The organism is Mycolicibacterium vinylchloridicum (genome assembly GCF_013404075.1).
Classification (GTDB): domain Bacteria; phylum Actinomycetota; class Actinomycetes; order Mycobacteriales; family Mycobacteriaceae; genus Mycobacterium; species Mycobacterium vinylchloridicum.
Window position 1 is genome coordinate 1 of sequence record NZ_JACBJQ010000008.1, and the last position, 115,343, is coordinate 115,343.

Here is a 115,343-nt window from a genome sequence, read left to right on the forward strand (position 1 = left end):
GTTCGGGACGCGACCCGGCTCCATCGGTGGCGGGGCGTTCGGGTCGACCGGCGGTGGCGGTGGGGCGTTCGGGTCGACCGGCGGTGGTGGCGGGACCTCGGTGGCCGGCGGAGCGGCGGCCGTCGTGGGTGTCGGGGTCGCGGGATCAGCGAGAGCCGACGTCGACGGCAACGCGATCGTGACGGCGCTGGCGGCGGTCATTGCGGTCACCGCAAACGCCGTCCACCGGCCCAGGCGTCGCGAAATCGGGTCCGATTGCGTCATGCGGTTGAACCTACCGTGTTACAGCCGTGACGCAAGTGTGGCCTGCTCAGGATGTGGCTTGAAGGTCAGGTTCCCAGCGAACTCACAGCGGAGCGGGCCGCCGCATGCAAGGCGACCTCCTGCGCCTTGATCGTGAACCACACCGCGTCCCCGGCGGCCAGCCGCAGCCCGGCCGCCGACTCCGCGGTGATGTCGGCGGCCAGTCCGGGCGCACCGTCGGATTGCTCGACGGCGCGCACCCACACTCGCGCGCCGTCGGCGTCCAGCTCCGCGACGCGGACCTCGACGCTGTTGCGCGGGCTGCCGTGCGGCAGGTCGCGGTACACCGCGACTGCCGCAGGCGAGAACACCGCGACCAGATCGCCGCCCGCGATCCCCTCGCTGTCCTGCCTGCCGTGCCACAGCATGCCGTCGGCGGCCCGCAGGCTGTCCGGCCCGGCCCGAGCCCCGCGCACCACGTTCACGCCCGCGACGCGGGCGCCGAACATGCTGCGCGGCGCGGCCAGCACGTCGCTGACCGGCCCGATCTCCGCCACGCCGCCGTCCTCGAGCACCATCACCCGGTCGGCCAGCGTCAACACGTCGAGCAGGTCATGGGTGACCAGCACCGTCGAGCGGCCCCCGGCAGCAGACACCCGCCGCAGCAACGCCCGTACCGAGGCGGCCACCGCTACGTCGAGGCCGGCCAGCGGCTCGTCGAGCAGCAACACCTCCGGCTCGGCGGCCAGCGCCCGCGCGATCGCCACGCGCTGCGCCTGCCCACCCGACAGCTGGCCGGGCTTGCGCCCGGCCAGGTCGGCCAGGCCAACCTCGGCCAACCAGCCCGCGGCGCCGGCCCGCGCCGCGGCGCGGCCCGCCCCGCGACTGCGCGGGGCGAACTCGACGTTGGCCTGCACGCTCAGGTGCGGGAACAGCAGCGGGTCCTGCATCAGCAGGCCGACCCGGCGGTCGTGGGTGGCCACCTGCCGGCCCGCCGCGGTGTCGGTCAGGGCGCGCCCGCCGAGACGTACCAGGCCGGTGTCGGGTGCCAGCAGCCCAGCGACGACGTGCAGCGTGGTGGACTTTCCGGCGCCGTTGGGACCGAGGATCGCCAGCACTTCCCCGGCGGCGACCTCGAACGCCACCTCGAAGCCGCGCTCGGCCACCGCGGCGGAGAACTCAAGCTCAGCCATCGGGATTCCATCCCGACAACCGCCGCACGCCGAGCCCGAGCACGACGATCGCGGCGACCACGACCAGCAGGATCGACAGCGCCACGGCGGCGTCGGGGTCGCTCTCGCGCTGCAGGTAGATCTCCAGTGGCAGCGTTCTGGTGACGCCCTGCCGCGAACCCGCGAAGGTCAGCGTCGCCCCGAACTCCCCCAGCGACCGCGCGAAGGCCAGCACCGATCCCGACACCAGGCCGGGCGCCAGCAGCGGCAGTGTCACCCGCCACCACACGGTTGCCGGCCTGGCCCCCAGCGTCGCCGCCACGATCTCGTAATCGGCCCCTGCGGTGCGGGCCGCACCTTCCAGGGCGATCACCAGGAACGGCAGCGAGACGAACGTCTGCGCCAGCACCACCGCGGCCGTGGTGAACGCGATGCTGATCCCGGCGGCCTCCAGGTAGCTCCCGAGCAGGCCCAGCCGGCCGAATGCGTACAGCAAGGCGATCCCGCCGACGACCGGCGGTAACACCAGCGGCAACAGGATCAGCGGCCGCAGCGCCCGCACGATCCGCCCATCGGTGCGGGCCAGGACCAGCGCCATCGGCACGCCGAGGATCAGGCAGAGGGCCGTGCTGGCGGCGGCGGTGCGCAGACTCAGCAGCAGCGCGGCCTGCGATGCATCACTGGAGATCAGCGACCAGAAGTTGGTCCAGTCGACCTTGATGGCCATCGCCACCAACGGCAGCACCACGAACGCCGCGCCGAGCACGGCCGGCAGGTAGACCCAGCGCGGCAGCGGCGGCTGCGTACGGTGTGCCGCGCTGCGCTTCACCCGTCACACCCTAGGGCGAAGCGACACGCCGTGTCCGTATCGTGTCGCCGCGGCATTGGCCGAATTAGCTACCGTCCAGTAACATTTCTGACCAATCGACACCACCGCGCTCGAAGGCGTGCACGAGGAGGTCAAAGACGATGGACGTGCTGGTCACTGGCGCTGACACCGAACTAGGTCGCACAATCGCGGAGGGTTTCCGCGACGCCGGCCACAAGGTTGTCATCAGCGGCGCCCGCCGCGACGACCTCGAGGTGGCCGCCAAGGAACTCGATGTCGACGCCATCGTGTGCGACACCACCGACCCGGAGGCACTCGCCGAGGCGCGCACCCTCTTCCCGCACCATCTGGACACCATCGTCCACGTCCCCGCCCCGGCCTGGGTCGGCGGAGATCCCCGCACCTACACGCTGGCCGACACCGCCAGGGCGTGGCGCACCGCGCTCGACGCGACGGTCCTCTCGGCGGTGCTGCTGGTGCAGAACATCGGTGACCACCTGCGCTCCGGCGGCTCTATCGTGACCGTCGTGCCGGACAACCCGCGCGACGGCGGCGCCGACGCCGCGGTCAAGGCTGCGGTGTCGAATTGGACTGCGGGACAAGCGGATTACTTTGGAACCCGCGGTATCACCGTCAACACGGTGGCCTGCGGCCGCAGCGCGGAGCCGTCCTATGACGGGTTGTCGACCACCCCGCCGTCGGTGGCCGCCGAGATCGCCCGGCTGTCGCTGTTCCTGACCACGCCGGCCGCCCGGCACATCACCGGCCAGACCGTGCACGTCGGCCGGGGTGCGCTGGCCAACTTCGGCTGACCAGGCATTCACCTGACGTTCGCCGGCGGGGGCTAACGTCGCTTCCGTGACGATCCGCCTCGCCGTTCAGATCCCCGCCTTCTCCTACGGCACCGGCCTGTCCGTCGACGGCTACCGCCCGGCCCGGTAGCCACCGCGGGTGGTAGATATCACCTGATCTGCCCGGGTACCGGCGCGAAGTCTGTTGCCGGGGCGACTACCGTAGTACCTGTCCTGTGCATGTTTTGAGGAGCAGAAATGACCCACCCCGGTGCAACTCCATCGGATAAGCACAAGGTCGTCATCATCGGTTCGGGGTTCGGCGGCCTGAATGCCGCGCAGAAGCTCAAGCGAGCCGACGTCGACATCAAGCTGATCGCCAAGACCACCCACCATCTGTTCCAGCCGCTGCTGTACCAGGTGGCGACGGGCATCATCTCCGAGGGCGAGATCGCCCCGCCCACCCGCGTGATCCTGCGCAAGCAGGAGAACTGCCAGGTGCTGCTGGGTGAGGTCACCAATATCGACCTCGAGCACAAGACGGTCGACTCGATCCTGCTGGGCCACACCTACCGGACTCCGTACGACACCCTGATCGTCGCTGCCGGTGCCGGGCAGTCGTACTTCGGCAACGACCAGTTCGCCGAGTGGGCACCCGGCATGAAGACCATCGACGACGCGCTCGAGCTGCGCGGCCGGATCCTCGGCGCCTTCGAGCAGGCCGAGCGGTCCAGCGACCCGGTGCGCCGCGAGAAGCTGCTGACCTTCGTCGTGGTCGGCGCGGGCCCGACCGGTGTCGAGATGGCCGGGCAGATCGCCGAGCTCGCCGACCACACCCTGCGGGGCGCATTCCGTCACATCGACTCCACCCGGGCGCGGGTGATCCTGCTGGACGCCGCTCCCGCGGTGCTGCCGCCGATGGGCGAGAAGCTCGGCAAGAAGGCCCAGGACCGGCTCGAGAAACTCGGCGTCGAGATCCAGCTCGGCGCGATGGTCACCGACGTCGACCGCAACGGGATCAGCGTCAAGCGCGGCGACGGCACCACCGACCGGATCGAATGCGCCACCAAGGTGTGGTCGGCCGGTGTGTCGGCCAGCCCGCTGGGCAAGATCATCGCCGACCAGTCCGAGGCCGAGATCGACCGGGCCGGTCGGGTCAAGGTCGGACCTGACCTGTCGGTCCCGGGCCACCCGAATGTGTTCGTGGTCGGCGACATGGCGTTCGTCGACGGCGTTCCCGGTATGGCGCAGGGCGCCATCCAGGGTGCCAAGTACGTGGCGAACCTGGTCAAGTCGGAGCTCAAGGGCGCCGATCCGGCCGCCCGCGCGCCCTTCTCCTACTTCGACAAGGGATCGATGGCGACCGTGTCGCGGTTCAGCGCGGTGGCCAAGATCGGCAAGATCGAGTTCGCCGGATTCTTCGCGTGGCTGGCGTGGCTGTTCCTGCACCTGGTCTACCTCGTCGGGTTCAAGACCAAGATCGCGACGATGCTGTCCTGGACCACGACTTTCCTGGGCCGCGGCCGCAGCCAGCTGACGATCACCGAGCAGCAGGCCTACGCGCGCACCAGGATTGAGCAACTCGAGGAAATTGCCGCGACTGTCGAGGACGAGAAAGCCGCCAGCTGACTCCGGCGCTATGCAACTGGCAATTGGCCGTGAGCGGGCGTGAAATCACCGTGTTCACCCACTCGCTGCCCTAGCATGATCGGCGACGACAGTCTCAATACGAGGGGGCCCGATGACATTCGATCGTTCCGTGCGACGCGCAGCTGCGGCAGCGCTGGGCGCAGGTGCGGTGTTGCTCAGTGTGGCGGGACCCGCTGCTGCCGACCCGCCGCCCAACTGCACCACCGCGGACATGACCGGGATCATGTCCGGCGTGTCGGCGGCGATGTCGAGCTATCTGTTCACCCATCCGGACGTCAACGCGTTCTTCACCGGCCTGCAGGGCCTGCCCAAGGCTCAGGTGCAGACCCAGACGCAGCAGTATCTGGACGCCAACCCGGATGTCCGCGCCGACCTGGATGGCATCCGCCAGCCGTCGACCGATTTCCGTGCGCGCTGCGGCCTGATCCAGCGTCCGCTCGCTCCGGGCGTCGTCTAACCGCCACCCGGCGTGGCCCGGCGCCGTTGGCGCGGCGCCCCCTAAGGTTGTCGGCGTGGTCGTGAAGCCCGACGAGATCGTCTACCGCGTGCTGCAACGGCTGCCGACGCGCATGCTGTCGCTGCGCACGATCGTCATCGTCGCGGCCTTGTCCGTGGTGATCCTGGTGCTGACGCTGGGCACCTGGGTGTGGGTCGGCGTCACCCATGACCAGTACAGCCAGCTGGACCGGCGTCTCGATTCAGTCAGCAGCCTCGGTGATGTCAGCTCGCTGCTGACCACCGCCGGGCCCGGCGGGGTCGGGACGCCCACGCCCGACGGCAATCTGGTGCGCACGATCCGGGTCGGGGCGATGGCGATGTCGGTGCCCCCCGAGGTGGTGCTGCCCGCCCTGGGCGACGGTTATGCCAACACCACGATCGACGGCGTCGAGTACCGGGTGCGCACGTTCTCGGTCGGCGGGGCCACGATCGCGCTGGGCGCGCCGCTGGCCGAGACCCAGCGCCGGATTGCCGAACTGCACCTGCGGGTGCTGCTGATCTGCGCCGGCGTGATCGCGGGAACCGTGCTGGTCGGGTGGCTGATCTCGCTGATCATGATCAACCCGTTCCGGCTGCTGGCTCAGCAGGCCCGCGCGATCAATGCCCAGTCCAACCCCGACGAGGTACAGGTCCGCGGCGTCAAGGAGGCGGTGGAGATCGCCGAGGCCGTCGAAGGCATGCTGGCCCGCATCGGCGACGAACAGGCCCGCACCAAGGCCGCCCTCGAGTCGGCCCGCGACTTCGCCGCCGTCGCCTCGCACGAGCTCCGCACCCCGTTGACCGCCATGCGCACCAACCTCGAAGTGCTGTCCACCCTGGATCTCGCGCCCGAACAGCGCACCGAGGTGATCGGTGACGTCATCCGCACGCAGAGCCGCATCGAGGCCACGCTGACCGCGCTGGAGCGACTGGCCCAGGGCGAGCTGACGACCGCCGACGACTTCGTGCCGTTCGACGTCGCCGAGCTGCTCGACCGGGCCGCACACGACGCCGAACGCATCTACCGCGACCTCAAGGTCTCGCTGGTGCCCTCGCCCGCGGTGCTGATGGTCGGCCTGCCGGTCGGGCTGCGGCTGGTGATCGACAATGCGATCGCCAACGCGGTCAAGCACGGTGCCGCCACCGAGGTTCAGCTGTCGGTGACCAGTTCCGCCGACGGGGTCCAGATCACCGTCGACGACAACGGCAGCGGGGTGCCCGAAGAGGAGCGTGCCGCAGTGTTCGAACGCTTCTCCCGCGGCTCCACCGCGTCACGATCCGGGTCGGGCCTTGGCCTGGCGCTGGTCGCTCAGCAGGCCGAATTGCACGGCGGCACAGCCTCGTTGTGCGCCAGCCCGCTCGGCGGTGCCCGGCTGGTGCTCAACCTTGCCGGTCCGCACGACTAGAGCCGGGCGCCCTGCCAGGTCGAGATGCTGCCGCCGGCGGCCAGCGCCAGCGTGAGGCCCGCGGCGTCCTCGGCGGGCTCGGGGTAACGCAGCTCGCTGACGCAGGCCAGCGGAGTGCCCAGTGCATCGTCGGCCACCGAACCCGGTCCCAGCTCCATCCGGTGCCGCAGCAGCGGTGTGCCGGCGATGTCGGCGTGCATGGCGCCACTCCAAAACCCCTCGCGCTCACCGGTTCTGCCGATCTGTACCCGCTCCCGGATCCGCAGCCTGCTGCCGGCGGTCGCCCATACCGTCAGCTCGGTCAGGTGGCAGGCGTCGCCGGCAACGACGGTTGGCTCGGGATCGATGTCGAGCTCGCCGGCGGCCTCGACGTGCCAGCACGCCCGCGATCGTGTGGTCGCCGGGCCGGGCAGCGCGACGGTGGCGGCCGCACTCCGAAGCCGCAGTCGCGCACCCGGTTCCACGATCAACCGGATCGCGATGGTGTCGCCGCCCAGTGGTGTGGCGGCCGCCGACACCAGGTGCACGGTATCGGGCTCGGTGTGCCGCGCCGCCAGACCGCCCCGGCACTCGATGCGCGGCAGCCGCCCGGGCTGGGCCACCACGAGGACGTCGGAGTGCATCGGTCAGGCGGGCTGGTTGACGCGCAGCTGTTCGCGCACCCAGGACAGCACCGGGAATGCGGCCGGATCCTCGGTCAGCGAGATCAGCACAGTCGGCCGGCCCTCGCGCACCTTGGCGGCGTCGCGTCGCATCACGTCCAGGTCGGCACCGACGAGCGGCGCCAGGTCGGTCTTGTTGACCACCAGCAGGTCCGAGAACGTCACGCCGGGGCCGCCCTTGCGTGGCACCTTGTCGCCGCCGGCCACGTCGATGACGAAGATCTGCACGTCGACCAGGCCGGAGGAGAACGTCGCGGTCAGGTTGTCCCCGCCGGACTCCACCAGGATGAGATCCAGATCGTCGTGGCCGGCGACGAGGTCGTCGATCGCGTCGAGGTTTGCGGTGATGTCGTCGCGGATCGCGGTGTGCGGGCAGCCGCCGGTCTGCACGGCCGCGATCCGGTCGTCGGGCAGAACCGCATGCCTGCGCAGGAAGTCGGCGTCTTCGGTGGTGTAGATGTCGTTGGTCAGCACCGCCAGCGACAGCTCGTCGCGCAATTGGCGGCACAGCGCGGCCACCAGTGCGGTCTTGCCCGAACCGACCGGGCCGCCGATCCCGATCCGCAGCGGCTCCCCCGGCTGGCGGGTGCGCTTGGGCCGGTCCTGATGCGCGTGCGGTTGACCGTCAATGAAATGTGGAGGCATACAAGTACTTTCAGGAGACGAACAGGGGACGTTCTCGCTGCACGTGGCGCTGGGCCAACTCATCGAGCAGTGGGTCGGATAGGTCGGCGAGCCCCGCGGCGGCACGCTGCGCGGTCTGTTCGCACAGCTGCGCCAGCTCGAACGTGAGCGCCGCGACGTCGGCGGGATCCAGCGCCAGCAGCCGCTGCGCGGCGGTCGCGGTGCCGGTCATCGTCGTGTAGACGATCGACAGCGTGGTCTGCTCGGGTGTCAGCCCGCCGGCCACGCCGACCCGGCCGGCGGTCACGGCCAGGTGCGGGCGGGGGCCGAGGGAGTCCCAGGCCCATTCCTGTTCCGTGTCCGGCCAGACGCGGCGGGCCAACCGCAGCAGCCCGCGGCCCTGCGCGCGGGAGGCGAGCCGCGCCGCCGGTGCCGGTGTGCGGGCATCGGTCTCGGCATCGGCGGCGGCCACCGTCAGATCGCCGCGGTGCACGGCCGCCGCGACGGATGCGGTCACCAGGCCGCTGGTCCGGATCCGGCGGCGCAGATAGGCCTCCAGCGTGGCGAGGTCGGTGACCAGGCGACTCGTGACCGCTTCCTCCACGCCGCCGGAGTGCACGTGTCCCCCGGTCGGCAACCGCGAGTCGGCCAGGATCAGCAGGGTGGACAGTGTCGCCATCAGAACAGGAAGTAGCGCTGAGCCATCGGCAGTTCGGTGGCGGGTTGTTCGGCCCAGACCTCCCCGTCGATGCGCACGGTGAAGGTATCGGCGTCGACCTCGATGCGGGGCTGGGCGTCGTTGAGCGGCATCTGCGCCTTGCCGATGGCGCGTACGTTGCCCACCGGTACCAGGCGGCGGTTGACCGCGATCCGGTCAGCCAGCCCGTCCTCGATGGCCTGCGGGGCGACGAAGTGCAGCGACGTGGCCGCCGCGGCGGCGGGTGCGGCCCCGAACATCGGGCGCGGCAGCACCGGCTGCGGGGTCGGGATCGACGCATTGGCGTCGCCCATCGCGGCCCAGGCGATCATGCCGCCCTTGACCACCGCGTGTGGACGCACCCCGAAGAACGCCGGCTCCCACAGCACCAGGTCGGCCAGCTTGCCCACCTCCACCGAACCGATCTCGTGGTCCAGGCCGTGCGCGACGGCCGGGCAGATCGTGTACTTGGCGATGTAGCGCCGCACCCGGTTGTTGTCGGAGCCATTGTTGCCCGCCGTGTCCCCTTCCAGCGCACCACGGCGGCGCTTCATCACGTGGGCGGTCTGCCAGGTACGCATCACCACCTCGCCGATGCGGCCCATGGCCTGCGCGTCGCTGCCGATCATCGAGATCGCCCCGATGTCGTGCAGCAGGTCCTCGGCGGCAATCGTCGACGGCCGGATCCGGCTCTCGGCGAACGCCAGATCCTCAGGGACGCTGGGGTTCAGGTGATGGCAGACCATCAGCATGTCGAGATGCTCGTCGAGGGTGTTGACGGTGTGCGGCCGGGTCGGGTTGGTCGAACTGGGCAGCACATTGGACTCGGCGGCGACCGTGATGATGTCCGGCGCGTGCCCGCCGCCTGCGCCTTCGGTGTGATACGCGTGGATGTTGCGGCCCTTGATCGCCGCGAGGGTGTTCTCGACGAAGCCCATCTCGTTGAGGGTGTCGGTGTGGATATTGACCTGCACCCCGGCGGCCTCGGACACCGTCAGGCAGGCGTCGATCGCCGCCGGCGTGGTCCCCCAGTCCTCGTGCAGCTTGAAACCTGCTGCGCCGGAACGCAACTGCTCCCACATCGCGTCGTGGCTGACGGTGTTGCCCTTCCCGAGCAGTGCGATGTTCAGCGGCCAGTGGTCGAGTGACTCCAGCATTCGGGCCAGATGCCAGGCGCCCGGCGTCACCGTGGTGGCCTTCGAACCTTCGGCGGGCCCGGTGCCGCCGGCGACGATGGTGGTGATGCCCCCACCGATGGCCTCTTCCATGATCTGCGGGCAGATCAGGTGGACGTGACAGTCGATGGCTCCGGCGGTGACGATGCGCCCGTTGCCGGCGATGATCTCCGTCGACGGGCCGACCACCAAGTCGGGGTGCACGCCCGACATGATGTCGGGGTTGCCCGCCTTTCCGATGCCGACGATACGCCCGTCGCGAATGCCGATGTCGGCCTTGATGATTCCCCAGTAGTCGATGATCACCGCGCCGGTGATCACGGTGTCGGGTGCACCGTCGGCACGGGTGGCCCGCCCTTGGCCCATCGACTCGCGCAGCACCTTGCCGCCGCCGAACACCGCCTCGTCACCGGCCAGGCCGGGGCCGCCGCTGCGATCCTCGGTGATCTCGATGATCAGGTCGGTGTCGGCCAGCCGGATCCGGTCGCCGGTGGTGGGGCCGAACAGTGCGGCGTAGCGGGCCCTGGACAGCTCGGTCATCTCAGTTGTCCAACTTTCCTGGCGGGTTCAGGCTCAGCCCGTGCACCTCACGCAAGCCACCGAGCGGTACCAGTCGAACCCGCTGCGCCACGCCGGGTTCGAAGCGCACCGCGGTGCCCGCGGGAATGTCGAACCGGTGCCCGGCCGCGGCTGTCCGGTCGAAGGACAGCGCCGCATTGGCCTGCGGCAGGTGTACGTGGCTGCCGACCTGGACGGGCCGGTCGCCGGTGTTCACGATCTCCAGTTCGATGCGCGGGACGCCCGGGTTGATCTCGATGTCGCCGGCGCCGAGGAAGACCTCTCCGGGAATCACGTTGTCCTCCAAAGGCTCACGGGATGGGGTGGTGGACGGTGACCAATTTGGTGCCGTCCGGGAAGGTGGCTTCGACCTGCACGTCGTGCAGCATCTCGGGCACGCCCTCCATCACGTCGTCGCGGGACAGCACCTCTCGTCCGCTGACCATCAGCTCGGCCACCGTGCGGCCGTCGCGCGCGCCCTCCAGGACGTGGTCGGTGACGATCGCCACCGTTTCGGGATAGTTGAGCTTCAGCCCGCGGGCCTGCCTTCGGCGGGCGAGGTCGGCGGCATAGGACAGCAGCAACCGGTCGGTTTCATGCGGTGTCAGTTGCATAGAGCGCGATCCTGCCATGGCGGGACGCGATCAGCAGGGCGGCGAGCGCCCTCAGGCCGGCGGCGGCTCCGGCTCGAGGTTCTGCAGGCGCACCTGGCCGCGCGCGACCAGCCGGTCCTTGTCGTCGCGAATGGTCACCAGCCACAGCTGCTGACGGCGGCCGCGGTGCACCGGTTCGGTGACCCCGTACACGGTGCCGCCGGAGATCGCCCGCAGGAAGTCGGTGTTGTTGTTGACGCCGACGACGTTGCCGCCGCCGTTGGCGGCCAGCCACACGAATGCCGATGTGCTGGCCATCGATTCGATCATCGAGCAGTACACGCCGCCGTGGACGATCCCCATCGGCTGCAGCAGCTTGGGCTGGACGTCCAGCTGTGCCTTGGCCCCGTCCGGGGTCAGTTCGGTGAACACCAGCCCGAGCTCGTTGTCGAACGGGGCGGAGAAAGCGATCGGTGACTGCTCTGGTTGCACGCATCTGTGTCTACACCAAGCAGGTCGGCGAAATGAGGGACGGGCCCCGCGGATGAAACGCGGGGCCCGTCCTCGGAATGGACCGGGGTGTCTCTGCAGCCCTCAGGACATCCGGCGCGGTCCGTTCGTCTGTGTTGCTACCACAATAGGCAAGGCTTACCTAACTTACAAGACCTACCCTGTTCGACGCAGCGCCCGAACCGGGAGCCCGAAGCCGCTGAGAGCGTCGAGCACCGCCTGGCCGCGCCGCATGCAGGTCACCTCGCCACTGCCGGTCAGCATCGGGACCTGGGTGGCGGTGATGACCACCGCCGAGCCGACCATCTGCCACATCGCCGCCAGCGACAGCGAGTTCCGACTGAGGTCGTGCAGGCATTCGAAAATCGGTTCCAGGGAGCGGTGGCAACGATGTGCCGTCCACGTCGCCAGCGCGGCCTCGTTGGGCAGCCGGACGACATCGGTCATCGCCGGATCGTCGGGCAGCACCCGCAGCGTCGGGTCCACGACCGCGGCCCAGTCGATCGTCCCCTCCGAGTCGACGTGCATCCACAGATTGCCCGGCCCGGTGTCCCAGACCCGGCCCTCGAGCACGAACAGGGTCACGACCCGGCCCAGAACGGCATGCGTGAACGTCGCCGCCAACTGCTGCGCCACGGCGCGGCGGTCGCCCAGCTCGCTGACCGAGGCCTCGAACATGGCGGCCAGCCGGCCCGTCGTCGTCACCGAATCCAGGGCCCACCAACGCCGCCGGGACACATCGGCCATGACCGCCACGCCATGCACCCGCGGTGACTCCGGGCTCAGCGCGCGCAAGCGGCCACTGGATTCGTGCAAGGGCAGAATCCGGCGGATGGTCATTCCTTCGATCAACGGGTCAACCACGGCTGTGGTCACGGCACCTCCTCGTTACAGTTAGGTGAGCCTAACCATAAGAGGCGGACCAAGGTTAGCATTGCCTAATGTGAATGCTGTCACAGTTGGTTCCCAGATTCGGCCGGTTGTCCTGCGGTTACCTCGCACCGGGACATCACCGGGAACTCCGCGGGCGCCGACCGGAGTTGATCGGGAAGGTTTAGGTACGACGCCCGGTAGTAACCGGGAGTACTCTTGTTTCACTGCTACGGAATGAACGGATATGGCCAAGTTGACTCGTCTCGGCGAACTTGAACGCGCGGTGATGGACCACTTGTGGGCCGCTGGTGAACCGTTGACGGTTCGTCAGGTCCACGAGGCGCTCTGTACCGAACGGGACCTGGCCTACACCACGGTGATGACGGTCCTGCAACGCCTCGCCCGCAAGAACCTGGTCTCCCAGATCCGCGACGACCGCGCACATCAGTACGCACCCGTGCACGGCCGCGACGAACTGGTCGCCGGTTTGATGGTGGACGCCCTGGATCAGGCGTCCGACTCCGGCAGCCGACAGGCGGCGCTGGTGCATTTCGTCGAGCGGGTGGGGGTCGACGAGGCGGACGCCTTGCGCCGCGCACTCGCGGAATTAGAATCCAGGAACCGTTCAACCTGGCCCGCTGGCGGCGCGCCCAGCGTCTGAGGGACACTGTCAGCGTGTCCGCGCTGGCCTTCACCTTCCTCGCCTTGATGCTGGTTGGTCCTGTGCCTGCACTGCTGGCGCGGGCCAGCTGGCCGATGCGTGCGCCGCGGGCCGCAATCGTGCTCTGGCAGTCGATCGCCGTGGCGGCCGTCCTGTCCGCTTTCAGTGCGGGCCTTGCGATTGCAAGCCGGCTGTTCGTCCCCGGCCCCGATGGACGGCCCACCGCGACGATCACCAGCGAGATCAAGGCTCTGGGCTGGCCGTTATGGCTGGCTTACGTCCTGGTATTCGCCATCACCCTGTTCATCGGTGCTCGCTTGTTGGTGGCGGTCGTGCAGGTCGCGGTGGCCACCCGCCGCCGCCGGGCGCACCACCGAATGGTGGTGGATCTGCTCGGCGACTGCCGGCACGGCATGAGTGGGCTGCGGGTACTCGACGTCGCCGAGCCGCTGGCCTACTGCCTGCCGGGTGTGCGCAGCCGCGTCGTGCTCAGCGAGGGCACGCTGGCGGCACTGAGTCACACCGAAGTGGCGGCGATCCTCAGCCACGAGCGCGCCCACCTGCGCGCCCGCCATGACCTGGTGCTCGAGGCGTTCATCGCCGTGCACACCGCCTTCCCCCGGTTCGTCCGAAGTGGCAGTGCACTGCACGCGGTGCAGCTGCTCGTCGAGATGCTCGCCGACGATGCGGCCGTGCGGACTGCCGGGCCCACTCCCCTGGCGCGCGCGCTGGTGGCGTGTGCCGCCGGGCGAACCCCCTCCGGTGCGCTGGCCGCCGGCGGCCCCACGACGGTGATCCGGGTGCGCCGGCTGTGCGGTCGGCCCAACAGTGTGTGGCTGTCGCTGGCGGCCTACACCGCCGCCGCCGCGGTGTTGGTGGTGCCCACCGTCGCCGTCGCGATGCCCTGGCTGACCGAGCTGCATCGGCTGTTCTTGTCCTGAGTCGCTGGACCTATGAAAGTTCCAGCACTACAACAAAATTCACACAACTGAAAGGCGCGATATGAGCTCACCGCAGACGGACGGCACTGCACAGATCGGTGTTACCGGATTGGCGGTGATGGGCTCCAACATCGCGCGGAACTTCGCCCACCACGGGTATACCGTCGCGCTGCACAACCGATCGGTCGCCAAGACCGACGCCCTGCTTGCCGAGCATGGCTCCGAAGGCAACTTCGTGCGCACCGAGACGATGGCCGAGTTCGCCGCCGCGCTGGAGCGGCCGCGGCGCGCGCTGATCATGGTGAAGGCCGGTGATCCCACCGACGCCGTCATCAACGAGCTCTGCGACGTGTTCGAACCGGGCGACATCATCATCGACGGCGGCAACGCGCTCTACACCGACACCATCCGTCGCGAGAAGGCCGTCCGTGAGCGCGGCCTGCACTTCGTCGGCGCCGGCATCTCCGGTGGAGAGGAAGGCGCGCTCAAGGGCCCGTCGATCATGCCGGGCGGCCCCGCCGAGTCCTACAAATCCCTGGGCCCGCTGCTCGAGGAGATCTCCGCGCACGTCGACGGCGTCCCCTGCTGCACCCACATCGGCCCGGACGGCGCCGGTCACTTCGTGAAGATGGTGCACAACGGCATCGAATACTCCGACATGCAGCTCATCGGCGAGGCCTACCAGCTGCTGCGCGACGGGCTCGGCAAGACCGCACCCGAGATCGCCGAGATCTTCGCGGAGTGGAACTCCGGCGATCTGGACAGCTACCTGATCGAGATCACCGCCGAGGTGCTGCGCCAGACCGACGCCAAGACCGGCAAGCCGCTGGTCGACGTCATCGTCGACGAGGCCGAGCAGAAGGGCACCGGCCGCTGGACGGTCAAGTCGGCGCTGGACCTCGGGGTGCCGGTGACCGGTATCGCCGAGGCGGTCTTCGCCCGCGCACTGTCTGGCTCGGTCCCCCAGCGCAAGGCCACCACCGGCCTGGCGTCCGGCGACCTGGGTGAACGGCCCACGGACGCAGCGCAATTCATCGACGACGTCAGCAAGGCGCTCTACGCGTCCAAGATCATCGCCTACGCGCAGGGTTTCAACCAGATCCAGGCCGGCAGCGCCGAGTACAACTGGGGTATCACTCTCGGTGACATGGCGACCATCTGGCGCGGCGGCTGCATCATCCGGGCCAAGTTCCTCAACCGGATCAAGGAGGCCTACGACGAGAACGCCGAGCTGGCCACGCTGATCGCCGCGCCGTACTTCCGCGACGCGGTCGAAGCGGGCATCGACAGCTGGCGCCGGGTCGTGGTGAAGGCCACCGAGCTGGGCATTCCGGTCCCCGGCTTCGCCTCGGCCCTGTCGTACTACGACGCGCTGCGCACCGAGCGGCTGCCCGCGGCACTGACCCAGGGTCTGCGGGACTTCTTCGGCGCGCACACCTACGGCCGGACCGACGCCGACCCGGCCGCCCGGTTCCACACCCTGTGGAGCGGTGACCGCACCGAGGTCGAGGCCTAACCGCACTAGGCTGGTCGTGTGCGCTTTCTCGACGGCCAGCAACCCCCGTACGACCTGACCTACGACGACGTCTTCGTCGTGCCCAACCGATCCGATGTCGCGTCCCGGTTCGATGTCGACCTGTCGACCTCCGACGGCACCGGCACGACGATCCCGGTCGTCGTGGCCAACATGACCGCGGTGGCCGGCCGGCGGATGGCCGAGACGGTTGCCCGCCGCGGCGGGATCGTCGTGCTGCCGCAGGACCTGCCGATCGACGCGGTCAAGCAGACCGTCGACTTCGTCAAGAGCCGTGACCTGGTGGCCGACACCCCGGTGGTGCTGGCACCTGACGACTCGGTCTCCGACGCCGTCGCGCTGATCCACAAGCGGGCGCACGGCGTGGCCGTGGTGGTGTTCGAGGGCCGGCCCATCGGGCTGGTCACCGAAGCCGCCACCGCAGGCGTCGACCGGTTCGCCCGGGTGCGCGACATCGCGGTCACCGACTTCATCACCGCGCCGGTACACACCGAACCCCGCCAGGTGTTCGAGATGCTCGAGCACGCCCCGATCGACGTGGCCGTGCTCACCGAGGCAGACGGCACCCTGGCCGGTGTGCTGAGCCGCCTCGGCGCGGTGCGCGCCGGCATCTACACCCCCGCCGTCGACTCCGCCGGCCGGCTGCGCATCGCCGCTGCGGTCGGCATCAACGGCGACGTCGCCGCCAAGGCGCAAGCGCTCGCCGAAGCCGGCGTCGACGTCCTGGTGGTCGACACCGCCCACGGCCACCAGGTCAAGATGCTCGACGCCATCAAGGCGGTGTCGTCACTGGATCTGGGGGTCCCGCTGGCGGCGGGCAACGTCGTCTCCGCCGAAGGTGCGCGCGACCTGATCGGGGCGGGAGCCTCGATCGTCAAGGTCGGGGTCGGCCCCGGGGCGATGTGCACTACCAGAATGATGACCGGCGTCGGCCGCCCCCAGTTCTCCGCGGTACTCGAATGCTCTTCGGCAGCAAGGGAACTCGGCGGTCACGTGTGGGCCGACGGCGGCGTGCGTCACCCCCGCGACGTCGCGCTGGCGTTGGCCGCCGGTGCCGCCAACGTGATGATCGGGTCGTGGTTCGCCGGCACCTACGAATCGCCCGGGGACCTGATGCTCGACCGGGACGGCCGGCCGTACAAGGAGAGCTACGGCATGGCCTCCAAGCGGGCGGTGGCCGCCCGCACCAGTGCCGACAGCGCGTTCGACCGGGCCCGCAAGGCGTTGTTCGAGGAGGGCATCTCGACATCGCGGATGGCGCTGGATCCCGACCGCGGCGGCGTCGAGGACCTGCTCGACCACATCACCTCCGGGGTTCGCAGCACCTGCACGTATGTGGGTGCGGCCACCATCGCCGAACTGCACGAGCAGGTCGTGCTCGGCGTGCAGTCCGCGGCCGGATTCGCTGAAGGGCACCCCCTGCCGACCGGCTGGTGAGCCGGATCGCGACGAGCGAGCCGCTAACATGGGGGTCTGTTCTGCCCCCAACGAGGAAGGGATCCCGTGCCGCAGGCACCCGTCGAGGCCACCGCGGATCGGGCTGCCTCCGATGTGCGACCGGCAGACGATTCCCCTGGAGACGAATCAGGGGCAGAACCTTCCACTAGTCAGCCGGGCATACGGCCCGGCGAGGAGAAGGTGCGAGCGCGGTGAGCGTCGTTTTCACCGTATTGAGCCTGCTGGCGATCGTCGTCCTGACGTTTGGGACGGCCCTGTTCGTGGCGGCCGAGTTCTCGCTGACGGCCCTGGAGCGCAGCACCGTCGACGCCAACGCGCGCACCGGCGACCGCAAGGACCACAACGTCGCGCGCGCCCACCGCACGCTCTCGTTCCAGCTGTCCGGCGCACAGCTCGGCATCTCGATCACGACCCTGGCCACCGGCTATCTCGCCGAGCCCGTGCTGGCGCGGCTGTTCGACCCGGTGCTGGAGTTCCTGCACATCCCGGACAGGGCCGCGACCGGGATCGCGCTGGCGCTGGCCATCCTGATCGCCACCTCGCTGTCGATGGTGTTCGGCGAGCTGGTGCCCAAGAACCTCGCGGTGGCACGCCCGGTGCCGACCGCACGGGCCACGGCGGGCTTCCAGCTGATGTTCTCCACCGTGATGACCCCGCTCATCAAGGCCACCAACGGCACCGCGAACTGGATCCTGCGCCGGATGGGCATCGAACCGGCCGAGGAACTGCGCTCGGCGCGCTCGCCGGAGGAACTCGGTGCGCTGGTCCGCAGTTCTGCCGAGCACGGCTCACTCGACGAAGCCACCGCGGCGCTGGTCAACCGCTCGCTGCAGTTCGGGTCGCGGATCGCTGAGGAGTTCATGACACCGCGCACCGAGATCGAAGCGCTCGAGTCCGACGACACGGTCAGCGATCTGGTGACGGCGTCGGCCAACACCGGCTTCTCCCGCTTCCCCATCGTCAACGGCGACCTCGACGAGACCATCGGCATCGTGCACGTCAAGCAGGTGTTCAGCGTGCCCGCCCCGCAGCGCTCGACCACCAAGCTGGTGTCGTTGGCGATCCCGGTGCCGACCGTGCCGGCCAGCCTGGACGGCGACGCGTTGATGTCCCAGCTGCGCGCCCACGGCTTGCAGACCGCGCTGGTGGTCGACGAATACGGCGGCACCGCGGGCATGGTCACCGTAGAGGACCTGATCGAGGAGATCGTCGGCGACGTCCGCGACGAACACGACGACTCCACCCCCGACTTCCAGAAGTCCGGCCTGGGCTGGCGGGTGTCGGGCCTGCTGCGCATCGACGAAGTGGCCGAGGCGACGGGTTTCCGCGCGCCCGAAGGCGAATACGAGACCATCGGCGGCCTGGTGCTGGAAAAGCTGGGCCACATCCCCGAGCCGGGTGAATCCGTGGAACTGTCGGCCTTCGACCCAGACGGTCCCTTCGACGATCCGGTCAACTGGCGTGCCACCGTCGTCGCGATGGACGGCAGGCGGATAGACCAGCTGGTGCTGACGCAGATCGTCCGGCCCGCTGACGGCGAGGGGGCGCGCTGATGGGTGCCGACTTCCTGGGTGTGCTGCTGACGATCGGGCTGCTGGCCGCCAATGCGTTCTTCGTCGGCTCGGAATTCGCGCTGATCTCGGCGCGCCGCGACCGGCTGGAAACCCTTGCCGAACAAGGCAAACGGAGCGCGGTCACGGTGCTACGAGCGGGCGAGCAGCTCTCACTCATGCTGGCCGGTGCCCAGCTGGGCATCACAGTGTGCTCGATCCTGCTCGGTCGGGTCGGCGAGCCGGCCGTGGCCCACCTGCTGGAGAAACCCTTCGATCTGGTCGGGGTGCCCGACGCGGTGCTGCACACGGTGTCGTTCGTGGTGGCGCTGGCCGTAGTGGTGACCCTGCACGTGCTGCTCGGTGAGATGGTGCCCAAGAACATCGCCATCGCCGGCCCGGAGAAGACCGCCATGCTGGTGATCCCGGTCTACCTGGTGTACGTCCGGTTCGCCCGGCCGTTCATCGCGTTCTACAACTGGGCGGCCAACACCACGCTGCGTGCGTTCGGGATCGAAGCCAAGGACGAACTCGACGTCACCGTGTCCACGGTGGAACTGGCCGAGATGATCGCCGAATCCCGCTCCGAAGGCCTGCTGGATCCCGAAGAACACATGCGCTTGACCCGCGCGCTGCAGATCCGCAACCGGGTCGTCAACGATGTCGCGGTCCCGCTCAGCGAAATCCACGCGATCCCGGTCGCCCGGCCCGGTTGTGGGCCCACGGTCAGCGCCGTCGAGCAGGCGCTGCGTGAGACGGGCTACTCCCGGTTTCCTGTCGACGGCGGCGACGGCACCCTGATCGGCTACCTGCACATCAAGGACGTGCTCAGCCAGATCGACGGTCCGGATTCGGTGCTCGACCTGTCGGTGGTGCGCCACCTGCCCCGGGTGCCCGCCGACATGCCGCTGCCCGACGCCCTGTCACAGCTGCGCCGCGACAACAGCCACTTGGCGCTGGTGACCGACCCCGGTGAAACCGTCATCGCGATGGTTGCGCTCGAGGATCTGGTGGAGGACCTCATCGGCACTGTGCGCGACGGGATGCACCGTGCCTGACGTGCTGCCCGAAGCCGTATGGACAGGGCGGGCGGCAGCACACCGGGCCAGGGTCGAGGCTTTCACCGGCCCGCACGCCCATCGGGCCGGTCGTGGCGAAGCTCACCCGGTGTGGGATTTCCTGTTCACCTACTACAGCCTGCGCCCGCGCCAGCTGAAGGTGTGGCATCCCGGCTTCGGCACCACGCTGGCCGGGCCGGCCGCCACCGAGTACCTCGGTCGCGCCGGCTACGCGCCGAATCCGGACGGCGTCGCCGTCAGCGCCGAGTTCCTGCGCTCGCGGCTGCCCACGGTCGGCTTCGTCGCAGACCTGCTGGCTGCCACCCGGGACCGCGCGCCGCAGTTCGGCTGCTTCGGCATGCACGAATGGGCGATGGTCTATCGCACCGACGCCGTGCGCCACGGCCGGGTGCCGCTGCGGCTGGGCGCGGCAGGCACCGATGCCGTGGTCGAGTCGATGCCGTTGCGCTGCACGCACTTTGACGCGTACCGGTTCTTCACCGCGGCCGCCGCACCCCGCAACCGCGGCGTCCCGACGCGCTCTGACCAGCGTGACTGGGAGCAGCCGGGCTGCCTGCACGCCAATATGGATCTCTACAAGTGGTGCTACAAGCTCGGCCCGCTGCTCGACTCGCAGCTGCTGGTGGATTGCCTGGAACTGGCGGCGCAGGCCCGCGAACTCGATATGCGCGCCAGCCCCTACGACTTGACGCACCTGGGGTTTGAGCCGATCACCGTCGAGGAACCCGGCGGACGCGCGGAATATGCGCGGTGCCAGGGCGTTATCGCCGAGCGTGCGGCACCGTTGCGTGCAGCGTTGCTGGCGTGGTGTGAGCGGCTACTGCCCGGCACGGTGGCCAATGCCGCCTACGACACTGTGTCGGAGAGGGCCCTACCTGCGGGTAATATGAATTGATTTGTCGTGAGGGAGGACAGATGACCCAACGCGTGTCCGTCGGCAACCTGCGTGTGGCGCAGACGTTGTACGACTTCATCACCAACGAGGCGCTGCCCGGGACCGGGATCGACCCCGATAGTTTCTGGGCCGGCGTGGACAAGGTCGTCGCCGACCTCACCCCGCAGAACCAGGACCTGCTCGCCCGCCGCGACGAGTTGCAGGCCCAGATCGACAGGTGGCACCGGCAGCGGATCATCGGCGGTATCGACGCCGGCGAATACCAGCAGTTCCTCACCGACATCGGCTACCTGACGCCCGAGCCCGCGGACTTCACGATCACCACCTCCGGTGTGGATGACGAGATCACCACCACGGCCGGCCCGCAGCTGGTGGTCCCGATCCTCAACGCCCGCTTCGCGCTGAATGCCGCGAACGCCCGCTGGGGATCGCTGTACGACGCGCTCTACGGCACCGATGTCATCAGCTCCGAGGGCGGTGCCGAACCGGGCGGCAGCTACAACAAGATTCGTGGTGACAGGGTCATCGCCTACGCCCGGGACTTCCTCGACAAAGCGGTTCCGCTGGCGTCGGGGTCATGGGCCGACGCGACCGGCATCAGCGTCGCCGACGGCGCCCTCGAGATCGCCCTCGGCGACGAGTCCACCGTGCTGGCCAGCCCGGAGAAGTTCGTGGGCTACACCGGTGAACTCGGCGAACCCGCCTGGTCGGTGCTGCTGGTCAACAACGGCCTGCACATCGAGGTCCTGATCGACCCGGAGTCCCCCATCGGCAAGACCGATCGGGCCGGCGTCAAGGACGTGGTGCTGGAGTCGGCGATCACCACGATCATGGACTTCGAAGACTCGGTGGCCGCCGTCGACGCCGACGACAAGGTGCTCGGTTACCGCAACTGGCTGGGCCTGAACCGGGGCGATCTGTCCGAAGAAGTCAGCAAGGGCGGCAAGACCTTCACCCGGGTGCTCAACGACGACCGCACCTACAAGACGCCGGACGAAGGTGCACTCACGCTGCCCGGGCGCAGCCTGCTGTTCGTCCGCAACGTCGGTCACCTGATGACCAACGATGCGATCGTCGACGCTGACGGCAACGAGATCTACGAAGGTATCCAGGACGCCCTGTTCACCAGCCTGATCGCGACCCACGGCCTGAAGGCCGAGGACGGCAGCCCCCGGCAGAACAGCCGGACCGGCTCGATCTACATCGTCAAGCCGAAGATGCACGGCCCCGATGAGGTGGCCTTCACCTGCGAGCTGTTCAGCCGCGTCGAGGACGTGCTCGGCCTGCCGCAGAACACGATCAAGGTCGGCATCATGGACGAGGAGCGCCGTACGTCGGCGAACCTCAAGGCTTGCGTCAAGGCCGCCGCCGACCGGGTGGCGTTCATCAACACCGGCTTCCTGGACCGCACCGGCGACGAGATTCACACCTCGATGGAAGCCGGCCCGATGATCCGCAAGGGCGCCATGAAGACCCAGCCGTGGATCCTGGCCTACGAAGACCAGAACGTCGATGTCGGCCTGGCCACCGGGTTCTCCGGCCGGGCCCAGATCGGCAAGGGCATGTGGGCCATGACCGATCTGATGGCACAGATGGTCGAGCAGAAGATCGGTCAGCCCAAGGCCGGTGCCACCACCGCCTGGGTGCCGTCCCCGACGGCAGCGACCCTGCACGCCATGCACTACCACTATGTCGACGTCTACGAGGTGCACAAGGAGCTGGCCGGCCAGGGTTCCGGAGGGCAGGAGCGAAGCGACCGGGGAACGGCTAGGACCACCCTCGACGACTTGCTGACGATCCCGCTGGCTGCCGAGCTGGCCTGGTCGCCGGAGGAGATCCACGAAGAGGTCGACAACAACTGCCAGTCGATCCTCGGCTACGTGGTGCGCTGGATCGACGCCGGTGTCGGCTGCTCGAAGGTGCCCGACATCCACGATGTCGCGCTGATGGAAGACCGTGCCACACTGCGGATTTCCAGCCAGCTGCTGGCGAACTGGTTGCGCCACGGGGTCATCACCGACGACGACGTGCGCGAGAGCCTGCGCCGGATGGCCGCGGTGGTCGACGAGCAGAACGCGTCCGATCCTGATTTCAAGCCGATGGCGACGGACCCGGACAACAGCATCGCCTTCCAGGCTGCTCAGGAGCTGATCCTGGCCGGCGCCGCGCAGCCCAACGGCTACACCGAGCCGATCCTGCATCGGCGCCGCCGGGAGTACAAGGCCGCTACCAGCGCCTGAAACGTAAGCCTGCACCGCACGACCGTTAGACGAAAGAGGATCAGACACCGACATGGGCAGGCACAGCAGACCCGGTCCCGGGGAGTCTTTCGGCGATCGGGACGAGCCTGCCGGTGTCCCCGACAATCCCACCGCCCGAATCCCCCGGCCCGGTGACGATTTCGCGGCCGGCGAGTCCGGCGATGCGCCCGGCTACGAGCCGTCGCCGCTGACCGATACCGCTCGCCGCCGGGCTGCTGCCTTCGAAGGCGGGCATCGTAGCGAGACGGGCCGGCGCGGGGTGAGCATCGGTGTGATCGCCGCCCTGGTCACCGTTGTCGTGGTCGTCGGCGCGGTGATCCTGTGGCGGTTCTTCGGCGACGCGCTGTCACACCGGTCGACCGACGCCGCCCAGAAGTGCATGGCGGGTGCCGTCAACGTCGGGGTGGTCGCCGATCCGTCGATCGCCGACAACGTCACCAAGTTCGCCGAGAGCTTCAATTCCCAGGTCACCCCGATTGGTGACCGCTGCGTGAAAATGGTCGTGACAGCGGCTGATTCGGATCGCGTGGTCGACGGGTTCGTCTCGAATTGGCCCGGCGATCTCGGCGAGCGGCCGGCGTTGTGGATACCGGCCAGTTCCATCGCCGAGGCGCGGCTTCAGTCCGCGGCCGGCAAGGCGATGGTCAGCGACGCACGCTCGCTGGTCAGCTCGCCGGTGGTGCTCGCGGTGCGCCCGCAGCTCAAAGACGCCCTGGCCCAACAGAGTTGGTCGGCCCTGCCGGGGCTGCAGAACAACCCCACGGCGCTGGACACGCTGAACCTGCCCGGCTGGGGTTCGTTGCGCCTGGCGCTGCCCACCGCCGGCAATGCCGACGCCACCTACCTGGCGGCCGAGGCCGTCGCCTCGACCTCGGCACCGGCCGGCGCGCCGGCGACCTCCGGCCTGGGTGCGGTCAACGCCCTGCTGGCCGGGCAACCCAAGCTCTCCGACAACACCGCTGATGCCGCGTGGCAGGCGCTGCTCGGCGCCGGGGATCCTGGCAGTGCTCCCGTCCACGCTGTGGCGACCACCGAGCAGCAGCTGTTCAGTCGTGCGTCGGCGCCGGAGGCCAAGAACAGCGTCGCCGAATGGTTGCCGTCGGGTCCGGTCGCCACGGCCGACTACCCCACCGTGCTGCTGTCCGGGAACTGGCTGTCCAGCGAACAGGTCAGTGCCGCCAGTGAATTCGCCCGGTTCATGCGCAAACCCGAGCAGCTGAGCACGCTGGCGAAGGCCGGTTTCCGGGCCGAGGGCACCGCCTCGCCGGGCAACGACGTCGTCAGCTTCCCGCAGTTGGGCAGCCCGCTGTCCGTCGGCGACGAGTCGGTGCGCGCCACCCTGGCCGCCGCGGTGTCGTCGCCCGCCACCGGGTCGACCACCACGATCATGCTGAACCAGGCGATGAGCGCCGACGAGGGCGGCAAGTCGCGGCTGGCCAATGTGGTCACCGCCTTGACCAACCGGATCGGGGCTCTGCCGCCGAGCGCCGCCGTCGGGCTGTGGACGTTCAATGGGGTCGAGGGCAAGTCTGCGGTTCCCTTGGGGCCGGTGTCCGATCAGGCGGCCGCGTTGACCGGCACGCTGACCGGTTTGTCGCCGTCGGGCAGCGGCGCGGTGTCGTTCACCACATTGCGGCTGGCCTACGGTGACGCGCTGGCCAACTTCCGCGAGGGACAGTCCAATTCGCTGCTGGTGATCACCCAGGGGCCGCACACCGACCAGACGCTGGACGGCCCGGGGCTGGTGTCCTACGTCAAGTCTGCGGTCGACCCCGCCAAGCCGGTGGCGATCAACGTCATCGATCTCGGCGACGACTCCGACCGCGCGACGTGGGAGGCGGTCGCACAGGCTTCGGGTGGCACGTATCAGAACGTGGCGTCGTCGGATTCGCCGGACCTGGCCGGCGCGGTCACCGAGCTGTTGTCCTAATCGAGCTGCAATAACCGTAGTGCGCCGGCGGTGAACTCGTCGGGCACCTCGATCTGCGGGTAATGCCCGATCCCCGGCAGCTCGATCACCTCGGCGCCAGGCCGCAGCTCCCGCAGACCGGCCAGCACGTTGACGGTGGCGACGGGATCGCCGGTGGCCCACAGAAATCCCAGCGGCTTGTCCCAGTCGCGCACCGCACCATGCCAGCGTTGGGCGAACCGCACCCGCTCGTTGAGATAGGCGCACAACAGGTTGATGATGCGGTGGCCGTTGTCGCGCGCCATCAGCGCCCACTGGGCCGCCGCCTCGTCGGCGGACAGCGGGTGTTCGGCGCTGAACAGTGTGGCGAAGCCGCGCAGGAAGCCCTTCTTGTTGGTGAGCCTGGCGAGGAGGGGGCCGAACGGACCGCGCAGGATCTTCTGGCTGGGCCGCAGGCTGGCCCGCTCGATGATCACGCTGCCGTTGGTGAGCACGGCGCGCTGGATCTCGAACGGCAGCGCGCCGGAGACGTCGCGGGCCAGCAGTTCGGTGGTCACCGAGGTACCCATGTCATGCGCCAGCATCACCACCGGGCCGGGTGCGACGTCGGCGACCACCTGCGCGACGATATCGGCCTGCTCCAACAGGCTGTAGCGATGCGGGCGGGGTTTGTCGGACAATCCGAAGCCCAAGAAGTCCAGGGTCAGCCAGGCGCGGTCGCCGAGACGTCCGACGACACCGCGGAAGTCGTAGGAACTGGACGGAAAACCGTGCAGGAGAAGGACAGTCGGGCCGCTACCTGGTTGGGACCGGACGAAGACGTTGCCCGCGCTGGTGGACAGCATCCGTCCACCCTCTTGCCACTGACGAACGCCGGCAGGCAGCACGGGTGCGACGCTATCAGTCGTCGTGGTTGTCGACGTCGTCCCGCCGGCGTTTGCGTGACTGCACGAAGGCGATCACGCCACCAACGGCCAAGCCGGCGATTCCTGCGTACAGGATTGGTCGCGGAATGCCCGAACCAGCGGATTCCGCCGCCGCGGCGGCCACTGGACTCGTCGATAGAAACCACGTCGTGAGAGTCACCGGGCTCCTTCCGCTACGCCCACAAGCAGGCTCGAGTCTACGTTTGCGTAACACCCGGCTGCTTACCTGCGACAATGACGACATGTCGAAAAAATCTGCAGCGATTCTGCTGAGCGTGGCCGCACTGTCGGCAATCCCCGCGGCGATCGCGCCGGTGGCCCAAGCCGATATCTGCGGCGATGTCGGTGGCCGGCACGTGACCGTCGGCGGGTGCACCCCGGGTATCGCCGGCGACGCCATCGACGCGGCGGTTGCCGGCGACTGGGTGCGCTACGGCTTCCCGGAGAACTACGCGTACTCCCTGGTTCCCTCGTTCCCGGGAGAGGCGCCGTGCATTTCACCGACCGGGCTGCAGTACTACACACCCGGCGCGGAGCCCTGCTACGCCCCCTAGCGTCTGCCTGATCGTGGGCTAGGCGAACGCCTCCACCGGCGGGCACGAGCACACCAGATTGCGGTCGCCGTACGCGCCGTCGATGCGCCGCACGGGCACCCACACCTTCGGGCGGAACCTCTTGCCCAACGGGTAAGCGGCCTGTTCGCGGGTGTACGGGTGGGTCCACCCGTCGACCAGCAGGCACTCGGCGGTATGCGGCGCACCCCGCAGCGGATTGTCGTCGGCGGGCCACTCGCCGGAGCCGACCTTGTCGATCTCGGCGCGAATGGCGATCATCGCGTCACAGAACGCGTCCACCTCGGCCAGGCTCTCGCTTTCGGTCGGCTCCACCATCAGCGTTCCCGCAACCGGGAAGCTCATCGTCGGCGCGTGAAAACCGAAGTCCGCCAAGCGCTTCGCCACATCGTCGACGGTGACCCCGGTGGCCTTGGTGATCCCCCGCAGATCGAGGATGCACTCGTGGGCCACCATGCCGTTCTCGCCGGTGTAGAGCACCGGGTAGTACTCGTCGAGGCGTCGTGCGATGTAGTTGGCCGACGCGATCGCCGTCAGCGTCGCGTTGCGCAGGCCGTCGCCGCCCATCATCCGGATGTAGGCCCAGGTGATCGGCAGGATCGATGCCGACCCGTACGGCGCGGCCGACACCGGATGCCCCTTCGGTAGCTCCTCGGCCAGTGGGTGCCCCGGCAGGAACGCGGCCAGATGCGAACGCACCGCCACCGGTCCGACACCGGGACCGCCGCCACCGTGCGGGATGCAGAACGTCTTGTGCAGGTTCAGGTGGCTGACGTCGCCACCGAACTTGCCCGGCCGGGCCAGCCCGACCAGAGCGTTGAGGTTGGCGCCGTCGATGTAGACCTGCCCGCCGGCGTCGTGCACCGCCGCACAGACATCGGCGATCTCGTGCTCGTAGACCCCGTGGGTGGACGGGTAGGTGATCATGATCGCGGCCAGCCGCTCGGCGTGCTCGGCGACCTTGGCGCGCAGGTCGTCCACGTCGACGTCACCGTTCTCCCGGCAGGCCACCACGACCACCCGCATCCCGACCATGGCCGCGGACGCGGCATTGGTGCCGTGCGCGCTGGACGGGATCAGGCACACGTCGCGGCCGCTGTCACCGCGGCTCACGTGGTAGTCGCGGATGGCCAGCAGGCCCGCGTACTCGCCCTGCGATCCGGCGTTGGGCTGCAACGAGATTGCGTCGTATCCGGTCAGCCCGGTCAGCCAGTTCTCCAGATCGGCGATCAGCTTACGCAGCCCCGGGGTGTCGCCGGCCGGGGCGAACGGGTGCTGACGGCCGAACTCGGGCCAGGTGATCGACTCCATCTCGGCGGCCGCATTGAGCTTCATCGTGCACGAGCCCAGCGGAATCATGGTGCGGTCCAGCGCGATGTCCTTGTCGGCCAGCATGCGCAGATAGCGCATCATCTCGGTCTCGGTGCGGTAGCGGTGGAACGCCGGATGGGTGAGGAATACACTTGTCCGCGAATCGATCTCAGGGCCAGCGTAGCTCTCGGCTGGCGATGCGCCGAACGACTCCAGAACCAGTGCGACGTGCGCGGCCGTGGTGGCCTCGTCGCAGCTGATCGACACGTGGTCGGCGTCGACCCGCCAGATGTTGATGCCGCGGCCCTTGGCTTCGGCCTGCACCGCGGCCGCCCGGTTCGGGACGTGCACCAGCACGGTGTCGAAGAAGCTGTCGTGCACCACATCGATGCCCGCCGCACCCAGGCCGGCGGCCAGCGAACGGGCGTGACCATGCACCCGCCGGGCGATCCCGGTCAGTCCATCGGGGCCGTGATAGCTGGCGTACATCGCCGCGATCACCGCCAGAAGAACCTGGGCGGTGCAGATATTGGAGGTTGCCTTGTCCCGGCGGATGTGCTGTTCGCGAGTCTGCAGCGAAAGGCGGTAGGCCGGTGTGCCATCTGCATCCACTGACACTCCCACCAACCGGCCGGGCAGCTGGCGGGCGTGCTTGGAGTGCACCGCCAGATAGCCGGCGTGCGGTCCGCCGAATCCCATTGGTACACCGAATCTCTGGGCACTGCCGAAGGCCACGTCGGCACCGAACTCCCCCGGCGGCGAGATCAGCGTCATGGCCAGCAGGTCGGCGCCAACGGCCACCAGCGCACCCCGCTCGTGCGCCGTCTCCACCAGCTTCGACCAGTCGGTCACCCGGCCACTGGCACCGGGCAATTGGACGATGACACCGAAGAACTCACCGTCGGGCAGGCCGCCCCGCAGGTCGGCGGTGACGATCTCGATGCCCAGCGGCTCGGCGCGGGTCGCCAGGATGGCGGCGGTCTGGGGGAACAAGTCGTCGTCGACGGCCAGGCGGTTCGCCGACCCGCGTGTCGCGCGGTGCATCAGCGTCATCGCCTCGGCGGCGGCGGTGGCCTCGTCGAGCATCGAGGCGTTGGCCAGGTCCAGCCCGGTGAGGTCGGCGATCATGGTCTGGAAATTCAGCAGCGCCTCCAGCCGGCCCTGGCTGATCTCCGGCTGGTACGGCGTGTAGGCGGTGTACCAGGCCGGGTTCTCCAGGATGTTGCGCAGCAGCACCGGCGGGGTCAGCGTGTCGTAGTAGCCCTGCCCGATCATCGACACGGCGACGGTGTTGGTGTCGGCCAGTGCCCGTAACTCGGCCAGCGCCTCGTGCTCGCTGACCGCGGCGGGCAGCTGATCCAGGCCGGGCGCCAGTCCGTCGGCGGCCAGCGCGTCGAGGATGCCGGCCGGCAGCGCCTTGGCGGCCAGATCGTCGAGCGAGGTGACGCCGATGACGTCGAGCATGGTGGCCTTCGCCGCAGAATCCGGTCCGATATGACGATCGGCAAACGTGGGCTGGGTGTGGTTGGTCACGGGAATGGCTCCTGACTCGGGCGGACGCAGCCGTCAGCGGCGTCCTCTCCCTCTGTCGTCCACCCGGACCGGGCGCCTGAGAGATTCGGCGTTACGCCTTTCCCCATGGGCGGGTGATCTCGTTGAGAAAAATCCGAGTCACCGCTTTCCAGAGGCATCGTGGCCGCGCGCGGTCCTGGGGCCTGAGAGGTTGACGGAGAGGTGTTGCTCCTTCGGCGTCCGTGACTGGCTGCCACGAAGCTCTCCCGCGCGAGGGCGATACGCCGCTGAGTCTAGCCGATCTTGCGGTCGCGGCTCTTGCGCCGCGAGGCCAGCTCGTCTTCGGGCGAGGCGATCGATTCGCCGCCGTCGGCACGCTCGCCCGGGAAGTCGGCGATGGCGCCGGACAGTTCCCGCATCGCGCCGCTGACCGCGATGCCGAACACGCCCTGTCCGCCCTGCAGCAGGTCGACGACCTCTTCGGCGGAGGTGCACTCGTAGACCGTTGTGCCGTCAGAGAACAGCGTGATGTTGGCCAGATCCTGTACGCCCCGCTGGCGCAGATGATCGACGGCAACGCGGATGTTGTGCAACGAGATGCCGGTGTCTAGGAGCCGCTTCACGATCTTGAGGACCAGGATGTCCTTGAATGAATACAGCCGCTGGCTGCCGGAGCCGGCCGCTCCTCTGATCGACGGCACCACCAGCGAGGTGCGGGCCCAGTAGTCCAACTGCCGGTAGGTGATCCCAGCGATCTGGCAGGCGCTCGGGCCGCGGTAGCCGACGAGTTCGTCGGGCACCGAATCATCGGGGAACAGACCCGGCTGCACCGGCTCACCGACGGGCATAGCCGCCGCGGAGTCCGCTTCGAAGCGACCTTCGGAAGTGCCAGCAAGGTCCAGCTGTCCCTGACGTGGCTGCTCGCCCACGATGCGTCCTCTCGCCGTTCGAAACTATGGCCCGCTGACCGCTCCACCAACCGCGTTTGCCCATGTCGAGTCCATCGAGCATACGCTTCTCGACGGGCAGTCGTGCTCGTCGTCGTAAGGAAAGTATGGCTGCCCTTGCGCGCGCTCCCCGTCATCCGCCGCGCGTGTCGAACCGCTGCCGGCCAAGTGATACGCGTCCGTGATCTTGGCGTTCACCGGGCAGGTCGGGGGTACCCGGTCAGGTCGCCTTGAAATCGTCCGGCGACACGCTGTCGAGAAACTCCTTGAACTTCTCGACCTCGTCCTCCCGTACGGCGCCGGAGGGTTCTTCGTCGTTCTCGTCGGGAATCAGCAGGCCGGCCTCGGCCAGCACGGCTTCTTCCACGTAGATCGGCACACCCATCCGCAGCGCGATCGCCACCGAGTCCGACGGGCGCGCCGAGACCTTGATGTCGCGGTCGAAGATCAGGTCGGCGTAGAAGGTGCCTTCCCGCAAGTCCACGATGCGCACCTCTTTGAGTGAATGCCCAAGCGCGCCAATGAGATCTCGGATCAGGTCATGAGTGAGCGGACGTTGGTGCTCGACGCCCTGCTGCTCGAGTGCGATCGCGGTGGCTTCCGGCTGGCCGATCCAGATGGGCAGGTAGCGGTCTCCGTTGGATTCGCGCAGCAATAGAACCGGCTGGTTCTGGGGCTGCTCGACTCGAATGCCAACCACACGAACCTCACCCATCTGTGCCTGACCTCCGCGCTGGTTGTGCCGCTCTGAACGAGTCTAGTCCTCAGCGGTCGAGAACGTCTCGTACAGCGGACTTGATCAGCGATGTGTGCAATGTGATCGCCAGAGCCGCGACCTCGCGCGCCAAGTCGTCGGCGCGGTCGCGAGCACCGGTTTTCGACGCCTTGCCCACCGGGCCTGCGATCTGTGCGATGAGGTCGGATTGCCGGTCGGCCGCCGACCGGAACGCCCGTAGATGCCGCGGTTCGACGCCGTACTCCCCCAATGCCCGCGCGCACTGGGCGATGACCACCGAATGCTCGTCGAACAATCCACCGGGACCGGTGGTGATCACGCCTGCCTTGCACAACGCGACCACCAGTTCCTCGCCGACCCCGGACCGCTCCAGCAGATCCTCCCGGCTCAACCGGACCTGGGTGCGGGCGACATCACCCGCGTCGTCGGCGGCGAGCCCGTCCGACACCGTCACCAAACGTGGTACGGCGTAAGGCGATCCGACGTGCGGGAGTTCGCCGTCGGGCTGAGCGTCGAGCTGTGCCTTGATGACCTTCAGCGGCAGGTAGTGATCGCGCTGCGCGGTCAGGATGAACCGCAACCGCGCGCAGTCGTACGCGGTGAACCGCCGATACCCCGATGCACTGCGCTCCGGCGTGACGAGACCCTCGGCTTCCAAGAACCGGATCTTGGAGATCGTCACGTCCGGGAAGTCCGGTCGCAGCAGGTCCAGGACCGCTCCGATAGACATCCCGGCAAGCGCGGGACTATCGGGGGCGGTCACTAGCTTCCTGGACCGCCTTCGTCGTCGGACGGCTTCGGTCCGGTGAGGAACACCAGCCGGAACTTGCCGATCTGGACCTCGTCGCCGTTGGCCAGCGTGGCCGAGTCGACGGGTTCCCGGTTGACGTAGGTGCCGTTGAGGCTGCCGACATCGACGACCTGGAATTCGTTGCCGTCCAACCGGAACTCGGCATGCCGACGGCTGACGGTCACGTCATCGAGGAAGATGTCGGAGTCCGGATGGCGGCCGGCCGACGTCGTCGGCTGGTCGAGCAGGAACCGCGAGCCCGCATTCGGCCCACGCTTGACGACCAGCAGCGCCGAGCCGACCGGGAGGCCCTCGACCCCGGACACCGCGCTCTCGCCGCTGGTGGTAGCCGGGGCGTCCAGCTCGTTGAGGAAGTCGGCGCGGAAGACGGACGTCGTCTCCACGGTGACTTCTTCAGACGTCTCTTTCTGGTCCTTGTCCGTCACCCGCTGCTCCTCACTGGCTGCCGTGGCGATACTTGGCGGGGTGCCCGCACAAGGCGCCCGTCCGCCTCCACCATCACTTACGTCGACCGTACCGCGCGGTGGTCGTCGTTGTGCCCACCACCGCCGGATCGGTGGTTGGCAGGCACCCTAACAATGTCATTCGGTCACTGTGGCCGCATAGGCGTCCGCATCGAGCAACGCCGCCAACCCCTGGTCGAGGGTATCGCCGTCGACCTGCAACTCCAACAGCCACCCCTGGCCGTAGGGATCGGAGTTCACCAGCCCGGGGTTTGCTTCCAGATCGCCGTTGACCGCAATCACTTTGGCGCTGACGGGGGCGTAGAGATCCGAGACCGACTTCGTCGACTCGACTTCGCCGAACGACTCACCTGCGGTGACATCGCTGCCGACGTCGGGTAGCTGGACGTACACCACATCGCCCAGCGAGGACTGCGCGAAGTCGGTGATGCCGACGCGCACGGTGTCGCCGCCGGTGCGCCGCACCCACTCGTGCTCGGCGGTGTAGCGCAGGTCGGCTGGGATTTCGCTCACGGTGCTCCTCGGTGTGTGACGCTCATTTGACGGGCTGAGCGTATTGGCGGGGTTTCGGTTGCCGCAAGGTGGTGATCACCACCCGGTCGGACTGCGCGACGGTCATTTGCCCGCCCACCCGCTCGACGCTGTCGACGGCGCCGCCCGGGATGTTCATCGCCGCGGCCAGGGTGGGTGGATCCCCAATGGCCAGAACAGAATACGGCGGGCTCAACGTTTGCGTATCGATCTCCAGTGCGCCGGGGGCACCAACCACCCAGCTGTCCACCCCGATCCGCACTGCCCGTTGCCCGGAGCGGATCTCCATCGCCTCGGCCCCCGCGGCGCGCAGTTCGTTGATGACGTCGAGCATGGTTTCGGGTGCGACGCCGGGCCCCGGATCGTCGATCGTGATGCTCACCCCCGGCCCGCTGGCGCCGACGGTGCCGATCAGGATCGACAGCGCGGCCAGACGGGCCTGGGCGTTCTGGATGGCCGCCTGGTCGCTGCTGCCCGCGGTCTGCATCGCCGCGAGATTTCGCTGCAGCTCGGCCACCTCGGTGTTGAGCGCGGCTTCGCGCTGCTGCAACGAGCCCAGCAGGACCAGCAGATCGGCCGGGCGCGCGGTGTCCAGTGCGTCGCCGGTCTCGGTTTGTCGGACCTGGGTGGCGATACCGATGCCGAGCACCAGGCAGAGCAGAACGCCAAGGACACCGAACACCCGCTGGGTGCTGGCGCGCGGCCGCCGCACAGGTGGCGGTGCGGCGCCGGGCAGTTCGTGGCGCCCGTGTTCGGTCGCTGCGTCTTTCTCCGCGTCCGCCCCGGCCTCGTCGGTCATCTCAGGCCCCGAACAACTTGCGCCGCAGCGCCGCGGCATTGCCGAAGATACGGATACCGAGCACGACGATGATCGCCGTGGAGAGCTGGGTGCCCACGCCCAGCTGATCGCCGACGTAGACGATCAGCGCGGCGACGAGCACGTTGAAGACGAATGACACCACGAAGACCTTGGGGTCGAAGATCTTCTCCAGGTAGGCCCGCAAGCCGCCGAACACCGCGTCCAGCGCGGCGACGACGGCGATCGGCAGGTAGGGCTGGATGACCTCGGGGACACTGGGGTGCAACACCAGTCCCAGCACGATGCCGACGACGAGTGCGGCGATTCCGATCATGTGCCTCCCAATTCCCCGTGTCGCTCCGCTCTCCCCCTGGCCTTCGGCGGGGCGGTACCCCCAGTCCGCCGAGCCGACCCCCTTACGGCCCGATTTGCTTGGCAAATTTAATCTCTCGTATCGCGCCCGCGGGCAACGACAGGCCGTCGCCGTTGGCGACGCTGACCCCGACGCCGTACGACGCCTCCAACAGCCGAAGCCGCTGCAGGCCGCCGCTATGGTCGAAGGTATCCCGCATGCTGTTCGGCGGTCCCACTGCGAGGATCGTGTACGGGCTGCTGATCGGATGATTGTCGACCAGGATGGCGCCGCCAGCTTGCCGGATCGTCACGTTGGGTCCCATCCGCACACCGCCGACCGAGATCGCTTCGGCCCCACTGGCCCACAGCGAGTTCACCACGAGCTGCAGGTCCCGATCGAGGATGATCTGGCGGCTGCCGGGCACCCGTTGATCGGACACGTCGGACAGGCCCCGGCTCATCCCGGGGTCGGTGACCGTGATCGTCAGGCCGGGGCCGATGACCGCGGTGGTGGCGGCGGCGAGGCTCAGGGCATCGAGCCGGCTGAGCAGGTCGCGCCCGGTCGCGTCGTCGCGCAGCTGACGGCGTTGGATGTCGTCGGCCTGGCTGGCCAGCTCGTCGCGGCGGCGGGTCAGCCGGTCGGTGGTGCCTTCGGCCGACCGCACACTGGCGGCGAGCACCTGCTGGGCGGCGTTGACACCGGGGGCAGTCGATCGCGCCTGCGCCACGGCGGCGGCGAACACCACCGCGATCAGCAGGGCGGACAGTGCCTGCCAGGCGTAGGTCGAGACCGGCCGGCGGGTGCGCCCGGTGCGTTCGCGCTCGGTCGCGGCGGCCGCATACCCGGGATCGAGGTGCTCGGTCAGCAGGGATCGCAGCAGCGACGGCAGCGGGATGCGTGATGCCGCCTGCTGGTCACTACGGAGCCCGGCCAGCGGGTCGTAGCCGCCGAGCGCGCTGTCAGGCGCGGGCATCGCTGACGCCCACCTTCGGCAGCGTGGTCATCACCAGACGCACCTGCAGCAGGTAGAGCACCGCCGACCACAGGTACATGCCGACACCCCAGATCAGAAATCCCCAGCCGCAGGCCCCGACCACCCTGCTCCACAGCGCATCCCACTGCCCCAGCAACACCAGGGGGAAGCCGGACATCAACGCGAACGTCGCGGCCTTGCCGATGTAGGTCACCGGAAGCGCGGTCAAACCGCGGCTGCGCACGATCGGCAGGGTCGCCGCCAGCAGCAGGTCACGGCCGATCAGCGTGATCACCAGCCACCAGGGCACGACATGGGCGAAGCCGAGGCCGAGCGGAACAGCCAGCATGTAGATCCGGTCGACCAGCGGGTCCAGCAGCGCACCCAGCCGTGACGACTGATTGTCCACCAGCCGCGCGATCTTGCCGTCCGCCCAGTCGGAGAACCCGCTGAACATCAGGATCGCGACCGCGAGTGCGTAGGCATGGGTGACCAGCAGCAGGTACAGGAACACCGGCAGCAGGACCAGCCGGATCACCGACAGGCCGTTCGGGATCGTCAGCACCCGATCGTGGGGCGGCTGCGTCATGGACAAAACCTAACGGAAAACCCCGGGCAAGCTCAGCGCAGACAACGTGTCGTCGTTGAGCGGGTTGTCGTGGACCATGTAGGTCCACGTCGAGGTCGGCCGGGCCAGTTTCGACAGGTCCAGGCCCTGCTCTTCCTCCAGGATGTTGGCTGTCTCGAACGTCTGCTGGGCCGCTTCGATTGCGTCGGCGGCCAGATTCGCGAACGCGTCGACGGCCATCCGGTGGAATTCGTCGAGCGGGTTCTGCCTGCCCAGGGCCCGCAGGTGGATGCTCTCCCGGATATCGGCCAGATAGGCGAGGTGGTCGGCCCACCCGCGGTCGAGGTGGAAGAGCATGATCTGGCGGCAGATGATCTCCAGCTGTTCGTCGCTGGACTTCTCGGCCAGTTCTTCGTAGCGGTCCGGGGACAGGTCCTTCAGCTCGTTGCGGGCCGCGGCCGTGCTCAGCAGTGTGTTGCGGCGCTCGACGATGATCGCGCGCTGCTGGGCGATCAGCTGGTTGTAGCGCCAGGTGTTGGCGTGCACGTCGAGCAGCCGGCCCTCGGCGACGCGCTGGGCGTGGTCGAGCAGGGTGCCGGCCTTCGCGCTGATGATCTTCCCGGTGTCGTCGGCTTCGGTGGGCAGCTTGCCCTCGTCGAGGTGCGCGACGACGACGTCGTCCTCCCAGCTGGCGAAGAACACCGACGAGCCCGGGTCGCCCTGGCGTCCGGCACGGCCGCGCAGCTGGTTGTCCAGCCGCTCGGTGCGGTGCCGTCCGGTGCCGATGACGTGCAGGCCGCCGAGTTCGGCGACTTCTTTGCTCGCGGCGTGGTCGTTACTATCGGACCCGCCGAGCCGGATGTCCGTGCCCCGGCCGGCCATCTGGGTGGAGACGGTGACGGTGCCGAGCTTGCCGGCCTCGGCGATGACGGCGGCTTCCTCCTCGTCGTTCTTGGCGTTGAGCACGACGGCCGGGACGCCGCGGCGGATCAGCCGCTCGTGCAGTTCCTCGGATTCGGCGACGTCATGGGTGCCGACCAGGATCGGCTGGCCGGTGGCGTGCACCTCGATGATGTGCTCCATGATCGCCTCGGTCTTGGCCGCTGCGGTGATGTAGACCTGATCGGCGGCGTCTTCACGGATGTTGGGCGCGTTCGACGGGATCGGCGAGACACCGAGCTTGTAGAACTGGCGCAGTTGCTCGCCGGCGGCCAGCGCGGTACCGGTCATGCCGCACACCGTCGGGTAGCGGTTGATCAGCGCCTGCACGGTGATGGTGTCGAGGACCTCGCCGGTCTCGGTGGTCTCGATGCCTTCCTTGGCTTCGACCGCAGCCTGTAGGCCGTCGGGCCAGCGCTGTAGCGAGGCGATCCGGCCGCGGGAGGAGTTGATCAGCTGCACGGCGCCGTCGCGGACGATGTAGTGCACGTCGCGCTGCAGGAGCACGTGCGCGTGCAGGGCGACGTTCACCTCGGTCAGCGTGGTGGTGACGTGCTCTTCGGAGTACAGGTCGATGCCGCCGAGTGCGGCCTCGAGCTTCTTCGCGCCGTCCTCGGTGAGGTGCACGTTGCGGCTGTCGGAGTCGGTGTCGTAGTCGGTGCCTGCAGTCAATTCGCCTACCAGACGGACGATTTCGACCTTCGGGGTCTCGCGGTGCGTGGTGCCGGCCAGCACGAGCGGCACCAGCGCCTCGTCGACCAGAACGGAGTCGGCCTCGTCGATCAGTGCGACGTCGGGGTTGGGCGACACCAGGTCGGCCACATCGGTCACCAGCTGGTCGCGCAGCACGTCGAATCCGATCTCGTTGACCGAGGCGTACGTGACATCGCATTCGTAGGCGGCCCGGCGCTCCTGCGCCGTCGACTCGGCGGTGATCCACCCGACCGTCAGGCCCATCGCCTCGATCAGCGGTCCCATCCATTCGGCATCGCGGCGGGCCAGGTAGTCGTTGATCGTGACGACGTGGACGTTGCGCCCGGCCAGCGCGTAGCCGGCCGCGGCGATGGCACCCGAGAGGGTCTTGCCTTCACCGGTCGCCATCTCGACGACGTCGCCGGCGAGCATGCGCAAGGCGCCCAGCAGCTGGACGTCAAAGGGCCGGAGTCCGGTTGCCCGGTCGGCGGCTTCGCGGGCGATGGCCAGGAACTGCGGGATGTCGGCCGATGCGGCGAGGTCGCCGAGTTCCAGCAGCTTGGCGGCCTTGAGCAGTTGCTCGTCGTCGAGGCCCTGGGCTTTCTCGTCGAACTCGGCGGAGGCCGACACCTCGGCCATCGACTCGGCTTTGGTCTTCTCGGTGCTGGCACCCAGCATCCGCCAGAAGCCCCGGCTGAAGCGGCCGGGTCCGGGACTGCTGCTCTTGCGATCTTTCGCCACGTGACAACGGTACCGGCACCGCAGCGCACATTTCTGGGAGCCATCCACCGCGGATGCGCGCCTACGCCGACCTGCCGGGGTAGGTTCGCCGCAGATCGGAGGTGGGCTCATGAATTCGTCGACGTTCACACCGTCGTTGGACTGGAGCCATGAGCTCCTTCCGTCGCTGCGGTGGATCGTCGAAGTGTTCGCGGCCACCGCGCCGTGCCTGGTCCTCGTGTTGATCGCGCTGGCACGGTTCACCGAGTGGGGCCGTCAGTTCTGGCGGATCACCGGCGGGTATTTCACCGGCAGGCACAGCGTGGCGAACTGGGCGATGCTGGCGGCGATGCTGTTGTCCACCATCATCGCGGTGCGGATCAGCGTCCTGCTGAGTTACCAGTTCAACGACCAGTTCAACGCATTGCAGATCGCCTTCGCGAACCCGGACAGCAATTCCGGGCCGGACGGGTTCTGGTCGGCGATGGTCGTGTTCACCGTCTTGGCAACGTTGCATGTGGTGCGCTATCTGGCCGACCTCTACCTGACCCAACGGTTCATCATGCGCTGGCGGATCTGGTTGAGCTGCAACGTCATCGACGACTGGCTGGACGACGAGGCGTACTACCGAAGCCAATTCTCGCGCGACGCGGTCGACAATCCGGATCAGCGGATCCAACAGGATGTCGACATCTTCACCACCGGCGTCGGGAACCTGTCGAACTTCCCCGCCTACGGCTCCGGGCAGACGCTGCTGTTCGGTGCGGTGTCCTCGGTGCTCTCGGTGTTCTCCTTCGGCGCCATCCTGTGGCAGCTGTCCGGGCCGCTGCACCTATGGGATCTCACCATTCCGCGGGCGCTGTTCTGGATCGTGTTCCTCTACGTCCTCCTCGGCACCGTCGTCGCCTTTGCCATCGGCCGGCCGATGATCCGGCTCAGCTATCTCAACGAGTTGCGCAATGCCGCATTCCGCTACGCGATGGTCCGGCTGCGCGACGCCAGTGCGGCGATCGGCCTATACAAGGGCGAGCGCACCGAACGCCACGTGCTGACTGCTCGCCTGTCGTCGGTGCTCGAGAACTACCGGCGCTGGATGAACCGGATGGTCGTGTTCACCGGCTGGAACCTCTCGGTCAGCCAGGCCATCAATCCGCTCCCGTATATCGTTCAGGCACAACGGCTTTTCGCCGGTCAGATCTCCTTCGGCGGTGTCATGCAGTCGGCGACCGCCTTCCACGTGATTCACGACTCGTTGTCGTTCTTCCGGAACGCCTATGACTCGTTCGCCAGCTATCGCGGGACGACGATCCGGCTGAACGGGCTGGTGGAGGCGAATGCCAGGGCACGGGCGATGACCCCGGCGCCGGTCGTCGACTCCTCCGACGGGGCGGTCGTACTCGAGGATGTCGAGGTCCAAAGCCCCGGCGGCCGCCGGCTGGTGAACAACCTCGACATCCGACTCGAACCGGGCGATTCGCTGCTGATCACCGGCGCATCCGGCATCGGGAAAACGGTGCTGATGCAGAGCATCGCCGGATTGTGGCCGTTCCGCTCGGGTTCGGTCGCGCTGCCCGGCGGGCCGTCGGCGACGATGTTCGTCCCTCAGCTGCCGTATCTGCCGCTGGGCAGTCTGCGCGCTGCCGTCTCCTACCCCAGCGCCGAGGGAGCGGTGGGCGACCGGGAGATTCAAGAGGCACTCGTCAAGGTCGCCCTGTCGCAGCTCGTCCTGCACGTTGGTGAGGTCGACGAGTGGGCCAAGGTGCTCTCGATCGGAGAACAGCAGCGGCTGGCGTTCGCCCGGATTCTGCTCGCCCGGCCGAAAGCCGTCTTCCTGGACGAGTCGACGTCGGCGATGGACGAGGGCCTGGAGTCGATGCTCTACGACCTGTTGTTCCGGGAGCTGCCCGATGCGATCGTGGTCAGCGTCAGCCATCGCGCCACGATCGAGCGGTTCCACCGTCGGCACCTGGAGTTGCTGGGTGACGGTGACTGGCGGATCGAACGCCTGACCGCCTCGACATAGCTACCTCGGACGTCCTGTTCTCACGTGTTCGCGGTACCTTGCCGGGATGGAGATGTTCACCCCGTCGATGAACTGGGGCGCCGAACTGGTTCCGTCCTTGATCTGGATCGCCATAGCCTGGGCCATTTCGGCCGTGGCCACCATGGTGGTTCTGGCGGCGATCGTCCGGTTCACCGTGTGGGGTCGCCAGTTCTGGCGGATCACCAGCGGGTACTTCACCGGCCGCGAGAGCGTCAAGGTGTGGGTGTGGCTGGCAGGCCTGCTGCTCATCGTGATCGCCGGGGTGCGGCTGGACGTGCTGTTCAGCTTCCAGGGCAACGACATGTTCACCGCCATCCAGACGGTGGCGGCCGGGATCGGCGGCGGCGACGCGACGGTCAAGGAGTCCGGGGCGCACGGATTCTGGATGTCGATCCTGGTGTTCTCGGTCCTTGCCACTATCCACGTGGCGCGCGTCATGCTCGACCTGTTCCTCATGCAGCGCTTCATGCTCGCCTGGCGCGCGTGGCTGACCGATCGGCTGACCGGGGACTGGCTGGACGGGCAGGCCTATTACCGGTCCCGCTTCATCGACGCCACGATCGACAACCCGGACCAGCGCATCCAGTACGACATCGACATCTTCACCGCCGGGGTCGGGCCCTTGCCCAACACCCCGAACAACACCACGACGGCAACACTGCTCTTCGGCGCGGTGTCCTCACTCGCCTCGATGATTTCGTTCGCCAAGATTCTGTGGGACTTGTCGGGACCGCTGGACATCTTCGGCATCACCCTCCCCAAGGCGATGTTCATCATCGGGATCACTTACGTCGTCGCCGCGACGCTCGTGGTGTTCTGGATCGGCAAGCCGATCATCCGGCTCGCGTTCGACAACGAGAAGTACAACGCGGCGTTCCGCTACGCCCTGGTCCGCCTGCGGGACGCCTCCGAGGCGGTGGCCTTCTATCGCGGCGAGATCGCCGAGCGCACCGGCCTGCGGCAGCTGTTCGCGCCCGTGGTGACCAACTACAAGCGCTATGTGAACCGGATGATGGGCTTCTACGGCTGGAACCTGTCGATCAGCCAGATCATCGTCCCGCTGCCCTATCTGCTCCAGTTCCCCCGTTTCCTCGGTGGCGAGATCAAATTGGGCGAGATGACCCAGAGCGCATCGGCATTCGGCAGCATCCAGACCGGGCTGTCCTTCTTCCGCAACGCCTACGACTCGTTTGCCGGCTACCGCGCCGCGATCATCCGTCTGCACGGATTGGTCGTCGCCAACGATGAGGCCAGGGAGCTGCCCAAGCTGACCATGGAAGACTGCGCCGACGGCACCGTCCAACTGAAGGGGGTCGAGGTCCGCACACCGGATGGCCGGGTCCTGGTTTCCCCGATCGATCTCTACCTCGAGCCCGGTGACACGATGGTGGTCAAAGGCCAATCCGGTGTTGGTAAGACCACGCTGCTGCGCAGCCTCGCGCAACTGTGGCCGTATACATCGGGTGGGATGAAGTGCCCTGGTGAAGAGAACGCCACGATGTTCCTCTCCCAGATGCCCTATGTCCCACTGGGCGATCTGCGTGCCGTGGTGTCCTATCCCAATGAGGAAGGCACCGTTGACGACGCCCGGCTCCGCGAAGTTCTCGACCTCGTCGCCCTGCCCCATCTCATCGACCGGCTTGATGAGGTTCGGGACTGGGCCAAGGTGCTCTCGCCGGGTGAACAGCAGCGCATCGCCTTCGCCCGGATCCTGCTGACCAAGCCGAAGGCGGCGTTCCTCGACGAGTCCACTTCGGCACTGGACGAGGGGCTGGAGCTGTTGCTCTACCGGCTGGTCCGAACCCGGCTGCCGAACACCATCCTGGTCAGCGTCAGCCACCGCAGCACGGTCGAGCAGCACCACACCAAGCACCTGGAACTGCTCGGTGACGGCGAATGGCGGCTCGGCGAGCTGGACGGCAAGGAAACCATCAGGGTGTGACCGCCCCGGCGCTCAGCCCGTCGCGGTGATGGCGGCGTGCGTGCCGGCCCGCCGTCCGAAGAACGAGCCCTCACCCAGCTGGGTACCGCTGGCGTAACCCTTGCCGTCCTGGGCGATATTGGATGCGCAGGCGCCGGCCGCGTACAGGCCACCGATCACGCTGCCGTCGGCCCGCAGCACCTCGCCGTTGACGTCGGTGGCCAGCCCGCCGACGGTGAACCCGGAATACATCGCCTTGCCCAGCGTCAGGTCGAAGGCGCCCCACGGCCCCTTGTCTTGCGGCGCAAGGAATTCGGGCTGCTTGTGGAACTCCGGGTCTTCGCCCTTGGCGGCGTGCTCGTTGTAGTTGTTCAGCGTCTCGACGAGGTTGCCGGTCGGGATGCCCAGTGCGGCCTCCATCTCCTCGACGGTCTCCCAGCCGTCGATGAACGTGATCAGCGGGATCTCCGGGCGCTGCATGTGCGCCTCGTCCACGATGAGGTACGCCGCACTGTCGGGCTGGTCCATCACTAAACCTGACGTGCGCGAATGGTAGGAGTCCTCGGTGACGAACCGTTTGCCGAACTTGTTGACGATGATGCCGGTCAGCAGGATCGACGGCGGGTACACCGGTGCGGTGATGAAGACCTGGTCCATGTGCTTGGTGGCGCCGCCCACCGACTCGCCGAGCCGGATGCCCAGCCCGTCGTCGTAGGTGTTGCCGAGCACGAACGGCTTCTCGGCGAGCTTCGGGGTGAAGTGGGCGACCATATCCGGGTTCATCACGAATCCGCCGGCGGCGATGACCACCGACTTGGCCCGGATCGAGCCGGTCTCGTTGAAGCGCTTCCAACTCACGCCGACGACGGAGTCGTTGTCGACGACGAGATTCGTCGCACCGGTCTCGTAGCGGATCTGCACGTCCAGTTCCGCGGCCCGCTTGAGTAACAGGTCGATGACCATGGCCGCACCCTGGGTGTCACCGGGAACCGGGACCTTGTGCCCGCGCGGAGCCGGCACCGCCATGTTCTTGTACGGCCACACCTTCTCGTTGCCGGTGAACATCAAACCCTCGGTATTGGGTTGGATGACAGCCTTTTCCGGGTAGTAGCTGCGCTCGAAGGCGATCCCGAGCTCTTCGAGCCAGTTGAAGTGCTCGACGCTGCCTTCGCAGTAGGCCCGGATCTTGTCGAGCTCGGGTTCGCGGGACACCGCGACTAGGTAGGAGTACATCTCCTCGACGCTGTCGGTGTGCCCGGTCGCCTGCTGCACGGCGGTGCCGCCGCCGAGGTAGAAGTGCCCGCCGGCCATAGAGGTGGTGCCGCCGGCGACGGCCGCCCGCTCGAGCACCAGGACCCGCGCGCCGGCAGCGGCGGCGCTGACCGCCGCGCAGCCCCCGCCGATCCCGAAGCCGATCACGACGACGTCGACGTCATCGGACCATTCGGGCACCTCGGCGGCGTCGACGGTCGCGGGGATGTCCAGGCCACTCATTGCTGCTCCTGTTTCACATAGTCGTAGAACGCGCGGATCTCGTCGGGAACGTAGGCGATCTCGAGGTAGGGCACCCCTGCCGCGGGCGCGGCCAGGTAGGCGAATTGCATACCGCCCGGCATCAGCCCGCGTGCGACGACGGGTGCCGATCCTTCGGCGGCGGCCAATGCGGCCTCGAAGGCGTCGGGGTTCGGCGCCTCGACGCAGATGTGGTGCAGGCCGGGCCCGCCGTTGGCGAGGAACTCCGTGTAGATGCTCTCGCCGCGGGTCGGCGCGATGAGCTCCAGCTGGGTGTCGCCGGCGTAGCTCAGCGAGATGTCGGCGTGGTGGTCGGCGGGTGCGCCGCGATGCACGCAGGTGTCGGGCCCGAAGTGGATGTCGGGCATCCGAACCCATTTTTTGGCCCCGAGCAGCGCGGTCAACGTCGCTTCGGTGGCGTCCAGATCGTGGGTGACCCACGCAATCTGGACAGGTGTCTGATTAGTCATCGGTTCGAGGATATCCCCGCCCCGCCGGTGTGGCTAGAACGTGTTCTAGTTCTGTGCCGGGGCGGTCAGCAGGTCGATGGCCAACCGGATCTGCTCGTCGAACAACACGGCGGGATCGGTGAAGGTGTCGGCGCCGTACTGGCCGAAGATCTCGAGGCTGACAGCGCCGACGATCAGTGCCCACACCGCGGTGCACCGGATCACCAGCGCGTCGTCGCCGGGAAAGCCGAACTCGTCGCGCACCCGAAGCAGGTCCGCCGACATCGGTTGTGCGACATGGTGTTCGGTGAGTGCGATGTCTCCGGTGGCCACCCCGTTCGCCACCGCGTCGAACAGCATCCCGATCACCCGGGTGCCCGGCCCGGTGGTCAGCTCCGCGGGTGCGTGATAGCCCGGCACCGGGCTGCCGTACAGCAGCGCCCAGTCGGCCGGCTGATCGGTCGCCCACTGTCGCAGCGCGTGGGCAATCACCGTGACGTCGGCTCGCCATCCGCCGTCGGTGCCGGCCCTGGCCTGGCCGACGGCGTCGGCCAGGTCCGAGTACGCGTCGACCAGGAGCAGGGTCAGCAGCGCGTCGCGGCTGGCGACGTAGCGGTAGACCGCCGAGGACACCATGCCCAGCTCGCGGGCGATCGCACGCACCGAGAGTCCGGCCGCACCCACGGTGGCCAGCTGCCGACGGCCCAGCTCGACGATCCGCGCCTCAATGCGTTGCCGCGATTCCTCCCGTTTCCCCACGCGCCGAGTCTCGCACAGCCGAGATCACTGCTCTTGATTTTGGCGGAGACGGCTGTCGGTCTTAACAGAGAGCACCGCTCTCAACAGCTGACTGATGGGACGAATCGATGAACCAGCACTACGACCGCCCGAACGCGGCCGCCCGCGCCGTCAACACCGTGATCCGCCGGCTCGCCGAGGCGGGCATCAGCATCGCCGGCACCCGAGCGCTGCGGGTCCGCGGCCGCAAGTCCGGCGCGCTCCACAGCGTGGTCGTCAACGTATTGCGGGTCGACGGGGTCGACTACCTGGTCTCACCCCGCGGGAACACGCAGTGGGCGCGCAACGCCCGCGCGGCGGGCGCCGTGGAGCTGGGACCGCGCTGGCGACATGCTCCGGTCGCGCTGACCGAGGTCGCCGACGACGACAAGCCTGCGCTGCTCAAGCGCTACCTGGATCGGTGGTATTGGGAGGTCAAGGGGCACATCGCGGGTCTGACGCCGGAATCGAGTGCCGATCAGTTGCGCGCCGCCGCCCCGGTCATCCCGGTGTTCGCGCTGGGGAGCTAGTTGGCGTTCGCCTCTTGGGCCGCAGCCACATTGACCACGCCGATGTCCGCGTTGGCCTGCTGGCTGGTGGCCACCCAGGACACCGCCGCGGGGAACGTTCCCCAGGTGCTGTTGAACAGTCCGATGATGACGGCCTTGTTGTTGTCGAGCGGCATGTAGACCGGCCCGCCGGAATCACCCTTCTGGCTGACCACACCGTTCTCCATGGTGAACCAGCCATTGTTGACCCGCTCGATCGAGCCGCAGCTTTCCCCGGTGACGACGCCGAAATGGCAGACCGGCTGACCGGGGGCCATCGCGGGCGCGGCCTCGGCGACCAGCTGGCGACCGCCGGGCAGGATGTTGTTGATCGCCACGTCGGGGGCCAAGGTGATCGTCTCGTAGTCGGAGATCACCTGGTCGGTGCGCACGACGGCGCCGTCGGGCGTGTTGTCCTGCGATGTCGCGACCGTGCCGATGATCTGGCCGTCGCGGTTGGTGACCGGCCCGTCGGCACGGCAGTGGCCGGCCGAATAGGCGATCCGCGCAACGGGATCGACGTATCCGAGTGTGCAGACGTTACTGGCTTGGCGGATTTCCATCCCGGGGGAAACCACCACGCCGGGGGTAGCCTGAGCCACCGGCGCGAAAAGTGCGGACGCGGCCATGGCCGCCGCGGCGGCGAGGACACCATTGCGGGCAAATCGCGACACTGTACACCCCGATCGGTCGGCGACTCGTCAAGGACGCGCCGCGAAAGTATCTCGACTGTGTATCGGCGCCGATCTCAAATCGTTACCAACGAACTATGACGTACCCGGCGTGTCGTCGCAGCAATCCCGCCAAACGGGGTTAGGAGTCGAACCCCAGGCCGAGCCGGTCCAGGGTGCGCAGGAAGAGGTTGCGCTTCCCGGCGTGGTGATCGGCGCGGTTCAGCGACCATCGAGTGGCCTGAATACCGATGCTGGCCGCCGGTTCGGGTGGGAACGGCAACGGCTTACGGTTGACCATCTCCAACTCGGTCCGTTCGGTCGGGCGCCCGTCGAGCAGATCCAGGCAGACATCGGCGGCGAACCGAGCCGCGCCGACGCCGAGACCGGTGAAGCCGTTGACATAGGCGATCCGGCCGCGGCCCGCCAGACCCCAGTGCGCGCAGAACCGGGTGTTGGTGTCGATCGCACCGGCCCAGCGGTGGCTGAACCGGACGTCCTCGAGTTGGGGGAAGGTGATGAAGAAGTGCGCCGCGAGCCTGCGATAGGTCTCGGACCGGTCCTCGTACTTGGGGTTGACGTGACGGCCGAAGTAATAGACGGCGTCGTATCCGCCCCAGACGATCCGGTTGTCCGCCGAGAGGCGGTAGTAGTGGAACTGGTTGGCGCTGTCGCCGATCCCCTGCCGGGAGCGCCACCCGATGCTGTCCAGTTGCGCAGCTGTCAGCGGCTCGGTGGCCAGCACGTAGTCGTAGACCGGGATGGTGTGCAGCCGGTTGCGCTTGAGCAGGCTGGGAAAGACATTGGTGGCCAGCACAACCTGGTCGGCCTCGATCACGCCGGTGCGGGTGCTCACCTGAATACCGTTGCGGTCCCGCTCCACCGACAGCGCCGCGGTGTGCTCGAAGATCTGCACGCCGGCCTCGGCGCAGGCGCGGGCAAGCTCGAAGACCAGCCGTGCGGGATGAACGATCGCGCAGGTGTCGGCAGCGAACAGCCCGGCCAGATAGGTCGGCGAATCGACTTGCGCGCGCACTGCGGCCTGGTCGAGAAATTGTTCGTGGCCGTCGTCGGCGCCCTCGCGCAACCACTCGACCTGATGTGGTTCGGTAGCCACGGTCAGCATCCCGGTGCGCTCCCAATCCACCGCCATGCCGTGCTTGCCGATGTCGGCCTGCATGCCGTCGAGGTTGGCCAGCCCGAGCTTCTCCAACTGGTCGAATTCCAAGGGCCAGCGGGATTTTCCGTTCTCCGCACCGTGCGTGATGCTGGCCTCGACGAAGCCGCCGTTGCGTCCCGAGGCCGCCCATCCCACCCGCTCGGCTTCGATCAGCACGACGCGTGCACCCGGGTTGCGCTCGATGGCGTGCAGCGCGCTCCACAGGCCGGCGTAACCCCCTCCGACCACCAGCAGGTCACAGCTGCAGCCCGCGGTCAGCTTCGGGTAGTCGGGCCGGGGAATGTCCAGCCACATGGATCCGAACGCCGCGGACCCGAGTGCGCGGGAAATCAGGGCGGGGTCGACGGGGCGATCGAATACTGTCTGCACCTGAAGAATCGTGCCACGGCGTGGCTGCGCTACCTGGCGAATCGCGCCAGCAGGGGGCCGACGATGGCCAATACGAATACGTATGGCGTGGCAAGGGATCCGATCGCGGCGACCGATGTCCCGGCCAGGCCGATGATCACCAGGGAGAACTCGCCTCGGGCGATCAGCGCGGTGCCGGCGCGCAGCTGGCCGGGCCGGGCCACCCCGTCGCGGCGGGCCGCGTAGACGCCGGTCGCCACCTTGGTGACCGCCGTGACCGCGGCCAGCAGCACGGCAACCGGCAGCATCGGCACCAGGTCCTTGGGATCCACCGATAGCCCGATCGCCAGGAAGAACACCGCCGCGAACAGGTCACGCAGCGGGGTCAGCACCGCGCGGGCCCGTTCGGCGGTCTCCCCCGTCAGTGTCAGCCCGACCAGGAAAGCCCCCACCGCCGCCGAGGCGTGCAGGTGTTCGGCAGCGGCCGCCACGAGCAACGTCAGCCCGAGAATGCGCAACAACAGCTGCTCGTCGTCCGGGTGTGAGATGAGCCGTCCGACGTGATGACCCCAGCGGTACGACGCCGCGAACACCGCCACCAGCGCGATCATCGCGGCACCCATCCACAGCAGTGCCTCCCACCAGGTGCCACCCGCCGCCAGCACCGCCAGCAACGGCAGGTAGGCGGCCATCGCGAAATCCTCCAGCACCAGCACCGAGAGGACTGCCGGGGTTTCCCGGTTGCCCAGCCGGCCAAGGTCGTTGAGCAGCCGGGCGATCACCCCGGACGAGGAGATGAAGGTGATGCCTGCCATCGCCAGGATTCCGACGAAGTTCAGGTGCAGCAGCCAGCCGGCGATCGCACCCGGGGTGGCATTGAGGACCACGTCGACGGCGGCCGATGGCAGGTGCCGCCGCATGCTGGCCGCGAACTCGCCGATCGAGAACTCCAGGCCCAGGGTCAGCAACAGCAGCACGACGCCGATCGAGGCCCCGGTCGACACGAACGCACCAGCCGCGGGAACGGGCGCGATACCGCCGGTTCCCAACGACAGTCCGGCCAGCAGGTAGAGCGGGATCGGTGACAGCGCGTACTTGCGGGCCAGGGTGCCCAGGATTGTCAGCACCGTGAGGATGACGCCGAGCTCGAGCAGGAGCGCCACCGACACGGCCACGAGGGTCAGCCTTGGTCGACGATGCGCCGCACGCCTGCGATGCCGTCTTCAGTGCCGATGACCACCAGGACGTCGTCGGCGTGCAGCACCTCGCCAGGACCCGGCGAGGCCAGCACTTCCTCGTCGCGCACGATCGCCACGATGGACGCACCGGTGCGGGTTCGGGCCTTGGTGTCACCGAGCGGACGGTCGACAAACGGCGAGGTCGGCACGATCTCCACCTGGCCGGCGTCGAGGCCGGGCACCTCTTTGGTCAGGTCGGCGAAGCGTTCCACCAGCCGCGGGGCGCCCAGGATCTGGGCCAGCGCGTCGGCTTCCTCGTCGGTGAGGCGGAACACCGGGTGGGCCTGATCAGGATCGGCCGCGCTGTACATGACGAATTCGAAATCACCGCCGCGGCGGGCGATCACACCGAGGTGGTGGCCGTCGGCGTTGTCGAATTCGTAGCGCAGCCCCACTCCGGGCAGCAGGACTTCTTTGACCTCCATGGGCTCCATCCTCGCTGACGGCACCGCTGTTGACTATGCGTTGGCAACCGTAGTGGATTGCGGCGCGGCGGTGGGCGCCCAGCCGGGCGGGCCGAAAACGTAACCCAGCCGATCACGCCATCGAGTCGCTGCGCGTACATCGTGGGCGATCGCCACGTACTCGCGGGTCTGCAGCTTCCAGATGTTGAACGTGTTGACCGGCTTGGTCAGGCCGTAGTGAGGGCGGAACAACTCGGGTTGGAAGGTACCGAACAGGCGATCCCACAGGATGAAGATCCCGCCGTAGTTCTTGTCCAAGTATTCGGGATCCATCCCGTGGTGCACTCGGTGGTGTGACGGCGTGTTGAAGACGAATTCGTATGCCCGGGGCAGCTTGTCGATGTGTTCGGTGTGGACCCAGAACTGATAGATCAGGTTGATCGAGAAGCCGGTGAACACCATCCACGGCGGAACGCCCAACAGCGGCAACGGAATCCACATGATGATCTCGCCGCTGTTGTTCCACTTCTGGCGCAGCGCGGTCGCGAAGTTGAAGTAGCGGCTGGAGTGGTGTGCCTGATGGGTGGCCCAGATCAGCCGCACCCGGTGGGCGATGCGATGGTAGGCGTAGAACAGGATGTCCACTCCGACGATCGCGATCACCCACGTGTACCACTGCCTCGGCGACAGATGCCAAGGGGCGACGTAGGTGTACAGCGCGGCATAGCCGAGCAGGGCTAGGAACTTCCAGGCCCCCATCGTCGCGATCGACACCAGACCCATCGAGATCGAGTTCCAGGCGTCACGGGTGAGGTAGGCGCCCGACGCGGGCCGGTCCGACTCCCCGGTCAGACTTTCCAGCTTGCGGGCCGCGGTCCACTCGATGATCAGCAGAAGAAGGAAGAACGGAATCGCGAACAGCACCGGTTCGCGCATCTGGGGTGGGAGAACAGCCAGCCATTCTCCGATATGTTCCACGCCTGAGACCTCCTGCCCGGGAGTCTAACCCGCCTTGTTAGACACCGGTTCAAGAAGCCGGTCAGCGGAAGCTGAGCACCTCATTGCCCCAGGCCCGCCGGATCTGACGGTCGAGATCGTCGACGACGCGGTCGTCGCGGTCGATGACCAGGGTGGCGCGGTCGTCGCTGCGGTACGGAGCCCATTGCGGTTGACCGATCGGAACGTTCGGATCGCCGGTGGTGGCGAACGCCGTCCAGCGGGCACGCACGCGCTGCGACAACTCCTCGCCCGTCTTGAGTCCGCCGAGTTTGAAGGTGACGTCGCGAGGGCCGCCGACGAGATTGCCCCAGACGTAGGGCAACTCGGTGGCGTGCGCCGCCCCGAGTCGAATCGCCTTGAAAACCGGTGTCGCCCAATCGAATCGATACAGGTAGACCGGAGCCACGGCGCTGTGCCCTTCGGCGAACCACAGTGTGGGCATCCGGAAGCCCACGTCGCTGGCCACCCCGAGGCTGCGGGTGCGGGCCAGTCGCGCGGGGTAGGCCAGACTGACCTCTTCCGCGGTCGGAAGCTGCAGGCCGGGCTGGTCGTTGGCGATCTCGTCGAACATCGTGCGGACCGCTTTGGGCGCGATCGGCATCAGCGGTGAGCGCATGAACCGGAACAGCGCGGCCTCGTTCTTGTTGGTGCCGATCAGCAGCGGCACCGGATGGGTCTTTCCCGCGCGGGCCAGTGTCACGGGGTAGTCCGGAACCAGTTCGCCGTCGACGGTCGGTGCGAACGCCAGCAGGCCGGGGGTCGCGGTCGGGACGTGGTCGAACAGCTCCTGAGACGCATCGATCAGCGCTTGGACCGGTGCCCGGTGGGCCTGGGCGGCAGTCATGCCGAGGCGGTCGAGGAACTGGCGCGAGACGGCGGCGGAGCGCGCCTTGTCGTAGATCGAGGTGGCCGGCGCGCTCTGGGCGATGGCCCGGGAGAACAGCCCCGCGGCTGCCGGCACGGCCATCAGGGTGGTGGTGATGGCCGCGCCTGCGGATTCGCCGAACAGCGTCACCCGGTCCGGATCGCCGCCGAACCCGGCGATGTTGTCCTGCACCCAGCGCAGCGCGGCCAGCACATCGCGCAGGGCGATGTTGGTGTCGAAGCCGTCCGACGAGAAGTCGAGGAAGCCCAGCGCGCCGAGGCGGTAGTTGATCGTCACGACGACGACGTCGGAACCGCCGGCGAGCACAGTTCCGTCGTACAGTGGCTGGCTGCCGGAGCCGAAGATGTAGGCGCCGCCGTGCACCCAGACCATCACCGGTCGGGCGTCGCCGGGCTCGACATCCGACGGTGCCCACACGTTGAGGAACAGGCAGTCCTCGTCGGCGCGGGTGCCCAGGCCCATCGGGATCGGGCTGCGCGGCTGCGGGCTGACCGGTCCGAAGGCCGTCGCATCCATGACCTCGCTCGAGGGCGCTGGGGGCACCGGCGCACGCCAGCGCAGCTCGCCGACGGGTGCGGCGGCGTAGCGAATGCCCTTCCACGTCTTGACCCGGCCGTCGTCGGTGCCGCGGACCGGGCCGTAGCTGGTCTGGGCGACCGGCTGGCCGGGGACCTGCTGGATATTCGTGTCCGCTGTCATCCCATCCACGTTACCGACGGGTAATAGCGATTGCGGTATGACCGCGGACACAAATCCCTGCCCAGCTATCCTGACCAGGCTGATAGCCGATGGAGGTGGGGCGTGCGGAAGTGGGCGCTACTTCTGGCCGCCATCTGCGTCGAGGTCACGGGCACTTTGTCGCTGCGGGCATCCCAGGACCATCGGGCCTGGCTGGTCGTCGTGGTGGTCGGCTACGTCGCCTCGTTCTACTTCCTGGCGCTGGTACTGCGAGCCGGCATGCCGGTCGGGGTCGCCTACGGCGTCTGGGGTGCGGTGGGAACCGCGGCCACGGCGGCGCTGGCCGCGGTCATCTTCGGTGATCCGTTCACCATCCCGATCATCGCCGGTATCGGGTTGATCATCGTCGGGGTGCTGATGGTCGAGTTCGGATCGCGACGCCAGGAGACCCCGCCGTGATGTGGCTGACGCTGGCCGGGGCCATCCTCGTCGAGGTGTGCGCGACGCTGTCGTTGCGCGCCTCGGACGGCTTCCGCAAGAAGGTCTGGATCGCGCCGATGATGGTCGGCTATCTGATCTCGTTCACGCTGCTGTCGGTCACGCTGTCGCTGGGTATGCCGGTCGGTGTCGCCTACGGTGTGTGGTCGGCGGCGGGTGTCGCGTTGATCGCCGTGATCGCCCGGGCGCTGTTCTCCGAGCCGCTGACCCCGCTGATGGTGGCCGGCATCGGGCTCATCATCGCCGGTGTGCTCACGATCGAACTGTCCGGCTCTGTGGGCTGAGCGCTCGGGCCAGCAGCATCGCGGCCAGTCCGGCCACCACCACGCTGAGCAGTCCCACTCGCAGTGACAGCGCGTCAGCGATCGCGCCCACGACGATCGGCGAGCCCAGGAAGCCCACCCGCATCAGCCAGCTCAACACCGTCAACCCCGTGCCGGGGCGCAGACCCGGGAGTTCGTCCGCGGCGTGCATCGCGCCGGGGATCAGGGTGGCCGAGCCGAATCCGGCGACGGCGAACCCGGCGATGGTCCCCGGGACGCTCGGAAAGGCCAGCGCGGCCGCCATGCCTGCGGCGATGACCAGTCCGCCGGCCCGGGCCACGGCGCGCTGCCCCCACCGGTCGACCATCCGATCGCCGAGCACCCTGCCCACGAACTGGGCGCCGATCATCGCGACGTAGCCGAATGCGGCGATCGCGGCCGGGGCCGACAACGAAGTGTGCAGGTACAGCGTGGCCCACGAGCTGCCCGCGTCCTCGACCACGGCGCCGGCGATCGCGATCGCCACCAGCGCGCACAGCACGAGGTAGACGGTGCGGCCCGGTCGAGATGCCGCCGCGCCGCCGTGATGGGACGCGGGCGCGTCATGGTCGGGACCACGCAGCAGGAACCGGTACCCGATCAGGCAGACCGCGCTGAACACCGCGCCGGACACCGACAACTGCACGGCCCGCGGAACGCCGAGATAGATTGCGCCGGCGCCGATCAGGCCACCGAGGACCGCCCCCGACGACCAGACTGCGTGCAGCGAGTTGATGATGAATCGCCCGTAGGCGCGCTGTAGTCGCAGCCCGTGGACGTTCTGGGCGACGTCGGTGACCGCGTCGGCCGCCCCCGCGCAGAACAGCGCCGCGGCCAGCGTCACGCCACTGGGTGCGAGCCCGGCCGCGAGGGTGAAGACCGCGATCAGAACGCTGCCCGTGACCGCGACCACCGAGGAGCGGTAGCGCCGGATCAGCGTGGCCGAGGTGGGACCGGTCAGCAGCGCACCCGCCGAGAACGCCGCCACCGCCAGGCCGAAGGCCGTGTTGGACAACCCGAGGTCCGCCTTGATCTCGGGGTAGCGCGGCAGCAGGTTGGCGAAGAGTGCGCCGTTGGTCAGGAACAGCGCGGCGGTCGCGACCCGAGCCCGGCGGTGTCGCACGTCGAGTTCGGGGGTGCCCACGTGAGGCGAGGTTACGGGTAACCAAGCAAGATGGCAGCCATGACTGATGCGTCGCTGTCCGAACTCGCCCACCGGTTCGGCGTGGCATGCGAATATCACGACTGGACCGGACGGCTCGTGCCCGTCGGCGAGGCCACGCTGGTGGCGGTCCTGAACGGCCTCGGCATCGACGCCGGCACCGAAGAGGGCCGCGCAGCAGCACTTTCGGCGCAGGACGTCCGGTACTGGTCACGGTCACTGCCGCCGACCATCATTGGCCGCGCCGACAGCGAGACGTCGTTTTGGGTTCATGTCGACCACGGCGATCCCGCGCACGTGTGGGTTCGGCTCGAGGACGGCACGGTCCGCAGCGGGGTGCGGCAGACCGACAACTGGACGGCGCCGTTCGACCTGAACGGCCGGATGGTCGGCGAGGCGACGTTCGTGCTGCCGGCCGATCTGCCGCTCGGCTACCACCATGTCCATCTGCGCTCGGGCGATCAGGAAGCGAGCACGCCGCTGATCATCACCCCGGCCTGGCTCGGGCTGCCGGCCCGGCTGGGTGCGCGCCGCACCTGGGGGCTGGCCGTTCAGCTCTACAGCGTGCGCTCGAAGAACTCTTGGGGCGTGGGCGATCTCGGCGATCTCGCCGACCTCGCGGTGTGGGCCGGGGCACGTCACGGCGCCGGCTACGTGCTGGTGAACCCGCTGCACGCCGCAGCGCCCACCCAACCGATGGAGCCCTCCCCCTATCTGCCGACCTCTCGACGGTTCACCAATCCGCTGTACCTGCGGGTCGAGTCCGTCCCCGAATTCGCGTTCCTGCCCAAGCGCGGCCGGGTCTGGAAGCTACGTGCCGCGATCCAGGCGCGTGCCCGCAAGGTGGACACCATCGACCGCGACGCCTCGTGGACGGCCAAACGCGTTGCACTGAAAGCGATTTACCGGGTACCCCGGTCGGCAGGCCGCCAGCTCGCGTTCGAGGCCTTCAAGGAGCGGGAAGGCCGGGCACTCGACGACTTCGCGACCTGGTCGGCGCTGGCCGAGAAATACGGCGGCAACTGGCACGAGTGGCCCGACGCGCTGCGGCACCCGGCCAGTCCCAAGGTGCTCGAGTTCGCGCAGCGGCACAGCTCGGCCGTCGAGTTCCATCGCTGGCTGCAGTGGCAGCTCGACGATCAGCTCGCCGCCACGCAGTCGCAGGCGGTCCGCACCGGCATGGCGCTGGGGATCATGCACGACCTGGCCGTTGGCGTGCATCCCGACGGTGCCGATGCCTGGGCCTTGCAGGACGTGCTGGCGCTCGGTGTCACGGCGGGTGCGCCGCCCGACGAATTCAACCAGCTCGGCCAGAATTGGTCGCAACCGCCGTGGCGACCCGATCAACTGGAAGAGCTTGGCTACCAACCTTTTCGGGACCTGATCGCGGCTATCCTGCGGCACGCCGGCGGGGTGCGCATCGACCACATCATCGGGTTGTTCCGGCTGTGGTGGATTCCCTCGGGTGCGTCGCCGACCGCCGGCACCTACGTGCGCTACAACCACGACGCGATGATCGGGATCGTCGCGCTGGAGGCCTACCGGGCCGGCGCCGTCGTCGTCGGCGAGGATCTGGGCACCGTGGAGCCGTGGGTGCGCGACTACCTGCGGGCGCGAGGGATCTTGGGCACCTCGATCCTGTGGTTCGAGCGGGACAACGATGGTGACCGCGGACCGCTGCAGGCCGAGCGGTGGCGCGAGTTGTGCCTGTCCTCGGTGACCACCCACGATCTGCCGCCGACACCGGGGTATCTGGCCGGCGAGCACGTCCGGCTGCGCGACGAGCTGGGCCTGCTCACCCGGCCCGCGGAGGACGAGTTGGCCGACGATCGCGCCGAGCAGGCGGCGTGGCTGGCCGAACTGCGCCGGGTCGGTCTGCTCGGTGCAGATCCCGATGAGGAGCAGGTGATCCTGGGCCTGTACCGGTATCTGGCCCGTACCCCGTCGCGGCTGTTGGCGTTGGCGTTGCCCGATGCCGTGGGTGACCGCCGCACTCAGAACCAGCCCGGAACCACCAACGAGTACCCGAATTGGCGGGTCCCGCTGACCGGGCCGGACCGCTCGCCGATGCTGCTCGAAGATGTGCTGACCGACCGACGGGCGCAGACACTGGCCGCCGCGCTGCACGCGGCCACCGTGCCGCGCCCGGAGTAGCGATGCCGAAATACAGTGCGGGCGTGCTGTTGCACCGCGTCACCGATGGGGTCGCCGAGGTGCTGATCGGCCATCCCGGCGGACCGTTCTGGGCGCGCAAGGACGACGGCGCCTGGTCGATTCCCAAGGGCGAGTATGAGCCCGACGAGGATCCGTGGGCGGCCGCGCGACGTGAGTTCGCCGAGGAGCTGGGCTGCGCCGTGCCCGACGGACCCCGGATCGCGTTCGATCCGGTCAAGCAGCCGAGCGGCAAGGTGCTGACGGTCTTCGCCGTCGAAGCCGACTTCGACGTGACCGGCGCGCGCAGCAACACCTTCACGATGGAATGGCCGAAAGGGTCGGGCCGGATGCAGGAGTTTCCCGAGTTGGACCGGGTGGGCTGGTTCCCGGTCGCGCATGCCCGGCGCAAACTTCTCAAGGGGCACGTCGTGTTTCTGGACCTGCTGATGGCTCAGCTGGCGGGACCGGGCGAAGGCGAGTCGGACCCGGAGGGTTAGCCTCACGACGTGAAGGTCGCCGTCGTCGCTCCCATCGGAGCCGGGGTCACCGCGGACCCTCGGTGGATGGGTGAATTCGCCCGCCACCTCGAGATGTGCGGCTTCGAATCGATCGTCATGGCCGAGCACACCGTGCTGGTGACCCGCTACAGCAGCGTGTATCCGTACGATCCGTCCGGTCGGGTCGAGGTGGCCCCGGACTGCCCGGTGCCCGATCCGCTGGAGATGTTGGCGTTTATCGCCGGCCAGACCACGAACCTGGGCCTTGCCACCGGTGTGCTGGTGTTACCCAACCACCATCCGGTGATGCTGGCCAAGCGGGCCGCGACCATCGATGTCCTCTCCGGCGGGCGGCTGCGGCTCTGCGTCGGCGTGGGGTGGCTGCGCGAGGAGATCGAGGCGTGCGGTGCGGATTTCGACAGCCGGGGCAGGCGCGCCGACGAGCAGATCCACGTGCTGAGGGCGCTGTGGGCCGACAATCCCGACGGGGTCAGCCATCACGGCGAGTTCTACGATTTCGACGACGCGATGTGTTATCCGAAACCGGTTTCTGCACAGGGCATACCGATTCACATCGGTGGTCACAGCCGTTTCGCGGCACGCCGGGCGGGCCGGCTGGGTGACGGCTTTCAGCCGCTCGGGGTCGGCGGCAGCGAGCTGGCGACCCTGGTCGAAGTGATGCGGGTGGCCGCCGAAGAGGCGGGCCGCGACCCGGACACCCTCGAGTTGTCGCTTGGGCACCTGGTCACCAAGGTCGACGCCGACCGCGCCGGACGTCTGGCCGATGTGGGTGCTACTCGCCTGGTGCTGGGCATGCCGCCGGTCACCGATATCGACGAGGCCAAGGACCTGCTGTCGGCCTGCGCACAGCGACTGGGCCTGTCGCCGTGAGCCTTTCGGTGCCGGATCGCCTGGCGCTGTCGGATGTCGTGCACCGCTATGCCGGTGCCGTCGACGATCGGGATATCCAGTCCGTGCTCGGATTGTTCGCGAGCGATGGCGAATTGGTGCTGCCGGAACCTCCGGATGTGCTGATGCCGGTGCGCCACCACCGCGGGCCCGACGAGATCGCGGCCGCGCTGGCGGCGGCGAGCACCGTCGGCCGCACGCATCACGCCATCGACTCCGAGGTATACACCGCGGGCTCGAATCCTGATCTGGCACAGGGGCGTATCGCGGCGACCGCGCACCACTGGAGCCGGCGTGACGAAGGCATCGTCGACCTGGTGTGGTACTTGCGCTACGACGACGACTACGCGCGGACTGAATTCGGTTGGCGGATAACGCGCCGCGCCCTCACGATCGACGCGATCGAGACGCGCCCTGCCCGCCGGCTGCGGTAGCCGATTCCCACCGCGAGCAGACGCGAAAACCCCCTTTTTTGTGCCAATTTGGGGGGTTTCGCGTCTGCTCGCGGTCTTAATGGCCTGATCCGGCCATCAGTCAAAGATGGCCGCGTTGGGTGATGCACCCCAGGTGCCGCCATTCGTAGGTTTGCGGCATGACAGCGATCGAGTGCACCGAATCATCCGCCTGTGCCCGGACCAAGCCGGCACGGCTGAGCAACCAGATCGCCGGCGGCTTGGTACTCGCCGGGTTGAGCGCGAGTGCGCTCGCGGCGGCCCTGGGCACAGCCCCCCAGGCGAGCGCCAGCTGCGCATCCTTTTTCGGCGTCGGCAACAGCTCGGACTGCGTGAGTACCGCTACCAGCATCGCGATCGCACTGGGTCCCGGAGCGCGGGCCTACGCCTTGGGCAGCCTAGGAAGCGCGGTGGCGGTCGGAGCGCTGTCCTACGCGTCCACCGACGCCAACACCGTGTTGGGAACCGCGTCCGCACTCGGAAACGGAGCCGGTGCGTACGTCGCCAACGGCGCCCGCATGACCTCGGCTTTCGCCGTCGGCACCCACGCGGCGGCGGTAATCAATGGAGGTCTCCTGAATCAGGCTGTGGCGCTGGGCGATAACACCCTCGGGTACGTGAACACCTCGGGCTCAGGGGGACTGGTCGGCGGCAATCTCGCCGTGGTGATCGGCAACAGCCGACATCTGGCCCAGGCGACTGCGGATGGCAGCGGCAATGTCGCCGTCAGCATCTTCAGTCCGTCATCTGCTAAGGACTTCGGCAGCAATGTGGTTGCTTCCGGCACGTTCAACGTTGCTGCCAGCTTGTTGTCTCGCGACAGCCAGGTCTTCGCCGGCTACGGCGCCAAAGTTCTGGCCGGCACCCGTAACGCGGCGTTCAGCATTTTCGGCCAGGGTAACGACATCGCTGCCCAGGGACCCGGGACCATCCTGGTATCGGTGCTCGAGCACGCCGCGACCACCATCAGACAGGGTCCGGGCCTCACGATCAACGGCGTCAACCTCCTCGGCCGCCCGCCAGTCCAACAGAGCGGGACCACCTCGCCGGCGGCGACCACAAAGACCGGCGCGCGGGAGCGTCGCACGCCCGCTACGGGCAAACCTGCGACCACACACGGTGCGAAGAGTGGACGTCGGGCGACGCCGAGGTCGCGGTGAGCCCGGTGTCTAGCGCACGCCGGCAGCTGCCTCGGCAAGCGCGTCCGTCGCCGCCTTGCGGCGCATCTCGATGACGTCCCCGATCTGACGCGCCAGCCGGGCATTGTGCTGCACCACCGAATTCATGGCGTCGCGCGGGACCGACACGAGCGTGGTGTCGGTGAGCGCGACCACCCCGGTGATCATCCGCTGGCGGGTCAACGACGTCCCGCCGATGTAGTCCCCCACGCCCAACTGGCCCAGCGACAACTCCCGGCCGTCCTCGGCATAGACGACCATCTCCACTGATCCCGCGGTGATGAAGCACACCGAGTCCGGAACGGAGTTGACCGGCTGGATGATCTCGCCTTCGGCATAGAGCAGCTGACGGCTCGCCGCGGACATCGTGGCGACCGCTTCGGATCCCAGCCCCAGTGCCGCGGCGACCCGCTGCACCGCGGCGTCCACATAAGCCGCGGCGGCGTCGGGATCGGGGTTGGCTTCGTCGAGGTGCAGCCCGGCCCGCTGTGCGGCGTACCACGCGCGGTGCAGCAGCAGCGATTTGGTCCGCCCCTCATCGGCGGGTGAGGCGATCGGTACCGACACCTTGTACTTGGCCTCCCCCAGCGCCACCACCTTGGCCGGGGTATTGGCCAGCCGGGTCGGCAGGCCGGTGGCCACCGCCATCAGCGCCGCCGCCACCGCGCCCGGTGGATCGTCCGGTCCGAACGTCAACGTGGCTGCCGCCAGATAGGCCGCACCCTGAACCCGGCTCAGGTTGGTGAACGATCCGGTCGCCAGCATCGCGTTCGGCACGATCTGGATCCCGTTGCCGGTGTCGATGTGCGCCGCACGCCAGTTCACTTCGACCACGCGGCCTTTGGCGGGCGCGGTGTCCAGCCAGTCGCCGATCCGGAACGGCTGCTCGAACAACAGCAGCAGCCCCGCGATGACGGGGCCGACGGCGGTCTGTACCGCAAGACCGATCACGATCGACGTCACCCCGACCGCCGCGACCAGCCCGCCGATATTGGCACCCCACACCCAGGACAGCAGCAGGCCGACACCGAGAATGATCAGCACCAGCCGACCCAGATCGATGAAGATGCCCGGTAGGCGTTCGCGCCAGCTCCCCGACCGCGCTGCGCCGAACAACGCCGCGTTGGCCCCCGACAACAGCAGCAGCATGATCAAGAACCCGAAGACCGTCGCGGCGATCTTCGACCAGGTCGCGTCGATGTCAGCCTGTTCCAGCTGCGCGATCAGCAGGTACACCGCGCACGCCGGAAGCACCCAATTTCTCAGCAGGGCAACCGGTTTGGCATAGGAACTGCCCCGACGAGCCAACACCCCGTGCAGCTCGCTGAGCACCAACAGCGCCAGCGGCAAGCCGATGATGACGCCGAGTGCCGGCCAGAACCAGGGTTGTGAGGTCAGCCCGCTCATGCCGACTGCCGCGTTCCGACATCCAGCCGCCACACCGGCTCGTTACCGTCTGCGCCACTGAGGGTGCCCGCGTCGGAGAACGTATAGATGCCCACGACAGCCTCGTGCACCCGATCGCTGACGAACACCCCTGGCGTCTTGGTTGCCGCGTGCACCCGGTTGGCCAGATCCACGGCCTCGCCCCACAGCGCGTAGATCTTCGAGCGCTGCCCCACCAGACCGCTCGTCACCGGTCCACTGTCGATGCCGGCACGGATCGCCAGCCGCGCGTCATGCTGATCGTTGAAGCGATGCACGATATCGGTCAGCTCGTTGGCGAACGCAATCGTCCGACTGGCATGGTCGACCCGGGGCACCACCAGACCGCAGGTCGCCAGCAGCCCGTTGTCCTGCATGCTGCGCACCTGTTCGACGCCATGTCGCTCGGCGGCGTCGTCGAAGGATTCGGCCAGCGAGTTGAGCATTGCGACCGACTCGCCGGTCGGCATCGAGCGGGAGAACTCGTCGAACCCGAGCAACTGCGCGTAGATGACCGACACATCGCGGTAGTGCGTGCTGATGTTCTCCTCACCCTCGCGGTAGCGCCGCGCGACGGGCTCGGGCATCAAGCTGGCCAGCAGATCGTCGTTCTCGCGCCGCTGCTCGTCGATGAGTCGCTGTTTGGTCTGCAGGCTCGCGCTCATATCGTTGAAAGCCGAAGCCAGTTCCCCGATTTCGTCTTGCGCCGAGACCGGGACGCTCACCCCGAGCTCACCGCCGGCGACTCGGCGCACCGCAGCGGCCAGATTCTTGATCGGTCGGGTCAGAATCCTGCTGAACAGCAACGCCAGCAGCGAGACCACCACCACGATCGCCGCCGTCGACAAGGCGATGTTGCGGGCGAACGTGGTCACCGGGGCCAGCGCCTCGGACCGATCGATCTTGGCGACTATGACCCAGTCCAGGCCCGGTATCTGCAAGGGTGCGTAGGCGACCAGCGCCTCCGGGCCGATGTAGTCCCGCGCGGTCGTCACACCTGTCTCACCGGTGAGTGCCCGGTTGACCGCCAGCTTGTCGACCGGCTGCAGCAGCACACTGTCCTTGACGTCGACCTGACGTTGGGCGATGTCCTCCGGGGTCCCGTCGGCGACCACTTCTTCGACGTAGTGCTTGGGGTCGGTGAGCAGTTCCCGCGACACCGATCTCATCAGCTTGTCCGGCCCGGCGAGGTAGGTCTCACCGGACTGCCCGAGACCGTCGTCCACCCAGCCGCCTTGCCCGGTCATCACGTCGTTGATCGAGTCGAGTGACAACTGCAGGGCGAGCATCCCGCCGATGGATCCGTCCCGGCCGATCGGCGACAGCACCCACTGCGTCGGACGCCCGAACGACGGCGCGTACCGCTCGAAGTCACTGATGAACGTCTGATCCACCGACGTCGCCTGCAACGCCTTGCGGTAGGTGGTCGCCAGGACGGTGGTGCTGTATGGGCCGCTGTTCACGTTGGTCCCGAGATCGACGCCCTTGTACGCCGAATAGACGACATTGCCCTGGGTATCGAGGATCAACGCGTCCTCGAAGTTGAAGCGCTGTGTCAAGTCGGCGAAGAACGGCTGATAGCGGGCATTCACCGCCGACCAGGCACTGGGATCACCGGCCGAATTGACCTTGATCGCCGCGTCGGAATCCCCTTGCGCCGGAACGGTATAGAGGTCCTGCAGATACATTGCCGCATTGGTGGTCGGTTGGAACAACGAGGCGTCCACGGGTTGCCCGGTGCTCTGCGCCAGCGCGGGCCCGAACTCGGTCGCGTAGTACTTGGCCACCGCCTGTTCGGCGCCGGGCGGCAACGGCGTCGTCTGAAGTTCATTGAAGGCCTTACTGAATTCGTTGACCGCGGCGATCGATTGTGTCCCATGCGTGACGATCGAGGCCGCGTCGCTGATGTCGGCGTAGAACTCGGTGATCTCGCGTGCCCGCGACTCGCGCAGTTGGGTCAGCCGTTGAAACTCGGCATTACGCAGCGATGTGGTGCCGGAGACGTATCCGATGGCACCCGCGATCACGACCGAGACGATGCTGACGGCCAACAACATGATCAACAACTTCGACTGAAACCCCAGCGATCGCCGTCGAGAACCCCGCGACAGCGCACCCGATAGTCGGACCACGTATGACCCCCCTCGTGTTGCGGCATCGCCGCTGATCGAGCGGATGCTAACCCATCAGTCGGGGTCGGGGATGTCAGTTACTTCGACTGGAGTGCCTCCTGGCCGAATGTGCCCGTCGCCAGCGATCCTTCCGGCAGCACCAGATCCCCGCTTTCCAGCCGGGACCTCAGATAGGCGAACGTCTGCGCGGTCTGTGCGAACAGATGCTCACCCGCCACCAACGCCGGCCGCGACGGACCGCCGGCGGCGGCGAACTGCGGCAGCGGTTGCACCACCGTGTGGTAATCGACGTTGAAGAACAACGGGAACGAATAGCGCTCCTCTTTCACCTTGCGCACCCGGTGCGAGGTGGCGACGTATTCGCCATTGGTCCACAACTCGAGCAGGTCGCCGACGTTGACGACGAAGGTGCCCGGGATCGGCGGCACATCGATCCACTCGCCGGCACCGTTGAGGACTTCGAGCCCCGGTGCGGTCGGCTTGAGCAGGGTGAAGCACTCGTAGTCGGTATGCGCCCCGATACCCTGGGCGTCTTCGGCATCCGGGTTGTACGGGTAGTAGATCAGCCGCAGCTGGCTCGGCGTCTTGGTGGCATGCCTGGTGAACGTGTCGGGATCCTCCTGCAGCGCAACAGCGAAGGCCCACAACAGATCCCGCCCGACGCTGAGTGCCGCCTGGTAGTACGCGGTGACGGTCTCGGCGAAACCGGGGATGTCGGGCCACACATTGGGCCCGAGCATCGGGTTGCCGGCGAGGTGGTCGGGGTCGTCGACGGGCAGATCCAGTGCCGTGTCGAACGCCTCTTTGAAATCGGGCTTGTCGCCGTAGAAGCCCTCCTCGCCGACCGGCACATAGCCGCGGTGGCAACTGGACAGCCCGATGTAGGAGGCCATCTTCTGATCCATCGGCAGCGCGAAGAACTCCTTGGTCGCCGCCAGCAGCTTCTCGAACAGCTCGTCGCTGACCGCGGTACCGGAGATGTAGAAGAACCCCACCTCACGCGCTGCTGCACCGAGTTCGGCTGCCACCCGCTCCCGCTCGGCGATGTCGGCCGACCGCAGTCCACTGATATCGATGACCGGCACCGACTGGAATGCTCCGCTCACAATGTCACGCTTCCTTCGCTTTCCTTGATCTCCCAGGCGATGTCATCGTCGACACGTAGCCGTCCTGCTGCCAATTCGGGCTGTAGTACCGCGCCCACTCGGGTCGCATCGGCGGAAGTGGTTATCCGCCAGCCTGTCCCATCGATCTCGCCGATCGACACGTCGGCCGTGTCGCCGCTGCGCCAGGCCCAGCCGAACCGGTTCCCCACCCGCACGAGCACCGCCGACGCCAGCAACAGACCCCAGCAGGGTTCGGCGGTGCCCGGCTCACGCTTCCAATGCTCGGTGTAATCGGCATGCACCCCGACCTCGACGAGCGTGTCGCCGTCCCAGCTCATCTGCCCGGCGTCTGGAAGACCGGGTGGTTGCAGGTCCACCATCCGGTTCCACTCGAAGACGTCGAGGCGTTGATCGAGCCGGCCCGCGAATCCCTCGCCCGGGCCGCGCACGTCGACGAACAGCGAAAGGCCTTGTAACCAGACAACATTCGTCCCGATATCACGGGTTCCGTCGGCCTCGATCAGCAGGGTGCGCCGCCACAATCCGCTGCACTCGGCGATCGACGGTGTCACAGTGCGGCCTCCCACCGCTGCCGAAGCAGTGCCAGGCCCGCCTCGGTGGGCCGGCCCAATGCGCGAACCCGGGCGATGCCGCCGTCGGGATAGGCCTGCACCCGGATCGCCGTGATCGCGGCCGCGTCCACCACGAAGAGCTGCCGAGCATCGGCGAGCAGCTGGGTTCGGGGCACCACGATCTCGTCGAACGACAAAGCCCACCAGGGTCGCTGGGCGCTCGGCCGGTCGCGGGTCCCGTACACGCAGACTTCGCGCGAGGCGTTGAACACGAAGTACGACGTGTCGATCTCGATGCGATCCAGATCGGTCGGTGTGAGGAACGAGATCGTCACCGCGTCATGGGTGTCGGGCCCGATGTCGCGGCGGCGCCGGGCCTCCCAGCCCGACCCCATGTTGTGTGGCCGGTCGGCCGAGAGGATGGCGCGGGCATCGGAATAGAAGGTGTCGCTGCAATGCTCGATGCGCCCGCCCTGCTCGGCTCCCGACACCTCGACGGTCACCCCGGACCACAGTGCCGGGTCGGGCACCGGCTCGCCGTACGCCCGCAGCCTGGCCACTCCGCCGTCGGAGGCGATCACCAGTTTCAGGTGCGTGTAGCGGCGCGCGTCGGTGACGGCGATCGGGTTGTGCGCATCGGCTTTCAACGGCGTCGGCGCCGCCACCAGCCGCCAATCCACCGACGCATCACACGGGTTGTCAGCGGATGTCAGCGTGGCGCCGTACACCGTTGCGCCGGTGGGATGGTTGCCGGTGAAGAAGCGGGTGTCCACGTCGACGGTGCGCAGCCGGCCGGGCACGCCGAGCCGGATGATGGCCCAATCCCCCTGCGGCGCGTGGCGGCGTGTCTCCCAGCCGTCGACCACCTCACCCCGCAGGTCGAACGTGCCGGGTACGAAATTCGGTTCGGCCGGCTCGATGAGCCGCTCCTTGACGCCGAACGACTCGTCGCTCGCCGCGACGACGCTGCCGCCGACGGCGCGGCTGGCGAGGTCCAGTTCTTCGGTCATAGTCCCAGTGCCTTCGACAGCGGCCAATGCGACCGCGGGTTGTCCGGACCCGGCGCATATGCCCCGGCCTTACTCGTGGACACGCCAAGCCCGACCAGCATCTGCGCCAGGCCCACCGCCGCGGCCACCCCGTCGACCGCGGGCACACCGAGCGCGTCGGTGATCGCGCCGGTCACCCCGGCCATGCCCGCACAGCCCAGGCAGATGACATCGGCGCCGTCCTCGGTCACCGCAAGCTCGGCTTCGGCGACGATCGCCGTGATTGCACCCGCCGGATCCGCGTCGACTTCGGCCGTTCCCAACCCGCAGGCGCGAACCGATGCGCAATGGGCGGCCAGACCGGCCAGCAGCAACCGGTCCTCGATCGGCGCGATCGAGCGGGCCAGCGTGGTCACCACCGAGAACCGCCTGCCGATCAGATGCGCGACGTGGGCGGCGGATTCGGCAATGTCGAGCACGGGAATCTCGAGCATCTCCTGTAGCGCATCCTTGCCGTGTTCGCCGAAGCCGGCCAGCACCACCGCGTTGAAGTCGAAGGTCCCGGTTGCCTGCAGGCTCGCCACGGCGTCCATCACTCCGACGGCGGATAGATAGCTCTCTGCCGCCGAGTCGATCGCAGCCGCCCCGAAACTGGGCTCAGTGGTGACTATTTCGGTTCCCGGCGCGGCGGCGGCGCGGGCCGCGGCGTCGATCTCGGCGCTCATCGTCACCGAGGTGTTCGGGTTGAGCACCAGGATTTTCACGCTGCCTCCGGTATGCCGCCGACCCACGTCTGCCGCACCGTGCCGGTCAGTTCGGCGCCTTCGTACGGCGTGATCGGATGGCGGTGCCGCAGTTGAGCACCGCGCACCACCCACGATGCTTCGGGGTCGAAGACGCAGAAGTCGGCGCGCTTGCCGGGCGCGATCACCCCGCGGTCGGTCAATCCGGCCAGCACGGCCGGCGCTTGCGCCATCCACCGGCACACGTCGGGCAGATCGAATCCCGCCCGGGCAGCCTGGGTCCACAAGGCGGGAAGCGCGATCTGCAGGGAGCTGACCCCGCCGAACGCGCGGCCGAAGTCACCGCCGTCGAGGTCTTTGTGCTCACGCGCGCACGGTGAGTGGTCAGAGACCACCATGTCCAGGGTGCCGTCCGCCAAGGCCGCCCACAGCGACTTGCGGTTGTCCTCGCCGCGGATGGGCGGGCAGGCAGCGAACACCGTACCGCCGTCCGGGATGTCCTCGGCGGCGAAAGTCAGGTAGTGCGGGCACGTTTCGGCGGTCACCGGCAACCCGGCCTGTTTGGCCTCGGCGATGAGCGGCAGCACCGCGGCGCTGGAGACGTGCACGATGTGGGCTCGGGCGCCGGTATCGGCGACGGCGTCGAGCACGATCCGCACCGCGTCCAGTTCGGCGTTGTCGGGACGAGACCGCAGGAAGCCGGCGTAGTCGCGGCCCACCGGTGGCGGGCAGTCAGCCAGCACGCGCGCACTCTCCGCATGCACCAGCAGGACCGAATCCAGCTCGGCCACAACGGCCATCGCGGTCCGGAATTCGGCGATGTCGAGCGGCGGGAAGTTCGGGTTGCCCGACTCGGACAGGAAGCACTTGAACCCGAGCACACCCGCGGCCGCCAGTTCACCGAACGTGTCGAGATTGTCGGGCACGATCCCGCCCCAGAATCCGGTGTCGACGCGACACACCCCGGCGGCCGCGGCCCGCTTGAGGTCGAGCGCGGCCACCGTCGTCGTCACCGGGTCACTGTCCAGAGGCATATCGACGATGGTGGTGATACCACCGGTCAGCGCCGCCGCTGTGGCGGTGGCGAAGCCCTCCCAATCGGTGCCCGGATCGTTGACGTGCACGTGGGTGTCCACCAGGCCGGGCATCAGCACGACATCGGCTCCCAGCACCGTGTGTGCGGCGCCGGCCAGCTCGGCGCCGAAATCGTCGACGACCTGGATCATGCCGTCCGCCAACCCGATTGCGGCCGGTCGGACGACGCCGTCGAGAACTGCGCGCCGGGCGCGCAGGACGTGCTCGACGACCGGGCCGCTCACCGCGGCCGCACCGGACCGAACCGCTCCTCGAGCCGGTGGGTCAGTTCCGGCCAGACGTGGGGGTCGTGGCCGGGAACCAACTCGTACCCCGACTCGGCGGCGAGCCTCTTGAGCCGCCGGATCGGCTCCACGGTATCGGCCGGGTCGACACCGATGAAGCCGCCGATCGGCAGCTCGTGCTCGATGTTCTCGGTCAGATCGGCGGCGTCGAAGGCGAACACGAAACCTCCGCCGCCGACCGTCTGGTCCAGCTCGACGACGAAGCTCTGGTGGCCCGGCGTGTGCCCATACGTGGGTATCGCGGTGATTCCCGGTGCGATCTCGGCTTCACCGTCGGCCAGGACCCAGTCGATCCGCGGATCGTCGAAGTCCACCCGGACGATCGCATTCCGTTCTGGCTCAGGGTGATTCGACAGACCGTACTCCAGCTCGCGGCGCTGCGCATGCACCGGAACCTTGCCGGCGAACAGCTTGACGCCGCCGGCATGGTCGTGGTGGAGGTGCGACAGCGCCACGAGATGGATGTCGTCGACGTCGATACCGATGTCGTGCAACGACTCCTCGATCGGCTCACCCGGTCCCGGGAGCACCGGGATGTACTCGACGGTCGGGAAGAACCGCCGGTACAGCGCCGGATCACGGATCAGCGCCGTGTTGAACCCGGTGTCGAGCAGCACCCAGCCGCCGTCGGTCTGCAGCAGCACGCCCGGTACCGGTTCGCGCATCCGCAGCTCCGGTGGCGAGCCGTACACCGACACCGACTTGGGCAACTCCTCCCAACCGAGCGTGAGCAGGACGATCCGCCGAACCTTCCCGACTCCCAGAGCCACTGGCGTCAGCCCGCCGACAGGGCGGCCAGCCGCAGCGAGTTCGGGTCGGTCACCACGTGCGCCTGCTCCACGCCCTTGAGCCACGGCTGCGTCACCATGAAGTCGTTGACATCGGCGACATTCAGCCAGCAACCGGTCTTCACCGCTTCCTCCCCGGCCGTGCCGAAGTCGGCGTCCGAGCCGGTCGGCAGACCCTTGGCCAGGGCATCGGTGATCGGCGGTGCCGAGCACCCGAAGAAGTTCAGGCCACCGTCGGCGTCCCAGGAGATATGCCCCCAGGTGTAGGGCGAGGGCGCGTCCGGCCACCCGAGGTAGGTCATGATCTCCGGCGCGGCCTGCCCGTCACCGCCGACCCAGCCGTAGATCTCCGACGTGGGATAGGCCTGCACTTTGGCATTCAGGCCGGCCGCGGCCAGCTGCGTCTGAATCAGGTTGCTGATCAACTGATTGTCGGGGTTGGACGAGTCGTAGCCGATGGTGACGGCCTTCTGGTCGGCAGGCAGGCTTGCCGCGAGTCCGGTGAGCACCGACGGATCATGTGTCACCGACTGCTTGCCGAACTCGGCCGCCATCATGTTCGGCGGGTAGATCTGCTCAGCTTTCTGGCCGCGGCCGAAGTACGTCTGCTTGACCAGTTCGTCGACATTGATGGCCTGCATCACGGCATTACGGTTCTTGACGTCGGTCATCATGCCCTTCTTCGGGTTGATGTAGACGAAGTTCGACATCATGGTCGGCAGCGAATAGTTCGCGAACGACTTGTTGTCCAGGTAGGACTGAACCGCCGATGACGGCAGGTCATGCAGTATCGCCGCGAGTTGTCCGTTGTTGAACTGCAACTGCTGCGCCGAGACGTCGGTGATCACCGGCAACTCCACCTTCTCGAAGTAGGGCTTGGCGCCCCAGTAGTCCCCGAAGGCGGTCAGCTGGTACTTCGAGCCGACCTCGGCGGCCGTCAGCGTGTAGGGGCCGGTGCCCAGGTCGTGACTGGTGAGATAGGCCTGCGCGTGGTCGCTGCCCGCGTTCTTCTGCAGACCTTCGGGACTCATCATGCGCGGCCCGTACGGGCACGCCAGGTAGTCCAGGAACGCCGAGTTCGGTGCCTTCAACGTGACGGTGACATCGTAATCACCTTGGGTGGTGACGGATTCGACGTCGGAGACCATGTATGCGGGTCCCTGGTTCACCGCCGCCCGCCGGTCGAAGGAGGCCTTCACAGCCGCGGAGGTGAAGGGGGTGCCGTCGTGGAACTTCACCCCTTGGCGCAGTTTGAAATTGAAGACCTTGTTGTCCGGCGAGGCCGTCCACTCGGTGGCCAGAAGCGGCTCCAACTCGGGCTTGTCGGTGCCGCTCTTGTATTGCAGCAGACCCTCGTAGGTGTTGGTGGTCAGCAGCAGGCCCTGGCCGGCGTAGTAGATATCGGGGTCCGGCGGCTGACCGGGATCCTGCAGGAACGACAGCTTCAGCACCTTGTCGGTCGGGGCGGCGTTGGGTGTACTGCCGCCACCCGAATTCGAACCGCCACAGGCCGTCAGGGTCAGCGCTGCCGTCGCACCGATCGCGAGGAGCATGGTGAGTTTCTTCATCGGGTGGCTCCTTCGAGTACCGGGGTGGTCAGAGAGGCTTCGGAGCCGCTCCGGCGGGGACATTCGGCAAAGGCGTCGAGGATCTCTTCGGTGGTACGCATCGCACCGGTCTGCAGGTACTCCATCGCATCAAGCGCGGCGTCATGGCGATACACAGAGGAACCACCGACGCAATCGGTCGCCACCCGCACGTAGAAGTCCCGCTGGTGGGCATCGGCGAAGGTGTAGTGCACACACACGTCGGTCAGGCCGCCGATCAGGATCAGCGTGTCGGCCTTCAACCCGGACAACACGATTTCGAATTCGGTCCCGATGAAACCGGAGTAGCGCCGCTTGACGATATGGAACTCGTGGTTGGGGCCATCGAAGTCCGGCAACAACTCCGGATGCAGCGGGGTGCCGGGCCGCCCATCGATGCAGTGTGGTCCTTCGACGCCGTCGAGTTCACGACCGAAGTCAATGCCGCTGGCGCGGTGCACTTCCTGGAAGAACACGATCGGGATGGTCGCGGCGCGCGCGGCGGCGATCAATTGCCGCGCCCGGTCGATCCGGTCGGCATATCCGGCCATGTGCGGGATGCCCACCTCTTCGACCGGCATGTCGCCGGCCTCCTGCATGTCCACGACGACCAGAACGGGATTACCCACGATCAGTGGCTGTTTCGGCACCTACTCATCCTCCTGTTACTGCGATGCGGGGGTCTGCGGCGGCCTGCAGAAGATCCACGGCCGTATTGATGAAGACGTAGAGCGCGCCGAGCATCAGCGTCACTCCGGCGATCGCCGGGAAGTCGGCGACCGGGATGCTCTGCGCGATGTACTGACCGATGCCCGGCCAGCCGAAGACCTGCTCGACCACCAACACCCCGGAGAACATCAGCCCGACCTGCAGGCCGGTCATCGACAATGCCGATCCGACGCAGTTGCGCAGCACGTGTGCACCGACGATCCGGCTCTCCGACAAGCCTTTTGCGCGTGCGGTGCGCGCGTAGTCGCTGTCCATGTCGGCCAGCAGGCTCGAACGCAGCACCCGTCCGATGGCCACCGCCGGGCCCAGCGCGATCACCAAGGCCGGCAGGATCAGGTGGTGCAGCGCGTCGGTGACGACGTCGAGACGCCCGGCCAGCAGACCGTCGACGGTCAGCAACCCGGTGGGCCCGGTCGGCGGGTTGCTGATTCCGGTGCGGCCGTTGGCCGGTACCCAGCCCAGCTTCTGGTAGAACACGATCAGTCCGAGGATGCCGAGCAGGAACATCGGCGCCGACGCTCCGGTGAACAGGACCGCCCGCAGCGCAGCCGATCCCCGCCACTTCAGCGTGGTGCTGAAGGCCAATAGCACCGCGAGCACCAGTGCGATCCCGATGCCGTAGAGCGCCAGTTCCAGGGTGGCCGGAAAGAAGCTGCCGAGATCGGACGCCACGGGGTGGCGCGTGCGGTAGGACTGGCCCAGGTCGCCGTGCACCGCGGCGGTGAGGTAGTTCCAGAACTGGTTGATCAGCGGGTCGTTGAGTCCGAGCGCTTCCCTGCGTGCGGCGACAGCAGAGGCAGACGCTTGCGCCCCCATCTGGGCCTTGACCGGGTCCAGCGGCGAAATATGTTGCAGGACAAACATGACCGCGGTCAGCGCGACCAGGATCGCCACCATGGCCGCCAGTCGGGAGACGATGAATGTTCTCACCGGTAGCCTCCTAGCTTGTCTTCATCAAGTTGCGCAGGCTGTCGCCGGCGATGTTGCCGATCAGGGCCAGGACCAGAACTGCCAGGCCCGGCATCACCGGAATCCACCACTGCTGCAGGAAATAGCTCAGATTGCGAGCGGCGTCCGCGCCCAGTTCCGGGGCGGGTGCCGACTGGCCGAGGCCGAGGAACGACAGTGCGGCCAGGGTGAGGATCAGCGTCCCGATATCCAGGCTCGCGGCCACCAGTGAGTTGGGAACCGCCCCGGGCAGCAAGTGCCGCAACGCGACCCGGATCGGTCCCACGCCCGCCAGCCGGGCCGCCTCGACGTGTGGGCGCGCTGCCAGCCGGACGATCTCACCGCGAACCAGCCTGGCGTAGAACGGCCACCACACGATCGACACCGCGATCAGGGTGTGGATGAAGCCGGGACCGAGTGCCGCGACGACGGCGATGGCAAGAACCGGTGCGGGCAGCGACAGGAAGCCGTCGGTGATGCGCATCAGGACGGTGTCCACCCAGCCGCCGGTAGCGCCTGCGATCAACCCGACCACTCCGCCGATCAGCAACCCGACGGCGACCACCACCAGTGCGGCGAACCAGCTGGACCGCACACCGAACAGCACCCGGCTCAAGATGTCACGCCCGATGCTGTCGGTGCCGAGCAGGAAGCCGTCCTTGCCCGGCGCCTGCAGCGGCATGCCGACCGGAATCAGCGGATCGTGCGGGGCGAGCACCGGCACCGCGACCGCGATCAGCGTCACCAGCAGGATCAGCGACACGCCAAGCCAATTCACTACCGTCGCACGGTCTTTGGGTAGTGCCGCCATCCGCTTCTCTCGACTGCGCAGCAGCGCGGGGGCGGGTATCGCGATGGCCATCAGCGCGCCTTTCGTTCGATACAGGCGACCTGGTGCGGGCTGCCGGGGATGCCTTCGAGCCGCACGTCGAGTTCGGGGTCGTTGCAGGTGTCGATCGCGATCGGGCACCGGGGGTGGAAGGCGCATCCCGTCGGCGGGGACAGCGGGCTGGCGGGCTCGCCGGCCAGCACCCGGCAATCGCGGCCCAGATCGGGAATCGCATCGACCAGTGCCTGCGTGTACGGGTGCGTGGGGCGGCCGATGACGTCCTCGGCCGGACCGATTTCGACGATCCGGCCCAGGTACATCACCGCGATCCGGTCGGCCACCACCCGTGCCACCGACAGGTCGTGGGTCACGAACACCACCGACATGTCCAGCCTGCGGCGCAAATCGCCGATCAGGTTGAGCACCGAGGCAGCCAGCGAGACATCGAGTGCACTGGTCGGCTCGTCGCACAACAGCACCTGCGGCGGGATCACGGTGGCTCGCGCCAGCGATACCCGCTGCCGCTGCCCACCGGAGAGTTGACCGGCCCGCGACTTGACGATGTCTTGTGGCAGGCCGACCCGCTCGAGCACCGCGGCGACGGCCTCCTTGCGTTCGGCCCGCGACATCGAGGTACCGCGCAGCCGCTCGCCGATCAGCTCACCCACCGACAGCCACGGCGTCAGCGACGCGCCGGCATCCTGGAACACCATCTGCGGACGCTGGCCTCCGGCCAGCTCGACCTCACCGGTGGTGGGCTTCTCCAACCCTGCGATGATCCGCAGCAGGGTCGACTTGCCCGATCCGCTCTCCCCCACCAGGGCCACCGATTCGCCGTGCGCGACGGTCAGGGACACACCGCGCAACGCCTGCAGTTTGCTCTGCTTGGGGCCCGAACGGTCGAGCCAGCGGCGGCGCACCGCGAACGACTTGGTAACGGTGCGGACGTCGACCGCGGCGGGCTGCTCCAGGTCGATCTCGGCCCGGTCGGCGAAGGCCTCGGCCTCGGCGGCAACCACACCGCCCAACTCGGCCCGCATCTGCTCGGGCGCGATGATGCAGGCACTGACCCGATTGGCGGCGACGACCGCCGGATCCGGTGGTGTGGTGGAACATTCGGGGCGGGCCACGCCGCACCGGGGCACGAAGGCGCAGCCGGGCAGCGGGGCGGTCGGGCTGGGCACCTGGCCCGCCATCGCGGCCAGCGGTCGATCACGCGCGGTGTCGAGGGTCAGCCGTGATTGCAGCAGTCCGTGGGTGTAGGGGTGTGCCGGCGTGGCCAGAACGTCGGCGGTCGGCCCGATCTCGGCGATCCGGCCGGCGTAGAGCACTGCGATGCGGTCGGCGATCTGAGCGGCCACCCCGAGGTCGTGGGTGATCAGCACGATGCTGCAACCGATTTCGGAGCGCAGCCGCTGCAGCAGCGCCAGCACCTGGGCCTGCACGGTGACGTCGAGCGCGGTGGTCGGTTCGTCGGCGATGATCAGTTCGGGGTTGCCGGCCACCGCGATCGCGATCATCACGCGCTGACGCAAGCCACCGGACAGTTCGTGCGGGTAGGCCCGCAGCCGTCGCTGCGGGTCCGGAATGCCAACGGCGGTCAGCAGTTTGAGCGCCTCTTCGGTGCTGCCAGCGACCTCTTCGACCTGCTTGCCGATCCGCATCGTGGGGTTCAGCGAGGTCATCGGGTCCTGGAACACGGCGCCGAGATCGAGGCGCCGGACTTTACGCAGCTGCTTGGCTGCGCCGGTCAGCATGTCGGTTTCGCAGACCTGCACGCTGCCGCGGGTCTTCGCGGACCCGAGCAGGCCGAGCATGCTGAACCCCAGCACGCTCTTGCCGGACCCGGACTCGCCGACCAGGCCGACGATCTCGCCGGGCGCGATGGCCAGTGACACGCCGCGCAACGCGTGCACGTCCTTGCCGTTACGACGGAACGTGACGCACAGGTCATCCACTGCCGCGACCACGTCGCCCGGCGTCGTCGCCGGGGCGTCAGGTCGTAGCGCAACACTTGCGGCGCTCGCCATGCGGAGTCTCCCCGAGGGTTAGAAGGTCACGAGGATGAGCTCACCGGTGAGTCATCAGCCTGTCGATTGACAGTTTTACGGGCGTCGTGTCGCGGTGGGTGTCGCTGGCGTAACCAATCCATGGCGTCGCGTAACCGATAGGTATCCCGCGTTTCTGTCGTGTGACAGAAAATCCCCGGGTCTGTCTTTTCGCTGGTGATGTAGGTCAACATCGGAGCCATGGAACCAACGCGGGCGGGCCGTCCGCGCTTGACCGAACGGCGCAGGCCGGGCACGACCGCCCGGGAGGAGATCCTCGACGCCGCCGCGGAGCTGTTCACCACCCGCGGCTACGCCAGCACGTCCACCCGGGCGATTGCCGAGGCGGTGGGCATCCGGCAGGCCTCGCTGTACCACTATTTCAAGACCAAGGATGAGCTGCTCTCGGCGCTGCTGCACCAGACCGTTACGCCGACGCTGGTGTTCCTTGCCGAGCTGCGGCAGGCCGAGCCGTCTGCGGCGCAGAGCCTGCATGCCCTGGCCGCCTTCGACGGCGCCCAGCTGTTGACGTCGCGGTGGAACCTGGGCGCGCTGTATCTGTTGCCCGAGCTCCGGGAAGCCCGGCTGGCGACGTTCTGGACCGAGCGTGAGCGGCTGCGGCTGGCCTACCTGGATCTGAGCCGGGCGATCCTCGCGGTGACCGGGGTCGCCGACGATGCCGCCGACCTGCCGTTTCGGCTGGTCGAGTCGCTGGTGAACATGTGGTCACCACCTCCGCGGCCCGATCCTTCGACGCTGGCCGGCCACGTCGCCGATGCCTGTCTGCGGGTGCTCGGTGTCAACGACAGCGCGCTGACCGCTCTGCGCGCGTCCGGACCTGCGTGGGCAGGACATTTGTAGGATCAGGCCATGCCGCTGGCCGAAGGCGAGACATTCGCGGGTTACACGATCCTGCGCTTGCTCGGCGCGGGCGGCATGGGCGAGGTCTATCTCGCTCAGCATCCTCGACTGCCCCGCCGCGATGCGCTGAAGGTGTTGCCCGCCTCGGTGAGCGGTGACGACGAATACCGGGCCCGGTTCGAGCGTGAGGCCGATATCGCCGCGACGCTATGGCATCCGCACATCGTCGGTGTCCACGATCGCGGCGATTTCGAGGGGCAGCTGTGGATCGCGATGGACTATGTCGACGGCACCGACGCCGGCGATCTGCTCAGGCGCCATCCCGACGGTTTGCCGCAACGGGACGTGCTCAACATCGTCACCGCGGTCGCCGAGGCGCTGGACTACGCGCACCAACGGCATCTGCTGCACCGCGACGTCAAACCCGCCAACATCCTGGTGGCCAAGCAGGAGACCGGCGAGGAGCGAATCCTTCTGGCGGACTTCGGTATTGCCCGGTGGGCTGACGACCCCAGCGGATTGACGCAGACCAACATGACGGTCGGCACGGTGTCCTATGCCGCGCCGGAACAGCTGATGGGCCGCGACCTGGACGGCCGGGCCGACCAGTACGCGCTGGCCGCCACCGCCTATCACCTGCTGACCGGCAAGCCGCCGTTCCTGCACTCCAACCCTGCCGTGGTGATCAGCCAGCATCTGTCGGCGGCGCCCCCGAACCTCGCCGACCACCGCCCTGATCTCGCCGACCTCGACCCGGCACTGCAGAAGGCGTTGGCCAAGGACCCGGCCGACCGCTTCGAGAGGTGTGTCGACTTTGCGCGCGCGCTGTCGCACCACATCACCCTGCCGCTGTCCGGTGACGGCCGGACCGACGCCGATGCCACCCGGCTGACCCCGATCGACGACCCAGGACCCACGGCCCACAAGTCGTGGCTGCGCCCGGCGATCCTGGTTCCGGTGCTGCTCGTGCTGTTGATCGCGGTGGCCGCCGCGTTCATCGCCGGGCGCGATCGCGGCGAGACCGTCGCCACCCAGGACGTCCGGACCACCACGACGACGCCGACGCCCGTCGTGCCCCCGCCCCCGCCGGTCACCACCACGACGACCACGTCGACGACCACCAGCACCCCGACCGACACCGTCACGGTCCAGCCGACGCCCACCGCCGTCATCGGGTCGGACTGCACCGAGCCGGGCGCCTCCGGCACCACCGCGGACGGGGCCACCGCGTACTGCACGCAGCTGCAATACACGAACCGGTATCTGTGGTCGGTCCACCAGGATGTGATCCCGAACCCGGTGGTCACGTCCTCGCCGGTTTCTCCCCCGCCGATCGAGAACGAGTCCCCGGTACGGGTCTGCATGCAGGAAACCGGGCACACCCGGCTGCGGTGCGCCGAGGAAATCCTGCGCGGCAACGGCCCCTAGTTTTCTGCGGATGAAACATCCGGGTGGTGCCGTGACGATAGACGTCTCAAGGGGCTGGTGGGACCTGCTCGAAGGGCGCGCGCCCAGCGACCTGAGCTATGTTCGACCGGACACACAGACGGAGGTTGCAGTGAAGAGGCTCATCCTGGTGGCCGCCGGAGCGCTTGCCGCGGGTTCGGCAGCAGCCGCACTCGGCATGGGATCCAGCAACGCCGACCCGAACGCCGGCGGCACCCTCAACATCCTCGGCGAGCCCTACTACAAGGCCGTCGCCATCCTGCACGCCCAAGGCGTTTCCACGGTGTTCGGCGGCTCGGTCGGCAGCGAGGTGCCCCAGGCGAAGTGCATCGTGCAGAGCCAGAAGTACCTGGCCAGCGGCAAGATGCAGCTGATGCTGAACTGCACGAAGGCCGCCCAGCCAGAGGCTCCGCCGCCCAGCTCGGCAGGCAGCGCGCCACAGGCACCGATCCCGGCCGACGGTGGCAGCCGCCCGACGCCCGGAGCGCCCGGCACCGTGACGGTTACGCCGACTCAAGTCGGCTGAGCACCCCCTCGGCTAGACTTTTCGGCAGTCTGCCGGGAGGTTTTCGCCCATGCTGCGCCCACGCCGTTTCGAGCACGAGATCGATCCTGGCCGGGTACAGATCCAGGCCAGAAGAGTCGACTTCGACGTCTCCGAGGCACCGCTGCACTGGATTCCCGGCCATCCCGTCGCATCCAACGTGATCGGGTTGCTCAACGTCGTCCTCCCGGTGGCCGAGCGCTGGTTCGTCGCCACATACAACGAGGCGTTGCCGCTGGTCAAAGATCCCCGTCTGGCCGAGGACATGCGCGGCTTCATCGGCCAGGAGGCCACCCACGCCGACGTCCACGAACGCGTGCTCCAGGAGCTGATGGTCGCCCGCGGGGTCGACCCGGAGCCGATCCTGCGCCAGCTCGACTACGTCTTCGGTCAGGTTCTCTCGCCCAGCCCGTCGGACAATCCGCGCAAGCGGCTCAACCACCTGTGTGACCGGCTGTGGCTGATCGCGGCGATCGAGCACTACACCGCGGTGCTCGGCGACTTCGCGCTCAACAGCGCCTGGGATGATTACGGCGCCGATCCCACCCTGGTCGACGTGTTCCGCTGGCACGGTAGCGAAGAGGTCGAGCACCGCAACGTGGCCCACGAGGTCGCGGTCTACTTCCACGACAGCTACCCCGACCGAATCCGTTCCATGGGTATGGCGGCGACGCTGATCGCCGGCTTCTTCAACCGCGGCGCCTGGTACCTGTGCCGCACCGACCCCAGCCTGGATATGAGCTGGTGGCGGATGCAGCGGCTGCGGGCCGACGACTCCAAGCGGGGCCTGCTGCCCAAGTACCGCACGCTGTTCGGCTCCGCGACGCTGACCTACTTCCGGCCGAACTATTCGCCGGAGGACGTCGGCTCCACCGCGCAGGCGGTCGCCTATCTGGCCAGCTCACCAGCCGCCCGCGCCGCGCACCTGTGAAGCCGCTGGCCCGCTTGCGGGGGACCCCGCCCAGTGCCTCGGGACGGACCCGCCATGACATTCCGCTGCGCCTCACCGACGCGGCCATCTCCACCTTGTGGGCGGTCAGCGGTGCGATCCGCAGGCCCGCGACTCCGCAGGGCCGCGACCATACGCTCACGCTGCAGATCGTCGAACGCCATGTCGTCGCCCGCGATCAGAACGTCGTGGCGCTGACATTGGCCGCGCCCGATCAGCGGCCGCTCCCGCCGTGGCATCCGGGTGCGCACCTGGATATCCACCTGCCCAGCGGACGGATCCGGCAATACTCCCTGTGCGGCGACCCTGACCTGCGCAGCTACTACCGAATTGCTGTGCGGCGCATACCCGATGGCGGTGGTGGCTCGATCGAGGTGCACGACGGCCTCGGTGTCGGGGCACGCGTGACCAGCAGTGGACCCCGAAATGCGTTCCCGCTCACCGTTCCCGGCTACGGTTCGCCCACCCGGCGACTGCGGTTCATCGCCGGTGGAATCGGTATCACCCCGATTCTGCCGATGCTCGGCCTGGCCGAGCGCCTCGGTGTCGACTGGTCGATGATCTACGCCGGACGCAGCGAAGAATCCATCCCGTTCCTCGATGAGGTGCGCCGATTCGGTTCGCGGGTGCACATCCGCACCGACGATGTGCACGGAGTGCCCACTGCCGCAGAGCTTTTGGGTGACTGTCCGGACGGGGTGGGGGTGTACACCTGCGGTCCCGCGCCGATGCTGACCGCCATCCGGGCCGCGCTCGCCGAACGTGACGATATCGAGCTGCACTTCGAGCGGTTTGCCGCCGCGCCGGTGGTCGACGGCACGAACTTCAGCGTGACGGTGGCCTCCACGGGAGCCACCCTGGCCGTCAGGTCCGACGAGACGCTGCTGTCCGCACTGCGGCGCGAGCAAGTCGCCGCACCGTACTCGTGCCAGCAGGGATTCTGTGGTACCTGCCGAACCCGGGTCATCAATGGTGTTGTCCAGCACCGAGATACGCTGCTCACCGAGCCCGAGCAGGCCGCCGGGATGATGCTCACCTGTGTGTCACGCGCACCCAAGGGTGGCCATCTGGAGCTCGACCTGTAGTCAGTCGACCTTGGGCATCGGGATGCCCTCGCTGGTCGAGAACCGCGCATCCTCCTGGGTCGCGAGCCCCATCGACACCAGAGTCCGCGGGAACATCAGATCGGTCAGGTAGGCCAGCCCCACCGCCCAGCGGTTGACCGCCCGCGGTATCGCATACAGGTGATAGGCGCGGGTGACAGCCTTGGCCGGCAGGCCCGACAGCGGGATGTTGAGTGGATTGGCGACCGCCTTGCGCGGACCGAGATCGACGACCAGGCCCATGTTGCGGTGCCGGTAGTCCTTCGGCGTGCCGAAACCCAGACTGGCCGCGACATTACGCGCCAGCGCTTTGCCCTGACGCACCGAATGCTGGGCGGTCGGCGGGGTGATCGTGCCGGGCTCGGTCAGGTCCGGCACCGCGGCGGCATCGCCGGCGGCGAACACATCGGGGTGGCCCGGCACAGACAAGTTCGCGGCGACCTTCAGCCGTCCCTTCTCGGTCGGTAGGCCGAGGGTCTCGATCAGCGGAGCGGCCGTCACCCCTGTCACCCACGCCACTGTGCGGGTGTCCAGCCGTGAATCATCGCTCAGCACAACATGATCAGCGTGCAGCTCTTTCAGCGTCAGGCCGAGTCGCACGTCGATGCCGCGGGCGTCCAGAACCTTCATGGCGGCCTTGCCCAGCTTCTCGCCGACCTCGGGCATGACCTGTTTGGCCAGATCCAGCAGGACGAAGCGCACCGATTCCGGGTCGAAATCCATCTGCTTGGCCGCCGCGTCGGCCAGCGCACGCAGCTGCGCGACCAGTTCGGTTCCCGAATAGGACGCGCCCACCACCACGATGGTCCGCCGGCCGGCGGCCACCGCGGGATCCTCGTCTAGGCTGGCCAGTTCCAGCTGCCCGAGCACGTGGTCGCGCAGGTACAACGCCTCGGCGACGGACTTGAGGCCGCGGGCGTAGGTGGCCAGGCCGGGGATGTCGAACAACCGGGTCACCGAGCCCGGGGTGAGCACCAGCCGGTCCCAGGTCAGCTCGCGAGTGCGGTCCTCCGGATCGGTGTAGCTCAGCGTGTGCGCCGTCAGATCGACACGTTCCACATTGCCCCTGATCGCCCGCACCCCGGGCAACGTGCCTGCCAGGGGAATCGTCACGAACCGGGCGTCGACCACCCCGCCCGCCACGTCAGGCAACAGCGGCGTGTAGAGCATGTAGTCGATCGGCGAGATGATCGTGACCTTGACATCGCTGTGGTGCCGGCGAAGCTGCCGCTGCAGTCGTCGCGCGCACTCGAAACCGGTGAAACCGCTGCCCACTATCACCACAGACGTCATCAACGTCCATTTATACCCGAGGCGCCGGATTGCAAACGTACGCAAAGACTCTTGCGCCGTGCCGACGCGACAAAGCAGGATGGGTAGCTCTATGGCACGGTCACTGGGTCTCGCCCGCTTCGATCTCCTGCGGCCGCTGGACATGTTGTCCTCGGTGTGGGCGTCGTCGGCGGTCAGTTCCGGCGCCGCGGTGGCCTATCGGACCCTGTTCGTGACCGTGCGGCGACTGGTGGTCGGGCGCACCCTGAGCGTCCGGCTCGACAGCGGCGACGTCACGCTGACCGTCACCGAATTCGACTCCCGTCTGGACGTGCGCCGGCTTGCCGTCGGCCAGCTCAACGATGTGCGGCTGGCCGCCACCGATATCCATTGGGACGAAAGATATTTCGAGAGCGCCTCGGTGGTGCTGCACAATGTGCACCTGCGGCCGGGGGTGCCGCCGGTGTTGGTGGCCGCACCGGTCGAGGTGAGTATGGACATCTCGACGCACGCACTCGACGACGTGTTCTCCGATGCGCTGCCCCGGCTGTCGGGCCACGTGGACGACGACGGTGTTGCCCGGCTGCGCTGGGCCCGCCGCCCCGGGCTCGGCAGCATCGAGGTCGACGTACGACTCGACGGCTCGACGCTGTGGCTGCACCCGCGGGCGGTGCGAACCCGCAGGCGCCGTTGGTCGTTGCCGGACCGGACACCGTCCTACCCCGTGCGGCTACCGGAACTGGCCAGCGGCCTGACCCTGACGAGTCTGTCGTTCAGTCCCGGAGTCCTGCATCTGACCGGGAGCCTGCCCGAGTGGCGTGCCGAAGTACCGCGCGGGCGCATCGAGGACGTCCTGACCCAGCTCAGCGCCGTTGGACTACCGCTGAATCTGACCGGCACACCTCGCCCGGACTAATCCGGCTGCAGCGGCCCCACCGGCACGGTGGTGGTCGCGTGGACCAGCAGTTCGGCCAGTTCGGCAGGTCGGGACAGGAACGGTGAGTGGGACGCGTCGATGGTCAGCTGCTCGACACCGAGACGTTCGGTGACGGTATCGGCCAGCCAGCGCGGCATGGACTTGTCCTCGGTGCACCGGATGAAGCTGCGCGGGAGATCGGCGGCCCAGAAGTTCGGCACCGACACCGGGGTGTCGTTGACCGCGCCGAACTTCTCCGGCCCCAACCGCTCGAAGGCCCAGCGTGCGGTCGGCTCGTCGCAGTCGTGGTAGAAGTAGCGCCACGCACCCTGGAAATCGGCGAAGGTCATCGCGCCGGTCTCGTCGAAATGGAGGTAGCCCAACATCTCCCCGACGTCACCGTCGAACTCGCCGTCCTCAGTGTTGCGCATCGCCATCGCCTCGGGATACGAGCGGCCTTCCCTCGGCAGCGCGGCGGCCAGATAGACGATGTGGCTGACGTCGTCGACGGCGGCATCGGCGGCCACTGTCGCGTCGAATCCACCACCGGAATGACCGACCAGCACGTCACCGGGCTGGACGAGCTCCAGGATCGCGTCGCGGCGGCGCGGAATGGTCCACTCCTCCAACGGATCGTCGACGCGCGCGCCATGCCCGGGCAGGTCCACCGCGACGGACTCGTGGCCCAGCCGGTCGAGCTCGGCGATGGTGCGTTGCCAGCACCAGCTCGCGTGGAAACCACCGTGGACGAAGACGAACCGCACCTGTTGTCTCCCTCAGTCCCAGGCGGAGGCGACGGCCTCGGCGACATCGATGATTTTTGCCTGTTGCGATGCCGGGCTGTCGATCTCGTCGGCGACGTAGGCCGCGACGAAGCGGCGGATCTCGGCGTCGACGCCGGCCACGATGCGCAGGATCTCCCCGCGCACCGATTTCGACGTCACGTTGACGGCGATGTCGGAGGACCGCGGCTTGGCGACGTCGATGACCAACAGCAGCGGCTCGGCCGCCCGCGCGGTCGCTCGCAGGGCGATATCGCCGTCGACGGTGAACCGTTGTTTGTCCAGGCGCAGGTCGACGATCAGCTCGATCACCAGCGGAATCCGGACGTTGAACGTGATCGTGTCGCCCACACTGCGCCGGGCGGTCGGCTGCTGAATCTTCACCTTGGCGGTGACCTTGGCGAGGCCGGCCGGCCCCTGGGCCATCGGGCCCATCTCGAACTCGCCGCCGGCGATCTCGGCGAAGGCTGCCGCAACACGTTCCTCGGTCACCGCGACTTCGAAGAATCGGCGACCGAATTCTTCATAGGTGACGAAGCTGTGCGTGTGCATAGAGGTCTACGTTCTCACGCCGGAGGTCGACGGCGGGGCGCGGACTGGTAACGAATAGGTCGTGTCAGGCAGGTGGCCAGACCAAGTGCAGGGCCACTTCGTCGGCCGGTTCCCCCGCAGCGACAGCGAAGGCGTTGAGCGCGGTGACGACTGACGCCCGTTCCTTGGCGGTCATCGCCCGCAGCACCCGGGTGATCGCCCGGCGACGATGACGATTCATCTTGCGAACCAGCTGCCTTCCCTCCGTGGTCAGCGACAGCGAGATGTTGCGCCGGTCGGCAGCGGAATCCTGCCGGTGCAGGAATCCCGCCCTGATCAGCCGATCACAGATGCGGCTGGCGTTGGACGGACTGATATCCAGCGCCGCGGCGACCGAAGCGAGATTCAACGGGCCGTGCGTGTCGATCATCACCAGCACCCGCAGCTGCGGCACCGTGACGACCTCGGAGATCTCGGCTATCGAGGCGGCGGCTATGCCCACCAGTGCGCGGGAGGCCCGCAGCACGGCGTCGATGTCTGTTGCGGATGGCCCGTCGATTGACTGCTGCAAGCCATGCCTCCTTCGGTTCCATTGCGCCGGCCGCGATCAATCCTTCGTGCCGACTCCCTTCAGCACCGACACCGCGCCCTTCTCCTCGAACAATGCCAGATGAACGTCCGCCGGACTGTCGTGGCCGTGTTGTCGCAGGTTCCGCTCGTCGACCTTGCCGTCGCGGATCAGCACCCGTGCTGGTGGGTCCACCATGCGCCGCAACGCGGGGACGAACCGCAGCCGAACCACCAGTGCGTGCGCCACGATTAGAGTCAACAGCGCCACCGCGGTCACCCAGTCGAACGCCGTGAACTCCGCAATGGCCCGCCGCCCAGGAGTGCCCCGTTCACATCGCCTCCTTGATCCCCCGCCGGATCAGCCACACGTTGGCCGGCCAGGCGGTCGCGAAGCCGACGATCATGCCGATCTGCATCAGGAACCAGTAGACCGGACTGTTGGGGTGAAGCGGATGCGCTCCGAAGAAGACAAATGCCATCATCGCCATCCAACCGAACAGTCCGACTTCGAATGCGCTGAGCGACAGCACATCCGCCTTGGCCGCCTGAATCAGTCCCTTACGAAATCCCAAGCCGCGCATCGGAGCGATCGCGAAGTACTGGAAGAGGATTCCCAACGCCAGTGCGGCGGTGTAATCACCGACGTATTCGGGGAGCAATGCCCGCCCGAATAATTCGAGGGCCAGTGCGAACACCGCGAATTCGGCGATGATGTCCCCGAGAGTGCACCCTGCACCGCAGTGGCTCACGCCGATCGCAGTGGTGGCCCAATCCGGTTTGTCGGGCGGGCTGTCACGGCCGCGCTCCGCTAGCCACTTGCGGCTCTGCGGCCTGCCATAACGCCAGTACACGCACACTGCGACCGGGCCGAAGTAGAGGCCGGTCACCGGCCACACCGCCTCCATCACGCGCATCCGTTGCCGATAGCCGCGTACGTATATGTCGACGAGAATGATGAGCGTGCTGACGCCGGCCAGTGCGAGCGCACACCACGAGAGCACCACCAACCAGGCAGGCGCCACAGAAACCTCCTATTTCACGGCGCCAGCACGCGACACAGCCGTTCGGCCAGCGCGTTGCGCCAACGCAGGACCGTGCTGCGCGTCGGTTCGGCCGGCGGGTGATGCCGCCGGACCGCCGCCAGATCGGCGACGGCGAATCCAGCCGCCGTGACGACGTTTGCCGCCGCCGCACGGCGTCGGCTGTCGTTGCGACTGCGCACCGAAACTACGCCCATCGTCGCGCCATGAATCAGGTCGACGACGGCTTCGATCGTCAACACGCAGCGAGTGGGTCGCGCCGCGCACACTGCCGATTGAGCCAGTAGCCGAATGCCGAGAATCCGCATGGCGGTGCGCGTTCCGTTGCTCAGATCCCTGTCCCCTATGTGTCCGGCGACATCGTCGGGGGCCAGCAGCACCGCTGCGCCGAACCCGGCCCTAGTGAGCGCCAACCAGTTCACGCCGCTCATCCCTCGCGGTGCGGCACGAACTCTTGTGCCTTGGTCTTGGCCCCTTGCATCATGATGTGCCAGCGAGCGGGATCGCCCTTGGCCAGCGCGGTGAGGAGTTCTTTGCCCTGTTCATAGGTCGCGTGCGGCGGAATGGGCGGCATCTCGGGATCGCAACGCACGTCGAGCACGGTCGGCTTGTCGGCTGCCAGTGCGCGGTCCCAGGCTCGGCCGATGTCGTCCGGTTCGTCGACGGTGATCGCCTCCAGTCCCATACAACGGGCGATGTCGGCGTAAGAGACATCCGGAAGCGCTTGAGATTCCTCGAACTTCGGGAATCCGCCCATCGCTCGCAGTTCCCAGGTGACTTGGTTGAGATCGTTGTTGTGGAACACGCAGACGACCAGCCGGGGATCCGCCCATTGTCGGTGGTAGCGGGCAATCGTGAGCAATTCGGCCATGCCGTTCATCTGCATCGCGCCGTCGCCGACGAGTGCGATTGCCGGGCGGTCGGGGTGGGCGAATTTGGCGCCGATCGCATAGGGCACGCCAGGTCCCATCGTTGCCAACGTTCCCGACAGTGAGCCGCGCATCCGGTCACGGACCTTCAGGCAGCGCGCATACCAGTTCGTCGACGAGCCGGAATCGGCCGACAGCATCGCATCACCGGGCAACCGGGACGACAGCTCCCACACCACCCTCATCGGGTTGACCGGCTTGGCCGACAACATTGCCTGCTTTTCCATCGTTTCCCACCAGCGGGCGACGTTGTCGGCGATGTCGTCACGCCACTTCGTCGGATTCTTCGGTTGCAGCAGCGGGATGATGGCCCGCAGTGTGGCACCCGCATCCGCGACGATGTTGATCTCGGTTGGATAGCGCATACCTATCGACGTCCCGTCGACGTCGACTTGAATCGCTCGGGCCTGGCCGAACTTCGGCAGGAATTGCGTGTACGGAAAATTCGAGCCGACGATGAGCAGGGTGTCGCAGTCGCGCATCATCTCATAGCTGGGCCTGGTGCCGAGCAGACCGATCGAGCCCGTGACGTATGGCAGGTCGTCGGGCAAAACGTCCTTGCCCAACAAGGCTTTCGCCACACCGGCGCCGGTGAGTTCGGCTACCTTCCTCACCTCGTCGGCCGCTGTCCGGGCACCCTGGCCGATCAGGATCGCAACCTTCTCGCCCGCGTTGAGGATCTCCGCAGCGTGTCGGACTGCCTGCAGCGGCGGCTCCAAGACCGGGTAGTCGAAGCTCGGGTCACTGGACGGCACCTGTTTGAAGGCATGCTGTGGCGGGGTGAACTCCTCCTCTTGCAGATCCGACGGGATGATCAGCGCCGTCGGCGCGCGCCGGGTGAGGGCCGTCCGGATGGCCCGGTCCAGCGCATTGGGCAGTTGTTCGGCAACGTTGACCTCGACCAGATAGTCACTGGCCACATCCTTGTACAAGGACTGGAGGTCCACCTCCTGCTGATAGGAGCCGCCCATGGCGCTGCGCGCGGTCTGCCCGACGATCGCGACGACCGGCACGTGGTCGAGCTTGGCGTCGTACAGCCCGTTGAGCAGATGCACTGCACCAGGCCCGGAGGTCGCCATGCACACCGCGAGTTCGCCACTGAACTTCGCATATCCAACTGCTTCAAACGCGGCCATCTCCTCGTGGCGCGCCTGGATGAACTGGGGCTTGTTGTCGGCAGCCCCGAAGGCGCCGACAATACCGTTGATCCCGTCGCCGGGATATGCGAACACATGCCGAACTCCCCAGTCCCGCAAGCGGGCAAGTAGGTAGTCCGCAACCGTCTTTGCCATGTTTCCTCCTCGGTATCCGGGGCACCCGGTATCTGCGCCTCTGCACGGCGCTTACCCGGAGCGGCTGAACACAAACAGGTTTGACAGGAGTTTCCCAGTGACAATGCTTGCCTGGAATCAACTAACTGACGACCGCCGGAGAGCATTGCGGGAGGAGCTCGAACGCCGTGTCGACGGGGAGGTCCGATTTGATGGCGGCAGCCGGGGCGCCTACTCCACCGACGCCTCCAATTTCCGCCAGATTCCGATCGGTGTGGTTGTGCCACATACTCCGGAAGCGGCAGCCGAAGCCGTCGCGGTGTGCCGGCACCACGACTGTTCGGTGTTCTCCCGCGGAGGGGGCACTAGCCTGGCCGGTCAGTGCACCAATACCGGTGTGGTGATCGACTGGAGCAAGTTCTGCAATCGGGTCGTGTCGGTAGACGAGTCGGCCGGGACGGCGGTGGTCGAACCTGGCATCACGCTCGACGACCTCAACGATGCTCTGAACGACACCGGATGGATGGTCGGACCTCGGCCGTCGACCCACGTGAGTTGCACGATCGGCGGCATGATCGGCAATAACTCGTGCGGGGCGACGGCACAGGCCTACGGCAAGATGGTGGACTCTGTAAGGCGACTGGAAGTGCTGACCTACAACGGATTACGGATGTGGGTCGGTCCGACCTCCGAGGATCAGCTCGCCGAGATCGTTGCCGGCAACGACGAGCGTGCCGACCTCTACCGACGATTGTGTGCCCTGCGTGACGAATACGCCGACGAAATCCGTCGGCGCTACCCGGAGATTCCGCGCCGCGTCTCCGGTTACAACCTGGACAGCCTGCTGCCCGAAATGGGTTTCAATGTCGCGCAGCTGTTGGTGGGCAGTGAGAGCACGCTCGTCACGGTACTGCGCGCCGAGATAGGGCTTGTGCGCCAGCCGAAAGCGCACGTGCTGGCCGTCCTCGGCTTCTCCGACATCCAGACCGCGGGTACGGCGGTCACCAGGATCTTGCGGCACGAGCCGGCCGCCTTGGAAGGCTTCGACAGTCGACTGGTCTCACTCGAGCACGTCAAGCATCTCGCCGAGGGTGCACTCGACGAATTGCCTGACGGTGATGCCTGGTTGATCGTCCAGTTCAACGGCGACGATACCGAGCACGCCGACAAGCGCGCCCGGGCAATGCTTGACGACCTGAATGGCGATCACCAGGACGCGGTCGTGATCGACGACACCGATCAACAAGAACGGATGTGGAAGGCCAGGGAGGCCGGACTTGGCGCGACAGCGCACCAGCCCAACGGCAAGGACACCCATGCCGGATGGGAGGATGCCGCCGTTCCGCCAGAAGGATTGGGCGACTATCTTGCCGATTTCCAGCAGCTGCTGAAGCACTACGACTACGGAAGTGCCTCCCTGTACGGCCATTTCGGTCAAGGTTGCATACACACCAGGATCCCCTTCGATCTGACCACTGCCGAGGGCATCGCCAAATACCGCAACTTCGTCGAGGATGCCGCACACCTGGTCACCGGTTACGGCGGCTCGCTGTCCGGCGAACACGGAGACGGCCAGCAGCGCGGCGAACTGTTGCCGATCATGTTCGGCGAGCACATCATCAGGGCGTTCAGTGAATTGAAGGACATCTTCGACCCACAGAACAACATGAACCCCGGCAAGGTCGTGCATCCCCGGCGCCTGGATACCGATCTGCGCTGGGGCTCGGACTACCGCCCGATCGAGCCGGACACCCTGTTCTCCTATCCCGGCGATGATCACCGCTTTTCCCGGGCCGCCAACCGCTGTGTGGGGGTCGGCAAGTGCCGCGGTCACGAATCCGGCGTGATGTGCCCGAGCTACCGGGCCACCGGCGAGGAGGAGCACTCGACGCGGGGCCGGGCCCGGCTGCTGTTCGAGATGCTGCAGGGCGACGTCATCACCGACGGCTGGCGGTCGACGGAGGTTCGCGATGCGCTCGATCTGTGCCTGGCCTGCAAAGGGTGCCGCAGCGACTGCCCGGTCAACGTCGACATGGCCACCTACAAGGCCGAATTCATGCATCACCACTACAAGCGCAGGCTGCGCCCGCTGGCCCACTATTCGATGGGCTGGCTGCCGTTGCTGGCCCGCATCGCGGCCGTCGCGCCCCGCCCGATCAACGCCCTGGCTCACACGCCCGGCCTCACCACAGTCTTGCGCGCGGCGGGCGGCATCGACCACCATCGCGACGTCCCCCGCTTCGCCGCCCAACGGTTCACCGACTGGTTCGGCCGTCGTCCGATACACCCGGGTAGTCGGGGCAGGGTGATCCTCTGGCCGGACACCTTCACCAACAGTTTCGATCCGCACATCGGCAAGGCTGCAGTCGCGGTTCTGGAAGACGCCGGGTTCGAGGTGCATGTTCCACGCCAAACCGTCTGCTGCGGACTGACCTGGATCTCCACTGGTCAACTCGAGGTCGCCCAGCACATCCTGCGCCGAACGCTGACGATCCTGCAGCCTGCGCTCCGGCAAGCAACCCCGGTGGTCGTGCTCGAACCCAGCTGCGCGGCTGTTTTCCGCTCCGACCTGCCGGAACTTCTCCACGATGACGAGGACGCTCACCGGCTGGCTCAACAGACGCGCACCATCGGAGAGTTGCTCGCCGAACGCGCACCGGACTGGCGCCCACGACAGCGGGACGGCAAGGCGATCATGCAACCGCATTGCCATCAACATGCGATTCTCGGACTCGACAAAGATCACGAGTTCCTGGACCGGGCGGGCCTTTCCACCGAGGTCCTCGATGCCGGGTGTTGCGGTCTGGCCGGCAATTTCGGGTTCGAACGTGGCCACTACGACGTCTCGGTGACGTGCGCCGAGGACAAGCTGATGCCGGCGGTCCGCTCTGCGGACGCCGCGACGACGGTCATCGCCGACGGCTTCAGCTGCCGCACCCAGATCACCCATCTGGCACCCGACCGCTCCCCGCGCCACACTGCCGAAGTGCTGGCCGACAACCTCGGCTGGCGTGCGCAGGACGACAGCGGCCACCGCGTCGGTCCTCGGTTGGCCGGCGTCGGTGCTGCGATGGTTCTCGGCGCCACACTGGCGATGCTGCGTCACCGCGGCAAGGCGACCCCGTGACGGCGAACCCCACGATCGAGCGGGTGACGGTGTCGGCCTACCGATTTCCGACGCCGCACCCGGAATCCGACGGCACCTTGGAGTGGAACGCGACGACGGCAGTGGCCGCCCAGGTGCGTGCCGGAAGCGCCGAGGGCCTGGGCTGGACGTACAGCGGCACGGCTGCGGCGGCGGTAATCAAGGACAACCTCGCGTCGGCGCTGCAGGGTCGCAACGCGTTCGACATCGGCGGTGCATGGTCGGCGATGCACCGCACGTGCCGCAACCTCGGCACCAAAGGTCTTGTCATGCAGGCGATCAGCGCGGTCGACATCGCGCTGTGGGATCTCAAGGCGCGACTGCTCGAGGTCCCGATCGTCACATTGATGGGTCCCGTCCGCGAACGTGTGCCAATCTACGGGTCGGGCGGGTTCACCTCATCGACCGATGCTGAGATCGCCCAGGATATCGCCGGGTGGAAGGCGACCGGTTGCACATCCATGAAGATCAAGATCGGCAAGGGGCTCGGTACCGACCTCGAGTGGGACGTGCGCCGGGCAACGCTGCTACGTGAACTCGGTGGTCCCGACATCGAGTTGATGGTCGATGCCAATGGCGCGTATACCAGCGGGCAAGCCAAACGGGTCGGCAAGGAACTGGAGACGCTGGGAGTGCGCTGGTTCGAGGAGCCGGTCAGCAGCGACGACAAGAGCGGGCTGGCCGAAGTTCGGGCCGCGCTGACCGCTGATGTCGCGGCGGGCGAGTACATCAGCGACACATTTGACGTCGAAGCCATGGCTCCGGTGGTCAGCTGTCTTCAGCTCGATACCACCCGCTGTGGCGGGTACACGGGGTTCCTGCGCGGCTGCGCCATCGCCGCCGCGCATAATCTGGATGTGTCAGGGCACTGTGCGCCCTCCTTACATGCGCCGGTCGCAGCGGCAGTACCGCACCTGCGCCATGTCGAGTGGTTCAACGACCACGTGCGCCTCGAGCCGCTGCTGGTCGAGGGGGCACCGACCGTCAGTGGCGGGACCATGGAAGTTCCGACCCGACGCCCCGGTCACGGTATGGCGCTGGCGGCCGGGGCGGCCGACTTCCGGCTCTGACGTCAGAGCTCCGTTGTGTCCTGGATCGGGTGTTCTCCCACGGTGATCGGGGCGGACTCGCCGGTCGCGCGGGCGACCAAGCGCTCGTATATCCGGAGCGTCTCGTCAGCGATTCTGTCCCAGGTGTACCGAGCGCAGGCGCGGTCCCGGCCGGCAAGCCCGTGACCGCGCCGTAAGAACGCGTCATTCAGCATCGCCGAGGCGGCTTCGGCGATGGCGCGGGGATTGCGAGGGGGCACCAGGCGGCCGGTCACATCGTCGACGACGGTATCCCGCATCCCGCCCACGGCCGTGGCGACGACAGGAACCCCACACGCCATTGCCTCCAACGGGACGATGCCAAAGCCTTCGCACCACGGCGCACATATCACCACGTCGGCGGAGCGCAGCATGTCGGGCATGGCGTCGTGGGGAACCGCTCCGGTGAACACCACACGGTCGGCCACGCCCAGCTCGGAGGCAAGCACTGACAGCCGTCGGACCTCGGTATTGTCGCCGAGGTGCTGGGCTTCGGGTCCGCCGACGATCACCAGCTCTGCTCGGGGAATGCCCCGCAGAGCAATGATCATTGTGTCAAACCCCTTGTGCGCCAATGATGTGCCGACGGCGACAATGCGTGGACGAGCGCCACGCTCGGCGGTCGACCCCTGATTCGAGAACATCTCCACGTCGACACCGCATGGCACGACGGACACATGAGACCGCCGGCATCCCAGGCGCATCAGCTCCTGCAGCTCATCGGTGCACGTGGCGACAATCCACGAGGCATCTCGGGCGACGATTCTCTCCAGCTTGGTCCGTGTGTCGGCGTCGGCGTGCTGCCGGCCCAGCTGACGGTCTCTGGCGGCACCCAACTCGTGAAAGGTCTGTACCGTCGGAATGCCAGTACCACGGGTAGCTAATTCCGTTGCGACACCCGATGTCCAGTAGTGAGCGTGGGCGACGTCAGGCGCGTCGACCGTCCACTGAGCAGCGAGAGTATGGCTGAATTCCCCTAAATACTCTGGTAACTGGCTTTCAGCTATCGGCTCGGCCGGACCGGCGTCCACGTGTACCACGGTGTAGCCCTGCGGAGTGACGATGCGTTGTGGGCTTCTCGGATCGCTACGCCGCGTATACACCGTGACATCGTGGCCACGACCTGCCATGGCCGCGGACATCTCTGCGACATAGATGTTCTGACCGCCAGCAGCCAGTCCGGTGTCGTCCACCAGCGGACTGGCATTTACGGAGACCATCGCCGCTCTCATCCGTCTAGCCCTCCTTCCCATTACGTGGAACGAACTTGACGAACGGCAGATGACGGCCTGCGGCCCGGAAGTCATCCTCGGATCCGTCGACCGAAAGACCCATCACACGCGGTAGCAGATGCCTGGCCAGCATGCGGTGTCGTGCGGCGTATCTGGCAAAGACGTCGGCTCCTTCCTCCGTGGACAGCGGTACCGCGGTCACGGGTATGGTTCGCCTGCCGACCTGGATGCCGACCTCCGGGTTGTGCAGGACATTCCGGTACCAGGCCGCGGTGGGTCCCCAACCAGAGGCGACGACATAGCTGTCGTCCGCGTGATCGTGACTGACCACTTCGAGGATGGTCTGGCGCTGCACACCCGAGACACGTCCGATGTGGTTGAGAAGCATCAACCGATCACCGAAGATCCACCCGCAGCCAATCCGGTAGGCGTATATCGGTATTCGAAAGAGCAATCTGCTCAACCCAGTGGGTGGATCGACGTGTTTGATGATCTTCACCTGCGTCGTCCTTTCACTCGCACTGTCCGAATAGACGGCCGTCGACATCACATCCGGTAGTCGGGCAACTCGAAGTCATCGCGCAGACTGCCGGAGGCGACGAGATCGAAGATCGGACCGTAGTTCATCGCCCGCATCACCAGATGACGAATCCGGAGCCCGAATTCCGTCTTGGTCGCGAACACCGGAAGGAACTTTTCCGCGTCGGCTTGTTTGCCTTCGACGAAGTGGCGCATCCGGCTTTCATACGCAGGGAACGCTCGCCGATGGTCACCCCGCGCACTCGAGAGTTCGCCTGCCAGAACATAAGCAGCGGTCATGGCCAGCCCCGTGCCCTCACCCGCGAGCAGAGAAACGCAGGCGGCTGCATCGCCGATCAGGGCGACCCGGCCCACCGACCAGCGGTCCATCCGAATCTGGCTCACCACATCGAAATACAGGTCGTCAGCGTCGTCGAGTGCGGCAAGGATCTGTTTGCACTCCCAGCCCGCATCACCGAATTCTTCCCACAACAAGGCCTTTCGGGCCTCGAGCTCGCCTGGGTCGTTGCGCTGGTCGGACCGAAACACGAACAGGAACAGTGTGCGGTCGCCGCGCAGGGAAAATCGCGCCACCGACCGACCCGGTCGACTGTAGGTCACATACACCAGCTCATCGCGAGGCCGATAGCCCTCCACGACAGCAGCCGCGACCAAGCAGCCCAGGTACCGTTCGATATCAGGCCCCGTGTCGAAGGCCAGCCGGCGGACGTTCGAGTGCAGCCCGTCGGCTCCGACGACGAGGTCGACATCGCGAGCATCCGTGTGGGCGAAGTTCAGTCGGACCCCGTCCGGGTGCTGATCGATCGCCGTGATGCTATCGCCGAAAATCGTTTCGACCCGGTCCTCAATGGTGGCGTAGACGGTGGCCGCCAGGTCGCCACGCGCCACGCTGACCAGCTCGCCGCGCGCAGCTCGCCGAAATCCGTTCACCTTCATAGTGGCCAGCGTCCGGCCGTCAGATCCTACCGAGCGAAGCGACTCGAGCTGGTAACCCGCGCCCCGGATTTCCGGCTCCAGTCCCATGCGCTGCGCGACGCGGTATCCCACGCCCCAGAAATCGATCAGGTAACCACCGGCGCGAAAGTGGGGCGCCCGCTCGATCAGCATCGGCTCGTGGCCAGCGCGGTGGAGCCAGTACGCCAGCGTCGGCCCGGCAACGCCGGCCCCACTGATCGCAATCTTCATGCCGCTCATCCTGTTTGTCAGCCGAAACGCGCTTCGCGCCAGCTGGCCGGGCTGCGTACCGCGCCACGCCATGGCGCCCGTCCACAACCATAGCACTATGCAATAGTTGCAGCCAGCATTATTTGATGAGCACCCACCCCAACCGACGGGACGGGTGCAGGTAATCGTTGCCGGGCGACGGCTAGATTGGGGCATGAATGTGGCAAGCGACGTGCACGGCGACGGAGGACCGCGATGACGCCTCACAACGGGGCAGCCGAAGGAGACTCGTCAGATGAGATTATCGACGCTCTTTTGACCGCATCGCGGCTGCTGGTTGCGATCTCGGCTCGCTCGATCGCGCAGGTGGACGAGACGATCACCATCCCGCAGTTCCGCACGCTCGTGATCCTGTCGTCCCGTGGCACTGTCAACGTCGCCACCCTGGCCGGGCTGCTTGACGTGCAACCCTCCACTACCGGACGCATGGTCGAGCGACTGGTCGCCGCGGGGCTCATCAGCCGTCGGGCGCACCCCGACTCGCGGCGTGAACTCATGGTCGAGCTGACCCCACGCGGGCAGGAGGTCGTGCGGGCGGTGACCGCGCACCGCCGCGAAGAAATTGCCCGCGTGGTCGCGGCCATGCCGCAACGGGAGCGGCATGGACTCATCCGTACGCTCACTGCGTTCACCACCGCTGGCGGTGAACCCGCCACCCGGCTCGAAGTCGACGGGTATCTGATGTGAGTATCACTGCGGCCCAGTCAGTCCGGGCTCGGGATGCTGGGCACTATCACCCGCGCTGAGTTACCGCTGCCAACACCGCAGCTCCCCCGGCCACCGCCGCAATGGGTGCCATGTGCTCCCGCAGCCACCACTGCGGACTGCGGGCATGTGACCGGTCGTCGAAGGACCCATGTGCCCCATGGTCGGCATCGGGTTCGTCATCCATGGGTTGCCACAAATTCGGTGCATTGCGGGGTGCCGGCTCGTCGGTCTGCTGAGACTTGTACCCGGTTGCGGCGAGATAGCGGTCTAGCACTCGGGGCATGACGCGTTGACCCAGCAAGGTGGCCACCGTGCTGGCTCCCACCCAGAACTGTTTGCGGGCAGGATGTTTGGCGGCGAACAGCACCGCGCGTGCCGCGACTTCAGGCTGGTAGATCGGTGGGACCGGCTGCGGGTGTTTCGGCAGGCGCGACAGTACCCAGGTGAACTGCGGGGTATTGACCGCCGGCATCTGCACCACCGTCACATGGACGCCACTGTGGTCGTGCATCAGCTCGGTACGCAGCGACTCGGTGAAGCCGTTCACGGCGTGCTTGGCGCCGCAATAGGCCGACTGCAACGGGATAGCCCGTCCGCCCAGTGCCGATCCCACCTGCACGATGGTTCCGGTGTTTCGCGGGCGCATCTTCTTCAGCGCTGCCATCGTGCCGTAGACGAACCCCAGATAGCTCACCTCGGTGACATGCTTGAACTCGTCGGGTGTGATCTCGTGGAACGGGGCGAACACCGACGCGAACGCGACATTGACCCAGACGTCGATCGGACCCAACTGAGCCTCAATGGCATCTGCCGCCATTTCGACCTGCTGGTAATCCGATACATCAGTGGCGACGGCGAGCGCTCGGCCGCCGGCCTGCTCGACCTCGGCCGCGGTGGCGGCCAAGCCCTCGTGCCCGCGCGCCAGGAGACCCACGTTGGCCCCCTCGCGCGCGAAGATTCGGCTCACCGCGCGGCCGATTCCCGCGCTGGCGCCTGTCACGACGACGGTCTTACCGGTCATCGATCCTGCCATGACTCGTTCCTTTCCGTGGCTTCTGCAGTGGTTCGCGCCAAGGTGCTCGATGCCTCGAACATCAGCGCGTGGACGAAGGCCTGCGGGATGTTCCCGCGCAACTGGCGTTGGCGGATGTCGTACTCCTCGGAGAACAGCCCCGGCGTCCCGCAGCCGGAGCGGTTGCGTTCGAAATAGCGGTAAGCCTCGATCGGCTGGCCCTGCTGGTTGGCGGCCAGCGCCATCAGGAAGCCGCACAGCAGGAAGGCGCTGTCGCTGGTTCCGAGCCCCCGTCGAGGTGGGTAGCGGTAGACGTAATGGTCGCGACTCAGGTCGCGTTCGACGGCGCGGTACGTTGCGACCGAACGCGGATCGCGACCCGGCAGAGCGCCCCGCAGCGCGGGTAGGAGCAATGCCGCGTCGACCCGCTCATCGTCGGCCGCCCGCTGCCAGCGGCCCGTGGGATGCAAGCAACGTGACGACGTGTCGGCGACGATGTGGTCGGCGAGCGTGCTCAGCCGGCCCGCATCCCGGCCGATCCCGGCTGCGGCGACCGCCCGCAGACCCGCGGCGCACGACAATCGCGAATGCGTCCAGTGCCGTTCGTCGAGTTCCCAGATGCCCGCATCGGGTCGGTCGATGTTGGCGACGATCGCGTCGACCGCGGCGTCGATGGCGCGGCGACTGTCACTGGTGAGCATGTCGTGGCGTGCCGCAGCAGCGAACAGCAGCAACGACTCACCGAAGATGTCGAGTTGGAACTGGTCGCGGACATGGTTTCCGGCGAGGTCGTAGCCGCCCGGGTAACCGGGCAGCTCGAGTCGTCGTTGATCGGGCACGGGTTCGGCGGCGCCGGTGTAGGCGGGCCTAAGCTTTGGACCATCGGCCAGCAGCCGTTCCGACACGAAATGTACCGCCGTGCCGACTAATTCGTGGGGTCCATCGGCGGCCACCGCGATACCGGCATAACACTGGTCACGGATCCAGGCATACCGATAGTCGTAGTTGGCTCCTTCGTCGGCACGCTCCGGCAGGCTCATGGTGGCGGCCGCGACCATAGCTCCCGAGGAGGTGGTCAGCCCACGCATGACCGCGTAGCTGTGGGCGGCATCGCGTGGGGCGGCAGTCGGGCCAAGGCTGGGAATAGCTGCTGACCAAGACTTTTCGGTATCCGCCCACACTTGGGGAGCCACCACCGGCCGACCCGGGAGCTCGCAGTCGGCCAATTCGAGCACCAAATCCGAGCTCTCGCCTTCGCTGAGGACGACCGTGGCCTCCAACGAGCGCTCCGCGGCGTTGTCCCCGACCACGTGCGCGTCCGGCGCGCCCGACCATCGCATCCGCAATGATCCGACATTCGCCGACCAGCAGGCGGTGGCCTCGTCACGCCGGATACTGCGCATGTGCCGCCGGCCGAACTCGGCGGTCGGCTGCAGCCGTATCCGTAGGCGAGCGTCGCCCCGAATCGCCTCGATACGACGAAGGATAACGACGGTATCTGCCCGGCCGGGAAACGCCAACGCCTCCCGGCACTCGATGATGCCGGACACTGTGACCCATCGGGACCGCCAGATGAGCGAACCGGATTCGTAATAGCCTCCCCATACAAAGGGCTCTATCGGTGCGACCGTGTAGCTGCCGCCGCCGCCGATGAGCGACCCGAATACGGCATCGCTATCCCACCGGGGCGCACACATCCATACGTACTCGCCCCGGGGACCGATCAATGCGCCCCGTTCTCCGTCGGCGATGAAGGCGTAATCTCGCAACGTCCATGGCTCGGGCACTGTTGCCATGAGCTTCGGCTACCCGGCCCGCGGCGATGTATGCGGTTGCCACGTATCCTCATCGAGGCCTAACCGAACGCTTATATTAATTGCTCAACGGCAACTGTTGCCCAGCGATAGAGATCTGCAGCGTTCCACCCACCTGCCTGACTATGTGGACATCGTGAGGGACGCCGAACATCGGTTTACCCGTCATCCAATCGGCAAAGCCCGGGTAACAGCGGCACCTAGACGGTCCGCTACTTGGGCCGAGAGGAGATTGGCAATGGCACGTGATACCAGGGGGCCGGTACCGGGTGAGACGGCGGATATCAGACGGGTCAGCCTCACCTCAGCGCACTGGTCGGGAGCTCGACGCTGGCTGGCGGCACAAGCGGTGCTCGTGGGCGTCTCGGCAGTCGCCATATTGATCATCCTTGGCGCATCCCGAGATCAGGACTCCGTGATGGTCGCCCACGTGCGGGTGAGCTGGACGCTTGGGTGGTGTCTCGTCGGTGTCGCGGTGGCCACCGGGGCGGCCGCTTTGTGGCGGCGCCTGGCATTATTCGTGACCGCGTCGATCAGTGTGGCGGCGCTGACTCTCGTCGTCGTCTGTGCCGTCGCGGGTGCCCACCACAGCCACCCGTTCGGGTCGACCACGGCGGTGTTACTGGTGTGGGCGGCACTGTTCTGTTACAACCTGGCCGTGGCTATCTGGCTGGTGCCCGATCACATCGAAGGGCCTGCGTGGCTGACCCTGCGACGTTCCAGCGGACAATCGTCCACTCCTGGTTCGCGCCGTTCGACCTGAATGACCTCGGATCCTCACGGGACCTTCGTGCAACGCGAACATCACGGCGACGATCGAACCTGTGTATCGGGCTGATCGGCGGCCGCGTCAGGTTGGGCAGGCGTCCCGCCCGGCAGCCGGCTCAGACCGATGCAGGTATCGCTGTCCGAACCGTCACACGGGATTCCACGGATCTCGGGCAGCTGATCTGGCCCGCGCAGTTTCACTTGCGGAGACGGCGGGTCGATCGACGGCAGACAGCCATCGAAGTAGATCTGCGTGGTCTCAGCGGTCGGGCAGGGGTCCGCGATCGGTCCGGCTGACGGCGCCGCGATAGCTCCCACTGCTCCCGGTGTAGCCGTTGCGGCAAACAGGACAGAAATCGTGGCAATCCGACTTCTAGCGGAACTCATTGACAACACATCCTTTTCAGAATTGAAAATCTCCTGCATCTCTCGGCGGTTGCCCGCTGGTTACCGTAGCTAAACCGTCTCGCGTCCAATAGTTTTGGGATGGCCAGCCATGTCGCGACAGCCGTCATGCTCCACGCCGCTGGCGACGTCAAACGGGTCGTTGGCCGTTTCCGGTTGTGCTGGAGAACCTTTCGCGTGGCTGTCCGCTCAGGACCGGGGTGCACCGGCGAAATCCGCGGGGCCAATATCAGGGAGTTGCCGAATACCGAATTGTTCGTGCAGGACTCGCGCCGCGGCGTGCATGCCACACATCCCGTGCACACCGGGGCCGGGCGGCGTCGACGCCGAGCACAGATACACCGTGTCCAGGGGTGTGCGGTATGGATTCCACCTCGGCACCGGCCGGGCCAGCATGCGATACATCGACACCGTGCCCACGGCGATGTCACCGCCGACGTAGTTTGGATTGTGCCCGGCCATCGCCGCGGCCGGTATACAGCGCGAGCCGATCACCACGTCGCGGAATCCGGGGGCGAACCGCTCGATGTGCGCGGTCACCGCATCGGTCATGTCCAGGGTCGAGCTGTTCGGCACATGAGCGTAGGTCCACAGCGGCCGTGCGCCCCCCGGCCCGGATCGGGTCGGGTCCACCACCGTGGGCTGGCTCGCCAGGGTCATCGGAGTGCTGCTGTGCCGCCCGGCCGCTGTGTCGCGCTCGGCCTGCTTCATCTCCTCCCGGCTACCTCCGATGTGCAGGGTTCCTGCCTCGGCCAGCCGGCGATCGGTCCACGGCACCGGGCCCGACAGCGCAAAATCGACCTTGGCCACGCCGTTGCCCGGAGCGAATCTTGCCAGCGCAGCGCGGTAGCGCTCGGGTAGCTGAGTGCCGAACACCCGGCTCAACGTCCACGGTGAGGTGTCGAAGAGGTACGCACGCGCCCGCGGCAACTGGGCGGCGTCGGTGATCTGGCAATCGGTGACCACCTCCACCCCGCGGCCCGCCAGATCCATCAGCAACGCATTGGTGATCGACTGGCTGCCACCAACGGGAATCGGCCAGCCGTGGCTGTGCGCCAATGTGCCCAGGAGCAAAGCCGTTGCACCACCGGCCGGTGCGGGGATCACGACGTTCGCGTGGGCGGCGACACCGGTGAGCAGCGAGCCGGCCCGCGGCGCCCGGCTCAGCCAGTCCCATAGCGGGGTGCCCAGCTCCACCGCCCGGCCCGCCAGTGCGGCGGCACCGGCCACCCCCGGCACTCGCAGCAGACTGGCCGGCACGCTGCGAAAGTCACTGAGCCCGAGGTCGCGCACTGTCGCCCAGCCCTCGACAAGTGGGGCCATCACCCTGCGGTACGTCCGGCCTTCCCGCGCCCCGTCCTCGGCCAACTCGCCCACCGTGCGGTCGAGGTCCTGGTAGGCCACCGCCGCCCGGCCGTCTAGCAGCGGCTGGGCGAACGAGATCGGCGGGCGGAGCAACGCTACACCGCGCGCAGCGAGGTTGAACCGCTCGAAGAACGGCGAGGCGACCGCCATCGGATGCACCGCTGAGCACAGGTCATGCAGTAGCGGAACCCCGAGGTCCAGTTCCTCGGTGCGACAGCCGCCGCCTGGCGTCGGTTCGGATTCCAGCACCCGGACAGACAAGCCTGCCGCGGCGGCGATCACGGCGGCGGCAAGCCCGTTCGGGCCGGAGCCGACGATCACCACGTCCGAGGGAGCGTTCACCGTCGTCACGTACCACCGCTCGCCGGAGGTTAATCCTGTTTCAGTGCTTCGCGATGGCGTGCCAGGCCAGGTCGGCGATGGTCTCGCAGTAGCCGTCCTCGATCTGTTCCTTGGTGTACAGGGCGCGCACGTTGATCGGCGCCAGCACCATCTGCATTGCGGCGATCGTGTCGACGCCGGGGCGGATCTCGCCGCGTTCGGCGGCCCGGTCGAATACCGAGCGGATGCTGCTGAACCGCTTGAACCAGAACGCCATGCGAGTGTCGTTGGCGAACGCGGCCCGGTCATCGACCACCATTGCACGTAACAAGCTGCGGCCGACGTCGGTGTTGACCTGACCGGCCACCGCGAGGGCCAACGCCCGAAGATCGTCACGCAGCGAGCCGGTGTCCGGCGCCATCAAGACATCGTCGCTCCAGTACACCAGCGCGTCGAGGGCGAGCGCGCTCGCGTCCTCCCAATGGCGCCTGACCAGCGCCTCGTCAATTTTGTGGCGGGCACACATGGTCGGGATGTCGAACCGTTCGAGGCCCCACCGAGTCAGCTCGTCGTAGGTGGCTGACAACACTGTTCGGCGGACCTCGTCGGGGACATCGGTGTCTGCATGCTCCGATTCGGCTCCGATTGCTCACCCCTCCAAACCGCGCCCTGCTCCGCTCACCAGTCAACCACTGCGGCACGCGCACCACGGCGGAATCGTCCAGCGACGTGGTGTGCGTGCGCGAAGGCACTTTCTTCCAGGACACGCCCGAATGAACGTACGGCCGGCCACTGAGCGCTCTGGCAACCTTCTCGATCAATACAGTTCCCCGGTTGAGCGCGGGCACGGCCCGCTATCGTGCTGGTGACTTCGACTGCAGGAGAACACTTTGCCGCCGACCGGTGATCACATAGCGAACACATCGCCCCTTCGCCGGGTGATCACGGGGGCCTCGATCGGAAACGCGGTCGAATGGTACGACTTCGCGATCTACGGCTTTCTCGCCACGATCATCTCGGTCAAGTTCTTTCCGCCGGGCAATGACACCGCCGCCCTGTTGAACACCTTCGCGATCTTCGCCGCGGCATTTTTCATGCGCCCGCTGGGCGGCTTCTTCTTCGGACCGCTCGGCGACCGCATCGGCCGACAGCGGGTGCTGGCCATCGTGATCCTGCTGATGTCGGGTTCGACGCTGGCAATCGGCCTGCTGCCCACGTATGCCTCCGCGGGTGTGCTGTCGCCGCTACTGCTGTTGCTGCTGCGCTGTCTGCAGGGATTCTCCGCCGGCGGTGAATACGGTGGCGGGGCATGCTATCTCGCCGAGTTCTCGTCCGATCGCCGGCGCGGGCTCGTGGTGGCGTTCCTGGTGTGGTCGGCGGTGCTGGGTTTCCTGCTCGGGTCGGTCACCGTAACGCTGCTGACGGCCATCCTGCCCGACGGCGCGATGGAGACCTACGGCTGGCGGATTCCGTTCCTGATCGCCGGCCCGCTGGGGCTCGTCGGCCTCTACATCCGGCTGCGGCTGGAGGACACACCTGCCTTCGCCGAGCTCTCCGAGGCCGACGACGTCGCCGCGTCGCCGCTTCGTGAGGCCGTCACGAAGGCGTGGGTACCCATACTTCAGGTGATCGGGCTGATGATCATCCACAACGTCGGCTTCTATGTGGTGTTCACCTATCTGCCAACGTATTTCATCAAGACCCTGCACTTCTCCAAGACCGCCTCGTTCGTGTCGATCACCACGGCCAGTGTGGTGGCGCTGGTGCTCATCCTGCCGCTGGGGGCGCTTTCGGACCGGATTGGGCGGCGACCGCTGCTGATCGGCGGCGCCGTCGGCTTCGCGGTGCTGTCGTACCCGGCATTCCTACTGCTGAACTCCGGATCGTTGGCCACCGCGATCCTGGCGCACTGCCTACTCGCGGCCATCGAGGCGGTGTTCGTCTCGGTGTCGCTGGTGGCCGCGGCCGAGCTGTTCGCCACCCGGGTGCGCTACAGCGGCCTGTCGATCGGCTACAACGTGTCGGTCGCCGTGTTCGGTGGGACGACGCCGTACGTGGTCACCCTGCTGGCCGCTCGCACCGGCAACGACTACGCCGCAGGCATTTACGTCGTCATCGCCGCCGTGGTGTCGCTGCTCACGGTTCTGACGGTGCGCGAAACCGCCGCCAAACCGCTGCAGACGCTGGGGGTTAGAGCTCCAGCAGCACCGTGACCGGTCCGTCGTTGACGAGTTCGACCTGCATGTCGGCGCCGAACATCCCGGTCTCGACGTGTGCGCCCAACGTGCGCAGGGTCTCGGCGAACTCGGTGACCAGTGGCTCGGCGACAGCCCCGGGAGCGGCCGCATTCCAGGTCGGCCTGCGGCCCTTCATCGTGTTGGCGTACAGCGTGAACTGGCTGACCACCAGGACCGGTGCGTTGACGTCGGCCGCCGACCGTTCGTCGTCGAGAATTCGTAATTGCCAAAGCTTTTCACCCAACCGGCGCGCAACGTCCTCGGTGTCGGTATGGGTGACGCCGACCAGGGCCAGCAAGCCCTGGCTCGGTGGCCGGATTTCACCGACCACCTCGCCATCCACCGACACCGAGGCCGACGTGACCCGTTGCACCAGCACTCGCATGAGCGCCGATGCTAGCGGTCGGATCCGTTACTCGCTGACGCCCGCCGGCGAGTAACCGAGGATCGCCTTGGTCTCCAGGAAGTCCTCGAAACCTTCTTCGCCCCACTCTCGGCCGTTGCCGCTGGTCTTGTAGCCACCGAACGGGACCTTGATGTCGAAGGCGTGGTTGATCGCGACGGCACCGGCGCGGATCCGCCGGGCCAGGGCGCGCGCCTGGTCCAGGTCGGCTCCGGAGACGTACCCGTAGAGGCCGTAGTCGGTGTCGTTGCCGATCTCGACGGCCTGGTCCAGGTCGTCGTAGCCGAGGATGCACAACACGGGCCCGAAGATCTCCTCCCGGGCGATCGTCATGTCGTTGGTGACGTCGGCGAACACCGTCGGGCGCACGTAGTAGCCGGTGGACAGGCCGTCCGGGCGGCCGGGACCGCCGGCGACCACCGTCGCGCCCTCGTCGATGCCCTTCTGGATCAGCCCCTGGACCTTGTCGAACTGCGCTCGCGAGGCCACCGGTCCGATCGCCGAGTTGTCGGCCAGGTCGCCGACCTTGACGCCGTCGGCGGTCGCCCGGGCGACGGTGACGGCCTCGTCGATCCGATACTTGGGCACCAGCATCCGCGACGGCGCGTTGCAGCTCTGGCCGGAGTTCATCATCATCACCGCCACACCCGCGGCGACGCTCTGGCTGAAGGCCTCGTCGTCGAGCACGATGTTCGGGCTCTTGCCGCCGAGTTCCTGGGCTACCCGCTTGACCGTCGGTGCGGCGTTACGGGCGACCTCGATTCCGGCCCGCGTCGATCCGGTGAACGACACCATGTCGATCCCGGGATGGCTCGACAGCGCGGCGCCGACACCCGGTCCGTCGCCGAAGACCATGTTGTACACGCCGGCAGGAAGACCGGCGGCATCGATGATTTCGGTGAAGATCTGCCCGGAGAAGGGTGCCACCTCGGACGGCTTGAGCACCATCGTGCAGCCGGCTGAGAGTGCCGGGAACACCTTGCAGGCGATCTGGTTGATCGGCCAATTCCACGGTGTGATCAATCCACACACCCCGATCGGCTCCTTGACCACCAGGCTCTCGCCGCGCTGTTCGTCGAAGTTGTAGTTCTTCAGGACGTCGATGGCGGTCGACAGGTGACCGAGACCCATCATCACCTGCGGCCCGGCGGCCAGCGACGGCGGCGCGCCCATCTCCTCGTGGACCGCGTCGGCGAGGTCGCCGGCCCGCTTCTGGTATTCGCCCATGATGGCCTGCAGCGCATCGAGGCGGTCCTCGCGAGTGGACTGCGACCAGGTGTTGAACGCCGTGCGGGCGGCCTTGACGGCCTTGTCGACGTCGGCGTCCGAGCCGAGGGCGATCGTGCCGCCGACCTGTTCGAGCGTGGGGTTGTCGACGTCAAGGGTCTTCAGCTCGACCGGATCAACCCACTGGCCATCGATGTAGAACTTCAGATATTCACGCATAGACGCATCCTGTCACTGGTCGGGTTTTCACTGAGTGCCTTCGGCGTACCACGTCCGGAATCGGTCGTATTTCGGCATCTCCTCGGAGTTGGCCTTCGGGTCGATGCACACATGCACCACGCCGACTTTGCCACTCGCATACGCGCGCTTGATGGCGGGGCCGATCTCGTCTTCTTTCTCGACGTACTCCCCATGGCAACCGAATCCCTCGGCGATTTTGTCCATCCGGACGTCCTTGCTCCAGTGCACCCCTGGCTGCGGCGAGGGCTGGGAGAACGTGCGCTTGTAGACACCGACTTCGAGGCCCCACTGATGGTCCACGCCGACCACGCACACCAGCGGCAGGCTCTCCCGGGCCGCGGTCTCCAATTCGGCGATGTGGAACAGGAATGCCGAGTCACTGGTCACCAACATCACCGGACGCTTGCCACCTTCGGCGACCGAGGCGCCCACCGCGTACGGCAGGCCGGTCCCCAGGTGACCGAAGTTCTGATTCCAGATCACGTCACGAGGCTTGGTCTGCGAGTACGTCCAACCGAAGATCACGGTCGCGCCGCCGTCGCGGACCATGATGCCGTCGTCCGTGTGTTCGTCGAACGCCTTGGTCGCCTCGACCACGAACCGGGCCGGGTGAACCGGGGTGCGGCCACGCGGAGCCTCATCGGCCACCCGGGCGAGCTCGGCGGCATCGGCCTTGATCAGGTTGTCCAGGTTGGCCGACGGGGCACGCGGGGTGTCGCGGAGTGCATCGACCAGCTGCGGCACCACGCCGCGCAGATCGCCCACCAGCGCCACGTCGACGGGCCGGTTGACGCCGATGGCGGTCGGATCCTGTTCGACGTACACCCATTTGCGGTTCGCGTTGTTCGCGGCCCAATGCTGAGTCTTCCCGTAGTGCATGGGTTCACCGAGTTCGGTGCCCAGCGCGACACACAGGTCGGATTCCTCCACGGCCTCGTTGGCGGCCGGCGAGAACAGGTACGGGAACGTCCGGTCCTGCAGGCCGGGGATGAACGAGGTGCCACCGGAGGTCTGGATCACCGGGCAGGCCATCAGATCGGCCAGCTCCCTGACCTCCTGCTGGGTGCGCGAGGTGTGCACCCCGTGGCCGACGAGCAGCACCGGGCTCTTCGCCTCGCGGATCAGCTTGGCGGCCTCGGCCACCTCGCGCGCGCCGGCGCCCTGGTTGACCAGCCGGTAGGCACTCGGCGGCGGTGCGTCCGCAACATCGAGCTCGGAGAGGATCACGTGCGACGGGAACTCGACGTAAGCCGGGCCGGGGGTGCCCGACATCGCCTTGCGGATGGCCTCGTGGATGATCTCGTCGGTCTGGTCGGCGTACTCGATGGAGCTGCTGTACTTGACCGATGCCGCGAAAAGTGGTTCCTGCTGTACGAATTGGATGCGGCCGCGGCGCACCCGGCGCTCGGTGACGCGGGCCCGCTGACCGCCGAGAAAGATCACCGGCGAGTTCTCGACGAGTGCGCACTGGATCGCGCCGGCGATATTGGCCATCCCGGGGCCCAGCGTGCCGATGCACAGACCGGGCTTGCCGGTCATCCGGGAGGCCGCCTCGGCCATGAAGCCGGCGCTCAGCTCGTGGTGCGGTGCGACGACCGACCAGCCGCGGGCTTCGGCCTCGGTGAACATGTGCACGAAGTTCGGGTCCGGTATGCCGAACAGTGTGTTGACCCCCTCGGCCTCGAATAGGTCGAGAATGCGTTTGTAAACCGGTACACCCATGTGAAACTCCTTGATTGCTTTACAGATAACGTTGAGCGAGCTCTTTGCGATATGTCGCGGGCGAGCCGAACAGCGAACGGTTCAGTGCGGCCCGCTTGAGATAGACGTGGATGCCGCTCTCCCACGTGTAGCCGATGCCCCCGTGCAGTTGCATCGCCTTACCGACGACGTCGACGGCGGCCCCGCAGGCGTACGACTTCGCCATCGCCGCAGCCACACCGGCCTCAGGTCGGTCGTCGGCCACGGCTTGGACTGCGGCACTGACAAGTTGACGAGAGACCGCGATCGCCACATGCATGTCCGCACACGCGTGCTTGACCGCCTGGAAAGAACCGATGGGTCTGCCGAACTGCTCGCGTACCTTCACGTAGGCGACGGTCGCGGCGAGCATGGCCTGCGCCACGCCGAGGCTGTCACAGGCGATCGCGACGGCAGCACGGTCGTGCACGCGACGGATCTGCACCTGCGGATCCCCAGCAAAGCGGTGTGTTTCGACGACGGCGCCGGGCACCACAACGGCCAGGCGGCGCGTCTCGTCGAGGACGGGCTGGGGTCTGACGGTCGCTGCCGTCTCGACCACCGTGTCGCCGTCGAGCATCAGAATCCGTTCGGCGCCTTCGGCATCGGGCACGTAGTCCAAAGGTTCGAAGGCGACTGTCACCCGGATGGCGCCTGAAGCGATATCCGTCAGCAGCCGGTCCCGGGTGTCGCCGGGCTGCAGGGCATTCACCACACCGAGGGCCAGTACGGCGCTGCCCAGAAAGCTGGTCGCACTTGCCGCGCGGCCCATCTCCTCACAGATCACGGCCACCTCGGCGAACGTGGCCCCGGCACCGCCGAGATGCTCGGGCACCTCGAGACCAACCCACCCCGCGTCGACGAGCACCGGCCACCCGATGGTCCGCTCCTTGGCGAGCACGTCGCAGGCCACCGAGCGGAGCTCGGTATGGAATTCGGAATAGTCGGTCATCACACAACGCTCGGCTCTCGCGGCAGGCCAAGCCCTCGTTCGGCAATGATCGTGCGCTGGATCTCGCTGGCCCCGCCGGGGATCGTCCACTCCCATGAGCCGATGAAATCCAGCATCCACGACCCGGATTCCCAGCCGCTGGACGCCGGTTTGGTGAGCCGGGTGTGGGCGGCCATGCCGCCGATCTCGGTGCCGAAATCGGTCATCCGCTGCAGCAGTTCGCTGTAGAACAACTTGACCACCGAGGCGTCCGCCGGGCCGACCCCACCGGAATCGTGGCGAAGCACCAACTCCCGGCATAGCCCGCGCAGGCCGGCGATCTCGATCTCGAACTGCGCCAGCCGGTCGGCGACCAGCGCATCCTGAATCGGCCGGCAGGCAGCCACCAGCCAGCGAAAGCCCGCATTGCCCAGGCGCTCGGCCAGTTCCAGCATCGTCATTCCGCGCTCTGCGCCGAGGGTGGCCTGCGCGACCTGCCAGCCCTGGTTCTCCGCGCCGATCAGATTGGCGGCCGGGATTTCCACGCCGTCGAGGAAGATCTCGCAGAAATGCGAGTCGCCGATGGCGTTGCGGATCGGGCGCACCTCGACGCCCGGGGTGGTCATGTCCATCAGGAGGTACGAAATGCCCTGACGCTTCGGGGCGTCCGGGTCGGTGCGGGCCAGTAGTAGGCACCAATCCGCGTGCAATCCCCCACTGGCCCAGAGCTTCTGACCGTCGACGATGAACGTATCGCCGTCGCGGCGCGCCGTGGTGCGCAGACTGGCCAGGTCGGAACCGGCCTCGGGTTCTGAGAATCCCTGCACCCAGACCTCGCCGTCGAGAATCGCGGGGAGGTGACGCTGCCGCTGCTCGTCGGTGCCGGCGACCAACAAGGTGGACGCCGCGTGGTGGATGCCGACGAACGCCAGCACCAGCCGTGGCGCATCGTGGGCGGCCAGCTCGGAATACAGCACGATCTGCTCGTCCACCGGCATTCCGCCGCCCCACTCGGCCGGCCAGTGCGGCACCGCGAATCCGGCGGCATGCAGCTGCGCGAACCAGTCCTTCTGAAATGCGACGAATTCAGTTTCGCTGGCACCGGTTTGGGTCGCTCGCCAGTCGGTGGGTACGTGGACGTCACACCACTGGCGAACCCGCTCGCGAAACTCGTCCAGGTTCGTCATGACGCCGCCCGCAGCCGGTCCATCGTGTGAGCCACTGCCACACCGTCGTCGAACGACGGAGCGATCTGCCTGCCGGTCCGTACCGCCTCGACGACCTCGCCGAGGAACGACGACAGCGCAGGAGGCGGCGACCGCCGTGGCGCAGGCGGAAATTCGAACGTCTGTGGCTGCTCGCCGGGCCGATACACCACCATCGTCGTATCGGCGGTCAACTCAACGGAGCCGGCACTGCCGAGCAGCGTCGCGCGTGGTGCCAGCGGAACCGCTCCGGCGAAGCCGGTGTCGTGGGCGGCGGTGCAGCCGTTGGCCATCCGGAACCATGCCGAGTACGCGTCCTCGGCGGTGGCCTCCGGCGGCGACCCGTCGATGCGGGTCACCCCACCGCAGTCGGCCACCTCACTGTTGAACAACCATCGCGTGAAGTCGATGAGGTGGGAGCCATAGGCGCCGATCCAGCCGCCACCACGCTCGCGGTCGTTGATCCAGCCGTACGGGCGCCCCCGCAGTCCGTTTCCGTAGAACGTCCAGTTCACATGCGCCGGCGTACCGATCGTCCCGTCGTCGGCCAGCGCCTTGAGCCTGGCCCAGGCCTCGTTGAAGCGGAACTCGAAGTTCAGAAAGTGCAGTACCCCGGCGTCCCGCGCGCGGTCCCGCATCGCCTCGGCCTCGGCAGCGTTGCGGCCGAACGGTTTGTCACACAGCACCGGGTGCCCGTGATCGATCGCGGCGTTCACATGACCGACGTGCATGAACGGCGGCGAATGAACCGACACCAAGTCGATCTCGGACGCCAGGGCGGCCGTCACTGCCGCATCGTCACGCGGACTGATCACCTCGACATCGAGGCCGAGGCTCTCGTACACCGGTGCAGCGGCGTGCTTGCCGAATCCGGTGCCGATCACGACGACCCTCATCCGAACAGTCCTCTCAGCCCGGCCCCGCCGACTCTGCGGGTCAACAGATCGCGCGTAGCGGACAGGCCGAAAGGCAGGCGCCGCAGTGGCTGGCTGTAGCGCGAGAGCCACGACAGGGTCGTCTCGTTGCAGAATCCGACCGCGCCGTGGAGTTGGTGGCACACCCGGAACACGATCTCGGCCGCTTCGATCGCCGACATCCGCAGGGCGAGAGCATCTTCGAGTGCGTCCGCACTGCCGGTCCCGACGCTCCAGAGCGTGTACTTGGCGAGAATGTCCAATCCGCTGCGCTCGACCTCGGCGTCGGTGAGCTGGAACTGCACGCCCTGAAAGGCAGACAGCGTCTGGCCGAACTGCTTACGCAGGCGCACGTGTGCGACCGTCAACTCGATCGCGCGATCCAGCATGCCGAGCAGCGTCCAACACTGCAACGTCAGCACCAGCGCGACATCCCCCGTGCCGTTCTCGTCGATCGGCGACAGCTGCAGCTCGGTCACGAACGCCGGGCCATTCGCGCCATGGCCGGTCACGTGGGACCGCACACCATCCAGCGTTACGGCAGCCCAACGGGTTTCAAGTTCGCCGATGGCGGCCGAGGCTCTGATGTCCGAGACGACCACCAGGCCGTCCACGTCGAGGTCGGTGGGAGCGGCCAAGCGCTCGGCCACCGGGTAGGGCACTGCCCAGTAGCCCGCGCTCCGGCACAGCGCCGCGGCCGCTTCTAATCCGTCGGCATCGGTGCGCGGGTCGAGTTCCCATGCGCCCAGGCCCGCCAGGACCGGGCCGACCAGTGACTCCCTGCTGTCGGGTTTGGCTTCGGCCTGCTGTACCAGGCTGTCGCCCCCGGCGGCCTCAAGGGCCCGAAGGGCTTCGCGGCCGAACTCTTTCGCATCCTCGGAGATGTCCAGAATCACTTGGCACCTGCCAGCAGAGCGCGCGACAGCAGGATTCGTTGCATCTCGATGCTGCCAGACGAGACCGTCGAGGCCTGCGAGTATTTCCAGTGATCCTCGACCTCGTCGAGAAACCACTTCGCCCGCGGATCCTCGTGTGACACCGCGGCGGCGATGTCCATCAACACCTCGGCGCTGTCCTGATCGAGCTTGGTGACCGCGATCCGGTAGGCGGCGGCGTCGCCGGGGCGAACCTGCCCGGTGTTCTGGAGTTCCACGATCCGGTAGGCCATCAACCGCGCACGACGGCAGTGCGTCAACATCCGGACCCACCGGCCACGCAGTTCGGCAGGCACTTGGTCCCACCGGTCGCCGAGCACCGCAGGCGCCGCGGCAAGCAGCCGCTCACACCGCGCGTAGCGGGCGATCCCGACCCGCTCGAACGAGGTGACCTCAGCCACGATCGACCAGCCGTCGTCGACTGTGCCGAGCACGTCGGCCTCGGTGACCCGCACGTCGTCGAAAAACACCTCGTTGAGATGATGCGGGCCCAACATGGTGCGGATGGGTCGCACCTGGATCGCCGGATCGTCCATCGGGACAAGGAAGATCGTCAGGCCCTGTTGTTTCTTCTCGCCTTTTGTGGTCCGGGCGAGCAGGAAACACCACTGCGCCATGGTCGCGTAGGACGTCCAGATCTTCTGACCGTTCACCAACCAGCCGTCACCATCGCGGCGGGCGGTGGTGCGCAACGACGCCAGATCGCTTCCTGCCTCAGGTTCGGAGAAGCCCTGACACCAGATCACGTCGCCATTCGCGATGGACGGCAGATGCTTGCGCTTCTGGGATTCGGTGCCGTGCCGCATGATGATGGGCCCCACCCAGTTGACCCCCATGTACTGGGCGCCACGGGGCTCGTGGTGAGCCCACATCTCCTCGCGGACCACGGTCTGTTCCCACACCGAGACGCCGCGACCACCGAACTCCTCCGGCCAGGCCGGGCAGAGCAGCTCCCGTTCCGCCAGTGTGCGGCAGAACTGTTGCGCCACTTCCAGATCCGCGGGGTTGTCGGTGAACGCCCCGAGAAAGTCCTCGGGAATATGCTCGTTCACCAGCTCACGCAGCTGGGAGCGCAGCGCACTCGCCTCTGGTGCGAACTCGAAGTTCAGGTTCATGCGCTCTCCACCTCCGCCAGTCCCAACTCGGCAAGGACCGCAGCGGTATCGGCTCCGAGTTCGGGGGTGGGCCCGGCGATGCGGCCCGGGGTGCGAGAGAACCACGTCGGCACGCCCGGCAACCGCACCGGGCCGTGCGGGGTCGGCACCGTCTCGAAAAAGCCGACGGCATTGAGCTGTTCGTTGTCGAACAGTGCCTGCGGCGTGTTCAGCGGTGCGGCCGGGATCTCTAGCTCCACGAACAATGTCAGCCACTCCTCGGTGGTGCGTTCGGTCATGGTCTGGGCCACCAGCGAGTACACGGTGTCGATCTCGGCGGCACGAGCCGCCAGGGTCGCGTAGCGCTCGGTGTTCCAGGCCGGCTGGACGGCGTCGATGAAGCTCGCCCAATGCCGGTCGTTGTAGATCAGCGCCGAGATGTAGCCGTCCTTGGTCCGATACGGTTTGCGGTTGGGGGCCACGGTCCGGTGGTACATCGCCGGCCCGAGCGGCGGGTCGAACATCGCGCCGTTCGCGTGCTCGACGAGCATGAACGAGGCCATCGTCTCGAACATCGCGACCTCGACCTCCTGCCCCTCACCGGTGCGTTCGCGGTGAAAGAGCGCCATTGTCGTGGCGTACACCGCCGTCAGCCCGGCGACCTTGTCGGCGACGATCGTCGCGACATAGTTGGCCTCGCCGGTCAATTCGGCTTGCACGGCGGGCAGACCGCACTCAGCCTGGATGGTGTCGTCGTAGGCGGGGCGGTCGCGTTCGGGCCCGCGCCTGCCGTAGCCGTAGCAGTTGGTGTAGACGATCGACGGGTTGATGGCGGCGACGTCGTCGTAGCCGAATCCGAGTTTGTTGATCGCCTTGGCGCGCATCGAGTGGATGAACACGTCGGCGCCGGCGATCAGCGCGCGCAGCGCTGCCGTTCCTTCGTCGGATCGCAGATCGAGTACGACACTGCGCTTTCCGCGATTGACGTTGACGAACACACCGCTGAGGCCCGGGGCCGGTCCCACCGAGACATAGCGGGTGTCGTCGCCGGCGGGCGGCTCGACCTTGATGACGTCGGCGCCCATGTCCGCCATGATCTGCGTGCAGTACGGGCCCATCACCATCGCGGTGAGGTCGATGACGCGAACCCCCGCCAGGGGGCCGGTGCTGGTCATTGCGTGCCCTTTGCCATGGCGAAGCTGTGACCGATGTGTGCGCCGTGTCCGTCCGGCACGACCGGGAACACGAGCGGGTTACTGATGTCGCGGATCTCGTCGATGCGGGCGCCGACCGCGTCGACGGTCCACGCGGGCTGGTAGACACCGGCGGACTCCACCACGACGATCCGGGCCACCCGGCCCGCGATCGCGGTGAGGATCTCCCCTGTGATCGAACAAGATTCGTGGGCCAGCCAGCCGACGACCGGGGCGACCAGGTCGGCGCCCATGGGCGGGTACGCCGAGGTATCCAGCCCCTCCGCCATCCTGGTCACCGCCGCCGGGACGATGACGTTGCAGCGCACCCCGTGCTCTGCGCCCTCGAGCGCGACGACATTCGACAGCCCGGTGATCCCGGCCTTGGCGGCCGCGTAGTTCGCCACCGCGTGGTTGCCGTACACCCCGCCGATCGACGACGTCAACACCACCCGGCCGTAGCCGGCTTGGCACATCACCGGAAAGGCCGCCCGCACAACATGAAAAGCGCCGCGCAGATGGACGTCGAGCACCGCGTCGAAATCCTCGGCCGTCATCTCGGTCAGGGGTGCGCGCCGGACGATCCCGGCATTGTGGATCAGCACGTCGATGCGGCCGTAGTGCCGCGTCGCAGCCCCGATGATGGCCTGACCGCCGACCGCGGTGGCCACCGACTCGGTCGAGGCGACAGCGTCCCCACCCGCGGCGGTGATCTCGTCAACCACCTGCTGGGCCGGTCCGGCGTCGTCCCCCTCGCCGGTCAGCGCCCCGCCCGGATCGTTGACCACGACCTTGGCCCCGAGCCGCGCAAGCAGTAACGCGTACTCGCGTCCGAGCCCCCGGCCGGCTCCGGTGACGACGGCGACGCGATCGTCGAATCGTGCGTGCGCCATCTAGTTTCCGAGTTCCAGGCCGTCGAGATGGCCGGTGGCCCGCCACTGCGCGATGAGATCGTCGAATGCGTAGAAGCCGGGTGAGTAGAAGTCGCCGAGGAACGACCCGTTGCCTTCCGCGCCTCCGCGACCCTCGTTGTTGTAATAGCCTGGCGTGCAGGACAGTTCGAACGCCGAGTTGTCGATCGCGAGTTCGCGGACAGTCGCGACCCAGGCGTCTTGGCCGTCCTGGCTCGGTTCGACGGTCGTCGCACCGCGATTCTGCGCCTCGGCGATGATGTAGGCGATGTGGCGGGCCTGCTGCTCGAACATCGCGGTGGTGTTGGCCGACACGCCGCCCTGGATGAACCCCATGAAGAACTGGTTGGGGAAGCCGCGGCTGGTCATGCCGTGCAGCGTCTTGTAATCGTCGTGCCAATAGTCGAAGAGCGACAGCCCGTCACGGCCCACGATCTCCTCGATCGCGAACCGGCGGCTGAGCTCGGTGGAGATCTCGAAACCGCTGGCGAAGATCACGCAGTCGACCTCGTATTCGACACCGTCGGCGACGATGCCCTTCTCGGTCAGCCGTTCCACCCCCTTGGTCGCCGACACGTCCACCAGCGTCACGTTGGGACGGTTGAACGTGGCCAGATAGTGCTCGCTGGACGTCGGCCGCTTGCACATGAAGCGGTAGTAGGGCTTGAGCGCCTCGGCGGTGACCGGATCGGAGACGATCTCGGCGACGCGGCGACGCAGCCGTTCCATGATCTTGTAGTCCTCTTCCTCACGGAAGGCCATGATCTGCTCGATGCTCACCGACGCGGGATCCGGGCTGGCGGCGATGCGCGCGGTCAGGTTGCGTCCGAGCTCGGTCCAGAAGTCGCAGACCAGATCCGGTTCGCCGAACACCACGCCGACGAACGGCGACCAGTTGTGGAAGTTGCGTTTGCGCTCTTCCTGCCAACCCGGCTGCAGCGACGCGGCCCAGTCCGGATCGGTGGCCGGATTGGACCGCGCGTCCACCGACGACGGGGTGCGCTGAAAGACGAAGAGGTGCTGGGCATCCCGGCCCAGATGCGGAACCAGCTGAATACCGGTGGCGCCGGTGCCGACCAGGGCGACGCGCTTGTCGGCGAGCTTGTGCAGGCCGCCGTCGGCGTCACCGCCGGTGTAGTCGTAATCCCATCGCGCGGAATGGAACACGTGCCCGCCGGCAGCCTTGTAGTCTTTGATCCCGGGGATCCCGGGGAACTTCGGCCGGTTGTACGAACCCTGCGCCATCACGACGAATCTGGCGTGGATGTCGTCGCCCCGATCGGTGCTGATATTCCAGCGTTGCGTCTCGTCCGCCCAGCGCAGTTCGCGCACCTGAGTGGAGAACAACGCCCCGTCATACAGACCGAAGTGCTTGCCGATGTTGCGGCAGTGGCCCAGGATCTCGGCGCCGTCGGCGAACTTCTTCGACGGCATGAAACCCAGCTCTTCGAGCAGCGGGATGTAGCAGTAGGCGTCGTTGTCGCACTGGATCCCCGGGAACCGGTTCCAGTACCAGACCCCGCCGAAGTCACCGGCCATCTCGATGACCCGGATACCCTCGACACCGGCCTTCTTCAGGTACGCACCGGCCAGCAGCCCGGCGAAACCTCCGCCGAGCACCACGACGTCGACGTCCTCGGCGATCGGATCACGTGGCGTCACAGTGGTATACGGATCGACCTCGTAGGAATCCGCGTACTCCCCCTCGAGCTCCAGGTATTGCGCGGAACCCTCGGGTCGCAGCCGCTTCTCCCGCTCGACGCGGTACTTCTCCCGCAGCGCATCGATATCGATGTCCTGTGGGACATCGGTGGGCCCGCAGAGATTTTCCGGGGTCACCATACGTTCTCCTCACTTGTGATTTCGGCGCGATTTCGTTCGCTCAGCGACGGTTATCGCGCCGAAATCGCTAAATCGGTTGGGGTTCGCCGGCGCCCATGTACTTCGACAGCTGGTGATGCAGGTTCACGGTGCTGCGTTCGCGGTACGGATTGGGCTGGGTGCCGGGGAATCCCAGCGACTTCATCCCCTGCTGGACCGCCGCCATATTCGAGAAGTCCTGCGGCAGCACACTGCGCCACCGGGGATCGCCCACCGGGGTGTACTCCCAGTCGGCCTGCGGCTCGGCACCTTTGGGGTACAGCTCGAACACCGACACCTCGAAGATGCACTTGTCCGGGTTGTAGCCGGGATCGGGGCGTGCGCCGTAGCACAGCGCACTGGTCAACCCCTGCCCGATCTGGAAGTTCGGGAACAGCTGCCAGGCCGTTCCGCTCTGGCCGAGGATGTCGGCCGGGATCGTCGGCCACACCACACCGCGCGCCTCGTCGTCTCGGCGAGCCGCGGCGAGCCAGTGCTCGAGCACCTTGTCGGCCGGGGTGCCCTCGGGTAATTCGTCCACCAGGCGCAGGGCGGCGTTCACCAGCGTCTGCGTGGTGGTCGCGTTGGTCTCCTCCATGGTGTACACCTGCATCTCCGCGGTGGAGATCCGCGGGTCACCGGTGCCCAGCCGGATCTTGGACTTGGTCTCGGCCATGTCCTCGGGTGCGTCGTAGCCGATGTTGCTGTGCCGGCCCTGCGCCTTGGCCCAGCCTTTGAACTCACCGAACTTGTTGAATTCCGGATGGGTGGTGAAGACGTGGTAGGTCTCGTTGAACGCCTCCAGGGCGACCTTCCAATTGCAGTCGAAATGCACCCATTTGCGCCACTTCACCCGCATGTTCTCCAGCCCGAACGGGTCGAGGATCTTCGCCGCGGGAAAGAGGTAGTCGGCCAAGGGTTCGCAGTCGGGGTCCATGTTGATCCACAGCCAGCCGCCCCAGGTGTCGACGTTCACCGGGCGTAGCCGGGTGTTGGCCGGATTCAGCGCACCCTGCCAATCCGCCTCCTCGCGGATATGAGTACAGGCGCCGTCCAGCCCGTAGGACCAGCCGTGGAATCCGCAGACGAACGACTTACGGGCCCGGCCCACAGCCTGTTTCGCACCGGGCG

The 115,343-nt window shown here is 67.4% G+C and carries 109 protein-coding genes, 1 pseudogene and 2 riboswitches (1 of these 112 running past the window's edge); of the genes and pseudogenes, 35 read left to right on the forward strand and 75 right to left on the reverse strand.

Annotation, left to right across the window (positions count from 1 at the left end; all coding sequences use genetic code 11):
- The 3 genes and pseudogenes from HPC46_RS08965 to HPC46_RS08975 form a co-directional block, all read right to left on the reverse strand.
- Positions 1 to 264: pseudogene (locus HPC46_RS08965) on the reverse strand (APA family fibronectin-binding glycoprotein); the annotation flags it as partial.
- 65 nt (positions 265 to 329) lie between these two features.
- Entirely contained in the window at positions 330 to 1,436 is a 1,107-nt protein-coding gene (locus HPC46_RS08970) for a sulfate/molybdate ABC transporter ATP-binding protein (RefSeq protein WP_179468921.1), read from the reverse strand.
- Positions 1,429 to 2,244, reverse strand: coding sequence for an ABC transporter permease (locus HPC46_RS08975; protein ID WP_179468923.1), 816 nt, complete (start codon positions 2,242 to 2,244; stop codon positions 1,429 to 1,431). The genes HPC46_RS08970 and HPC46_RS08975 overlap by 8 nt, the downstream gene beginning before the upstream one ends.
- 140 nt (positions 2,245 to 2,384) lie before the next feature.
- Between HPC46_RS08975 and HPC46_RS08980 the strand changes: the two genes are divergently transcribed.
- From HPC46_RS08980 to HPC46_RS08995, 4 genes are all read left to right on the forward strand, one after another.
- Entirely contained in the window at positions 2,385 to 3,056 is a 672-nt protein-coding gene (locus tag HPC46_RS08980; protein WP_179468925.1) for an SDR family oxidoreductase, read from the forward strand.
- 237 nt (positions 3,057 to 3,293) lie between these two features.
- Complete coding sequence (locus tag HPC46_RS08985; RefSeq protein WP_179468927.1) at positions 3,294 to 4,664, forward strand: type II NADH:quinone oxidoreductase Ndh; 1,371 nt, start codon at positions 3,294 to 3,296, stop codon at positions 4,662 to 4,664.
- Between the two features lie 112 nt (positions 4,665 to 4,776).
- Positions 4,777 to 5,142, forward strand: coding sequence for a heme-binding protein (locus HPC46_RS08990; protein WP_179468929.1), 366 nt, complete (start codon positions 4,777 to 4,779; stop codon positions 5,140 to 5,142).
- A 112-nt stretch (positions 5,143 to 5,254) separates the two neighbouring features.
- Positions 5,255 to 6,568 carry a sensor histidine kinase gene (locus HPC46_RS08995; protein ID WP_179469214.1) on the forward strand — a complete coding sequence of 438 codons (1,314 nt, stop codon included), beginning with the start codon at positions 5,255 to 5,257 and terminating at the stop codon, positions 6,566 to 6,568.
- Here the strand turns inward: HPC46_RS08995 and HPC46_RS09000 are convergent.
- From HPC46_RS09000 to HPC46_RS09035, 8 genes are all read right to left on the reverse strand, one after another.
- The gene (locus tag HPC46_RS09000; RefSeq protein WP_179468931.1) at positions 6,565 to 7,191 is read right to left on the reverse strand and encodes an urease accessory protein UreD; all 627 of its coding nucleotides are present in this window, start codon (positions 7,189 to 7,191) and stop codon (positions 6,565 to 6,567) included. The genes HPC46_RS08995 and HPC46_RS09000 overlap by 4 nt on opposite strands.
- 3 nt (positions 7,192 to 7,194) lie before the next feature.
- A complete protein-coding gene (gene ureG, locus HPC46_RS09005) occupies positions 7,195 to 7,875 on the reverse strand; it encodes an urease accessory protein UreG (protein WP_179468933.1) in 681 nt (226 codons plus the stop codon).
- Between the two features lie 10 nt (positions 7,876 to 7,885).
- The gene (locus tag HPC46_RS09010) at positions 7,886 to 8,533 is read right to left on the reverse strand and encodes an urease accessory protein UreF (RefSeq protein WP_179468935.1); all 648 of its coding nucleotides are present in this window, start codon (positions 8,531 to 8,533) and stop codon (positions 7,886 to 7,888) included.
- Complete coding sequence (locus tag HPC46_RS09015) at positions 8,533 to 10,266, reverse strand: urease subunit alpha (RefSeq protein WP_179468937.1); 1,734 nt, start codon at positions 10,264 to 10,266, stop codon at positions 8,533 to 8,535. The genes HPC46_RS09010 and HPC46_RS09015 overlap by 1 nt, the downstream gene beginning before the upstream one ends.
- A 1-nt stretch (position 10,267) precedes the next feature.
- Positions 10,268 to 10,579: an urease subunit beta gene (locus tag HPC46_RS09020; RefSeq protein ID WP_179468939.1), complete on the reverse strand. Its 312-nt coding sequence runs from the start codon at positions 10,577 to 10,579 to the stop codon at positions 10,268 to 10,270.
- Between the two features lie 16 nt (positions 10,580 to 10,595).
- Entirely contained in the window at positions 10,596 to 10,898 is a 303-nt protein-coding gene (locus tag HPC46_RS09025) for an urease subunit gamma (RefSeq protein WP_005149153.1), read from the reverse strand.
- A gap of 51 nt (positions 10,899 to 10,949) precedes the next feature.
- A complete protein-coding gene (locus HPC46_RS09030) occupies positions 10,950 to 11,369 on the reverse strand; it encodes a PaaI family thioesterase (protein WP_179468941.1) in 420 nt (139 codons plus the stop codon).
- 174 nt (positions 11,370 to 11,543) lie between these two features.
- On the reverse strand, positions 11,544 to 12,263 hold the full coding sequence (locus HPC46_RS09035; protein WP_179468943.1) for an iron reductase: 720 nt from the start codon (positions 12,261 to 12,263) through the stop codon (positions 11,544 to 11,546).
- Positions 12,264 to 12,504: 241 nt separating this feature from the next.
- On the opposite strand from HPC46_RS09035, the gene HPC46_RS09040 reads away from it, so the two are divergent.
- From HPC46_RS09040 to HPC46_RS09080, 9 genes are all read left to right on the forward strand, one after another.
- Positions 12,505 to 12,921 carry a BlaI/MecI/CopY family transcriptional regulator gene (locus HPC46_RS09040; RefSeq protein WP_179468945.1) on the forward strand — a complete coding sequence of 139 codons (417 nt, stop codon included), beginning with the start codon at positions 12,505 to 12,507 and terminating at the stop codon, positions 12,919 to 12,921.
- Between the two features lie 14 nt (positions 12,922 to 12,935).
- Entirely contained in the window at positions 12,936 to 13,862 is a 927-nt protein-coding gene (locus HPC46_RS09045; protein WP_179468947.1) for a M56 family metallopeptidase, read from the forward strand.
- Positions 13,863 to 13,923: 61 nt separating this feature from the next.
- Positions 13,924 to 15,378, forward strand: coding sequence for an NADP-dependent phosphogluconate dehydrogenase (gene gndA / locus HPC46_RS09050; protein ID WP_179468949.1), 1,455 nt, complete (start codon positions 13,924 to 13,926; stop codon positions 15,376 to 15,378).
- An 18-nt stretch (positions 15,379 to 15,396) separates the two neighbouring features.
- A complete protein-coding gene (locus HPC46_RS09055; RefSeq protein ID WP_179468951.1) occupies positions 15,397 to 16,833 on the forward strand; it encodes a GuaB1 family IMP dehydrogenase-related protein in 1,437 nt (478 codons plus the stop codon).
- A 212-nt stretch (positions 16,834 to 17,045) separates the two neighbouring features.
- Complete coding sequence (locus HPC46_RS09060; RefSeq protein ID WP_179468953.1) at positions 17,046 to 18,407, forward strand: hemolysin family protein; 1,362 nt, start codon at positions 17,046 to 17,048, stop codon at positions 18,405 to 18,407.
- Positions 18,407 to 19,462 carry a hemolysin family protein gene (locus tag HPC46_RS09065; protein ID WP_179468955.1) on the forward strand — a complete coding sequence of 352 codons (1,056 nt, stop codon included), beginning with the start codon at positions 18,407 to 18,409 and terminating at the stop codon, positions 19,460 to 19,462. The genes HPC46_RS09060 and HPC46_RS09065 overlap by 1 nt, the downstream gene beginning before the upstream one ends.
- Entirely contained in the window at positions 19,455 to 20,378 is a 924-nt protein-coding gene (locus HPC46_RS09070; protein ID WP_179468957.1) for a 3-methyladenine DNA glycosylase, read from the forward strand. Before HPC46_RS09065 ends, HPC46_RS09070 begins: the two co-directional genes overlap by 8 nt.
- A gap of 20 nt (positions 20,379 to 20,398) precedes the next feature.
- Positions 20,399 to 22,618 (forward strand): malate synthase G, encoded by a 2,220-nt coding sequence (locus tag HPC46_RS09075; protein WP_179468959.1) that lies wholly within the window; start codon positions 20,399 to 20,401, stop codon positions 22,616 to 22,618.
- 52 nt (positions 22,619 to 22,670) lie between these two features.
- Complete coding sequence (locus HPC46_RS09080) at positions 22,671 to 24,569, forward strand: substrate-binding domain-containing protein (protein WP_179468961.1); 1,899 nt, start codon at positions 22,671 to 22,673, stop codon at positions 24,567 to 24,569.
- On the opposite strand, the gene HPC46_RS09085 is transcribed toward HPC46_RS09080, so the two are convergent.
- Both HPC46_RS09085 and HPC46_RS09090 read right to left on the reverse strand, forming a co-directional pair.
- Entirely contained in the window at positions 24,566 to 25,435 is an 870-nt protein-coding gene (locus HPC46_RS09085) for an alpha/beta fold hydrolase (RefSeq protein ID WP_407665483.1), read from the reverse strand. The genes HPC46_RS09080 and HPC46_RS09085 overlap by 4 nt on opposite strands.
- Before the next feature lie 13 nt (positions 25,436 to 25,448).
- Positions 25,449 to 25,634 carry a hypothetical protein gene (locus HPC46_RS09090; RefSeq protein WP_179468965.1) on the reverse strand — a complete coding sequence of 62 codons (186 nt, stop codon included), beginning with the start codon at positions 25,632 to 25,634 and terminating at the stop codon, positions 25,449 to 25,451.
- 82 nt (positions 25,635 to 25,716) lie between these two features.
- On the opposite strand from HPC46_RS09090, the gene HPC46_RS09095 reads away from it, so the two are divergent.
- Entirely contained in the window at positions 25,717 to 26,028 is a 312-nt protein-coding gene (locus tag HPC46_RS09095; protein WP_179468967.1) for a hypothetical protein, read from the forward strand.
- Positions 26,029 to 26,046: 18 nt separating this feature from the next.
- Here HPC46_RS09095 and gcvP read toward each other — a convergent pair whose 3' ends face one another.
- From gcvP to secA2, 11 genes are all read right to left on the reverse strand, one after another.
- The gene (gcvP, locus tag HPC46_RS09100; protein ID WP_179468968.1) at positions 26,047 to 28,890 is read right to left on the reverse strand and encodes an aminomethyl-transferring glycine dehydrogenase; all 2,844 of its coding nucleotides are present in this window, start codon (positions 28,888 to 28,890) and stop codon (positions 26,047 to 26,049) included.
- A 42-nt stretch (positions 28,891 to 28,932) separates the two neighbouring features.
- Positions 28,933 to 29,050, reverse strand: a riboswitch (glycine riboswitch).
- A riboswitch (glycine riboswitch) is annotated at positions 29,051 to 29,148 on the reverse strand.
- A 14-nt stretch (positions 29,149 to 29,162) separates the two neighbouring features.
- Positions 29,163 to 29,798: a MerR family transcriptional regulator gene (locus tag HPC46_RS09105; RefSeq protein ID WP_005149172.1), complete on the reverse strand. Its 636-nt coding sequence runs from the start codon at positions 29,796 to 29,798 to the stop codon at positions 29,163 to 29,165.
- 238 nt (positions 29,799 to 30,036) lie between these two features.
- Entirely contained in the window at positions 30,037 to 30,531 is a 495-nt protein-coding gene (locus HPC46_RS09110; RefSeq protein WP_005149173.1) for a bifunctional nuclease family protein, read from the reverse strand.
- 49 nt (positions 30,532 to 30,580) lie between these two features.
- A complete protein-coding gene (gene ftsR / locus HPC46_RS09115) occupies positions 30,581 to 31,315 on the reverse strand; it encodes a transcriptional regulator FtsR (RefSeq protein ID WP_179468970.1) in 735 nt (244 codons plus the stop codon).
- Positions 31,315 to 31,788: a glycogen accumulation regulator GarA gene (garA, locus tag HPC46_RS09120; protein ID WP_179468972.1), complete on the reverse strand. Its 474-nt coding sequence runs from the start codon at positions 31,786 to 31,788 to the stop codon at positions 31,315 to 31,317. The genes ftsR and garA overlap by 1 nt, the downstream gene beginning before the upstream one ends.
- A 156-nt stretch (positions 31,789 to 31,944) precedes the next feature.
- A complete protein-coding gene (gene gcvH / locus HPC46_RS09125; protein WP_005149176.1) occupies positions 31,945 to 32,340 on the reverse strand; it encodes a glycine cleavage system protein GcvH in 396 nt (131 codons plus the stop codon).
- A gap of 22 nt (positions 32,341 to 32,362) precedes the next feature.
- Entirely contained in the window at positions 32,363 to 33,157 is a 795-nt protein-coding gene (locus HPC46_RS09130) for a DUF881 domain-containing protein (RefSeq protein WP_179468974.1), read from the reverse strand.
- Between the two features lies 1 nt (position 33,158).
- Positions 33,159 to 33,491, reverse strand: coding sequence for a small basic family protein (locus HPC46_RS09135; RefSeq protein ID WP_005149178.1), 333 nt, complete (start codon positions 33,489 to 33,491; stop codon positions 33,159 to 33,161).
- 82 nt (positions 33,492 to 33,573) lie between these two features.
- Positions 33,574 to 34,485, reverse strand: coding sequence for a DUF881 domain-containing protein (locus HPC46_RS09140; RefSeq protein WP_179468976.1), 912 nt, complete (start codon positions 34,483 to 34,485; stop codon positions 33,574 to 33,576).
- Complete coding sequence (locus HPC46_RS09145; RefSeq protein ID WP_179468978.1) at positions 34,472 to 35,074, reverse strand: CDP-alcohol phosphatidyltransferase family protein; 603 nt, start codon at positions 35,072 to 35,074, stop codon at positions 34,472 to 34,474. The genes HPC46_RS09140 and HPC46_RS09145 overlap by 14 nt, the downstream gene beginning before the upstream one ends.
- Before the next feature lie 9 nt (positions 35,075 to 35,083).
- A complete protein-coding gene (gene secA2, locus HPC46_RS09150; protein WP_218893937.1) occupies positions 35,084 to 37,363 on the reverse strand; it encodes an accessory Sec system translocase SecA2 in 2,280 nt (759 codons plus the stop codon).
- A 172-nt stretch (positions 37,364 to 37,535) separates the two neighbouring features.
- Here secA2 and HPC46_RS09155 point away from each other — a divergent pair, with 172 nt between their 5' ends.
- Positions 37,536 to 39,428, forward strand: coding sequence for an ABC transporter ATP-binding protein/permease (locus HPC46_RS09155; protein WP_179468981.1), 1,893 nt, complete (start codon positions 37,536 to 37,538; stop codon positions 39,426 to 39,428).
- Between the two features lie 46 nt (positions 39,429 to 39,474).
- Positions 39,475 to 41,391 (forward strand): ABC transporter ATP-binding protein/permease, encoded by a 1,917-nt coding sequence (locus HPC46_RS09160; RefSeq protein ID WP_179468983.1) that lies wholly within the window; start codon positions 39,475 to 39,477, stop codon positions 41,389 to 41,391.
- A gap of 12 nt (positions 41,392 to 41,403) precedes the next feature.
- Here the strand turns inward: HPC46_RS09160 and HPC46_RS09165 are convergent, their stop codons facing one another.
- From HPC46_RS09165 to HPC46_RS09175, 3 genes are read right to left on the reverse strand one after another with little or no spacing between them, the layout of a single operon-like run.
- Positions 41,404 to 42,864, reverse strand: coding sequence for an FAD-binding protein (locus HPC46_RS09165; RefSeq protein WP_179468985.1), 1,461 nt, complete (start codon positions 42,862 to 42,864; stop codon positions 41,404 to 41,406).
- Positions 42,861 to 43,352, reverse strand: a complete 492-nt coding sequence (locus HPC46_RS09170) for a VOC family protein (protein WP_179468987.1) — start codon at positions 43,350 to 43,352, stop codon at positions 42,861 to 42,863. The genes HPC46_RS09165 and HPC46_RS09170 overlap by 4 nt, the downstream gene beginning before the upstream one ends.
- 45 nt (positions 43,353 to 43,397) lie before the next feature.
- Positions 43,398 to 44,090 carry a TetR/AcrR family transcriptional regulator gene (locus tag HPC46_RS09175; RefSeq protein ID WP_325096605.1) on the reverse strand — a complete coding sequence of 231 codons (693 nt, stop codon included), beginning with the start codon at positions 44,088 to 44,090 and terminating at the stop codon, positions 43,398 to 43,400.
- Between the two features lie 107 nt (positions 44,091 to 44,197).
- On the opposite strand from HPC46_RS09175, the gene HPC46_RS09180 reads away from it, so the two are divergent.
- On the forward strand, positions 44,198 to 44,638 hold the full coding sequence (locus HPC46_RS09180) for a nitroreductase/quinone reductase family protein (protein WP_179468989.1): 441 nt from the start codon (positions 44,198 to 44,200) through the stop codon (positions 44,636 to 44,638).
- On the opposite strand, the gene HPC46_RS09185 is transcribed toward HPC46_RS09180, so the two are convergent.
- The 6 genes from HPC46_RS09185 to HPC46_RS09210 form a co-directional block, all read right to left on the reverse strand.
- Positions 44,635 to 45,330: an Rv1815 family serine proteinase gene (locus HPC46_RS09185; RefSeq protein WP_407665484.1), complete on the reverse strand. Its 696-nt coding sequence runs from the start codon at positions 45,328 to 45,330 to the stop codon at positions 44,635 to 44,637. The two genes, HPC46_RS09180 and HPC46_RS09185, sit on opposite strands and share 4 nt — an antisense overlap.
- Before the next feature lie 139 nt (positions 45,331 to 45,469).
- Positions 45,470 to 46,876, reverse strand: coding sequence for an NAD(P)/FAD-dependent oxidoreductase (locus tag HPC46_RS09190; protein ID WP_179468991.1), 1,407 nt, complete (start codon positions 46,874 to 46,876; stop codon positions 45,470 to 45,472).
- Positions 46,877 to 46,905: 29 nt separating this feature from the next.
- On the reverse strand, positions 46,906 to 48,030 hold the full coding sequence (locus tag HPC46_RS09195) for a cation:proton antiporter (RefSeq protein WP_179468993.1): 1,125 nt from the start codon (positions 48,028 to 48,030) through the stop codon (positions 46,906 to 46,908).
- Positions 48,031 to 48,035: 5 nt separating this feature from the next.
- On the reverse strand, positions 48,036 to 48,518 hold the full coding sequence (locus tag HPC46_RS09200; protein ID WP_179468995.1) for a cation:proton antiporter regulatory subunit: 483 nt from the start codon (positions 48,516 to 48,518) through the stop codon (positions 48,036 to 48,038).
- 33 nt (positions 48,519 to 48,551) lie between these two features.
- Positions 48,552 to 49,433 (reverse strand): sterol desaturase family protein, encoded by an 882-nt coding sequence (locus HPC46_RS09205; protein WP_218893940.1) that lies wholly within the window; start codon positions 49,431 to 49,433, stop codon positions 48,552 to 48,554.
- A gap of 103 nt (positions 49,434 to 49,536) precedes the next feature.
- A complete protein-coding gene (locus tag HPC46_RS09210; RefSeq protein WP_179468999.1) occupies positions 49,537 to 51,081 on the reverse strand; it encodes a carboxylesterase/lipase family protein in 1,545 nt (514 codons plus the stop codon).
- A 102-nt stretch (positions 51,082 to 51,183) separates the two neighbouring features.
- Here HPC46_RS09210 and HPC46_RS09215 point away from each other — a divergent pair, with 102 nt between their 5' ends.
- Positions 51,184 to 51,519, forward strand: a complete 336-nt coding sequence (locus HPC46_RS09215; protein WP_179469001.1) for a DMT family transporter — start codon at positions 51,184 to 51,186, stop codon at positions 51,517 to 51,519.
- Positions 51,519 to 51,842 (forward strand): DMT family transporter, encoded by a 324-nt coding sequence (locus HPC46_RS09220; RefSeq protein ID WP_179469003.1) that lies wholly within the window; start codon positions 51,519 to 51,521, stop codon positions 51,840 to 51,842. Before HPC46_RS09215 ends, HPC46_RS09220 begins: the two co-directional genes overlap by 1 nt.
- On the opposite strand, the gene HPC46_RS09225 is transcribed toward HPC46_RS09220, so the two are convergent.
- The gene (locus tag HPC46_RS09225; RefSeq protein ID WP_179469005.1) at positions 51,811 to 53,004 is read right to left on the reverse strand and encodes an MFS transporter; all 1,194 of its coding nucleotides are present in this window, start codon (positions 53,002 to 53,004) and stop codon (positions 51,811 to 51,813) included. The genes HPC46_RS09220 and HPC46_RS09225 overlap by 32 nt on opposite strands.
- A 30-nt stretch (positions 53,005 to 53,034) precedes the next feature.
- On the opposite strand from HPC46_RS09225, the gene malQ reads away from it, so the two are divergent.
- From malQ to HPC46_RS09250, 5 genes are all read left to right on the forward strand, one after another.
- On the forward strand, positions 53,035 to 55,176 hold the full coding sequence (gene malQ / locus HPC46_RS09230; RefSeq protein WP_407665485.1) for a 4-alpha-glucanotransferase: 2,142 nt from the start codon (positions 53,035 to 53,037) through the stop codon (positions 55,174 to 55,176).
- A 2-nt stretch (positions 55,177 to 55,178) separates the two neighbouring features.
- Positions 55,179 to 55,673: an NUDIX hydrolase gene (locus tag HPC46_RS09235; RefSeq protein ID WP_179469009.1), complete on the forward strand. Its 495-nt coding sequence runs from the start codon at positions 55,179 to 55,181 to the stop codon at positions 55,671 to 55,673.
- A gap of 9 nt (positions 55,674 to 55,682) precedes the next feature.
- Entirely contained in the window at positions 55,683 to 56,564 is an 882-nt protein-coding gene (locus HPC46_RS09240; RefSeq protein WP_179469010.1) for an LLM class F420-dependent oxidoreductase, read from the forward strand.
- A complete protein-coding gene (locus HPC46_RS09245) occupies positions 56,561 to 57,016 on the forward strand; it encodes a nuclear transport factor 2 family protein (protein WP_179469012.1) in 456 nt (151 codons plus the stop codon). The genes HPC46_RS09240 and HPC46_RS09245 overlap by 4 nt, the downstream gene beginning before the upstream one ends.
- A 158-nt stretch (positions 57,017 to 57,174) precedes the next feature.
- Positions 57,175 to 58,194, forward strand: a complete 1,020-nt coding sequence (locus tag HPC46_RS09250; protein ID WP_179469014.1) for a hypothetical protein — start codon at positions 57,175 to 57,177, stop codon at positions 58,192 to 58,194.
- 9 nt (positions 58,195 to 58,203) lie between these two features.
- Here the strand turns inward: HPC46_RS09250 and HPC46_RS09255 are convergent, their stop codons facing one another.
- The 13 genes from HPC46_RS09255 to HPC46_RS09315 all read right to left on the reverse strand — a co-directional run bounded on the left by HPC46_RS09255 (position 58,204) and on the right by HPC46_RS09315 (position 73,468).
- On the reverse strand, positions 58,204 to 59,619 hold the full coding sequence (locus HPC46_RS09255; protein ID WP_179469016.1) for a mechanosensitive ion channel family protein: 1,416 nt from the start codon (positions 59,617 to 59,619) through the stop codon (positions 58,204 to 58,206).
- The gene (locus tag HPC46_RS09260) at positions 59,616 to 61,694 is read right to left on the reverse strand and encodes an adenylate/guanylate cyclase domain-containing protein (RefSeq protein ID WP_179469018.1); all 2,079 of its coding nucleotides are present in this window, start codon (positions 61,692 to 61,694) and stop codon (positions 59,616 to 59,618) included. Before HPC46_RS09260 ends, HPC46_RS09255 begins: the two co-directional genes overlap by 4 nt.
- A 152-nt stretch (positions 61,695 to 61,846) precedes the next feature.
- Entirely contained in the window at positions 61,847 to 62,875 is a 1,029-nt protein-coding gene (locus HPC46_RS09265) for an isopenicillin N synthase family dioxygenase (RefSeq protein WP_179469020.1), read from the reverse strand.
- Entirely contained in the window at positions 62,872 to 63,447 is a 576-nt protein-coding gene (locus tag HPC46_RS09270; RefSeq protein ID WP_179469022.1) for a hypothetical protein, read from the reverse strand. The genes HPC46_RS09265 and HPC46_RS09270 overlap by 4 nt, the downstream gene beginning before the upstream one ends.
- Positions 63,444 to 64,457 carry an allantoicase gene (locus HPC46_RS09275; RefSeq protein WP_179469024.1) on the reverse strand — a complete coding sequence of 338 codons (1,014 nt, stop codon included), beginning with the start codon at positions 64,455 to 64,457 and terminating at the stop codon, positions 63,444 to 63,446. The genes HPC46_RS09270 and HPC46_RS09275 overlap by 4 nt, the downstream gene beginning before the upstream one ends.
- A complete protein-coding gene (locus tag HPC46_RS09280) occupies positions 64,454 to 65,200 on the reverse strand; it encodes an aspartate/glutamate racemase family protein (RefSeq protein ID WP_179469026.1) in 747 nt (248 codons plus the stop codon). The genes HPC46_RS09275 and HPC46_RS09280 overlap by 4 nt, the downstream gene beginning before the upstream one ends.
- Positions 65,197 to 66,498: an allantoinase AllB gene (allB, locus tag HPC46_RS09285; protein WP_179469028.1), complete on the reverse strand. Its 1,302-nt coding sequence runs from the start codon at positions 66,496 to 66,498 to the stop codon at positions 65,197 to 65,199. The genes HPC46_RS09280 and allB overlap by 4 nt, the downstream gene beginning before the upstream one ends.
- On the reverse strand, positions 66,495 to 67,328 hold the full coding sequence (locus HPC46_RS09290; RefSeq protein WP_179469030.1) for an N-acyl homoserine lactonase family protein: 834 nt from the start codon (positions 67,326 to 67,328) through the stop codon (positions 66,495 to 66,497). Before HPC46_RS09290 ends, allB begins: the two co-directional genes overlap by 4 nt.
- A gap of 5 nt (positions 67,329 to 67,333) precedes the next feature.
- On the reverse strand, positions 67,334 to 68,914 hold the full coding sequence (locus HPC46_RS09295; RefSeq protein ID WP_179469032.1) for an ABC transporter substrate-binding protein: 1,581 nt from the start codon (positions 68,912 to 68,914) through the stop codon (positions 67,334 to 67,336).
- Positions 68,911 to 69,582 (reverse strand): cysteine hydrolase family protein, encoded by a 672-nt coding sequence (locus HPC46_RS09300; RefSeq protein WP_179469034.1) that lies wholly within the window; start codon positions 69,580 to 69,582, stop codon positions 68,911 to 68,913. Before HPC46_RS09300 ends, HPC46_RS09295 begins: the two co-directional genes overlap by 4 nt.
- Positions 69,583 to 69,586: 4 nt before the next feature.
- A complete protein-coding gene (locus HPC46_RS09305) occupies positions 69,587 to 70,591 on the reverse strand; it encodes an ABC transporter permease (protein WP_179469036.1) in 1,005 nt (334 codons plus the stop codon).
- 10 nt (positions 70,592 to 70,601) lie between these two features.
- The gene (locus HPC46_RS09310; RefSeq protein ID WP_179469038.1) at positions 70,602 to 71,471 is read right to left on the reverse strand and encodes an ABC transporter permease; all 870 of its coding nucleotides are present in this window, start codon (positions 71,469 to 71,471) and stop codon (positions 70,602 to 70,604) included.
- The gene (locus tag HPC46_RS09315; protein ID WP_179469040.1) at positions 71,471 to 73,468 is read right to left on the reverse strand and encodes a dipeptide ABC transporter ATP-binding protein; all 1,998 of its coding nucleotides are present in this window, start codon (positions 73,466 to 73,468) and stop codon (positions 71,471 to 71,473) included. Before HPC46_RS09315 ends, HPC46_RS09310 begins: the two co-directional genes overlap by 1 nt.
- Positions 73,469 to 73,687: 219 nt before the next feature.
- Between HPC46_RS09315 and HPC46_RS09320 the strand changes: the two genes are divergently transcribed.
- The 5 genes from HPC46_RS09320 (at position 73,688) to HPC46_RS09340 (ending at position 78,371) form a co-directional block, all read left to right on the forward strand.
- A complete protein-coding gene (locus HPC46_RS09320; protein WP_179469042.1) occupies positions 73,688 to 74,347 on the forward strand; it encodes a TetR/AcrR family transcriptional regulator in 660 nt (219 codons plus the stop codon).
- 9 nt (positions 74,348 to 74,356) lie between these two features.
- Positions 74,357 to 75,775: a serine/threonine-protein kinase gene (locus HPC46_RS09325; protein WP_179469044.1), complete on the forward strand. Its 1,419-nt coding sequence runs from the start codon at positions 74,357 to 74,359 to the stop codon at positions 75,773 to 75,775.
- A gap of 130 nt (positions 75,776 to 75,905) precedes the next feature.
- Complete coding sequence (locus tag HPC46_RS09330) at positions 75,906 to 76,319, forward strand: hypothetical protein (RefSeq protein ID WP_218893921.1); 414 nt, start codon at positions 75,906 to 75,908, stop codon at positions 76,317 to 76,319.
- A gap of 49 nt (positions 76,320 to 76,368) precedes the next feature.
- Positions 76,369 to 77,268: a metal-dependent hydrolase gene (locus HPC46_RS09335; protein WP_179469046.1), complete on the forward strand. Its 900-nt coding sequence runs from the start codon at positions 76,369 to 76,371 to the stop codon at positions 77,266 to 77,268.
- Positions 77,265 to 78,371, forward strand: a complete 1,107-nt coding sequence (locus tag HPC46_RS09340) for a PDR/VanB family oxidoreductase (RefSeq protein WP_179469048.1) — start codon at positions 77,265 to 77,267, stop codon at positions 78,369 to 78,371. Before HPC46_RS09335 ends, HPC46_RS09340 begins: the two co-directional genes overlap by 4 nt.
- On the opposite strand, the gene HPC46_RS09345 is transcribed toward HPC46_RS09340, so the two are convergent.
- Entirely contained in the window at positions 78,372 to 79,682 is a 1,311-nt protein-coding gene (locus tag HPC46_RS09345; RefSeq protein ID WP_179469050.1) for an NAD(P)/FAD-dependent oxidoreductase, read from the reverse strand.
- 91 nt (positions 79,683 to 79,773) lie between these two features.
- Between HPC46_RS09345 and HPC46_RS09350 the strand changes: the two genes are divergently transcribed.
- Positions 79,774 to 80,577: a hypothetical protein gene (locus HPC46_RS09350; protein ID WP_179469052.1), complete on the forward strand. Its 804-nt coding sequence runs from the start codon at positions 79,774 to 79,776 to the stop codon at positions 80,575 to 80,577.
- On the opposite strand, the gene HPC46_RS09355 is transcribed toward HPC46_RS09350, so the two are convergent.
- The 7 genes from HPC46_RS09355 to HPC46_RS09385 form a co-directional block, all read right to left on the reverse strand.
- On the reverse strand, positions 80,574 to 81,341 hold the full coding sequence (locus HPC46_RS09355; protein WP_179469054.1) for an alpha/beta fold hydrolase: 768 nt from the start codon (positions 81,339 to 81,341) through the stop codon (positions 80,574 to 80,576). The two genes, HPC46_RS09350 and HPC46_RS09355, sit on opposite strands and share 4 nt — an antisense overlap.
- A 12-nt stretch (positions 81,342 to 81,353) precedes the next feature.
- Positions 81,354 to 81,911: a hypothetical protein gene (locus tag HPC46_RS09360; protein WP_179469056.1), complete on the reverse strand. Its 558-nt coding sequence runs from the start codon at positions 81,909 to 81,911 to the stop codon at positions 81,354 to 81,356.
- A 64-nt stretch (positions 81,912 to 81,975) separates the two neighbouring features.
- Complete coding sequence (locus HPC46_RS09365; RefSeq protein ID WP_179469058.1) at positions 81,976 to 82,461, reverse strand: MarR family winged helix-turn-helix transcriptional regulator; 486 nt, start codon at positions 82,459 to 82,461, stop codon at positions 81,976 to 81,978.
- 36 nt (positions 82,462 to 82,497) lie between these two features.
- Positions 82,498 to 82,707, reverse strand: a complete 210-nt coding sequence (locus tag HPC46_RS09370) for a DUF421 domain-containing protein (RefSeq protein ID WP_179469060.1) — start codon at positions 82,705 to 82,707, stop codon at positions 82,498 to 82,500.
- 82 nt (positions 82,708 to 82,789) lie between these two features.
- Complete coding sequence (locus HPC46_RS09375) at positions 82,790 to 83,482, reverse strand: DUF4396 domain-containing protein (protein WP_179469062.1); 693 nt, start codon at positions 83,480 to 83,482, stop codon at positions 82,790 to 82,792.
- Positions 83,483 to 83,496: 14 nt separating this feature from the next.
- Positions 83,497 to 83,922: a hypothetical protein gene (locus HPC46_RS09380; protein ID WP_179469064.1), complete on the reverse strand. Its 426-nt coding sequence runs from the start codon at positions 83,920 to 83,922 to the stop codon at positions 83,497 to 83,499.
- A 5-nt stretch (positions 83,923 to 83,927) separates the two neighbouring features.
- The gene (locus HPC46_RS09385; protein WP_179469066.1) at positions 83,928 to 85,721 is read right to left on the reverse strand and encodes a thiamine pyrophosphate-requiring protein; all 1,794 of its coding nucleotides are present in this window, start codon (positions 85,719 to 85,721) and stop codon (positions 83,928 to 83,930) included.
- Between the two features lie 103 nt (positions 85,722 to 85,824).
- Between HPC46_RS09385 and HPC46_RS09390 the strand changes: the two genes are divergently transcribed.
- Together HPC46_RS09390 and HPC46_RS09395 are read left to right on the forward strand one after the other, a co-directional pair.
- Positions 85,825 to 88,827, forward strand: coding sequence for an FAD-binding and (Fe-S)-binding domain-containing protein (locus HPC46_RS09390; protein ID WP_179469222.1), 3,003 nt, complete (start codon positions 85,825 to 85,827; stop codon positions 88,825 to 88,827).
- On the forward strand, positions 88,824 to 89,915 hold the full coding sequence (locus HPC46_RS09395; protein ID WP_179469068.1) for an enolase C-terminal domain-like protein: 1,092 nt from the start codon (positions 88,824 to 88,826) through the stop codon (positions 89,913 to 89,915). Before HPC46_RS09390 ends, HPC46_RS09395 begins: the two co-directional genes overlap by 4 nt.
- Positions 89,916 to 89,917: 2 nt before the next feature.
- On the opposite strand, the gene HPC46_RS09400 is transcribed toward HPC46_RS09395, so the two are convergent.
- From HPC46_RS09400 to HPC46_RS09410, 3 genes are read right to left on the reverse strand one after another with little or no spacing between them, the layout of a single operon-like run.
- Positions 89,918 to 91,165, reverse strand: a complete 1,248-nt coding sequence (locus tag HPC46_RS09400) for a glycosyltransferase (protein WP_179469070.1) — start codon at positions 91,163 to 91,165, stop codon at positions 89,918 to 89,920.
- 4 nt (positions 91,166 to 91,169) lie between these two features.
- Positions 91,170 to 91,664 (reverse strand): nitroreductase family deazaflavin-dependent oxidoreductase, encoded by a 495-nt coding sequence (locus tag HPC46_RS09405; protein WP_179469072.1) that lies wholly within the window; start codon positions 91,662 to 91,664, stop codon positions 91,170 to 91,172.
- A gap of 47 nt (positions 91,665 to 91,711) precedes the next feature.
- On the reverse strand, positions 91,712 to 92,890 hold the full coding sequence (locus HPC46_RS09410) for an FAD-binding domain (protein WP_179469074.1): 1,179 nt from the start codon (positions 92,888 to 92,890) through the stop codon (positions 91,712 to 91,714).
- Positions 92,891 to 93,124: 234 nt separating this feature from the next.
- On the opposite strand from HPC46_RS09410, the gene HPC46_RS09415 reads away from it, so the two are divergent.
- Positions 93,125 to 93,616 carry a MarR family winged helix-turn-helix transcriptional regulator gene (locus tag HPC46_RS09415; RefSeq protein ID WP_179469076.1) on the forward strand — a complete coding sequence of 164 codons (492 nt, stop codon included), beginning with the start codon at positions 93,125 to 93,127 and terminating at the stop codon, positions 93,614 to 93,616.
- Positions 93,617 to 93,662: 46 nt separating this feature from the next.
- Here HPC46_RS09415 and HPC46_RS09420 read toward each other — a convergent pair whose 3' ends face one another.
- Both HPC46_RS09420 and HPC46_RS09425 read right to left on the reverse strand, forming a co-directional pair.
- A complete protein-coding gene (locus HPC46_RS09420; RefSeq protein ID WP_407665486.1) occupies positions 93,663 to 94,670 on the reverse strand; it encodes an SDR family oxidoreductase in 1,008 nt (335 codons plus the stop codon).
- Positions 94,655 to 96,445 (reverse strand): glycoside hydrolase family 15 protein, encoded by a 1,791-nt coding sequence (locus HPC46_RS09425; RefSeq protein WP_179469078.1) that lies wholly within the window; start codon positions 96,443 to 96,445, stop codon positions 94,655 to 94,657. Before HPC46_RS09425 ends, HPC46_RS09420 begins: the two co-directional genes overlap by 16 nt.
- 256 nt (positions 96,446 to 96,701) lie before the next feature.
- Here HPC46_RS09425 and HPC46_RS09430 point away from each other — a divergent pair, with 256 nt between their 5' ends.
- A complete protein-coding gene (locus tag HPC46_RS09430; RefSeq protein WP_179469080.1) occupies positions 96,702 to 97,226 on the forward strand; it encodes a hypothetical protein in 525 nt (174 codons plus the stop codon).
- 41 nt (positions 97,227 to 97,267) lie between these two features.
- Here the strand turns inward: HPC46_RS09430 and HPC46_RS09435 are convergent, their stop codons facing one another.
- From HPC46_RS09435 to HPC46_RS09445, 3 genes are all read right to left on the reverse strand, one after another.
- Positions 97,268 to 97,549 (reverse strand): hypothetical protein, encoded by a 282-nt coding sequence (locus tag HPC46_RS09435; RefSeq protein ID WP_179469082.1) that lies wholly within the window; start codon positions 97,547 to 97,549, stop codon positions 97,268 to 97,270.
- Positions 97,550 to 97,825: 276 nt separating this feature from the next.
- Positions 97,826 to 99,343, reverse strand: coding sequence for a phytoene desaturase family protein (locus HPC46_RS09440; protein ID WP_179469084.1), 1,518 nt, complete (start codon positions 99,341 to 99,343; stop codon positions 97,826 to 97,828).
- A gap of 40 nt (positions 99,344 to 99,383) precedes the next feature.
- A complete protein-coding gene (locus HPC46_RS09445) occupies positions 99,384 to 99,911 on the reverse strand; it encodes a TetR-like C-terminal domain-containing protein (protein ID WP_179469086.1) in 528 nt (175 codons plus the stop codon).
- 301 nt (positions 99,912 to 100,212) lie between these two features.
- On the opposite strand from HPC46_RS09445, the gene HPC46_RS09450 reads away from it, so the two are divergent.
- Positions 100,213 to 101,535, forward strand: coding sequence for an MFS transporter (locus tag HPC46_RS09450; RefSeq protein WP_179469088.1), 1,323 nt, complete (start codon positions 100,213 to 100,215; stop codon positions 101,533 to 101,535).
- Here HPC46_RS09450 and dtd read toward each other — a convergent pair.
- The 12 genes from dtd to HPC46_RS09510 form a co-directional block, all read right to left on the reverse strand.
- Positions 101,513 to 101,944, reverse strand: a complete 432-nt coding sequence (gene dtd / locus HPC46_RS09455; RefSeq protein ID WP_179469090.1) for a D-aminoacyl-tRNA deacylase — start codon at positions 101,942 to 101,944, stop codon at positions 101,513 to 101,515. The genes HPC46_RS09450 and dtd overlap by 23 nt on opposite strands.
- A 27-nt stretch (positions 101,945 to 101,971) precedes the next feature.
- Positions 101,972 to 103,408: an aldehyde dehydrogenase family protein gene (locus HPC46_RS09460; RefSeq protein ID WP_179469092.1), complete on the reverse strand. Its 1,437-nt coding sequence runs from the start codon at positions 103,406 to 103,408 to the stop codon at positions 101,972 to 101,974.
- A 27-nt stretch (positions 103,409 to 103,435) separates the two neighbouring features.
- Complete coding sequence (locus HPC46_RS09465; protein WP_179469094.1) at positions 103,436 to 105,151, reverse strand: thiamine pyrophosphate-binding protein; 1,716 nt, start codon at positions 105,149 to 105,151, stop codon at positions 103,436 to 103,438.
- Positions 105,152 to 105,170: 19 nt separating this feature from the next.
- Entirely contained in the window at positions 105,171 to 106,121 is a 951-nt protein-coding gene (locus HPC46_RS09470; RefSeq protein WP_179469096.1) for an acyl-CoA dehydrogenase family protein, read from the reverse strand.
- The gene (locus tag HPC46_RS09475) at positions 106,121 to 107,287 is read right to left on the reverse strand and encodes an acyl-CoA dehydrogenase family protein (RefSeq protein WP_179469098.1); all 1,167 of its coding nucleotides are present in this window, start codon (positions 107,285 to 107,287) and stop codon (positions 106,121 to 106,123) included. Before HPC46_RS09475 ends, HPC46_RS09470 begins: the two co-directional genes overlap by 1 nt.
- Complete coding sequence (locus HPC46_RS09480) at positions 107,284 to 108,201, reverse strand: Gfo/Idh/MocA family protein (RefSeq protein WP_179469100.1); 918 nt, start codon at positions 108,199 to 108,201, stop codon at positions 107,284 to 107,286. The genes HPC46_RS09475 and HPC46_RS09480 overlap by 4 nt, the downstream gene beginning before the upstream one ends.
- On the reverse strand, positions 108,198 to 109,115 hold the full coding sequence (locus HPC46_RS09485; protein WP_179469102.1) for an acyl-CoA dehydrogenase family protein: 918 nt from the start codon (positions 109,113 to 109,115) through the stop codon (positions 108,198 to 108,200). Before HPC46_RS09485 ends, HPC46_RS09480 begins: the two co-directional genes overlap by 4 nt.
- Entirely contained in the window at positions 109,112 to 110,269 is a 1,158-nt protein-coding gene (locus tag HPC46_RS09490; protein ID WP_179469104.1) for an acyl-CoA dehydrogenase family protein, read from the reverse strand. Before HPC46_RS09490 ends, HPC46_RS09485 begins: the two co-directional genes overlap by 4 nt.
- Positions 110,266 to 111,423, reverse strand: coding sequence for a CaiB/BaiF CoA transferase family protein (locus HPC46_RS09495; RefSeq protein ID WP_179469106.1), 1,158 nt, complete (start codon positions 111,421 to 111,423; stop codon positions 110,266 to 110,268). The genes HPC46_RS09490 and HPC46_RS09495 overlap by 4 nt, the downstream gene beginning before the upstream one ends.
- Positions 111,420 to 112,334, reverse strand: coding sequence for an SDR family NAD(P)-dependent oxidoreductase (locus HPC46_RS09500; protein ID WP_179469108.1), 915 nt, complete (start codon positions 112,332 to 112,334; stop codon positions 111,420 to 111,422). Before HPC46_RS09500 ends, HPC46_RS09495 begins: the two co-directional genes overlap by 4 nt.
- On the reverse strand, positions 112,335 to 114,194 hold the full coding sequence (locus HPC46_RS09505) for a flavin-containing monooxygenase (RefSeq protein ID WP_179469110.1): 1,860 nt from the start codon (positions 114,192 to 114,194) through the stop codon (positions 112,335 to 112,337).
- A 67-nt stretch (positions 114,195 to 114,261) separates the two neighbouring features.
- A protein-coding gene (locus HPC46_RS09510) for an aromatic ring-hydroxylating oxygenase subunit alpha (RefSeq protein WP_179469112.1) crosses the window boundary here: on the reverse strand, positions 114,262 to 115,343 show its 3' portion. 274 nt of this gene lie beyond the right edge of the window; the window shows 1,082 of its 1,356 coding nt (coding positions 275-1,356); the start codon falls outside the window, past its right edge — the gene reads right to left on this strand; the stop codon is at positions 114,262 to 114,264.

What these genes read in the sequence shown, in the direction of transcription:
- HPC46_RS09065 (WP_179468955.1), top strand. Translation starts at nt 18,407, where the DNA reads ATGGGTGCCGACTTCCTGGGTGTGCTGCTGACGATCGGGCTGCTGGCC.
- HPC46_RS09110 (WP_005149173.1), bottom strand. Translation starts at nt 30,531, where the DNA reads ATGGGTGAGGTTCGTGTGGTTGGCATTCGAGTCGAGCAGCCCCAGAAC.
- HPC46_RS08995 (WP_179469214.1), top strand. Translation starts at nt 5,255, where the DNA reads ATGCTGTCGCTGCGCACGATCGTCATCGTCGCGGCCTTGTCCGTGGTG.
- HPC46_RS09235 (WP_179469009.1), top strand. Translation starts at nt 55,179, where the DNA reads ATGCCGAAATACAGTGCGGGCGTGCTGTTGCACCGCGTCACCGATGGG.
- HPC46_RS09135 (WP_005149178.1), bottom strand. Translation starts at nt 33,491, where the DNA reads ATGATCGGAATCGCCGCACTCGTCGTCGGCATCGTGCTGGGACTGGTG.
- HPC46_RS09470 (WP_179469096.1), bottom strand. Translation starts at nt 106,121, where the DNA reads ATGACCGACTATTCCGAATTCCATACCGAGCTCCGCTCGGTGGCCTGC.
- HPC46_RS08980 (WP_179468925.1), top strand. Translation starts at nt 2,385, where the DNA reads ATGGACGTGCTGGTCACTGGCGCTGACACCGAACTAGGTCGCACAATC.
- HPC46_RS09415 (WP_179469076.1), top strand. Translation starts at nt 93,125, where the DNA reads ATGACGCCTCACAACGGGGCAGCCGAAGGAGACTCGTCAGATGAGATT.
- HPC46_RS09220 (WP_179469003.1), top strand. Translation starts at nt 51,519, where the DNA reads ATGTGGCTGACGCTGGCCGGGGCCATCCTCGTCGAGGTGTGCGCGACG.
- HPC46_RS09155 (WP_179468981.1), top strand. Translation starts at nt 37,536, where the DNA reads ATGAATTCGTCGACGTTCACACCGTCGTTGGACTGGAGCCATGAGCTC.
- HPC46_RS09505 (WP_179469110.1), bottom strand. Translation starts at nt 114,194, where the DNA reads ATGGTGACCCCGGAAAATCTCTGCGGGCCCACCGATGTCCCACAGGAC.
- HPC46_RS09160 (WP_179468983.1), top strand. Translation starts at nt 39,475, where the DNA reads ATGGAGATGTTCACCCCGTCGATGAACTGGGGCGCCGAACTGGTTCCG.
- secA2 (WP_218893937.1), bottom strand. Translation starts at nt 37,363, where the DNA reads ATGCTGGGTGCCAGCACCGAGAAGACCAAAGCCGAGTCGATGGCCGAG.
- HPC46_RS09335 (WP_179469046.1), top strand. Translation starts at nt 76,369, where the DNA reads ATGCTGCGCCCACGCCGTTTCGAGCACGAGATCGATCCTGGCCGGGTA.
- HPC46_RS09205 (WP_218893940.1), bottom strand. Translation starts at nt 49,433, where the DNA reads ATGCGCGAACCGGTGCTGTTCGCGATTCCGTTCTTCCTTCTTCTGCTG.
- HPC46_RS09145 (WP_179468978.1), bottom strand. Translation starts at nt 35,074, where the DNA reads ATGACGCAGCCGCCCCACGATCGGGTGCTGACGATCCCGAACGGCCTG.
- HPC46_RS09255 (WP_179469016.1), bottom strand. Translation starts at nt 59,619, where the DNA reads ATGAGCGGGCTGACCTCACAACCCTGGTTCTGGCCGGCACTCGGCGTC.
- HPC46_RS09325 (WP_179469044.1), top strand. Translation starts at nt 74,357, where the DNA reads ATGCCGCTGGCCGAAGGCGAGACATTCGCGGGTTACACGATCCTGCGC.
- HPC46_RS09000 (WP_179468931.1), bottom strand. Translation starts at nt 7,191, where the DNA reads ATGCACTCCGACGTCCTCGTGGTGGCCCAGCCCGGGCGGCTGCCGCGC.
- HPC46_RS09465 (WP_179469094.1), bottom strand. Translation starts at nt 105,151, where the DNA reads ATGGGTGTACCGGTTTACAAACGCATTCTCGACCTATTCGAGGCCGAG.
- HPC46_RS09420 (WP_407665486.1), bottom strand. Translation starts at nt 94,670, where the DNA reads ATGGCAGGATCGATGACCGGTAAGACCGTCGTCGTGACAGGCGCCAGC.
- HPC46_RS09040 (WP_179468945.1), top strand. Translation starts at nt 12,505, where the DNA reads ATGGCCAAGTTGACTCGTCTCGGCGAACTTGAACGCGCGGTGATGGAC.
- HPC46_RS09320 (WP_179469042.1), top strand. Translation starts at nt 73,688, where the DNA reads ATGGAACCAACGCGGGCGGGCCGTCCGCGCTTGACCGAACGGCGCAGG.
- HPC46_RS09095 (WP_179468967.1), top strand. Translation starts at nt 25,717, where the DNA reads ATGTCGAAAAAATCTGCAGCGATTCTGCTGAGCGTGGCCGCACTGTCG.
- HPC46_RS09385 (WP_179469066.1), bottom strand. Translation starts at nt 85,721, where the DNA reads ATGGCAAAGACGGTTGCGGACTACCTACTTGCCCGCTTGCGGGACTGG.
- HPC46_RS08985 (WP_179468927.1), top strand. Translation starts at nt 3,294, where the DNA reads ATGACCCACCCCGGTGCAACTCCATCGGATAAGCACAAGGTCGTCATC.
- HPC46_RS08990 (WP_179468929.1), top strand. Translation starts at nt 4,777, where the DNA reads ATGACATTCGATCGTTCCGTGCGACGCGCAGCTGCGGCAGCGCTGGGC.
- HPC46_RS09010 (WP_179468935.1), bottom strand. Translation starts at nt 8,533, where the DNA reads ATGGCGACACTGTCCACCCTGCTGATCCTGGCCGACTCGCGGTTGCCG.
- HPC46_RS09170 (WP_179468987.1), bottom strand. Translation starts at nt 43,352, where the DNA reads ATGACTAATCAGACACCTGTCCAGATTGCGTGGGTCACCCACGATCTG.
- HPC46_RS09480 (WP_179469100.1), bottom strand. Translation starts at nt 108,201, where the DNA reads ATGAGGGTCGTCGTGATCGGCACCGGATTCGGCAAGCACGCCGCTGCA.
- HPC46_RS09410 (WP_179469074.1), bottom strand. Translation starts at nt 92,890, where the DNA reads ATGAAGATTGCGATCAGTGGGGCCGGCGTTGCCGGGCCGACGCTGGCG.
- HPC46_RS09475 (WP_179469098.1), bottom strand. Translation starts at nt 107,287, where the DNA reads ATGACGAACCTGGACGAGTTTCGCGAGCGGGTTCGCCAGTGGTGTGAC.
- HPC46_RS09200 (WP_179468995.1), bottom strand. Translation starts at nt 48,518, where the DNA reads ATGGAGGTCAAAGAAGTCCTGCTGCCCGGAGTGGGGCTGCGCTACGAA.
- HPC46_RS09500 (WP_179469108.1), bottom strand. Translation starts at nt 112,334, where the DNA reads ATGGCGCACGCACGATTCGACGATCGCGTCGCCGTCGTCACCGGAGCC.
- HPC46_RS09425 (WP_179469078.1), bottom strand. Translation starts at nt 96,445, where the DNA reads ATGGCAACAGTGCCCGAGCCATGGACGTTGCGAGATTACGCCTTCATC.
- HPC46_RS09400 (WP_179469070.1), bottom strand. Translation starts at nt 91,165, where the DNA reads ATGAGAGCGGCGATGGTCTCCGTAAATGCCAGTCCGCTGGTGGACGAC.
- HPC46_RS09130 (WP_179468974.1), bottom strand. Translation starts at nt 33,157, where the DNA reads ATGACCGACGAGGCCGGGGCGGACGCGGAGAAAGACGCAGCGACCGAA.
- HPC46_RS09390 (WP_179469222.1), top strand. Translation starts at nt 85,825, where the DNA reads ATGCTTGCCTGGAATCAACTAACTGACGACCGCCGGAGAGCATTGCGG.
- HPC46_RS09165 (WP_179468985.1), bottom strand. Translation starts at nt 42,864, where the DNA reads ATGAGTGGCCTGGACATCCCCGCGACCGTCGACGCCGCCGAGGTGCCC.
- HPC46_RS09350 (WP_179469052.1), top strand. Translation starts at nt 79,774, where the DNA reads ATGGCACGGTCACTGGGTCTCGCCCGCTTCGATCTCCTGCGGCCGCTG.
- HPC46_RS09260 (WP_179469018.1), bottom strand. Translation starts at nt 61,694, where the DNA reads ATGTTGTTGGCCGTCAGCATCGTCTCGGTCGTGATCGCGGGTGCCATC.
- HPC46_RS09075 (WP_179468959.1), top strand. Translation starts at nt 20,399, where the DNA reads ATGACCCAACGCGTGTCCGTCGGCAACCTGCGTGTGGCGCAGACGTTG.
- HPC46_RS09080 (WP_179468961.1), top strand. Translation starts at nt 22,671, where the DNA reads ATGGGCAGGCACAGCAGACCCGGTCCCGGGGAGTCTTTCGGCGATCGG.
- HPC46_RS09315 (WP_179469040.1), bottom strand. Translation starts at nt 73,468, where the DNA reads ATGGCGAGCGCCGCAAGTGTTGCGCTACGACCTGACGCCCCGGCGACG.
- HPC46_RS09360 (WP_179469056.1), bottom strand. Translation starts at nt 81,911, where the DNA reads ATGCACACGCACAGCTTCGTCACCTATGAAGAATTCGGTCGCCGATTC.
- HPC46_RS09490 (WP_179469104.1), bottom strand. Translation starts at nt 110,269, where the DNA reads ATGAACCTGAACTTCGAGTTCGCACCAGAGGCGAGTGCGCTGCGCTCC.
- HPC46_RS09275 (WP_179469024.1), bottom strand. Translation starts at nt 64,457, where the DNA reads ATGACCGAAGAACTGGACCTCGCCAGCCGCGCCGTCGGCGGCAGCGTC.
- HPC46_RS09345 (WP_179469050.1), bottom strand. Translation starts at nt 79,682, where the DNA reads ATGACGTCTGTGGTGATAGTGGGCAGCGGTTTCACCGGTTTCGAGTGC.
- HPC46_RS09310 (WP_179469038.1), bottom strand. Translation starts at nt 71,471, where the DNA reads ATGGCCATCGCGATACCCGCCCCCGCGCTGCTGCGCAGTCGAGAGAAG.
- HPC46_RS09210 (WP_179468999.1), bottom strand. Translation starts at nt 51,081, where the DNA reads ATGACAGCGGACACGAATATCCAGCAGGTCCCCGGCCAGCCGGTCGCC.
- HPC46_RS09015 (WP_179468937.1), bottom strand. Translation starts at nt 10,266, where the DNA reads ATGACCGAGCTGTCCAGGGCCCGCTACGCCGCACTGTTCGGCCCCACC.
- HPC46_RS09295 (WP_179469032.1), bottom strand. Translation starts at nt 68,914, where the DNA reads ATGAAGAAACTCACCATGCTCCTCGCGATCGGTGCGACGGCAGCGCTG.
- HPC46_RS09180 (WP_179468989.1), top strand. Translation starts at nt 44,198, where the DNA reads ATGAACCAGCACTACGACCGCCCGAACGCGGCCGCCCGCGCCGTCAAC.
- gndA (WP_179468949.1), top strand. Translation starts at nt 13,924, where the DNA reads ATGAGCTCACCGCAGACGGACGGCACTGCACAGATCGGTGTTACCGGA.
- malQ (WP_407665485.1), top strand. Translation starts at nt 53,035, where the DNA reads ATGGCAGCCATGACTGATGCGTCGCTGTCCGAACTCGCCCACCGGTTC.
- HPC46_RS09430 (WP_179469080.1), top strand. Translation starts at nt 96,702, where the DNA reads ATGGCACGTGATACCAGGGGGCCGGTACCGGGTGAGACGGCGGATATC.
- ureG (WP_179468933.1), bottom strand. Translation starts at nt 7,875, where the DNA reads ATGCCTCCACATTTCATTGACGGTCAACCGCACGCGCATCAGGACCGG.
- HPC46_RS09250 (WP_179469014.1), top strand. Translation starts at nt 57,175, where the DNA reads ATGACAGCGATCGAGTGCACCGAATCATCCGCCTGTGCCCGGACCAAG.
- HPC46_RS09495 (WP_179469106.1), bottom strand. Translation starts at nt 111,423, where the DNA reads ATGACCAGCACCGGCCCCCTGGCGGGGGTTCGCGTCATCGACCTCACC.
- HPC46_RS09460 (WP_179469092.1), bottom strand. Translation starts at nt 103,408, where the DNA reads ATGCGTGAATATCTGAAGTTCTACATCGATGGCCAGTGGGTTGATCCG.
- HPC46_RS09025 (WP_005149153.1), bottom strand. Translation starts at nt 10,898, where the DNA reads ATGCAACTGACACCGCATGAAACCGACCGGTTGCTGCTGTCCTATGCC.
- HPC46_RS08970 (WP_179468921.1), bottom strand. Translation starts at nt 1,436, where the DNA reads ATGGCTGAGCTTGAGTTCTCCGCCGCGGTGGCCGAGCGCGGCTTCGAG.
- dtd (WP_179469090.1), bottom strand. Translation starts at nt 101,944, where the DNA reads ATGCGAGTGCTGGTGCAACGGGTCACGTCGGCCTCGGTGTCGGTGGAT.
- HPC46_RS09140 (WP_179468976.1), bottom strand. Translation starts at nt 34,485, where the DNA reads ATGCCCGCGCCTGACAGCGCGCTCGGCGGCTACGACCCGCTGGCCGGG.